The 115,343-nt window shown below is 40.6% G+C and carries 98 protein-coding genes and 1 pseudogene (1 of these 99 running past the window's edge); 53 read left to right on the top strand and 46 right to left on the bottom strand.

Annotated elements, in window-relative coordinates; all coding sequences use genetic code 11:
• Positions 1–622 carry the beginning of a bifunctional [glutamate--ammonia ligase]-adenylyl-L-tyrosine phosphorylase/[glutamate--ammonia-ligase] adenylyltransferase gene (gene glnE / locus H5183_RS07475; protein WP_145234950.1) on the bottom strand. Its footprint begins 2,177 nt before the window's first position, so the window shows 622 of its 2,799 coding nt (coding positions 1–622); its start codon is at positions 620–622; its stop codon lies beyond the left edge, outside the window.
• A 73-nt stretch (positions 623–695) separates the two neighbouring features.
• On the opposite strand from glnE, the gene H5183_RS07470 reads away from it, so the two are divergent.
• The 6 genes from H5183_RS07470 to ruvX all read left to right on the top strand — a co-directional run bounded on the left by H5183_RS07470 (position 696) and on the right by ruvX (position 5,009).
• Positions 696–1,589 carry a hypothetical protein gene (locus H5183_RS07470; RefSeq protein ID WP_145234948.1) on the top strand — a complete coding sequence of 298 codons (894 nt, stop codon included), beginning with the start codon at positions 696–698 and terminating at the stop codon, positions 1,587–1,589.
• A 30-nt stretch (positions 1,590–1,619) separates the two neighbouring features.
• Positions 1,620–2,093 (top strand): hypothetical protein, encoded by a 474-nt coding sequence (locus tag H5183_RS07465; protein WP_182731345.1) that lies wholly within the window; start codon positions 1,620–1,622, stop codon positions 2,091–2,093.
• A gap of 105 nt (positions 2,094–2,198) precedes the next feature.
• Positions 2,199–2,933: a 16S rRNA (uracil(1498)-N(3))-methyltransferase gene (gene rsmE, locus H5183_RS07460; protein ID WP_145234944.1), complete on the top strand. Its 735-nt coding sequence runs from the start codon at positions 2,199–2,201 to the stop codon at positions 2,931–2,933.
• A 54-nt stretch (positions 2,934–2,987) separates the two neighbouring features.
• Positions 2,988–3,941 carry a glutathione synthase gene (gshB, locus tag H5183_RS07455; protein WP_182731344.1) on the top strand — a complete coding sequence of 318 codons (954 nt, stop codon included), beginning with the start codon at positions 2,988–2,990 and terminating at the stop codon, positions 3,939–3,941.
• A gap of 27 nt (positions 3,942–3,968) precedes the next feature.
• Positions 3,969–4,526, top strand: coding sequence for a YqgE/AlgH family protein (locus H5183_RS07450; RefSeq protein ID WP_145234940.1), 558 nt, complete (start codon positions 3,969–3,971; stop codon positions 4,524–4,526).
• A 36-nt stretch (positions 4,527–4,562) separates the two neighbouring features.
• Positions 4,563–5,009: a Holliday junction resolvase RuvX gene (ruvX, locus tag H5183_RS07445; RefSeq protein ID WP_145234938.1), complete on the top strand. Its 447-nt coding sequence runs from the start codon at positions 4,563–4,565 to the stop codon at positions 5,007–5,009.
• Here the strand turns inward: ruvX and H5183_RS07440 are convergent.
• From H5183_RS07440 to H5183_RS07430, 3 genes are read right to left on the bottom strand one after another with little or no spacing between them, the layout of a single operon-like run.
• Complete coding sequence (locus H5183_RS07440; protein WP_182731343.1) at positions 4,972–5,883, bottom strand: hypothetical protein; 912 nt, start codon at positions 5,881–5,883, stop codon at positions 4,972–4,974. The two genes, ruvX and H5183_RS07440, sit on opposite strands and share 38 nt — an antisense overlap.
• A 1-nt stretch (position 5,884) precedes the next feature.
• Complete coding sequence (locus H5183_RS07435) at positions 5,885–7,015, bottom strand: PilT/PilU family type 4a pilus ATPase (protein ID WP_145234933.1); 1,131 nt, start codon at positions 7,013–7,015, stop codon at positions 5,885–5,887.
• A 19-nt stretch (positions 7,016–7,034) separates the two neighbouring features.
• Positions 7,035–8,075: a type IV pilus twitching motility protein PilT gene (locus H5183_RS07430; protein WP_145234931.1), complete on the bottom strand. Its 1,041-nt coding sequence runs from the start codon at positions 8,073–8,075 to the stop codon at positions 7,035–7,037.
• Between the two features lie 2 nt (positions 8,076–8,077).
• Between H5183_RS07430 and H5183_RS07425 the strand changes: the two genes are divergently transcribed.
• The 8 genes from H5183_RS07425 to H5183_RS07390 all read left to right on the top strand — a co-directional run bounded on the left by H5183_RS07425 (position 8,078) and on the right by H5183_RS07390 (position 15,201).
• Positions 8,078–8,791, top strand: a complete 714-nt coding sequence (locus H5183_RS07425) for a YggS family pyridoxal phosphate-dependent enzyme (protein WP_145234929.1) — start codon at positions 8,078–8,080, stop codon at positions 8,789–8,791.
• A gap of 15 nt (positions 8,792–8,806) precedes the next feature.
• The gene (gene proC / locus H5183_RS07420; RefSeq protein ID WP_182731342.1) at positions 8,807–9,628 is read left to right on the top strand and encodes a pyrroline-5-carboxylate reductase; all 822 of its coding nucleotides are present in this window, start codon (positions 8,807–8,809) and stop codon (positions 9,626–9,628) included.
• 57 nt (positions 9,629–9,685) lie between these two features.
• Entirely contained in the window at positions 9,686–10,219 is a 534-nt protein-coding gene (locus tag H5183_RS07415; RefSeq protein ID WP_145234925.1) for a YggT family protein, read from the top strand.
• Between the two features lie 51 nt (positions 10,220–10,270).
• Positions 10,271–10,714 carry a DUF4426 domain-containing protein gene (locus tag H5183_RS07410; protein ID WP_145234922.1) on the top strand — a complete coding sequence of 148 codons (444 nt, stop codon included), beginning with the start codon at positions 10,271–10,273 and terminating at the stop codon, positions 10,712–10,714.
• A 3-nt stretch (positions 10,715–10,717) separates the two neighbouring features.
• Entirely contained in the window at positions 10,718–11,317 is a 600-nt protein-coding gene (locus tag H5183_RS07405; RefSeq protein WP_145234920.1) for an XTP/dITP diphosphatase, read from the top strand.
• Positions 11,314–12,450, top strand: coding sequence for a radical SAM family heme chaperone HemW (gene hemW / locus H5183_RS07400; RefSeq protein ID WP_182731341.1), 1,137 nt, complete (start codon positions 11,314–11,316; stop codon positions 12,448–12,450). Before H5183_RS07405 ends, hemW begins: the two co-directional genes overlap by 4 nt.
• Before the next feature lie 81 nt (positions 12,451–12,531).
• Complete coding sequence (locus H5183_RS07395) at positions 12,532–14,364, top strand: DUF885 family protein (RefSeq protein ID WP_182731340.1); 1,833 nt, start codon at positions 12,532–12,534, stop codon at positions 14,362–14,364.
• 138 nt (positions 14,365–14,502) lie between these two features.
• A complete protein-coding gene (locus H5183_RS07390; RefSeq protein WP_182731339.1) occupies positions 14,503–15,201 on the top strand; it encodes a hypothetical protein in 699 nt (232 codons plus the stop codon).
• Between the two features lie 2 nt (positions 15,202–15,203).
• Here H5183_RS07390 and H5183_RS07385 read toward each other — a convergent pair whose 3' ends face one another.
• Positions 15,204–15,920, bottom strand: coding sequence for an SIMPL domain-containing protein (locus H5183_RS07385; protein WP_182731338.1), 717 nt, complete (start codon positions 15,918–15,920; stop codon positions 15,204–15,206).
• 170 nt (positions 15,921–16,090) lie between these two features.
• On the opposite strand from H5183_RS07385, the gene H5183_RS07380 reads away from it, so the two are divergent.
• The 5 genes from H5183_RS07380 to H5183_RS07360 all read left to right on the top strand — a co-directional run bounded on the left by H5183_RS07380 (position 16,091) and on the right by H5183_RS07360 (position 22,365).
• The gene (locus tag H5183_RS07380; RefSeq protein WP_182731337.1) at positions 16,091–18,745 is read left to right on the top strand and encodes a bifunctional acetate--CoA ligase family protein/GNAT family N-acetyltransferase; all 2,655 of its coding nucleotides are present in this window, start codon (positions 16,091–16,093) and stop codon (positions 18,743–18,745) included.
• A 10-nt stretch (positions 18,746–18,755) separates the two neighbouring features.
• Entirely contained in the window at positions 18,756–19,688 is a 933-nt protein-coding gene (locus H5183_RS07375; RefSeq protein ID WP_182731336.1) for a uroporphyrinogen decarboxylase family protein, read from the top strand.
• Between the two features lie 30 nt (positions 19,689–19,718).
• Positions 19,719–20,759, top strand: coding sequence for a M48 family metallopeptidase (locus H5183_RS07370; RefSeq protein ID WP_182731335.1), 1,041 nt, complete (start codon positions 19,719–19,721; stop codon positions 20,757–20,759).
• The gene (locus H5183_RS07365; RefSeq protein ID WP_182731334.1) at positions 20,756–21,250 is read left to right on the top strand and encodes an adenylyltransferase/cytidyltransferase family protein; all 495 of its coding nucleotides are present in this window, start codon (positions 20,756–20,758) and stop codon (positions 21,248–21,250) included. Before H5183_RS07370 ends, H5183_RS07365 begins: the two co-directional genes overlap by 4 nt.
• Before the next feature lie 155 nt (positions 21,251–21,405).
• Complete coding sequence (locus tag H5183_RS07360; RefSeq protein ID WP_145234904.1) at positions 21,406–22,365, top strand: ion transporter; 960 nt, start codon at positions 21,406–21,408, stop codon at positions 22,363–22,365.
• A 451-nt stretch (positions 22,366–22,816) separates the two neighbouring features.
• On the opposite strand, the gene H5183_RS07355 is transcribed toward H5183_RS07360, so the two are convergent.
• Genes H5183_RS07355 through H5183_RS07345 form a run of 3 tightly spaced genes read right to left on the bottom strand, consistent with a single transcriptional unit; the run spans position 22,817 to position 27,971 of the window.
• Positions 22,817–27,325: an EAL domain-containing protein gene (locus tag H5183_RS07355; RefSeq protein WP_145234903.1), complete on the bottom strand. Its 4,509-nt coding sequence runs from the start codon at positions 27,323–27,325 to the stop codon at positions 22,817–22,819.
• Positions 27,326–27,363: 38 nt separating this feature from the next.
• Positions 27,364–27,768 (bottom strand): GNAT family N-acetyltransferase, encoded by a 405-nt coding sequence (locus tag H5183_RS07350; protein ID WP_182731333.1) that lies wholly within the window; start codon positions 27,766–27,768, stop codon positions 27,364–27,366.
• Positions 27,768–27,971, bottom strand: a complete 204-nt coding sequence (locus tag H5183_RS07345; protein WP_064667173.1) for a DUF3283 family protein — start codon at positions 27,969–27,971, stop codon at positions 27,768–27,770. Before H5183_RS07345 ends, H5183_RS07350 begins: the two co-directional genes overlap by 1 nt.
• 214 nt (positions 27,972–28,185) lie before the next feature.
• Here H5183_RS07345 and H5183_RS07340 point away from each other — a divergent pair, with 214 nt between their 5' ends.
• Positions 28,186–28,803, top strand: coding sequence for a transporter substrate-binding domain-containing protein (locus H5183_RS07340; RefSeq protein WP_145234901.1), 618 nt, complete (start codon positions 28,186–28,188; stop codon positions 28,801–28,803).
• Here the strand turns inward: H5183_RS07340 and H5183_RS07335 are convergent.
• The 4 genes from H5183_RS07335 to zntR all read right to left on the bottom strand — a co-directional run bounded on the left by H5183_RS07335 (position 28,800) and on the right by zntR (position 32,116).
• Positions 28,800–29,045, bottom strand: a complete 246-nt coding sequence (locus tag H5183_RS07335; protein ID WP_145234900.1) for a DUF1289 domain-containing protein — start codon at positions 29,043–29,045, stop codon at positions 28,800–28,802. The genes H5183_RS07340 and H5183_RS07335 overlap by 4 nt on opposite strands.
• A 101-nt stretch (positions 29,046–29,146) precedes the next feature.
• A complete protein-coding gene (locus H5183_RS07330; protein ID WP_145234899.1) occupies positions 29,147–30,280 on the bottom strand; it encodes a 1-acyl-sn-glycerol-3-phosphate acyltransferase in 1,134 nt (377 codons plus the stop codon).
• Between the two features lie 158 nt (positions 30,281–30,438).
• Positions 30,439–31,719 carry an SO_0444 family Cu/Zn efflux transporter gene (locus H5183_RS07325; RefSeq protein WP_182731332.1) on the bottom strand — a complete coding sequence of 427 codons (1,281 nt, stop codon included), beginning with the start codon at positions 31,717–31,719 and terminating at the stop codon, positions 30,439–30,441.
• Complete coding sequence (gene zntR / locus H5183_RS07320; protein ID WP_145234897.1) at positions 31,703–32,116, bottom strand: Zn(2+)-responsive transcriptional regulator; 414 nt, start codon at positions 32,114–32,116, stop codon at positions 31,703–31,705. The genes H5183_RS07325 and zntR overlap by 17 nt, the downstream gene beginning before the upstream one ends.
• A 100-nt stretch (positions 32,117–32,216) precedes the next feature.
• Between zntR and H5183_RS07315 the strand changes: the two genes are divergently transcribed.
• Both H5183_RS07315 and H5183_RS07310 read left to right on the top strand, forming a co-directional pair.
• Positions 32,217–33,161, top strand: a complete 945-nt coding sequence (locus H5183_RS07315; protein WP_182731331.1) for a D-2-hydroxyacid dehydrogenase — start codon at positions 32,217–32,219, stop codon at positions 33,159–33,161.
• Between the two features lie 163 nt (positions 33,162–33,324).
• Complete coding sequence (locus H5183_RS07310) at positions 33,325–33,705, top strand: DUF3192 domain-containing protein (RefSeq protein WP_182731330.1); 381 nt, start codon at positions 33,325–33,327, stop codon at positions 33,703–33,705.
• A 66-nt stretch (positions 33,706–33,771) separates the two neighbouring features.
• Here H5183_RS07310 and H5183_RS07305 read toward each other — a convergent pair whose 3' ends face one another.
• From H5183_RS07305 to H5183_RS07295, 3 genes are all read right to left on the bottom strand, one after another.
• Positions 33,772–34,686, bottom strand: a complete 915-nt coding sequence (locus tag H5183_RS07305; RefSeq protein WP_182731329.1) for a diguanylate cyclase — start codon at positions 34,684–34,686, stop codon at positions 33,772–33,774.
• Entirely contained in the window at positions 34,655–38,440 is a 3,786-nt protein-coding gene (locus H5183_RS07300; protein WP_182731328.1) for a PAS domain-containing hybrid sensor histidine kinase/response regulator, read from the bottom strand. Before H5183_RS07300 ends, H5183_RS07305 begins: the two co-directional genes overlap by 32 nt.
• A gap of 66 nt (positions 38,441–38,506) precedes the next feature.
• Complete coding sequence (locus H5183_RS07295) at positions 38,507–39,904, bottom strand: PhoH family protein (RefSeq protein WP_182731327.1); 1,398 nt, start codon at positions 39,902–39,904, stop codon at positions 38,507–38,509.
• A gap of 294 nt (positions 39,905–40,198) precedes the next feature.
• Here H5183_RS07295 and rapA point away from each other — a divergent pair, with 294 nt between their 5' ends.
• Positions 40,199–43,093, top strand: coding sequence for an RNA polymerase-associated protein RapA (gene rapA, locus H5183_RS07290; protein WP_182731326.1), 2,895 nt, complete (start codon positions 40,199–40,201; stop codon positions 43,091–43,093).
• Between the two features lie 705 nt (positions 43,094–43,798).
• Here rapA and H5183_RS07285 read toward each other — a convergent pair.
• Together H5183_RS07285 and H5183_RS07280 are read right to left on the bottom strand one after the other, a co-directional pair.
• Positions 43,799–44,488, bottom strand: a complete 690-nt coding sequence (locus H5183_RS07285; RefSeq protein WP_182731325.1) for a tRNA-uridine aminocarboxypropyltransferase — start codon at positions 44,486–44,488, stop codon at positions 43,799–43,801.
• A 177-nt stretch (positions 44,489–44,665) separates the two neighbouring features.
• Entirely contained in the window at positions 44,666–45,235 is a 570-nt protein-coding gene (locus H5183_RS07280) for a TetR/AcrR family transcriptional regulator (RefSeq protein ID WP_145234818.1), read from the bottom strand.
• Between the two features lie 87 nt (positions 45,236–45,322).
• On the opposite strand from H5183_RS07280, the gene H5183_RS07275 reads away from it, so the two are divergent.
• On the top strand, positions 45,323–45,859 hold the full coding sequence (locus tag H5183_RS07275) for a dihydrofolate reductase family protein (RefSeq protein ID WP_182731324.1): 537 nt from the start codon (positions 45,323–45,325) through the stop codon (positions 45,857–45,859).
• 147 nt (positions 45,860–46,006) lie between these two features.
• Here the strand turns inward: H5183_RS07275 and H5183_RS07270 are convergent, their stop codons facing one another.
• The 5 genes from H5183_RS07270 to ftsY form a co-directional block, all read right to left on the bottom strand.
• Entirely contained in the window at positions 46,007–47,878 is a 1,872-nt protein-coding gene (locus H5183_RS07270) for a methyl-accepting chemotaxis protein (RefSeq protein WP_182731323.1), read from the bottom strand.
• 599 nt (positions 47,879–48,477) lie between these two features.
• Complete coding sequence (gene rpoH, locus H5183_RS07265; protein WP_145234811.1) at positions 48,478–49,341, bottom strand: RNA polymerase sigma factor RpoH; 864 nt, start codon at positions 49,339–49,341, stop codon at positions 48,478–48,480.
• 224 nt (positions 49,342–49,565) lie between these two features.
• Entirely contained in the window at positions 49,566–50,552 is a 987-nt protein-coding gene (ftsX, locus tag H5183_RS07260) for a permease-like cell division protein FtsX (RefSeq protein WP_145234809.1), read from the bottom strand.
• Positions 50,549–51,226 carry a cell division ATP-binding protein FtsE gene (gene ftsE / locus H5183_RS07255; RefSeq protein WP_182717204.1) on the bottom strand — a complete coding sequence of 226 codons (678 nt, stop codon included), beginning with the start codon at positions 51,224–51,226 and terminating at the stop codon, positions 50,549–50,551. Before ftsE ends, ftsX begins: the two co-directional genes overlap by 4 nt.
• A gap of 52 nt (positions 51,227–51,278) precedes the next feature.
• Positions 51,279–53,444 (bottom strand): signal recognition particle-docking protein FtsY, encoded by a 2,166-nt coding sequence (gene ftsY, locus H5183_RS07250; RefSeq protein WP_182731322.1) that lies wholly within the window; start codon positions 53,442–53,444, stop codon positions 51,279–51,281.
• 213 nt (positions 53,445–53,657) lie between these two features.
• Here ftsY and rsmD point away from each other — a divergent pair, with 213 nt between their 5' ends.
• The 13 genes from rsmD (at position 53,658) to H5183_RS07185 (ending at position 69,032) form a co-directional block, all read left to right on the top strand.
• Positions 53,658–54,257, top strand: coding sequence for a 16S rRNA (guanine(966)-N(2))-methyltransferase RsmD (gene rsmD / locus H5183_RS07245; RefSeq protein ID WP_145234805.1), 600 nt, complete (start codon positions 53,658–53,660; stop codon positions 54,255–54,257).
• A gap of 163 nt (positions 54,258–54,420) precedes the next feature.
• Positions 54,421–54,636: a 30S ribosomal protein S21 gene (gene rpsU / locus H5183_RS07240; protein ID WP_002957797.1), complete on the top strand. Its 216-nt coding sequence runs from the start codon at positions 54,421–54,423 to the stop codon at positions 54,634–54,636.
• 20 nt (positions 54,637–54,656) lie between these two features.
• Positions 54,657–55,103 carry a GatB/YqeY domain-containing protein gene (locus H5183_RS07235; protein WP_145234803.1) on the top strand — a complete coding sequence of 149 codons (447 nt, stop codon included), beginning with the start codon at positions 54,657–54,659 and terminating at the stop codon, positions 55,101–55,103.
• Between the two features lie 169 nt (positions 55,104–55,272).
• Positions 55,273–57,027 (top strand): DNA primase, encoded by a 1,755-nt coding sequence (gene dnaG, locus H5183_RS07230; protein ID WP_145234801.1) that lies wholly within the window; start codon positions 55,273–55,275, stop codon positions 57,025–57,027.
• A gap of 131 nt (positions 57,028–57,158) precedes the next feature.
• Entirely contained in the window at positions 57,159–59,000 is a 1,842-nt protein-coding gene (gene rpoD, locus H5183_RS07225) for an RNA polymerase sigma factor RpoD (RefSeq protein WP_145234798.1), read from the top strand.
• Between the two features lie 68 nt (positions 59,001–59,068).
• On the top strand, positions 59,069–59,950 hold the full coding sequence (gene prmA, locus H5183_RS07220) for a 50S ribosomal protein L11 methyltransferase (protein WP_145234796.1): 882 nt from the start codon (positions 59,069–59,071) through the stop codon (positions 59,948–59,950).
• Between the two features lie 281 nt (positions 59,951–60,231).
• The gene (dusB, locus tag H5183_RS07215; RefSeq protein ID WP_182731350.1) at positions 60,232–61,203 is read left to right on the top strand and encodes a tRNA dihydrouridine synthase DusB; all 972 of its coding nucleotides are present in this window, start codon (positions 60,232–60,234) and stop codon (positions 61,201–61,203) included.
• A 20-nt stretch (positions 61,204–61,223) separates the two neighbouring features.
• Entirely contained in the window at positions 61,224–61,514 is a 291-nt protein-coding gene (fis, locus tag H5183_RS07210; protein WP_002957804.1) for a DNA-binding transcriptional regulator Fis, read from the top strand.
• Positions 61,515–61,725: 211 nt separating this feature from the next.
• Positions 61,726–63,312, top strand: coding sequence for a bifunctional phosphoribosylaminoimidazolecarboxamide formyltransferase/IMP cyclohydrolase (gene purH, locus H5183_RS07205; protein WP_182717208.1), 1,587 nt, complete (start codon positions 61,726–61,728; stop codon positions 63,310–63,312).
• Between the two features lie 108 nt (positions 63,313–63,420).
• Positions 63,421–64,239 (top strand): class I SAM-dependent methyltransferase, encoded by an 819-nt coding sequence (locus H5183_RS07200; RefSeq protein WP_145234789.1) that lies wholly within the window; start codon positions 63,421–63,423, stop codon positions 64,237–64,239.
• Between the two features lie 14 nt (positions 64,240–64,253).
• Positions 64,254–65,537 (top strand): phosphoribosylamine--glycine ligase, encoded by a 1,284-nt coding sequence (gene purD, locus H5183_RS07195; protein WP_182731321.1) that lies wholly within the window; start codon positions 64,254–64,256, stop codon positions 65,535–65,537.
• 98 nt (positions 65,538–65,635) lie between these two features.
• Entirely contained in the window at positions 65,636–68,155 is a 2,520-nt protein-coding gene (locus H5183_RS07190; protein ID WP_145234785.1) for an EAL domain-containing protein, read from the top strand.
• 67 nt (positions 68,156–68,222) lie between these two features.
• A complete protein-coding gene (locus H5183_RS07185; RefSeq protein WP_145234783.1) occupies positions 68,223–69,032 on the top strand; it encodes a DUF2797 domain-containing protein in 810 nt (269 codons plus the stop codon).
• Here H5183_RS07185 and H5183_RS07180 read toward each other — a convergent pair.
• Positions 69,011–71,527, bottom strand: coding sequence for an EAL domain-containing protein (locus tag H5183_RS07180; RefSeq protein WP_145234781.1), 2,517 nt, complete (start codon positions 71,525–71,527; stop codon positions 69,011–69,013). The two genes, H5183_RS07185 and H5183_RS07180, sit on opposite strands and share 22 nt — an antisense overlap.
• Before the next feature lie 79 nt (positions 71,528–71,606).
• Here H5183_RS07180 and H5183_RS07175 point away from each other — a divergent pair, with 79 nt between their 5' ends.
• Positions 71,607–71,903: a DUF4144 family protein gene (locus H5183_RS07175; RefSeq protein ID WP_145234779.1), complete on the top strand. Its 297-nt coding sequence runs from the start codon at positions 71,607–71,609 to the stop codon at positions 71,901–71,903.
• A gap of 254 nt (positions 71,904–72,157) precedes the next feature.
• The gene (gene hemB / locus H5183_RS07170) at positions 72,158–73,135 is read left to right on the top strand and encodes a porphobilinogen synthase (protein WP_182731320.1); all 978 of its coding nucleotides are present in this window, start codon (positions 72,158–72,160) and stop codon (positions 73,133–73,135) included.
• A 430-nt stretch (positions 73,136–73,565) separates the two neighbouring features.
• Here hemB and H5183_RS07165 read toward each other — a convergent pair whose 3' ends face one another.
• The 7 genes from H5183_RS07165 to H5183_RS07135 all read right to left on the bottom strand — a co-directional run bounded on the left by H5183_RS07165 (position 73,566) and on the right by H5183_RS07135 (position 79,717).
• Positions 73,566–74,645 (bottom strand): DKNYY domain-containing protein, encoded by a 1,080-nt coding sequence (locus H5183_RS07165; protein ID WP_182731319.1) that lies wholly within the window; start codon positions 74,643–74,645, stop codon positions 73,566–73,568.
• Positions 74,646–74,723: 78 nt separating this feature from the next.
• Positions 74,724–75,647, bottom strand: a complete 924-nt coding sequence (locus H5183_RS07160; RefSeq protein WP_145234772.1) for a histone deacetylase family protein — start codon at positions 75,645–75,647, stop codon at positions 74,724–74,726.
• Positions 75,648–75,719: 72 nt separating this feature from the next.
• Positions 75,720–77,264, bottom strand: a complete 1,545-nt coding sequence (locus H5183_RS07155) for a serine hydrolase (RefSeq protein WP_145234770.1) — start codon at positions 77,262–77,264, stop codon at positions 75,720–75,722.
• Positions 77,265–77,293: 29 nt separating this feature from the next.
• Entirely contained in the window at positions 77,294–77,788 is a 495-nt protein-coding gene (locus H5183_RS07150) for a gamma-glutamylcyclotransferase family protein (protein ID WP_145234768.1), read from the bottom strand.
• A gap of 34 nt (positions 77,789–77,822) precedes the next feature.
• On the bottom strand, positions 77,823–78,446 hold the full coding sequence (locus H5183_RS07145) for a LysE family translocator (protein ID WP_145234766.1): 624 nt from the start codon (positions 78,444–78,446) through the stop codon (positions 77,823–77,825).
• 2 nt (positions 78,447–78,448) lie between these two features.
• Positions 78,449–79,231, bottom strand: a complete 783-nt coding sequence (locus H5183_RS07140; RefSeq protein ID WP_145234763.1) for a hypothetical protein — start codon at positions 79,229–79,231, stop codon at positions 78,449–78,451.
• Between the two features lie 15 nt (positions 79,232–79,246).
• Positions 79,247–79,717, bottom strand: coding sequence for a CreA family protein (locus H5183_RS07135; protein WP_182731318.1), 471 nt, complete (start codon positions 79,715–79,717; stop codon positions 79,247–79,249).
• Positions 79,718–79,821: 104 nt separating this feature from the next.
• Here H5183_RS07135 and H5183_RS07130 point away from each other — a divergent pair, with 104 nt between their 5' ends.
• Together H5183_RS07130 and H5183_RS07125 are read left to right on the top strand one after the other, a co-directional pair.
• A complete protein-coding gene (locus H5183_RS07130; protein ID WP_182731317.1) occupies positions 79,822–80,409 on the top strand; it encodes an outer membrane beta-barrel protein in 588 nt (195 codons plus the stop codon).
• Between the two features lie 17 nt (positions 80,410–80,426).
• Positions 80,427–80,756: a 5-carboxymethyl-2-hydroxymuconate Delta-isomerase gene (locus H5183_RS07125; protein WP_149983139.1), complete on the top strand. Its 330-nt coding sequence runs from the start codon at positions 80,427–80,429 to the stop codon at positions 80,754–80,756.
• A gap of 7 nt (positions 80,757–80,763) precedes the next feature.
• Here the strand turns inward: H5183_RS07125 and H5183_RS07120 are convergent, their stop codons facing one another.
• On the bottom strand, positions 80,764–82,905 hold the full coding sequence (locus tag H5183_RS07120) for a winged helix-turn-helix domain-containing protein (RefSeq protein WP_182731316.1): 2,142 nt from the start codon (positions 82,903–82,905) through the stop codon (positions 80,764–80,766).
• 571 nt (positions 82,906–83,476) lie between these two features.
• Here H5183_RS07120 and H5183_RS07115 point away from each other — a divergent pair.
• Positions 83,477–86,503: a TonB-dependent receptor domain-containing protein gene (locus H5183_RS07115; protein ID WP_182731315.1), complete on the top strand. Its 3,027-nt coding sequence runs from the start codon at positions 83,477–83,479 to the stop codon at positions 86,501–86,503.
• A 113-nt stretch (positions 86,504–86,616) separates the two neighbouring features.
• Here H5183_RS07115 and zapE read toward each other — a convergent pair whose 3' ends face one another.
• Positions 86,617–87,729 carry a cell division protein ZapE gene (zapE, locus tag H5183_RS07110; RefSeq protein ID WP_182731314.1) on the bottom strand — a complete coding sequence of 371 codons (1,113 nt, stop codon included), beginning with the start codon at positions 87,727–87,729 and terminating at the stop codon, positions 86,617–86,619.
• A gap of 58 nt (positions 87,730–87,787) precedes the next feature.
• On the opposite strand from zapE, the gene rsuA reads away from it, so the two are divergent.
• A complete protein-coding gene (rsuA, locus tag H5183_RS07105; protein ID WP_182731313.1) occupies positions 87,788–88,486 on the top strand; it encodes a 16S rRNA pseudouridine(516) synthase RsuA in 699 nt (232 codons plus the stop codon).
• Positions 88,487–88,569: 83 nt separating this feature from the next.
• Positions 88,570–90,240 carry a methyl-accepting chemotaxis protein gene (locus tag H5183_RS07100; RefSeq protein ID WP_182731312.1) on the top strand — a complete coding sequence of 557 codons (1,671 nt, stop codon included), beginning with the start codon at positions 88,570–88,572 and terminating at the stop codon, positions 90,238–90,240.
• A gap of 66 nt (positions 90,241–90,306) precedes the next feature.
• Here H5183_RS07100 and H5183_RS07095 read toward each other — a convergent pair whose 3' ends face one another.
• Together H5183_RS07095 and H5183_RS07090 are read right to left on the bottom strand one after the other, a co-directional pair.
• Positions 90,307–91,080, bottom strand: coding sequence for a YggN family protein (locus H5183_RS07095; protein WP_149983146.1), 774 nt, complete (start codon positions 91,078–91,080; stop codon positions 90,307–90,309).
• 104 nt (positions 91,081–91,184) lie between these two features.
• Entirely contained in the window at positions 91,185–93,614 is a 2,430-nt protein-coding gene (locus tag H5183_RS07090; protein WP_182731311.1) for a zinc-dependent metalloprotease, read from the bottom strand.
• A gap of 161 nt (positions 93,615–93,775) precedes the next feature.
• Here H5183_RS07090 and H5183_RS07085 point away from each other — a divergent pair, with 161 nt between their 5' ends.
• Positions 93,776–94,744 carry a class 1 fructose-bisphosphatase gene (locus tag H5183_RS07085; RefSeq protein ID WP_145234740.1) on the top strand — a complete coding sequence of 323 codons (969 nt, stop codon included), beginning with the start codon at positions 93,776–93,778 and terminating at the stop codon, positions 94,742–94,744.
• 153 nt (positions 94,745–94,897) lie between these two features.
• Here H5183_RS07085 and H5183_RS07080 read toward each other — a convergent pair whose 3' ends face one another.
• Entirely contained in the window at positions 94,898–95,224 is a 327-nt protein-coding gene (locus H5183_RS07080) for a hypothetical protein (protein WP_182731310.1), read from the bottom strand.
• A gap of 57 nt (positions 95,225–95,281) precedes the next feature.
• Here H5183_RS07080 and H5183_RS07075 point away from each other — a divergent pair, with 57 nt between their 5' ends.
• The 3 genes from H5183_RS07075 to H5183_RS07065 all read left to right on the top strand — a co-directional run bounded on the left by H5183_RS07075 (position 95,282) and on the right by H5183_RS07065 (position 99,861).
• Positions 95,282–95,659 carry a DUF5522 domain-containing protein gene (locus H5183_RS07075; protein WP_145234736.1) on the top strand — a complete coding sequence of 126 codons (378 nt, stop codon included), beginning with the start codon at positions 95,282–95,284 and terminating at the stop codon, positions 95,657–95,659.
• A gap of 208 nt (positions 95,660–95,867) precedes the next feature.
• Entirely contained in the window at positions 95,868–98,252 is a 2,385-nt protein-coding gene (locus H5183_RS07070; RefSeq protein WP_182731309.1) for a TonB-dependent receptor, read from the top strand.
• Between the two features lie 64 nt (positions 98,253–98,316).
• Positions 98,317–99,861, top strand: a complete 1,545-nt coding sequence (locus H5183_RS07065; protein ID WP_259397126.1) for a tetratricopeptide repeat-containing sulfotransferase family protein — start codon at positions 98,317–98,319, stop codon at positions 99,859–99,861.
• On the opposite strand, the gene H5183_RS07060 is transcribed toward H5183_RS07065, so the two are convergent.
• Entirely contained in the window at positions 99,830–100,684 is an 855-nt protein-coding gene (locus H5183_RS07060; RefSeq protein WP_182731307.1) for a sulfurtransferase, read from the bottom strand. The two genes, H5183_RS07065 and H5183_RS07060, sit on opposite strands and share 32 nt — an antisense overlap.
• Complete coding sequence (locus H5183_RS07055; protein ID WP_145234728.1) at positions 100,617–101,852, bottom strand: capsular biosynthesis protein; 1,236 nt, start codon at positions 101,850–101,852, stop codon at positions 100,617–100,619. Before H5183_RS07055 ends, H5183_RS07060 begins: the two co-directional genes overlap by 68 nt.
• 235 nt (positions 101,853–102,087) lie before the next feature.
• Between H5183_RS07055 and H5183_RS07050 the strand changes: the two genes are divergently transcribed.
• Positions 102,088–103,104, top strand: coding sequence for a CDP-glycerol glycerophosphotransferase family protein (locus H5183_RS07050; RefSeq protein WP_182731306.1), 1,017 nt, complete (start codon positions 102,088–102,090; stop codon positions 103,102–103,104).
• Between the two features lie 36 nt (positions 103,105–103,140).
• Here H5183_RS07050 and H5183_RS07045 read toward each other — a convergent pair.
• The 7 genes and pseudogenes from H5183_RS07045 to H5183_RS07015 all read right to left on the bottom strand — a co-directional run bounded on the left by H5183_RS07045 (position 103,141) and on the right by H5183_RS07015 (position 110,166).
• Positions 103,141–103,536: pseudogene (locus H5183_RS07045) on the bottom strand (adenylyltransferase/cytidyltransferase family protein).
• Positions 103,533–104,507, bottom strand: coding sequence for a CDP-glycerol glycerophosphotransferase family protein (locus tag H5183_RS07040; RefSeq protein ID WP_310736422.1), 975 nt, complete (start codon positions 104,505–104,507; stop codon positions 103,533–103,535). The pseudogene H5183_RS07045 and the gene H5183_RS07040 overlap by 4 nt, the downstream one beginning before the upstream one ends.
• 185 nt (positions 104,508–104,692) lie before the next feature.
• Positions 104,693–105,112 carry a group 1 truncated hemoglobin gene (locus tag H5183_RS07035; protein ID WP_145234724.1) on the bottom strand — a complete coding sequence of 140 codons (420 nt, stop codon included), beginning with the start codon at positions 105,110–105,112 and terminating at the stop codon, positions 104,693–104,695.
• Entirely contained in the window at positions 105,112–105,945 is an 834-nt protein-coding gene (locus H5183_RS07030; RefSeq protein ID WP_182731305.1) for a DUF3034 family protein, read from the bottom strand. Before H5183_RS07030 ends, H5183_RS07035 begins: the two co-directional genes overlap by 1 nt.
• Positions 105,932–108,244, bottom strand: coding sequence for an EAL domain-containing protein (locus H5183_RS07025; RefSeq protein ID WP_182731304.1), 2,313 nt, complete (start codon positions 108,242–108,244; stop codon positions 105,932–105,934). The genes H5183_RS07030 and H5183_RS07025 overlap by 14 nt, the downstream gene beginning before the upstream one ends.
• On the bottom strand, positions 108,237–108,896 hold the full coding sequence (locus tag H5183_RS07020) for a methylamine utilization protein (protein ID WP_182731303.1): 660 nt from the start codon (positions 108,894–108,896) through the stop codon (positions 108,237–108,239). The genes H5183_RS07025 and H5183_RS07020 overlap by 8 nt, the downstream gene beginning before the upstream one ends.
• A gap of 163 nt (positions 108,897–109,059) precedes the next feature.
• Positions 109,060–110,166, bottom strand: a complete 1,107-nt coding sequence (locus H5183_RS07015) for a phosphoribosylaminoimidazolesuccinocarboxamide synthase (protein WP_182731302.1) — start codon at positions 110,164–110,166, stop codon at positions 109,060–109,062.
• A gap of 184 nt (positions 110,167–110,350) precedes the next feature.
• Here H5183_RS07015 and H5183_RS07010 point away from each other — a divergent pair, with 184 nt between their 5' ends.
• From H5183_RS07010 to H5183_RS07000, 3 genes are read left to right on the top strand one after another with little or no spacing between them, the layout of a single operon-like run.
• Complete coding sequence (locus tag H5183_RS07010) at positions 110,351–111,040, top strand: ABC transporter ATP-binding protein (RefSeq protein WP_149983162.1); 690 nt, start codon at positions 110,351–110,353, stop codon at positions 111,038–111,040.
• Entirely contained in the window at positions 111,037–112,287 is a 1,251-nt protein-coding gene (locus H5183_RS07005) for an ABC transporter permease (RefSeq protein WP_182731301.1), read from the top strand. Before H5183_RS07010 ends, H5183_RS07005 begins: the two co-directional genes overlap by 4 nt.
• A 10-nt stretch (positions 112,288–112,297) precedes the next feature.
• The gene (locus H5183_RS07000) at positions 112,298–112,798 is read left to right on the top strand and encodes a DUF3299 domain-containing protein (protein ID WP_182731300.1); all 501 of its coding nucleotides are present in this window, start codon (positions 112,298–112,300) and stop codon (positions 112,796–112,798) included.
• A gap of 72 nt (positions 112,799–112,870) precedes the next feature.
• Here the strand turns inward: H5183_RS07000 and mutM are convergent, their stop codons facing one another.
• Both mutM and H5183_RS06990 read right to left on the bottom strand, forming a co-directional pair.
• On the bottom strand, positions 112,871–113,680 hold the full coding sequence (gene mutM, locus H5183_RS06995; RefSeq protein WP_145234708.1) for a bifunctional DNA-formamidopyrimidine glycosylase/DNA-(apurinic or apyrimidinic site) lyase: 810 nt from the start codon (positions 113,678–113,680) through the stop codon (positions 112,871–112,873).
• Position 113,681: 1 nt separating this feature from the next.
• On the bottom strand, positions 113,682–114,200 hold the full coding sequence (locus H5183_RS06990) for a hypothetical protein (protein WP_145234706.1): 519 nt from the start codon (positions 114,198–114,200) through the stop codon (positions 113,682–113,684).
• 172 nt (positions 114,201–114,372) lie between these two features.
• Between H5183_RS06990 and H5183_RS06985 the strand changes: the two genes are divergently transcribed.
• Positions 114,373–115,299, top strand: a complete 927-nt coding sequence (locus tag H5183_RS06985) for a manganese-dependent inorganic pyrophosphatase (protein ID WP_182731299.1) — start codon at positions 114,373–114,375, stop codon at positions 115,297–115,299.
• Positions 115,300–115,343 lie beyond the last annotated feature (44 nt).

Genomic DNA, 115,343 nt, shown 5'->3' with positions numbered 1-115,343 from the left:
GTGCGGCAATCAGCTTTTGTGCCACTTTAGTGTAAAACACTTGCGCTTCTAAAGAGCGCCGCCCACCTTGAGTTTTTACACTACGTGGATAAGAAAAAATTAAATCGATATCTGACGAATAGTTAAGTTCTTGGCCACCTAACTTACCCATTCCTAATACCAACATCGCCAGAGGCTGTTGTTGCTCATCGAATGGTTGCCCATTAATCTGAGCAACCTGAGCAAATGCCCAGTTATTGGCACTATCAATTAGCTGATCGGCTAAAGCCGAGATATAGCCAATACTATCGGCTATATCATTGCTGTAACATAAATCTAAACACGCTACTTTTAGCCAATAGCGTTCCCGGTAACGGCGTAAAATTTTATGGCACTGCGCTTCATCAACCTCGGTAAGATTTAAGTCTTGAAATGGGTTAGGACTATCTCGCAAACTCATTTGAGTATCACTGAGCAACATCTCAATTAACTGCGGCTGAGATTGCAGGCAACGCCAGGCGAAGTCACTCAAACCTAACAAATTAATAATTAATTCATTAGCAGGAAGCTCTGGATATAGCTGAAAAAAACGTTCGCTGCCTAAGCCATGCAGTGCTGTTGGGAGTTGTTCGCCTGGTGTCATCAAATACTCTCTTTTATATCAGTCGTAACCGTACTAGAATAGTTAACATAATAATAACCACCCTAGGTTCTCAATGTCATATTTATCTTTATCTAACACTAGTTTACTCGCGATTGCTATCTGTTTTATGGTTATTTGTTTAGCTGTTATCTGTTTGCGGGTAGTGAGTCAACTCAAGGCTAAACAAGCATTAAAAGAAGAACTTGCTCAACATGACAATTTTGCTCTAGGAATTAGTTTTGCGTCAGAAATTAGTGTAGTGATCGCGACTGTAGCATTTTTATTTGATGAAATTAGTATCAGTGCAGCCCAATCAAACCCGCTTAAGATGATTGTACTGATAGTTCTGTTGTTTACTTTTATTAAAGTAGGCCACTTGATCCACCGCAAGTGGATCTTGCACCGCTTTAATGAAGAAGCCGCCATACTAAAACAAAATGTCTGTGCCGCTTTGGTAGATTCAGGCATGTTGATCGCTAACTGTATTATTACATTAGGGCTATACAGCTGGTCTCATACCCAAGGGTTTAGCAGCTTACTAATTGCCTTTGTCAGCTTCTTTTTACTGCAAACTATTTTTGCCTTAGACAGTAAATTCCGTGAATATCGCTTTGCTCGCGCCAATCAAGGGGCGTCATTACAAAGTAACTTTAATTTAGAAAACACCTCTATTGGCATTCGTTATGCCGGTAAATCCATTGGCCTTGCATTAGCTATCTATGCGGGTCTTGCCAGTGCCACTTTTCACAGTGGTAAAATGGTTGAGAATTTATTCACATTAGCTTTACATTGCGGAACTATGTGGTTATTACTGTATCTATTAACGACTATAATCAAGTTCATCTCTCTGCCAAACATTGATACTGAGCTTGAAATTGATCATCAGGATAATATTGGAATAGCTTGCATTGAATTTGCTGTTTTCAGCGCTATAGGCTATTTACTAATAAGTATGTTTTCAATTTAATATTGAAAATGACGTAATACGTGGGGCCTTATGCCGTTTGAAGTAAATAACTATCTACTGATCGATAACGACAGTGAATTCAGCCGGCAATTCACTGAATATTATTTTGCTCAGCCACACGGCACCAGTCCAAGTACCCTTGTTGTTGCTGGTGCAAATACCCGTCACTTGGTTAAATTAATGTTTGACCAGTTGATCAAAGATTATTGCTACTGCGACTTTAGTAATGAAATTAGCGTGTCAGAACTGGCGAGTTATTTACATGAACACCATGATATTGCCGGTGTACTATACAATCAAACGGATTATTTATTAGCTGATGATAAACAACGATTTATATTCAATTCTTTACATTCTGTACGGTTTTTAATTAAAGAGATTGATGATGGATATCTGTTTGAACCAGTCACAGACTTAGCACAAAACAATCACTTATCATGTCAAACCGAAATAGCCGAAACACCGCAAAATTTAGACGCATTATGTGAAAAGCTTAATAATTAGTTAAAATAAAACTTAACTAATTATCACTGACTCACAATAAGTATTTGCACCGAAGAGATGACTTACATACCATAACGATATTAGCTATTTTTGTTGAAGGTCATCATGAGAGTTCCTCATATTTATCAAGCAAGTCCTATTGTAATTGCCACTGCACTTCAGTTAGAAGATGATGCAGCAGGCCACATAGGTCGCGTATTACGGATGAAAGTCGGTGAGCATATCTCGTTGTTTAATGGCCAAGGCGGCGAATATCTTTGCGAACTCATTGAAGTAGGAAAAAAATCAGTCGTTGCAATGCCGCTTGAATTTAATGAAAAAGATGTTGAATCACCGCTGAGCATTCACCTAGGCCAAGGGATTTCTCGCGGTGACAAAATGGACTTTACCATTCAAAAGTCTGTTGAATTAGGGATCACTGAAATCACCCCTATTTTCAGTCAACGCTGTGGCGTTAAATTAAGCGCCGAGCGACTTGCAAAAAAACACCAGCAATGGCAAAAAATAGCGATTGCTGCAGCAGAGCAATCTGGTCGTAACCGAATCACCACGATTCATCCACCGATAGACATCAGCCAATGGCTTGCACAAAGCAGTGATGAAATTAAGCTTACCCTACACCCTCGTGCAGAGCACAGTATTAAAACAATCGAAGTACCTAGCGCTGGCGTGCGGTTTTTAGTTGGTCCTGAAGGTGGCTTCACTGATGATGAAATTGCCCAGACCAAACAACAAAATTTTGTTGATATCCGTATCGGTCCACGCGTGCTGCGCACTGAAACTGCCGCTTTGACAGTCTTAAGTGCACTACAGCTACAATTTGGCGATTTAGCTAATTGAAATTAGTAAAACCACCCTCATATCAATAGCAACAGATTCAGTAAGGCAACGAACATGGCAATTAAGTTAGGTATAATTTCAGATCCGATCAGCGGATTCAACATCAAAAAAGACACCGGTTTTGCAATGATGATGCAAGCCCAAAGCCGTGGCTATGAAATTTACTACATGGAAATGAATGATCTTTCATTGCGTAAAGGCAAAGCGTATGCCACAGCCGCAAAAGCAACCGTGTTCGACGATACAAACCATTGGTATGAGCTGGAAGAAAAAGCCAGTATCGCACTTGCTGATTTGGATGTTATTTTAATGCGTAAAGATCCACCGTTTGATACTGAGTACATTTACGTAACCTATATTTTAGAACGCGCCGAACTTGAAGGCACGCTTATTATTAATAAGCCACAAAGCCTGCGTGATGCGAACGAAAAGTTATTCACCGCATGGTTTAGTGAGCATACACCTGACACTTTAGTAACCCGTTGTAAGCACCAGATCCGCGCATTTTTGGCTGAACATAAAGACATCATTCTAAAACCTTTAGATGGTATGGGTGGCGCCTCTATTTTCCGTGTGACTGAAAATGATGCCAACATTGGGGTTATTTGCGAAACACTCACCGAACACGGTAGCCGTTTTGCCATGGCACAAAACTATATCCCAGAGATCAAACAAGGTGATAAACGCGTATTGGTGGTCGATGGCGAAGTGATCCCATATTGCCTAGCCCGCATTCCACAAAATGGTGAAACACGTGGTAATTTAGCTGTTGGCGGTCGTGGTGAAGCACGCCCAATCAGTGATTCAGATCGTAGAATTGCCGAAGCCGTTGCACCAACATTAAAAGCTAAAGGGCTTATTTTTGTAGGTCTTGATATCATTGGTGATAAGCTAACAGAAATTAATGTTACAGCACCTACTTGCGTAAAAGAAATCGAAGCTGCCTATGATATTTCAATTACTGGGCGCTTATTTGATGCCATAGAAAGAAAACTGAGCCATACTTAAATTTACTAACAATAAAGGGGTATCGTTATGCAATCATTAGAAAATCATTTTTTAATCGCAATGCCATCAATGCAAGACCCTTTTTTTAAACGTGCTGTCGCGTATATTTGTGAGCACAATGAAGACGGGGCTATGGGGCTGGTGATCAACCAGCCGATCAATATTACAGTCGGCGACTTGCTCGACAAAATAGAGATTGATAACGACAAATCCACCCACGCAGCAAGTGTTGCAGTATTTGCTGGAGGACCTGTAAAAACCGATCGTGGTTTTGTACTGCATTCTCCAAAAGCAGGTTATAGCGCAAGCCAAGAACTTAGCAGCGAAATCATGATAACCACATCCAAAGATGTGTTGGCAAGTTTAACCACAGCCCAAGCACCAGAACAGTTTATTATTACACTGGGCTATGCGGGTTGGGAGCAAGGCCAGCTCGAACAAGAGCTACTCGAAAATTCATGGCTAATTATAAAAGCCGATCCTGAGATTATTTTTAACACACCGATAGAGCAACGCTGGGAAAAAGCAGTCGCGACGCTCGGTTTTGATATTAGCCAATTAAGTTCGGAAGCTGGCCACGCATAAGCGTGGTCAACCACAATTTTAAAGCACAGAGATAGCATGACTAAAAAACAACTAAAGCCCAAAGGTGAACGCACCGTGATGGGCTTTGATTTTGGCACCACCAGCATTGGTGTTGCTATCGGCCAAGAACTAACAGGAACCGCATCGAGCCTAAGCGCTATCAAAGCCAAAGATGGTATTCCAAATTGGGATTTTATTAAAAAGCATGTCGATGAGTGGCAACCTGATTTACTGGTGGTTGGATTACCGCTTAATATGGATGGCACAAATCAAGAAGTCACCTTTAAAGCTAAAAAGTTTGCCAACCGCTTACATAATCACTATGGACTGCCTGTAGAGACCCAAGACGAACGTTTAACCACAGCAGATGCAAAAGCACGATTATTTGAGCAAGGCGGTTACCGTAGCTTAGGTAAAGGAAATGTGGATAATATGTCGGCTGTTATTATTTTGGAAAGCTTCTTTGAACAAGCTTACGGGTAAGCGGTAGGTTTATAATAAGCTGCTCACTCAGTTCAGGAATAAATCCAGCTTGGCGATAGGCTTTTTCTATCGCACCTTGTTCTCGTAATATCTTTAAGCCTTTTTGCAACGCTTTAAAAGCCTGAGTGCCATCAGGATGGCGTTTTGATATTACAAAATGACGACTATCATCTAATAATATCAGCACATTAGGTACCGCTTGCAAAACAATATCTTCAAGTACATATTGGTTACCCATCTGTGGCATCAGTGGCATTAACATAAAATCAATCCATTGCATCGATACCATACGCACTTGACTGAGCCATTCATCCTCTGCAACTAGATCTTTTAATGGTAATTGCGATAAAGTTTTCCAATCTGTACGCCAACGCGGCGTAGACACACTAGTTAGTTGATTAAAATCTGACAGGTGCTGCAGCTGAAATACTTTTTTATTGTTTGGAGAAGTAAAAATCCCCGCAAAATACTCGCCTTTACGGATCAGCTCATCGCTGATATACACTTTATCTGCTAGTGATTTGGCATCTTCATACCAATAACTATCAAAGCTGATCAGTAGCTCACCTTTTTCTAACAGTTTGGTATTACGAAAATTAATTTTACCAATTTGATAACTGAAAGTTTTATTAAAACCCCCCAAGTACAAGGCTTGTTGGGCAATGATCATATCAACTACATCGCGACGTATAAATCGACCACTAAAATCAGTAATATCCTGCGGTGCTCTACCGGCTAAAAAATGTGTGTAATCATAATGCACGTCATCTCGGATAAAAATAGCAATCGATTGATCTGTCGCCATCGCAAAAAATGAGTTACTAACAACATAAAAACTAACTGTTACAAGTAACCATTTTATGCGTTTTTTCATACTACTGACCTTTAGGTTCTAACCCGTCAATTGTTACTCCCTGTAAAAAACCAGCCCCTTGCTGTTCATTATTTCGAAGCTTAATCATCAAACGTAAATCGTTAGGTGAGTCAGCGTGATGCAAAGCATCTGCATAGTTGATACGTTGCTGTTTATAGAGCTCAAATAACGCTTGATCAAAGGTTTGCATACCCATATCTTTCGCTTTAGCCATGGCTTCTTTAATACCGCCAATGTCGCCTTTTTTGATAAGCTCGCCGATAATCGGGGTATTCAATAAAATTTCGATAGCAGCTACTCGACCATTGCCATCGGCTGTAGGCACTAGTTGTTGTGCTATGATAGCTCGTAAGTTTAAGGATAGATCATATTTTAGCTTATCGTGCTTTTCTTTAGGCACTAAATGCATAATACGGTCAATTGCTTGGTTAGCGTTATTGGCATGTAATGTAGCAACACATAAATGACCGGTTTCAGCAAAACTAAGTGCGTATTCCATGGTCTCTTGCGAACGTATTTCACCAATTAAAATGACATCGGGGGCTTGGCGTAATGAGCTTTTTAACGCCGCCTCAAAACTTTCCGTATCTAAGCCAACTTCACGCTGAGTAATAATACTTTTGCGATGTTCATGGACAAACTCAATCGGGTCTTCAATGGTCAAGATATGCCCACGTTGATTACGATTACGGTAACCTAATAATGCAGCCAACGACGTTGATTTACCGGTGCCAGTACCACCAACAAACAGCACTAAACCACGTTTAGCCATGATCACATCAGTCAATGTCGACGGTAGACCAAGCTCAGCAACATCAGGAATTTGCGTAACAATACGGCGAATAACCATACCCGCGCAATCTCGTTGCCAAAATGCCGAGATCCTAAAGCGCCCTTCATCGGTAGCTATGGCAAAGTTGCACTCTTTAGTATTATGAAACTCTGCTTTTTGTTTTTCACTCATCGCTGATTCAACTAATTGCAGCGACTCTTCGTCTGATATTTTTTCGTCGCCAAGTGCAATTAGCTCACCATTAATCTTTGCGCTGACTGGCAATTGGCTCGATACGAATAAATCCGAACCTTGCTTTTCAATCATCAAATGTAAAAAGTAATCAAGAGAATGTGTCATTACTGCTCCTTACTCGGGCCTAGCCGCCGAAATTATTTTTATCTTGTGCTTTAGCACGCGCTTCAGCATTGGTAACAACACCGTGATTCACTAAATTGATTAAACACTGATCCATGGTTTGCATACCATGCGATGCGCCAGTTTGAATGGACGAATACATTTGCGCAATTTTATCTTCGCGGATAAGGTTACGGATCGCAGGCACTGCAATCATGATTTCATGTGCTGCGACTCGCCCGCCACCAATTTTTTTCAACAGGGTTTGTGAAATAACTGCGCGTAATGACTCTGAAAGCATTGAGCGGATCATACTTTTTTCTTCACCAGGAAACACATCGATAATACGGTCAATGGTTTTCGGGGCTGACGTAGTATGCAATGTACCAAATACTAAATGGCCGGTTTCAGCAGCAGTCATGGCAAGGCGAATAGTTTCTAAATCACGTAGCTCACCAACCAAAATTACGTCTGGATCTTCACGTAAAGCACTGCGCAATGCATTAGAAAAACTATGCGTATCGCGATGCACTTCACGTTGATTAATCAACGACAGTTTATTGTCGTGCACAAACTCGATGGGATCTTCGATGGTTAAAATATGATGATGCTTGTGTTGATTTATATGATCCACCATCGCAGCCAATGTGGTCGATTTACCAGAGCCTGTAGGTCCTGTTACCAACACTAAACCACGCGGCGTATCTGAGATTGTTTTAAATATATCTGGCGCACCTAAATCATCAAGCGTCAGCACTTCACTGGGAATGGTACGAAATACAGCTGCGGGGCCTCGATTTGAGTTGAAGGCATTAACACGAAAACGTGCTAAGTTTGGCACTTCAAACGAAAAATCCACTTCAAGGTTTTGTTCATAGTCCTTGCGTTGATTATCGTTCATAATATCGTAAACTAGGCTGTTAACATCTTTGTTTTCCAGCGCTGGTATATTAATACGTCGCACATCACCATCAACACGGATCATTGGCGCAACCCCTGATGATAAGTGTAAATCTGATGCTTTGTGCTGCACACTAAAGGCCAACAATTCGGTAATATCCATTTATGACTCCACAACTAACTGATAATTATATGGTTACAATAGCAGAACGACTTAAGTCCGCCTATGCTAGAATTGCCTTAGCGGCAAAAAAATATCATCGTAATGAGCACGATGTCTGCTTGTTGGCAGTATCAAAAACCAAACCTGCTGATTTCATTCTAGCGGCTTATCAACAAGGTCACCGAGAATTTGGTGAATCATACGTTCAAGAAGCTGTTGATAAAATAACCCAATTAGCAAATTATAGCGATATTGTTTGGCATTTCATTGGCCCTATTCAATCAAATAAAACCGCCCTTGTTGCCAGCCACTTTGATTGGGTGCAAAGTATTGAACGTGAAAAAATAGCGCAACGTTTAAACGATCAAAGGCCCGCAGATAAAGCCCCTTTAAAAGTACTGATCCAAGTAAATATCAGCTTAGAGGACTCAAAATCAGGCTGCCACCCCGATAAACTTGCAAGCCTCGCTGAATTTATTCACCATTGCCCGCATTTAGAATTGCGTGGTGTCATGGCAATCCCAGCAAAAACTGACGATCCACAGCAACAAATACAATATTTTGAGCAATTACGTGCTTGCTTTGATAGACTTAAAGCCCAATATCCTCAAATAGACACCCTGTCGATGGGGATGAGTGGTGATGTCGAAGCTGCGATTGCAGCAGGCTCAACCATGGTACGCATCGGCACGGATATTTTTGGCCAACGAAGCTAAGGTGATAACTAAGATATGTCAGATAAAACAATTGCATTCATAGGCACAGGTAATATGAGCTACGCCATTATTGGCGGCATGGTAAAAAAAGGATTTGCTGCATCGAGTATTATTGCAACAAATCGTAACCAAGAAAAACTCGCTAAGGTAGCAGCGGATTTCGGGGTTAAAACCACCGCAGATAATAACCAAGCACTGCGCGATGCCGATGTTATTGTGTTGTCTGTAAAGCCGCAAATGATGGGTGATTTATGTCAATCATTTCAAGATTCGGGTATCGACTTTAGCGATAAGCTATTTATTTCTGTCGCCGCAGGCTTAACGGTTAAGCGGTTACGTGAAATGCTCGGACAAGACGTTAAGATGGTACGTTGTATGCCAAATACCCCGTCTTTATTAGGGCGCGGTGTATCAGGTTTATTTGGTGCTGGCGAAACCGAGCAAGAACACACTTTTGTGCAACAAGTATTTGAATGTACAGGTATTGCGGTATGGGTTGAGCAAGAGTCACAAATTAACGATGTTATTGCTGTTACGGGGTCATCACCGGCTTACTTTTTCTTATTTATGGAAGCCATAGAAGAAAAAGCCAAAGCACTTGGCTTTAGCGGTGAAGACGCACGTCGCTTAGTACAGCAAACAGCATTAGGTGCAGCTGAAATGGCACTATCTCAGCCTGAGATTAGTATTTCACAATTGCGTGCTAATGTGACATCAAAAGGTGGCACCACGCATGCAGCCGTTGAACATTTAAAAGCACACGGTCTGACTAACACTGTCGCCGATGCAATGGATGCCTGTATTGCTCGCGCAGAGCAAATGGAACAAGAACTTTAAAAGCACTTTGCTGCTTTTAGCCCTATTTATGTTTAAGGTTTTTAATTAAGGTACGTTATGAACGCCATGCAATTTTTAATAAGCACACTATTCGATCTATTTTTAATGGTCGTATTAATGCGCTTTTGGCTACAAGCCGCCAAGGCTGATTTTTACAATCCGTTGAGTCAGTTTGTGGTCAAAGCTACTTCATTTGCTGTTAATCCACTGCGTAAAATTATTCCAGGGTTAGGTGGTCTAGACTTAGCTTCGTTATTACTGGCGTTCATTGTCGCTGCTGCAAAAACTACTGCGCTGATATTTTTAGTAGGCGCGACATGGGAAGTTGGATTTGTACTGTTAGATGCGCTAGAAACGGTGATTAAAGAAGGCTTAAACTTGTTGTTTTGGGTATTAGTTATTCGCGCGTTATTAAGCTGGGTAAGCCAAGGCAACAATCCAGTAGAAGCGGTATTTCAGCAGCTAACTGAACCAATGTTAAGACCTATTCGTAAAGTGTTACCGCCACTGGGCGGCTTAGATCTATCAATTTTAGTGTTGATTATCGCGCTGCAATTTGCCCAGTTTCTGTTTATGGATTTAGTCGGCTAACCTTATCATTAACACAGAGGCCTACTAGGCCTCTTTTTTTAAGAGTCATTTATGAAAAAGCTCGCAAGTATTTTATTTTTTGCACTGGCAGGCATTACCTTTAGTGCTCACAGTGAACAAATGCAAGGCGCACAATACAAAGAACTCGGTCCATGGCAAGTACATTACATTGCATTTCCGTCAACCTTTATTCAACCACAAATAGCTAAAACCTATGGCCTAGAACGTAGTGGTTATAAGGGCATTGTAAATATTTCAATCCTTAAAAAAGATACCGATGCCACAGCGCAAACCGCCATTCTTAAAGGCACTGCTAAAAACCTACTTGGTAATAAGCAAACCTTAGATTTCAAAGAAGTCATCGAAGGCGATGCAATTTATTACCTCGCGCAAGTTGATTTTACTAACGAAGAAATTCTGCGCTTTGAAATTGAAATACAACAAGGTAATCAATTTCAAAAGCTGCAGTTCCAGCAAAAATTTTACGTAGATTAATTCATGAAAAAAACTTTAGTGTTAGCCACTGGCAATCCGGGTAAGGTCAACGAGTTGGCGCAAATGCTAAACCCGCTTGAAATAAACGTTGTGCCACAAAGCGATTTTAATGTGCCAGAAGTAGCAGAAACAGGCACCACCTTTGTTGAAAACGCTATTATCAAAGCTCGCCATGCTGCAAAAATAACTGGGCTACCAGCTATTGCTGACGACTCAGGATTGGAGGTTGATGGCCTTAACGGCGCCCCTGGCGTTTACTCAGCTCGCTATGCAGGAGAAGGCGCTAGCGATCAAGATAATATTGATAAATTATTAAGCGAACTTGCTGACAACCCAAACCGCAGTGCGCGCTTTTGGTGTGTGCTGGTATTAATGCGTCATGCTGATGACCCTACCCCACTGATTTGCAGTGCGAGCTGGGAAGGTCAAATTACCTTAGCCCAAAACGGCCAAGGTGGTTTTGGTTACGACCCTATTTTTTATGTGCCAGAACTTGAATGCACCAGTGCGCAACTGACTAAACAGCAAAAAAATGCAGTTAGCCATCGTGGTCAGGCGTTACAACGTTTATTGTCTGAGCTTAAGCTCAAAGGCGGCCTGTGAATTTACCACCATTAAGTTTATATGTGCACGTCCCTTGGTGTGTGCAAAAGTGCCCGTATTGTGATTTTAATAGTCACGGTCAAAAAGGTGAGCTCCCTGAAAAGGAATATGTGCAGCATTTAATTGATGATTTAAAAACCGATCTGCACTTAGTGCAAGGACGTAAAATTCATTCAATCTTTATCGGTGGTGGCACGCCTAGCTTATTAACCGGTGAGGCCTACGTTAATTTATTAACGGCGGTGGATTCATTAATTGGCCTAAGTGAAAACTGCGAGATCACCTTAGAAGCCAACCCCGGTACGGTTGAAACAGGCCGCTTTAAAGACTATGTGGCAGCTGGCATTAATCGTATTTCGATTGGTGTGCAAAGCATGCAAGACGACAAGCTCAAAGCGTTGGGGCGTATTCACGGTGCCGATGAAGCCATATATGCCGCAGAGCAAGCTCATGAAGCAGGTTTAAATAGCTTTAATCTTGATTTAATGCATGGCTTACCGGGGCAATCTGTTGCTGATGCGCTGAGCGACTTGAAAAAAGTCATCGCCCTTAATCCGCCACATATTTCGTGGTATCAGTTAACGATTGAGGCCAATACCCAATTTGCCTCTAAACCGCCAACGTTACCGGCCGATGACACCTTATGGGATATTCAAGAGCAAGGCCAAGCCTTACTTACTGAGGCAGGTTATCAGCAATATGAAATTTCCGGCTATGCAAAACCTGGCTACCAATGTCAACACAACCTAAATTATTGGCGCTTTGGCGATTATTTAGGCATTGGTTGTGGTGCCCATGGTAAGGTAACCGATGCTAAAACAGGCATCATTACCCGCACTGAGAAAGTAAAACATCCTCGCGGTTATATGGATTTAGCTAAGCCCTATTTATTTAAACAGTGGCCAGTTGAACAGCACGACTTACCGTTTGAATTCTTTATGAATCGCTTACGGTTATTTGAAGCCTGCCCAATTAGTGACTTTACAGCCTTAACTCAGTTACCGCTGCAAAGCCAAGCTGATGCGCTGCAACAAGCCATTGCCAAGGGTTTGCTTAAGCAAACGGATAGTCACTGGCAGGTAAGCCAAAAAGGTCATCGTTTTTTAAATGACCTGCTAGAATTGTTTGTGTAATAACGACCCAAACTTTACTAACAAATACACACTAATAATAATTAATAACCTTCAATGGTTTCTAACAACAAAAGGGAAAACATGCGTAAACTAACCTTTATCGCCGCCGCAGTGAGTATTGCACTGCTAGGTGGTTGCCAGCAAACACCAGAGCAACAAAGCACGCCAACTGTACAAGCACAACCTGTACAAAGCGAAATAGACAAAGCGAATGCGTTCTTCGAAGATACTTTTAACCGTGATGTGATGAGCAGCCCTGTTTATCAAACATACATGGGTATCAAACAAGACTACGACAAATGGGATGACGGTAGCGAAGCGCGCGTACTGAAAGATCATCAACAAACAAAAGATGATTTAGTGGTATTAAACGCTATTAACCGCGAACTCCTAGATGACACCACAAAAGTTAGTTATGACCTTAAAAAGCAAGACCTTGAAAACAGCATTGCTGATTTTAAATGGCGCTATCATAACTACCCAGTGAACCAAATGTTTGGTACTCACTCGATGATCCCGGCCTTTTTAATCAACCAACACCAGATTTCTGATGTTACCGATGCCAAAGCCTATATCTCGCGTTTAAATGGCGTAACCACGGTTATTGATCAACTGATCACCGATTTAGAAGTACGTGCTGATAAAGGCATTATCGCTCCTAAATTTGTATTCCCACATGTGATTGATTCAAGCAAAAATATCATTCACGGTGCGCCATTTGAACAAGGTGATGATTCCACCTTACTTGCCGACTTTAAACGTAAAGTTGCTAAGCTTGAAATTGCTCAAGCTGATAAAGACGCATTGATCAGCGATGCTGAGAAAGCCCTTAAAGCGGCTGTAAAACCTTCTTACTCTAAGTTGATTAATTATTTAGCACAGCTTGAAAAACGTGCTGATGATCGTGATGGTGCTTGGAAATTCCCTGATGGCGAAGCGTTTTACAACAACGCATTAGCGCGCACTACTACTACTGATTTAACGGCTAAAGAAATCCACACCATCGGTTTAGCTGAAGTATCTCGTATTCATGACGAAATGCGCCAAATCAAAGAAAAAGTTGGCTTTAAAGGCGATTTAAAAGCCTTTATGCAGTTTATGAAAACCGATAAGCAATTTTACTTACCTAATACTGAAGCAGGTAAGCAGCAATACCTTGACGAAGCCACGGCACTTATTAACACCATGAAATCACGCTTGGATGAGCTATTCATTGTTAAGCCTAAAGCCGACATGATTGTTAAGCGTGTTGAAGCATTCCGTGAAAAAGCGGCTGGTAAAGCATTCTACCAACAGCCTGCACCAGATGGTTCACGCCCGGGTGTTTACTACGCTAACCTTTACGACATGGAAGCAATGCCAACGTATCAAATGGAAGCGCTGGCTTATCACGAGGGTATTCCAGGTCACCACATGCAAATTGCAATTTCGCAAGAGCTTGAAGGCGTGCCTAAGTTCCGTAAATTCGGTGGCTACACAGCCTATATCGAAGGTTGGGGCTTGTACTCAGAGTTATTACCAAAAGAAATGGGCATGTATGCAGACCCTTATTCTGACTTTGGCCGTCTATCGATGGAACTATGGCGTGCATGTCGCTTAGTGGTTGATACTGGTATCCACGAAATGAAGTGGACTCGCCAACAGGGTATTGATTACTACGTAAATAACACGCCAAACGCGACGTCTGACGGCGTTAAAATGGTTGAACGTCACATTGTAATGCCTTCGCAAGCAACTGCTTACAAAGTAGGTATGCTGAAGATTTTAGAACTTCGTGAAGCTGCCAAGGTTAAACTAGGCGATAAGTTTGATATTCGCCAATTCCACGATGTAGTACTTAAAAATGGCGCAGTGCCACTAAACGTACTTGAAAACTTTGTTGATGAATGGGTTGCAAGCAAACTAGCAGCTTAAGCATCCTTACTTTATAACATATACAAAGGCCGTATCTACGGCCTTTTTTATTGCCTGAAAGATAGATAAACACTTGACCAACAAGTGCTTTACGCTAGGATAAAGCAATTGATATACACGTAACGTATAGGATTAACAATGGATACATGTATCAGTCAACTAAATCAACAGATGCAGCAGCATCAGTTGCAAGCCATTGTTGATAGCTTTGCCAGTTTATCTTCAATACAACAAGCCATGCAGTTACAGCACTTATATAGCAGTGCGCAACGCATGAGTGTAAAATATACTTATCTGCAAAATATCGCCACACGCATATTAACTCAACACTCTCTACCAACAGCCATCATCAGTCAGCTAAATAATACCGAACAATTAAGTTTTTTTACCCCTGGTCTCAAGTTCAATCATGGTTTTACACAACAAAACCAACAGCAGCAAAATGTATTGCACCGCTTATTTAGCGAGTGTAGTGAGGCTAATTTACCGTTTAATTATGTACGTTCACTGATGCTATTTGAAAGTAACGAAAACTTGCTGCAAGCATTAGCGCAAGTTAATGATATCGGGCTGACCCCAGTTGCTAGTTACATTGCAAACAACCCAGCTCAACACAGCTTACCAAAGCATGAATTTTCGGCCTTGCTGGCATTAATGGAAGTTGAGTTTAAACAAAATCAGGGCAATATAAACACTGCCGCATTCTTAAAAGCCTTACTCACGTTATCTCAAACAAGCCCAGAAAAGCCACTCAGTGACTATAAAATACTGCTCAGTGGCGCTTACTTACGCTGTAAAACAGAACAAGTTGAGCGCTACCTTGTACAACATAAATAAAATTAATCAGATAAATAATATTCAACGCTGGTTACAACTCGCACTTTTTTTATCTGCGGAGTGTTTGAATCTCGGTCGATTATACTAAACTGCCCTTGTCTTGCGGTGCGAATTTTACCTAGTTTTGACTGTGAGTCCTTGGCAAATTTTAATGCCACTTCGCGAGCTTTTTCGGTTGCTTCTTGCACCATTGCTGGTTTTATATCGTTTAGCCCAGAGAACAAATATTCAATGCGGGTTTCATAGTTATCTTGCACAATCGCAATACCTTGTTTGGCTAGCTGGCCCACCTTAGTTAAGGCGTTTTGCACTTTATCAGGCTGCTGCGAATACACGGTAATATTTGCGCGAGCAATATAGCGAAACTGTTGATTATCAGCGCCATATTCGCGCGCTTGTTTATCAACAATTGATTGCCTACCTTGGCTGATCTCTTGTTCATCAAAGCCATGCAGTTTTAAAAAAGCGATCACTGCGGCATTTTTCTGCTCAACCCGTTCAACTAACTTTTCGAGGTTATTGTCCGCATCACTAAATTGTACCGGCCAGATCACTGTATCAGCAGTTACTTCACGCTCTGCTAATCCTTTAACCTCAACCGTGCGTTCCATATTTTTTACATCAAGCGCTGCTGATTTTAAAATCCATCCGCAGCCAAGTATAGCGACACTCAATACAGCTGCGCCAAGCAACTGGTAATATCCATTTGGCTTATTCATTTAGGTTCCTTTGATAATTATCAATGTTAAGTTGGTTTGATGCTCGAAAAATCAACTTAAACAGGTTACATTGAGCATATACCCAAACCACCTCAAGATGCGAGCGTCGTTAGCAAAAAGATTCTATTGCATCGTCGTGCTAAAAAACAAATAACCCGCAAGGAAAGACCATGAGTGTAAAACGCATTAGTCAGTTTTTCAATCCGACTTCGGTTGCCGTGATTGGTGCATCGAATAACGTTTCCCGAGCAGGATTTGTAGTAATGCGCAACTTATTACAAGGCGGATTTAACGGCCCTATCATGCCAGTAAGCCCGACTAATAGCGCCGTACATGGCGTGTTGGCCTACCCGTCTATTGCGGCGCTACCGAAAATACCGGACCTTGCAGTTATTTGTACGAACAAACACACTCTACTTAATATCATTGCAGAGCTGGGAGAGTTTGGCTGTAAAAATGCGATTGTGATCGCAGCCGGACTCAATCATGAACAAAAAACAGCACTGCAAGAAGCCGCTAAACATGCCAAAGTATCGTTACTTGGCCCTAATTGTTTGGGTTTATTGATCCCCCATATTGGCCTCAATGCGAGTTTTTCTCACACTATCGCAAGCCCTGGTAAATTAGCGTTTATTTCACAGTCAGCTGCTGTGTGCTCCACTATTTTAGATTGGGCAAAACATAAAGAAATTGGCTTTTCATACTTTGTCTCTGTGGGAGATTGTTTAGATATCGACTTTGCTGAACTACTCGACTTTTTAGGTCGCGATGCAAAAACGAAGGCTATTTTGCTGTACATTGACAACATTGAGAATATCCGCAGCTTTATTTCAGCTGCTCGTGCCGCTGCGTTTAGTAAACCGGTGATCGCCATTAAAACCGGTAAAACAGCGGCTGGAGCACTTGCTGCCGAAATTCACACTGGCGGCAAGCAAAGTTCAGATGCGGTGTATGACGCCCTCTTCCAACGCGCAGGTATGTTACGGGTAAATGATTTAACTGAACTGTTTGCTGCTACACAAACACTGGCCATGCATCCTAAATTATTAAAGGTGGAACAACTCACCATTTTAACCAATGGCGGCGGCCCCGGCGTAATGGCCGTTGATAGCTTATTACAAAGTTCTGGTAAGCTGACACAATTGAGTGAAGAAACCCGTGCGGCGCTCAATAAAGTGATCCCACAGTCGGATATGACCTCTAATCCGGTGGACATTTTTGGTGACTCAGTTCCGGCACGCTACCAACAAGCACTGGAAATTTTATTGCATGCTAAGGAAGTAAAAAATCTACTCATCATACATACGCCATCGGCCCTTGCGCCAAGTGAAGACTATGCATTAATTATCGCTGAAACGTTGAATAAACTACCGAAAATGGCGCGTCCTTATGTGATCACAAATTTTATGGGCGAAGATGCCGCCTATGCCGCCCGTCGTGTATGTAGCAACTACGGCATTCCTACTTATCGCACCCCAGAGGGCGCAGTTCGTGCCTTTATGCACTTAGTAAGTTATCGCCGTAATCAAAAACATTTAACCCAAACTCCAGAGTCAAACACAGATGACGCTAAAATCAATAAACACGCAGCAAAAGCGCTCGTGAATGAGTTTTTAGCAGAGCAGCAAAGCTATCTATCCACCCATCAAGCCAGCCAAATACTCGCTCACTATGGCGTTGAATGTATTCAAACCGAGGTCGCATACACGCCGACAGAAGCAAAAGAGCAAGCCATAGAGCTAGGCTTTCCTGTGGCACTGAAACTGATCAGCCCTAGCATTCCATCTAAATCAGAAGTCGGTGGTGTAGTACTTAATCTCAATGACGCACAAGAAGTTGAGCAAACCGCTTTTGCAATGTTATTAAGAATAAGAAACACCTACCCTGATGCGATTATTGAAGGTTTTTCGCTACAAAAAATGGCTCCCAGAGCGGGGGCCAATGAACTACGCATTGCCGTAAAAACTGAGTCTAATTTTGGTCCTGTAATACTTCTAGGAGAAGCCGGCACAGGTCTAGAGTTTGCTCAAGCAGCGGTTGCTTTACCACCTTTGAATATGAACTTAGCAAAATATTTAATTGCTGCGGCGCATGATAAAGGCGTGCTTAAAGATCGCATTTTGCCTGAGAAAGTTGATAAGTATCGCCTGTGTGCATTGCTTACGCGAATTTCACAACTGGTAATTGATCAACCCGATATAACTTCGCTTGAGTTAAATCCTATTTTAGCCAGTAATGGCCAGTTTTTGGTGCTTGATGCCACCATGACCCTGAGTCACTACCAAGTACAATCACATCGTAAACGCTTATCTATTCGCCCTTACCCAATTGAGCTGGTTAAACAAGTGACGCTTAAAAATAATACCCTTGCGACACTCAGACCAATAAAGCCAGAAGATGAACAGGCGCACCAAGAGTTTGATCAATCTCTCAGCAAAGAAGATCGCTACAAGCGCTTTTTTGGTGAGCTGCCGCAATTTAACCACGATCAACTCGCTAAAATGACGCAAATTGACTACGATCGTGAAATGGCGTTTATTATCACTCAAGACAACGCCACGCTTGGCGTCTCTCGGGTGTTAATGGACCCAGATAAAGTGCATGCCGAATTTGCTATAGTAGTACGCTCAAACTGCCAAGGCCTTGGCTTAGGTGGCTTATTAATGCGCGCCGCTATTGAGTATTGTCAAAGCCAAGGCGTACAATTTATTGAGGGTATCACCCTGCCGGAAAATACCGGAATGATTGAATTAGCCCGAAAACTAGGCTTTAAGATCAGCCGCGACTTTGAAGAAGGCAGTATAAACATGGTACTGAAGTTATAAGGGACTATAGTTGAAAGTAACGAGCTGGAAACACTGGCCTAATATCGACTTAGATGCTGACTTACTAGCAAAGTCAGTTATTAGATACCAAGATATTCATGATCATTGCTTTATAAAACTGAGCTGTAATAGTAATAGTGTATGTAGCGCATTTGGCATTAAACGGCACTTCAAACATAACCCATTAGGAACAGTTGAAAAAAACAGCTACCCCCATAGTTTATCAGCTTTGTTAGATGATAAAAAAAGCCCTAAAGGATTAAACGATTGTCCGCAACTACTCATAAATATTGAAGCACATAAACGTGTTAGCGAGCACTTTAGCAATGAGAATAAACTGTGTTTTGCAACGGTTTACTCTCCGCTTTATCATTTAAATTCAATGCTTGCGGGTACATTAACTGCAGCCGAGTTAGAGCGCGCACCTTACAAAAAGATGTTATCTTTATTAAGTGATATAACAGCACAATATATTGAAGCTTTACTATTAATTAAAAATGTTAGAATTTACTACTGCAGCTTTCATGCTTGTGGTGCATTTTGCAGTTATCAGCAATTTAAAACACTTGTAGCGCCTTATGATGAACAATGCATAGCGCAGTTAACACATCAAAACCACCTTCTTCACTATCATTGCAGTTCTTCCATTTATTTTGATTACCTAGATAGTAACAGGTTCTCTTTACTATCAATTGATGACTGCCACGATGTGGTATCTATAAAAGCTTTGCTCACTAGCTTCCCTGATATTACATTTGTAGGGCTATTGGATAAATTATTATTACCGCGCCCACTTAAAACGGAAGAAATTGAACAATTTTTATTAAACTGCCGCCGCAACTTAGACCTTAATAGAGTCATTATTGCCCCAAGCTGCACTCTACCTGTAAGCATTAAAAACAATACATTATTAATAACATGTTCTATTGTGAAAGAACTGTGATTTTTATTTATATCTACGGAAAATAATCAATTGAGCATAATACATACAGAGTTAATAAAAGGCATTGAGTTATACCAAAAAAACCAATACCAATTAGCGCAGGCAAAATTTAAATATGTACTGAGCAAAGACCACTCATCTTTGATTGCACATCGTTATTTGACCGAAATAGCACTGATAGAGGGCACAGCAAAAAATCACATAGCGCCATTAATAGCTTGCATGGCAGCACACCCAGCTTCAAGTGAGCTTAGTTATACCTTAGGTATGTGCTACCAACAAGCACGTGAGCTTCCCTTAGCGGTTGCACAATATCGCCATGCATTAGAGATGTTTTTAGACACTCCACCCATCCATAGCTACAAACAACAACCAAAAGTTGAATTCGATACCAAAATACATGAGGCCTTGCTATGGAAAACCCTTGCCCTTTTACGCCAAGAAAACATTAAATCCTTTGCCACAGCAGGTAGCTTATTGGGCATCATACGCGAAGGTGCAATTCTCCCTTTTGATAAAGATATTGATATTGGAGTTGATTGGGGGCAAATGGAGCAGGCTATTACACTTTTAAAAAGCCAAGGCTGGCATGAACATATGCGCTCTTATGACTTAATTAACCCACGATGCTTTGCTCACCCAGATGGAGTGACCTTGGACATTTGTGGCTTTGGTGTTGATATCGCCAACCAACAAACTATTTGTGGGCTTTGGATGAGTGATATTCCCTTTGAGTGGAATAGAATTACACAATATCCAACCTTAAATTTAGTAGAAAAAACAACTCCCTTTGGCAACGTATGGCATCTAGCACAACCTGAACTGATATTAAGTGCGCTTTATGGAGATTGGCAAACACCCGACCCTCTTTTTGATACTATTTTATGCGCAAAAAATATTCGCTCATTCTCGTTATTAACACAGTGCTTTGTGTATTCAAGGCTTTATAAGTTATGCTTAATGAGTGAATGGGGGAAATTAAAACACATATTAAACCAACTTACTTTTTTTGATAATAACGACGAATTAATAAAAAAATTAACCGATAAAGCCGAAAGTATGCCTACATGACTCTAAACTCACAAATACATAGCTTAAATTCAGATAATAAAAGCAGTCATAATACGCGCTGTTTGGCTCTTGGTGTATTTGACTTATTTCATATTGGTCATTTAAATTATTTAAAATTTGCTAAAGCACAAGGAAGCGAACTGTTTGTTGCGGTTGCGTCAGATGACTTATGCTTTGAAAATAAAAATACGTTTCCGATCATTAATCAGCATGAAAGAATGGCGATTATAAGCGCACTGGCGATCGTGGATCACGTTGCCTTAGTGCCAAGTCCAATAGTAAAGACTCAGAGCACTTGTAAATGGATACAAGCATGGGGAGTCAATAAGGTGGTTGTTGGCGGGCAATGGCAAAATAGTGAGCGCTGGAATGAAGCCGCTGATGCATTACAAGCGTGCGATATTGATGTCATGTTTGCACCACAAACACCTAATATTTCGAGCTCGGGTATTAAGAAAAAAATAATCACATCTTATTCCGATAGTTTGTAATGCACGTTTTAATTCTACATTACAAGTTTTTACCGCTTATATGCACACTCAATACGACAATGTACAATCTGACATAACCATATTTATAGCCTTTGAATAGTCGCTATAAGCTAAACTCTAAACCAGTATTATTTTTAAAAGAACACGGATTTAATTTGAATAATTTACGTAAACGCACAGCGCTATTTTTTGAAGGTAATGGGGAGTACCGTAAGACTGGTCATTACATCGATATATTTCTAATATCGCTGATAATGATTAATGTGATTGCAATTGTGCTTGAATCCGTGGTCAGTTTGGCTCAGCAATATAAGTATGAATTTTTAATACTTGAGCTTGTCTCGGTTAGTATTTTTGCCATCGAGTATTTACTTCGCCTTTGGTCATGCGTAGAACGTGCCGAGTACAAAAGTCTAGACTGTGGTAATTTTCAACGCCGTTTAAAATATTTACTCTCTCCTTTAGCCTTAATTGATCTCATGGCAATCCTGCCCACGCTCTTAATGATGTTTATCACCTTTGATTTACGTTTTTTAAGAGTGCTCAGACTCCTACGTGTTTTTAAGCTCACTCGTTACTCACGAGCAATGCAGCTACTTTTACAATCATTTCGTGATGAAAGCAGTTCGCTTTTGGCCGCATTCTTTATAATGGCAGTGGTGCTAATTTTAGCTTCCTGCGGAATTTATTTAATTGAACACGATATACAACCGGATAAATTTGGCTCCATTCCTGCGGCAATGTGGTGGGCAATGGCAACGCTGACCACTGTAGGTTATGGTGACGTTGTGCCAGTAACACCGCTAGGGCGTTTTTTTGGCGGCGTGATCACGTTACTGAGTATGGGAATGGTAGCAATACCCACCGGCTTATTAGCTTCGAGTTTCTCTGAACAGCTACGTAAGCGTAGGATCATGTTTAGTGATGCGGTGCATGAATGTCTGCATGATGGCGAGCTAGATGGCAAACTAGATGATGCGCAACTGGAGCATCTAGAGAATTTGCGCTGTAAGCTTGGTTTAAGTAAGCAAGAAGCAAACAAAGCAATTAAGTCTCAACTTAGTGCACGCACTAAAAACCTTTATTGTCGTCACTGCGGTGAACGCCAAGACTAGATATAGCTTCTAGTTAAAATTTCAACTGTTTAGGGCATCAACACCGCGATTGGTTTAATTGTAGTGTTGAGTCTCAAAAACGTTATGACTCAGCAAATAAAACCCAAGCTATAAAAAAGAAGAAAGCAAAGAAGACCATACCTTTTATATAGCCAGTATTTCGAACTTTAAGCCAAAATTCTCTTTGAGTTTTTTGCTCCGTATGACTGAGCAAATAATCACAATGCGGGCACCTGTTTCCTAAGTACATAATCAAATTACAATTAGGACATCTCGCTGATGGCTTAAATTCGGACATATCCATAATAGTAGGCTTCTCAGGCTTCATAACTTCCTTGATTCATAATAGTTATTTTTTTGCTAAAACAAGTTAAGCTTAAAAATTCAAAAAAGTAACCATTTATAAACTCGGCACTGATATTTTCACCATTTAATAAAACTCTAGCTAGCATTAGTCTTCATTCAACAACGACTGCCAGTCTTTATTTAATAATGCGCTTACATCATCACCTGGGATTGGTTTACTGAATAAATAGCCCTGAAATAAATTACAGCCTAAGTTGCGCAAAAAGGTAAGCTGCTGCTTAGTTTCAACGCCTTCTGCGACGCATTCTTTACCTAAGCTTTTCGCCAATGCAAGCGTTGACTGAATAATCGCTTCATCGTCACTATCTATACCAATATCAGTTACAAAACTGCGATCAATTTTCAGTACATCGATCGGAAAGCGCTTTAAATAAGTGAGTGAAGCATAACCTGTACCAAAGTCATCCATATATAAGCGACAACCTAGTTGCTTCAACTTTGACATGCTATTTAACGCTTGCGGTGAATCATGCATCAGCACTGATTCTGTAATTTCAAACACCACAGAGCTGGCTGATACATCAGCATTAATTAGCGCACTGCGAATTTCATCAACTAAATTTTTATACTCAAAATCCAGTGCAGACAGGTTAATAGACACATACAAGTCAGGCTTTTGTAACTGCCACTGTTTAAGTTCAATCAACGCTCTAGCTAAGGTTTGCAACATAATTTTTGTGATCAAACCGATACTCTCAGCAGCAAGCGCAAACTCTTGCGTTTCATAGCTGTTATTTTCTGGCCAACGCAGCAATACTTCCAGCCCTTCGGCCTGATGAGTTTTAGCATTAACAATCACTTGGTAATGATTACAAAACGCATGATTTTGGTAGGCTTGAGTTAATTGTGATTCTAAATGCAGAGAGCGTTGTACATGCTGATTCATTTCTTGTTTATAAAATTGATAACAACCTTCCAAGCTCTTTTTCGAATGATACAGTGCAATATCAGCCGCTTTAATTAAACTTTTAGCACTGAGTGCATCATCAGGCGAAATCGCCACGCCAATACTTAAACTGACACTAATCGCTTGGTTGTTAATAATGATGTTGTCATTCAAGCTGGCCATCAACTTAACGCACAGTAAAACAACCTCTTCGATTTGTTGAATGCCCTCGACTAACAACATAAATTCATCACCGCTAAAACGGGCTACACTATCTTTGGCCTGTACACGCGATTTGATCCGCAGTGCCACCGCCTTTATTATCTCATCGGCAGCTTCATGCCCTAGCGAGTCATTAAAATACTTAAAACGCTTGATATTAATATTGAGTAACGCTACTTTTGAATTTTGGCCTTTTGCCTGTTCAAGTGCGTGTTCAACTCGGTCATTAAATAAAGTACGATTTGGTAACCCCGTTAAACTGTCGTAATTTGCTAATAAAAACAATTCATTTTCAGCTAACTTTTGCGCATTAATATCAGTGAGGATGACCACATAGCTTTCTAAGCGTTGTTCAGTATCTGCCACAGCACTGACTTTAATTAATACATGGCGAGATTCACCATTAGCTAAGTAAACGGTATCTTCTGCAGAAAAATGTTCACCAGCTTGCAATTCCTTCATTACACGTAAATAGTTAACCCTTACAACACGACTTAACCCTAAGTGTAATGAGCAGCTAGAACGATAATCAACAGGAAAGTTAAATGCGCTCTGCAGTGCTTTGTTGGTAGCTAAAATACGTAAACTTTTATCCAGAATAAAGACCCAATCGCGGGTTTGCTCAAATGCTGCGCCAAATAAACGGGCATGTTCTTCAAACACTAATTCACGAGTCATATTAGTATAAGTGCCGGCCACTTTCTCGGGTGTACTTCCTTGCCAAGCAACCACTTTGCCAAAGTCTTTATACCAGCGCCAATAGCCTAATTTATGGCGTAAACGATAGGTGCAGTTAAAATAGCCTTTCTCGGTGGATAAAAATTCTAACCATTCGATACGAAAATGTTGTTTATCTTTAGGATGTATTTTTGCTAAATAATCATCCAAATTAACCGATTCAACATCATAACCCAGCTCATTTTTAAGTCGTGGTTGATAAATGATTGGACTTGAAGATTGCCAATCCCAAACCCCTGAACGACTGCCCTCTAATGCTAACTTTAAGCGCGCTTCACTTTCTTGGCTTTCTCTATGGGCTGCTAATAATAATTGCTGAATTCGATTACGACGCATAATCCAAGCCGCAACTAATCCAAAAAACACCAGTGCGTAAAGCACTATAAACTGAGGCGCGCGCCATAGCGGGTATTTTACCACAATGTCCAATACTGCCGGTTGTGTGTAGTCGCCAGTAAGCGGATCTTTAGCCCAAATTTTTAGTTGGTATTTGCCGGGGTTAAGTTTTGGAAATAGCACTCGGTTATTATTACGGGTATAAGACTTTTGCCCATCAGAGAGTTGATACTCATAAATAATACGTTCTTGGTAGTTAAATGCCATTGCCGAAAAAGCCACTTCAAGACCTATATCGTCGTGCTCTAAGGTGATTGTTTTTATTGGTTGCTTAAGATCCGTAGATAATTCACGAGACATCAAATCAATGCTGGTTATATTTACATGATCAATTAAACCATGCCTAGGTTGATTATCATTTGGGTAAAAATAGCTAAATCCCTTTAACGTACCATAGACTATTTGGCCGGTTTTTAAACGCGTAAATGCACCACTATTAAACTCGGTAGAGACCAGTCCTTCTGATGTCGTAAATTGCTGAAAATGTTTGTTTTCTGGATTTAATCGCCAGATCCCTTTATGACTACTCATCCAGATCATTCCAGCATCATCTAACACCATATCGTACAATAAGGTGCCGAGCTTATTTTTATCTAAATCTATGGTATACAACAGCTTGTAATTCGATGCATCAAGACCAATTAAGCCAAAATTCGATAACGTGATCCACAGCACATTATTATTATCAACAATATAAGACATTACATTAACGGCTACATTTTCGTGTTGCTGTGGCACGGTATAGATTTTTGTTAAAGCAAATGAGTTTGGATCAACCTGATAAAGCACCCCTGCATTATAAAATAACGGGGAGTCAGGTTTGGTAGATAAAGGCGGTAAGAAACCATAAGCTAAAAACGGTTCAAACTTTTCAAATTCACCACCTAAAGGAGTGATCTTTTGGCTGTCGATATTATAAACAAACATGCCATGATCAGAATGAACATAAAATAATTCACCATTTGGCATCAATACTGAGCCATGTATCCACCCTGTGATCAGGTGTTGCTGGCTTGGGTCGGCTGTTGTTGCAGGAAAAATTTCATAGCTATGCGGATCAAAACTAAAAATCCCGCGATTAGTACGCAGCCACAATTTATCTTTATAAGGAGAAATAGCGTAGATATTAAATTCAGTGGTAAACAAATCAGCTTGATAATCTTTTAAAAACACTTGCCCTTGATTAGTTTTTAAATCAACCGCAGTTAAACCATTATGAGTTGCTAGCCAGAGTTTATCTTCATACTCGGTTATGCCCCAAATAGAAGGGTGCGATAAACCATCACCGGAGAGCATGCTGGCATTAACATTTTCAAAATGATAATTATCATAAGGTAAATAAAATGCCCCATCACTTTTAGTAGCTGTCCACATAGCGCCGTTACTATCTTTGACAATATCGATAACACTTGGATCTGCCAGTGAGTATTTACTTTCTTTTACTCTATTATTTTTAGTCAGCTCACCGCTATTCAAATCGAGACTAAATAAACCTTTATCGGTGCCTAAATCAAGCACCCCATGGTCATTTATTATTTTCCAAATATTAAGATCGTTCAATATGGTTTTATTTTTAAAAGGCACATCTGGGCGCTCAAACATACTCGGTAAATCACTAATATCAACTTGATATAAACCACGTACGGCCCCCACTAACAGTTGCTCATTTTCGCCTATTGCAAACGACTTTATATAATTTTGATACACATGGTCTGGCTCGGTGCTTAAATGCTCTAATTTTCGGTATTGCCCAGTTGCTATATGATAGACATATGCGCCAGTACTGGCGGCAATGAAGATATAACCTTTGTAATGTAATAAATCGCGGATCACGGTATTACGAGTGCGCTCTGGTAATTCAAAAATAGTCTCAATTTGGCCCGTCGCTAAATCAAGGCGAGCAAAGTCCCAACCACGGCCAATCCATAATGACTTATTATCGGTGGCAACCATACTAAATACAGACTGACTTAAGACTTGTTCTTCACTGGTGGGTTTTGATAAAAATTGTTGATAACTATCGGTACTTGGATCATAGCGAAACAGCCCTGCAACTAACGATGCAATCCAAATATAACCATCCGGGTCTTGATATATAAGGTCAATAATTGCTTCATCTAATTCCCCGTTTGGCCCTGCAATATGTACTACCTGATAGCCATCGTAACGATTTAAGCCTCCTTCAGTCGCCAACCAAAGATAGCCGCTTTTATCTATCAACATGGTATTGACATAGCTTTGTGATAAACCTTCACTTGGCGATAAGCGTTTTACCTGCGCCATAGTAGCTTGGCTAGCAACAACAAAGGCGGCTAACAAAAAGAACACACTAGCCTTAAACCATTGACCCATCTAAATTTCCACGTGGTTGTTTTAACAAATTATTTTTACTAGCACTGCATAGCTACGATATTTCGTTGCTGATAGACAGTAAAGAGTGTATCTAAAGGTGGTGGCAATGTTAACACAAAGTTAAAGCCAATTGATTGATAAAAATCAGCTAAATAGTTATAAGCAAATGTATAAACGAGTGAATTTTGATTAGACAAGGTATGAATTAGTAGTTTTTTTGCAATTCCTTGACCGCGCCAAGCAGGTGCAACCAGCAAGGTAGACAAAAACAAATAATCACTGCGATTTTGAATTCTGCATGCCGCGACAATAACTAAGTCATTATAAACAACCCACACTTGATCTTGTCTGGTTGCCCGACCTCGGGCTTTATATTGATCGTAAAACTTATTCACTAAAGGGGTTTTAATTGGCTCTAGGCATTCAAAACGCAATGCCGTCATTAACTTTGCATCGTCGCTAAATATTGTTCAAATTGCTGCTTCAAAAACATCTGCTCTGCCACTGGCCGACTATGAATTGTATTGTATATTTGCTCACGAGTACTCTTACCACGCTTTATTTGATAAGCCCAAAACGATGCCTCGTAATCCAATTGAATTTGATATTTTTGTTCACGAGGTAGTAAGCATAAGTTAAACGACATAAATTACCAGTTATTACTAATCATATTAATGCCCAGAGTATAACAAACATTTGCCTAAAAGAGTCACGGCTAAACTTGCGCTTTTTAGCTTTTAAACGTAGATTGGTGGCGTTTTTAGTCCTAATATGGAAACGCTGTGATTAAGTGCTTTTTTTATCTCATATTGCTCTGTTATTCACTAACGCCACTGAGCACTATAGCGAACACGCAACATATGCTGTTTAATCGCCCAGCCGATACCCCACAGGCTCGCTATGTGATTGAGCTGATGACCCTTGCATATAAGGAACTTGGCTATGATGTACATATTATTGACTTTAATCACCAAAGCGCTTTATCTGCAGCGAACAATGGCACGCTTGATGGCCAATTAGGGCGAGTGGCCAGTATCAGTCAACAATATCAAAACTTGCATCCGGTTAACTTTGCGCTATTTGAGTTTAACCTTGTGCTATTAAAAAACTGCCAACAATGTACATTTGAGCAGCTAGACAATATCGCCATTCAAGTTGGTTATCCTGCAGCGCAGAGTTACCTTAACGAACACCCTTTTATTGGTGACATTATTAAGGTGAAAAGCGTCACTGCTCAACTTAATTTACTCACTCAAGGTAAAGTACAAGGTGTGATTTTACTCGACTTTTTATTGTCTACTAAACACCCTCAGTTTAATGTTAAGCAATTTCAAACTGAAATACTGGCACCAATAAAAAGCTATCACTTTTTGCATTCACGCCATAGCGCATTAATTCCTAAGCTTGAAAAAGAACTGCATAAACTCAATGAAAATGGCACAGTTCGTTTACTCAGGGCTAAACATAATCTTGATTAAAAACCAAAATCCCCCTGCTCCGATGGTGCTGACTTAGCGATAAGTGCTTGGCGCTTTTGCAAGTAACGTTTATAACGCTGTTGACACAAACTAATGACTTGCTTTTTTTCTACGTTTGAAAATGAATTCCAACCAAAGCGTTCCTCCCGACTTCGATAGCAGCCTTTGCAATAGCCTCGGTTATTTACCTCGCAAATGCCTTTGCAAGGACTTGGAATTTCAAAAATTTCAATTTGTTGCATAACAAACATCGGCCAATAAACACAACTTTAGTATAGCCCGTTTTTTAAACGAAAAAAAACCGTAACTTAATTACGGTTTTTTTGAAGATGTTTTACATTAGTTATTGGCCGCTTTCGCTACTATTAAACTCAACCTTACGATGAAATGGCTTAGCGTACATAGCTAACACCAGAGGTTTTAATTCATCTGGAACACGCGCCATACGCATCTCAAATGCCTGAGCATCGGCTTTATTAATCACCGCCTGTTTACAGCCACCAGCGATATAATTTCCTGGGTGTAAAAAGAACGAATCAATAATTTGCTCATCGATGGTTTTTGCCAGCTGCTCTGGTGATTCACACCCGTCTTCAATTGGTTGCCCAAATGCTAAATGAACATGCCCTTTGGCGGTACTAAAACCTTCAACAATACTGGCAATATCTTCACCCGCTGACTTTACATATTTACCATGATGCTGCTTATGATAAAGCTCTCTGGCTTTGGCTGTTGCACAAGGTTCATATTGATATGAAATTGATACTGGTACAATTTTTAGCTCACGTACATACTCAGCAAACTCTTTCTTTTGCTTACGACCATTAAGCTGCAACATTTTAAGTAGCGCAGGATCTGTTTGATCAAAGCCATCTTTAGCGCGGCCTTCTTTTTGTGCAATCCAAATTGAATCACCACCAGCAAGCGAATCGTAAATATAAGCTGAAAGCTGCGATAGTGCTCTAAGCATTTCTTTTGGCGCTTTAACTGAGCGCTTAACAATAAAGCTTTTATTTAAACGCATCAGTTCGGTGATATAAGGGATTTGCAGTAAGTTATCACCGATGGCGATACGGACTGTCTTCATTTTGTGACTGAATAAACCCCAATTAATTAAAGCAGGATCAAGTACGATATCGCGATGATTTGAGATAAACAAATACGCTTGCTTTGGATCGAGTTGATCCAAACCAGAAAAGGTCACCTCAGTTGTGGTGCGTTTTACCAGCTGTGCTAAATACTTAGCAACGATTTGTTGAACTTGCTCAACACTGTTGATAGCGCCCCACTTTTTACGTAACTGATACTTTACCAATGTTCTAGATAAAAAGGGTACAGCTGATAAAAAACGCGGTAAGTTATATTTTGCAACTACATCAATAAACGCATTATCATCAATCAAGCGTGCAACCGAAGCGGCTACTTCATCATCATTGTAAGGTCTTATATCTGCGTACTTGTCCACTGGTTCACTCATTACTGCATCTTTAAAGTTAAAAAAACGGTGCGCTCGTGCGCACCGTTTATATTCTATAGGCGATTATAACTCAGACAACCTAAAATGCGAACTAAGTCATTAATTTGGTCCATTGTTTATATTTTATAACAGCTAAAAATCTTTTTAATAACATTCAATTATGCAATGCTCTTACCAGTGCTGCGGTATTTACTAAGCGCTCCTTTAAGAACTAAACGCGCCATTAACAGTGCTAAAATAGTACCACAGAGAAGGGTTAACCAATGTGGTAGCACTTGATGTTCATCACCTAATAATGGTGTAACAACAAAGCCAAATTCAGCCACTAAATAATCGGTTAAAAAACCAAATATCAAAGCGACACCTATTACACCAACTAAATAAGCAACCACTGCACGCTTACCAAGCTCATTGGCAACCACGCCAAGCGTCGCGACATTAGTGGCAGGACCTGCCAACATAAAGACTAAAACAGCGCCAGGTGCTACGCCACTTAATAACAAACCAGCTGCAATCGGCGTTGATGCGGTCGCACAAATATACATGGGAATACTAATCACGATCACCACCAGCATAGCCAAAATACCACTGCCCCATTGGGTTAAAAATGATTCTGGTACATAAGTTTGCACTAAGGCTGCAAAGAACAAACCAATCATTAACCACTTCATAGTGTCTGATAGCAATTTGTTACAGCTAAAACTCACTGCCTGTTTCATCTTTTGCCATTGGCTGGCTGGTGCTGCACTTGATGTATCGCAACAACTTGCCTTCTCTTCAACCGCTGCTGGTTTCGTTGAACAGCAACTAACCTTCTCTTCGACCACTGCTGATTTCGTTGAGCAACAACTTATCTTCTCTTCAACCGCTGCTGGTTTCGTTAAACAACAACTAACCTTCTCTTCGACCGCTGCTGGTTTCGTTGAACAGCAACTAACCTTCTCTTCGACCACTGCTGATTTCGTTGAGCAACAACTTATTGTCGTTGCTCGCTTTTGCTCATTATTAACTTCACTGGTGTGATCTGTAGTTTGCGTTTTTTCAGCATCACGCCCCACTAAGACACCAGCGACAATAGCACTGCAAATCGCCGCTATTGGACGAATTATAGCCATAAAAGGACCTAGTAACACATACGATACCGACACCGAATCAACCCCTGTTTCTGGCGTCGATACTAAAAACGCAGTGGTAGCACTTTTTGAAGCGCCTGCACGTCTTAAACCAATTGCAGCAGGTATTACACCGCACGAACATAATGGCATTGGTGCGCCAATTAAAGCAGCTTTAACAGTCGTCCAAAAACCTTCTTTTCCCAAGTGTTTATTTAAGAAATCAGCCGGTAAGTACACATTTAATAACCCAGCTATTAATAAACCGAGCATTAACCAAGGTGCAGATAATAAAAATAACTGCCAAAAATTATTGATTAAGTCCATCAATGTCCTCCAAAGTGGTTAATATCGAACAGTTATCTGCGGGCTCTTTGCCTCCGCAGCACTTATCAGCTAACACGGATAATGATTGATGAAAACGTGTTAATTCAGCAATACGCTCTGCGACTAAGTCACGCTTTTGTATTGTTAAGTTTTTAACTTCATGGCAAGAATGCTGATGTTTTTTAAATTTAATTTGTAATAGTTCTTTGATCTCAGCCAAGCTAAAGCCAACATTTTTAGCGCGCAAAATAAACATCATTTGCTTAAGATCGGTTTGGCTATAATCTCGATAACCTGCTTGCGTTCGCGCTGAAGGCGTTAACAAAGCATGCTTTTCATAGTACCTTAGGGTATCTGTAGAGACACCTAATTGACTGGCAAATTCGCCTATTTTCATCACCGTCTCCAATTAACATATTATCAACTGATGCTGAGTATAAACCTTAGAGTACACACCAAGGTCAAGCATTTATAAATTTTTATTATAAGGAAAGCTCATGAATATTACTCTTCTCGATACTGCTACGCTTGCAGGCACATCCCTTGAACCTTTTCAAAAACTTGGCAACTTCACTAGTTATTCACTAACCAGTCCAGCACAAGTATTAGCGCATAGTGCAGGCGCTGATGTCTTGATCACCAATAAAGTGGTACTTAATCGCGAAACACTGGCAAAACTCCCTGAATTAAAGCTCATATGTGTAGCCGCAACTGGCACTAACAATGTTGATTTAGTCGCCGCTAAAGAGTTTGGCATTGCCGTTACCAATGTGGCCGGGTATTCAACACCTTCGGTTGTACAACATACCTTTGCACTGATCACAAATTTACTGGGTAATACTCACCGCTACATTGCTGATTGCCAACAAGGGTTATGGCAACAAAGCGAGATGTTCTGCCGCCTTGATTACCGTTTTAATGATATAGGAGGTAAAACTCTGGCAATTATCGGTTATGGTTCGCTTGGTAAAGCTGTTGCGGATGTTGCACGTGCTTTTGGTGCCAATGTAATTATCAGTGAGCGTAAAAACCAAGTAACTAGAGAGGGCCGAACAGAATTTTACCAAGCAATAAAAACAGCTGATATTATTAGTGTACACTGCCCTTTAACCGATGAAAGTCGTGATCTGATTGGTGCTGCTGAACTTGCTATGATGAAACCCAATGCCATTTTAATTAACACCGCGCGCGGTGGTATCGTTAATGAAGCTGATTTAGCCAACGCACTGAGCAATAACCAAATTGCAGGAGCGGGATTTGACGTATTAAGTAAAGAACCAGCTGCGAAGGATAATCCATTGGCCGCTTATCGTGGTGATAATTTAATACTGACTCCACATATTGCATGGGCCAGTGAAGAGTCAATCATTCGCTTAGTAAAGCAAGTCAGCTTAAATATTAGCGCATTTAGCCAAGGTGAAAGTTTAAATAGACTGGTCTAATCAACTAACTTTTAGTTAGTCACGCTATAAAAGGTGGTTAAATATAATTCACCACCTTACAAAAAAATCTAATTCATTGATTTTAAATAACATAAAATATTGGCTAGTTCTTTGCTAGCTAATAGATAAATTAAAATCAATATTTAGTATCCAGGATAAAATAATGAAAAAAGTACTTTTAATTGCCGCGCTTACAGCCCCTCTTCTTACTGGTTGTGTAATTGCAGTATCCGATGGTGAAGCACAAACACACTGGGCTGGTAATAGTTCAAGCTGGGAAGAACATCATCAATTTAATCGTGAAAGCATCTCAGGGCTCACTTTAGATACCAGCTATCAAAATGTATTAAATAAATTAAAAACTCCCGACTTTACAGAACTATTAAAAAAAGACGGTGATGTATACCAAGTACTATTTTATGCCACCCATAGTATTCACTCTGACGGAAAAATGACAAAAGATGAATGTACTCCACTGGTCTTTAAAAACGAGAAACTGATTGGTGTGGGTGATAGTATTTATAATTCACTTAGCGCCATTTAGACACAAAACTAAAGCAGTAAAGAGTGGAGCATATTCACTCTTTATTTGCTGTAATAACTGACTTTACTAACTTGCGTCAATAACTCGAGCAATAATTTTATCGCGGCCACTATCTTTAGCTTGATATAAACCTAAATCGGCTTCTTCAAGTAATATATGCTCAGAATAAACTTGACCAAACTCAGTTGTAGCAACCCCAATACTTATCGTAATATGAGCGGCATTGAGTGATGCTTTATGCGGGATAGCTAGCGTATTAACAGCATCTCTGAGTTTATTAGCAAATTTTAATGCCTCGTGTTGGTTGGTATCGGGTAACACTGCGGCAAATTCTTCTCCACCGTAGCGCGCAACAAAGTCAGTGCCACGCTCACACGCTGCAACTAATGCATGTGCAACACGTTTAAGGCAGTCATCCCCGGCACGGTGACCGTAACAATCGTTATAACGCTTAAAATGGTCTATATCTATTAATAGCACCGATAACGGTGTACCAGCTCGACGGCTGCGACGCCATTCTCGCGATAAGCTTTCATCTAAATAACGCCGATTGGGTATTTCTGTCAGCCCATCAATGGAGGCGAGCATTTCTAACAAATCATTTTTTTGCTTAATCAATAATTGATTTCGCACTCGTGCACGTACTATTGCGGGACTAAATGGCTTAGCAATATAGTCCATTGCGCCTAATTCAAACCCTTTTGCTTCATCATCATGGCTTGTATTAGCTGAAATAAAGATAACTGGAATAGCGTGCGTAGTTGAATTTTCTTTTAACTGAATTAATACCTCATAGCCATTAATGCCAGGCATTACAATATCGAGTATAATTAAGTCAACCGCAGTTGATTTAACAAATGTCAGGGCTTTTTCACCACTTTCAACTAAAAATATTTCGTGATCATTCGCTAATGTTTTTTCCAACACCAATCGATTTAATGGGTCATCATCAACGATCAGTATTTTGGCTTTCTTCAACATTTACTGAGCCTTGTATTTGAATATATCTATTTACTTGTGCTAGTTCGAACTCTAACTGACTCAGGGATATTTGCCCTACGTCTGGTGTCTTGCGTAGTCTACTTTCTAATTGCTGAGCGGTAGCACTTAGGCGATTAAAGCCAAGATTTCCTGACACACCTTTAATACTATGCACTAACCGTTCCAAAGCTTTTGCTTGCATCGGTACTTTTAATTGCTGCAGATGACTTACACACAACTTAGCAAGTTTATCCAACATAATCTGCAATAAATCATTATTACCCGAGAATTGTTCTAATGCAAAAGAATGATTATAAAAAACAGCGCCGGTAATTTGTAGTTCATTGATCGCCGCTAATAACGTTGCTGCAACCACTGGTTTTGTTAAATGTTTATTCATACCTACGGCAAGTGAGCGTTGCTCGTCAGCTGCTTCACAATGCGCAGTTAGCGCAAAAATAGGTAATTGCTGTTGTTCATAACTTTGTCGCAATAAAGCGGTTGCTTGTAACCCATCGACTTCTGGCATTTGAATATCCATTAAGATCAGATCAGGCATGACTTGTGCAACCAAATCTATCCCTGCCATCGCCGAAGTTGCTGTCATTACATTAATATGTGCTTGACTTAAAATATTACTAATAATATCTAAATTAAGCTGATTATCATCAATAACTAACACTAGTAAGCCCGCAACGTTGAGTTTACTCTCTGCCGTTGTCAGATTTACATCAGGGCGTTTAGATATCGGCTCAACTTGCTGTATTCGTTGTACTAATGCAGAACTTTTCACGCTGCACATTTGCATACCTTTAAGAGTAGGCAGCGGAGTATTTGGAGCATTTTTAACAACATAAAGCTGCGTGTTATTACTCATCAATGCTGTTTTTATATTGTCTCGCGTTATTACTCTCGGTAGATCAACGTCATTAATGATGATCCGCTGATAATCTGCTAATACAGCGTGGTCTGTTAATTCAGCTAACTCAGAAAATTCTAGCTGTTTTAATGGCGCTAATGCGGTAGGTAAATTAATTCCCCGCTCAGAATGAATCACTAAAGTATTGTGCCAGACGATAGGATCGATTTGAGCGGCAACATTAAAGGTTATAGTAAAGAAAAACTCACTGCCTTGGCCTTTATTGCTGACAACTTTAATTTCAGCTCCCATTAATGCCACTTCGTGTTTGACTATAGCAAGCCCTAAACCAACGCCTTGGTGGGTACGAGTGAGTGATTCGTCGCCTTGCGTAAATGCGTCAAATAATCGACTCTGATCAGCTTTATCAATACCGATCCCGGTGTCGATCACTTTAAAACACAGGGTTTGTTGTGTTGGCGTCAATTCAACGGCTGTTATTTTCAAAGTGATACTGCCATGTTCAGTAAATTTCACGGCATTGGTTAGTAAATTACCGAGCACTTGCTGTAAGCGAATGTAATCGCCGACTAACTGCGGAGCAATTAGCGGATCAATATCGATATTAAAAGCCAACTCTTTTTGCTGGCAGAGCCCTATTAATACACTCTCGCAGCTGTCAACAAGTGCAACTACAGCAAAATCAACTAAATCTAATTGCACTTGGTTATTTTCGATTCGCGCAAAATCAAGCATTCGATTAAGCATGGTTAATAAACTTTGCGCAGCATTTTTTGCTTGAACTGCATGCTGTTGCTGCTGCGCTGTTAAGCCTTGCTGAGTTACCATATCAATAAGGCCTGTCACAGCATGCAGTGGCGTGCGTATTTCATGGCTTAAGTTAGCAATAAATCGGCTTTTGGCCTCGGTTGCCCGCTCGGCATCTTGTTTGGCCTGAGTCAATGCACTGACATCTTGAATATGAATAACATAATAGTAAGGTGCTTGTTGCTCATCCCATACTAAAGAGACACTCAGCTGCCACCAGCAATTTAGCTCTTCTTGTCCTAAAGTAAGATGGTAAACTTTCTTTTTCTCACTCAGCAATAAAGCTAAAAGCGTTGCTATTTCTTGCCACTGTTGCCGTGGAAATAAATCCACTAATAATAAATCCTGCTCAGTTTTATCAATCTTAAAAATCTTTCGCGCAGTTCGATTAAGTTGTAATACTGTCTGTTCAAGTGAAAGTAAAATCACCCCATTAGCTGCATACTCTATGGCGCTGCGAAACTTAGACTCTGACGCTTTTAATGCCAAAAGAGCTTGTTGTTGGGCGGTTATATCCCGGCCAATTCCCATTGAACCTAGTAACTGATTTTGATCGTTATAAAATGGCGCGATGGTTAATTGAAAGGTTTGTAGCTGGGTTTCAAGTCGTTGCTCAGCCTTCATTTTGGTTGTTAAAACTTGTTGCTCTAATTCACTGATCTGGCCATTATCATCACTAATATCACATAACTGCTGACCAACTAACTGCCCTTGCTCAATACCTATGTATTGTTCATAAGCACGATTACATCCTAAGAATGAGCCATCAATGTTTTTAAAATAAATAAGATCTGGCACACTATTGAGCATAGTATTCAATAATGCTAAATGGCGTTCTTTAGCCTCATAACTGCGTGCGAGTTCACGGGTCTTTATTTTTACTTGGTCATCAAGTTCACTATTTGCCTGCTGCAATGAGTTTACCAACTGCTGATTTTTGTTAAGTACCCACTTGATTCGGCTAAACCACGGCTGCCAGTTTGCTGGTATATGATAATTTGAATAATCTTTATAGTGCTCCTCATTTTGTTCAAGATACGCCATTAAATATGTCATGGGTTTCACAAAAATACGCTGGCTTAACCATAACAAGGTACTGAACATCATCACTAAAAACATACTCAAAAAAGTAAGTTCAATTAATACATCAGTTACAATCGGTGAGGCTAATTCATCATGTGATGCAAAATAACCCGCATAAATTGGTAGCTGCTTTTGCGCTTGTAAAAGAGTGAGATTACCCTGATTATCTAATTCTGCTAATGACGCTTTAGCTGAAGGCCAATACTCCGCTAATGGCGTGTCTTCTTCAATATCGTAAAGTGAGCTGATAATGACGTGCTGCGCACTATTTAAAAATATATATTCGCCACTGCGCGGCGATATTTTTTTTAGCCATTGCGATACTGCCGATAAGTCATAAATCAAAATAATATACTCTTCACCGCCCTGCTCACGCGCACGCCCTATTGATAAGTAGTTTTTACCAGCCACCTCTACTATCGCACTTGATGTCAGTGAATTGTCAGCCAGTGCTGGGCGCAACTGGCCATCCAATACTTGAGTTAACATTAGGCTATCTTCGTCACGACGACGTTTTATATAAACAAAGCCTTGCTCATTAACATAAGCAACTGCCGATAAGGATTGAATTAACGATAATGCGGTATTAAAAGCAGGCCCCAAGGCGATCACTTGCTGCCATTGAGCTATCGCATTAGGAGTGGTCGAAAACTTACCTTGCCCGACAATTTCACCGCCTCCATCAGGGATTTTTCGGTAATAATAATTCTCTTGCTGATTAATATCTTCAAGCCATTGCGGCTCAAATTGATACGACAAAGGTTGCTCGTATAAAGAGAACAGTGTGTTGATCAAGCCATCAGCACCATTCATAGCATGCTCAACTTGCGCTGCTATATTGGCAAAATCCGCTTCACGTTTAGCAACGGCGCGATCTAATTTAATATTATATAAGTGTAAACATAATAGAAAAGCCACCAGCAGCGGCACAATAAGTGCCACAGCCAGTGAACGATAGTAATGTTTTAAAGGTAGAAAATTCAATCTACAATCCGATGCTTGGCGCTAAATTTGTCAACAAGGTTAGCGAGCCAAGTGGGACTGCGCAAGTTATAAATTTTCTTCCGCAAACGATGCTAAACGGCTTCTCACCACACCATTTAAGTTAACTGTGGCGCTGCCTTCAAAATCTTTAAAGCGCTCCACAATATAAGTTAAACCAGAAGTAACTGGAGTTAAGTAGTTACTATCTATTTGCGCAAGGTTACCAGAGCAAATTAACTTAGTACCTTCACCACAACGGGTAATAATAGTTTTCAGCTGTGAGGCGGTAAGGTTTTGGCTTTCATCTAAAATGACCACGGCATTTTGAATGCTGCGACCACGCATAAAGTTAACTGATTTAAACTGTATGTTGGCCTTTTCCATAATATAGTTACGGCTTGAAATAGGATTTTCGTCACCTTTGTGTAATACCTCTAAGGTATCGGTGATCGCAGCTAACCATGGTGCCATTTTTTCCTCTTCGGTACCTGGTAAAAAACCGATCGACTCAGCAATTTCAGGAGTATTTCGGGTGACAATTACCTTATCGTAAATACCTTTTTCAACCACCATTTCCAAAGCACAGGCAAGCGCTAGTAATGTTTTTCCGCATCCTGCAGGACCTGTTAAAATAACTAATTCAATACCGGTATCGAGTAACGCATCCATTGCCATGCCTTGATAAATATTTTTTGGCTTTACTCCCCATGCCGACTGATGCATTAAACGCTCAACACCGATATCTTTGAGCATAATATGCTGCTCATCATAAGATTTGACTCGTGCGGCAAACTGACCGCTGTCATCAAGTAAATATTCATTGCAAAATACATCGGGGATCAAACTTTTTGCCACTTTATGAAACGCATCACGACCATGTTGTTGTGTTTCACATTCGCCCACATGCTGCCAAAAATCGCCAGCAATTTTTTTATAACCACTGGAGAGCAAAGCAATATCATCAATCAGCTGATCGGTACGATAATCTTCAACAAATTTAAGCCCTGCGCCTTTGGCCTTCAAACGCATATTAATATCTTTGGTAACTAACACCACTTTGCTATTAGGATGTTGTTTTTGTAGGTGCACGGCACAATTGATAATACGGTGGTCATTTTCGTTGCCAGGTAAACCTGAGATAGAATCGGCAAATAAATGATCATTAACAATAATAAGTGTGCCAGCCGAAGATGCTTTGGCCTTTTTATTACTAGGTAGAGCGACACCTTTGAGCATTTGTTCTGGTGTGGCATCTTTGAGTACTTCATCCAAACCACGAATGGCCACACGGGCATCACGGCTGACATCATGCTTACGATCTTTTATATGATCCAGTTCCTCTAAAACTGTCATGGGAATTACAACATCGTGTTCTTGGAATGATAAATACGCGAGGGGTTCGTGAAGTAATACATTGGTATCTAGCACATACATTTTACTATCAAGGTTCGAAGCTTTTTCCATAGCACTTTCCTTACGTTTTATGATTTTTATGCTATACACAACTAATCAAGTAAAACGGGTGAACGCTCACCCTGAAAAACTTAATTGCTAGGTATATTCTAAGTTTAGCTTAGATGTCATAAAAGTCTGTTTTATGACAAACCTTTTTTTGTTTTGAATTAATCCTTATTGCAGCAGCTTTAATAGGAATAATTCACAGTTATTAAATTAATTAAAAGTCAGCTGGTTCGTGCCTTGCAGTGGTGTTAGGTAACAGGTAACATAGCCGCCTTTTTCTTCATAGACGAGACATACATGAATTTTTCCTTAGGTCAGCGTTGGATCAGTGATACAGAGTCAGATTTAGGATTAGGCACAGTGGTTGCCCTTGAGGGCCGTCAGGTCAGCATTTTATTTCCCGCCAGTGGCGAAAACCGTGTTTACTCAATGCTAGAAGCACCGGTTACCCGTGTGGCATTTAATCCTGGTGATGTGATCAAAAGCGTTGAAGAATGGGAACTTGAAGTCGAGTCAATTGAACCTATCGGTGATTTACTTTGTTATCACGGCACTCGTATTGATAACGGTGAAAAAGCAAAATTAAAAGAAACGTTTTTAGATCACTTCATCAAATTTAATAAACCACAAGACCGCTTATTTGCCGGTCAAGTTGACCGTTTTGATCGCTATACATTGCGCTATCAAACATGGCAACACCAGTTTGAACGCCAACAATCACCTATTAAGGGTTTGATTGGTCAGCGCGCAAGCTTAATTCCGCATCAGCTTTATATTGCACAAGAGGTCGGTAAACGGTTTGCTCCTCGAGTATTATTGTCTGATGAAGTAGGCCTTGGTAAAACCATTGAAGCAGGGATGATTTTACATCAACAAATTATCAGTGGTCGCGCAAGCCGAGTGCTCATCGTAGTGCCGGAGAACTTGCAGCATCAGTGGTTAGTTGAAATGCTGCGTCGCTTTAATTTACACTTTTCAATTTTTGATGAAGAGCGTTGCGATGAAGCATTTGCCGACTCACCAAATGTATTCGACACTGAACAGTTAGTACTAACTAGCCTTGAGTTTTTAACCAAGAAAAAACGCTGGTTTGAACAAGCAACAATGGCTGATTGGGATTTACTGATTGTTGATGAAGCGCATCATTTAAGTATTACCAACGGTAAACCAAGCACTGAATATCAACGTATGGCTGAGCTTAGCCAAGATATTCCAGGGCTGATACTATTAACAGCAACACCGGATCAACTTGGTCACCGCAGCCACTTTGCGCGCCTACAGTTACTCGATCCTGATCGCTTTTATGACTACGATGCCTTTGTTGCTGAAGAAAGTAACTATAAGCATGTGGCAGAGGCTGCTAATCAATTATTACAACAGCAAGCCCTTGATGACAACGCCAAAGCCACGCTAATTGAGCTGTTAAAAGAAACCGACATCAGTAAGGTGCTTGAACAAGCGCAAAATGGCGATGCAGCGGCCCGTAAAGAGATTTTGGCGATGTTATTAGATCGCCATGGCACAGGCCGTATTTTGTTTAGAAATAGCCGTAGCGGCATTGACGGCTACCCTAGTCGCAAACTACACGCCTACCCGATGGCGATGCCGAAACAATATAAAACGGCAATTTCAGTATTGGGCAATATGAGCGGCATTAAAAATGCAGAGCTTAGCGCGCAACGCGCCCTATTCCCTGAAAAAATATTCCAAGAGTTTGAAGGCGAAAGCGCTAGCTGGGGACAATTTGATCCTCGAGTAGAATGGTTGATCGACACCCTAAAAACCCTTAAACGGGAAAAAGTCCTGCTTATTTGTGCTAAAGCCGAAACCGCTATCAGCCTTGAGCAAATCCTGCGTGAACGCGAAGCGATTAAAGCCTCAGTGTTCCATGAAGGCATGACAATTATTGAGCGAGATCGCGCCGCCGCATTCTTTGCTGATGAATACGACAATGCACAAATATTATTGTGCTCTGAAATTGGTTCAGAAGGTCGTAACTTCCAATTTGCTCATCACTTAGTGTTATTTGATTTACCACTGAACCCAGATTTACTTGAGCAACGTATTGGTCGCCTTGACCGTATTGGCCAAACTCAAGATATCAACATCCATGTACCGTACTTTGAAAACAGCGCACAAGAAGTATTACTGCGTTGGTATAACGAAGGCTTAGATGCCTTTGAAACCACCTCAAGCACCGGACAACTTTTGTATAAAGAGTTTAAAGATGAGCTACTTGAGTTTATTGCCGCCCATAACTGTGATGAAGACGAGCTAGAGCCATTACTAGAGCAAGTAGCCGGTCAAAACGCAGTCCTGCGTAAACAAATGGAAAGCGGGCGTGACCGTTTGCTTGAGTTACACTCATCAGGCCAAGGTGCAGCAGACTCGCTGGTTGTTGATATTGAAAAACTAGACAACCAGTTTGAACTACCAAGTTATATGATCAACGTGTTTGATACCTTTGGCGTTAGCCAAGAAGACAAAGGTGAAAATACTATTATCTTAAAGCCAACTGAGCATATGCTAAATCCGTCATTCCCAAGTTTAAAAGATGACGGCATGACAGTCACATTTGACCGTGACACAGCACTGGCACAAGAAGATGTGCATTTCATCAGCTGGGATCACCCTATGGTGCAAGGCACCTTAGACATGATCTGTGATGATGACTTTGGTACTGCGTCAGTCGCATTACTTAAAAACAAAAAATTACCACCAGGCACCTTTTTTGTTGAGCTAATTTACGTAGCAGCAGCCATGGCACCAAAAGCGCTGCAAGTTGGCCGCTTTTTACCGCCGACGCCGATTCGTATTTTGCTCGACAAAGCCAGTAATAACCTAGGCGATAATGTAGGTTTTGATGGCTTTAATCAGCAGCTTTCTGCGGTAGGCCGTCAAACAGCCAGTAAACTTGCTGGAGCACTACAAAGTGCGATTCACCCAATGCTTAAAACAGCACAAGAAATGGCGCAAACTAAGTTAGAAGTCATTCGCACTGCGGCGCTTGAGCAAATGCAACAATCGCTCAGTGAAGAGCAGGCGCGTTTAGCTGCTTTAAAACAGATAAACCCAAATATTCGTGAAGAAGAGCTTACCTTCTACGACAAGCAACGCACTGAACTAACAACTTATATTGGCAAAGCCCAGCTGCAACTAGATGCCATTCGCTTAATTGTGGTATCACATTGATTTGAGAGCTGAGCTTTAAGTTATAAGCTGTAAGTTTTAAGTTTAAAAAAGCGCGGTGTATTAAGTTACAGCGCGCTTTTTTATTACATGTTACGCTGAAAACCCACGCCAACAAGATATTGCCTATTCGTAGCAGCAATTTTATATCACGACATGGGTTGTTCCACAGCTGAATTTTATCCGGTATTTACACTTTACATTTGCGCGGGGTAAACCCGCGCCAACAAGATATTGCCCATTCGTAGCAGCGATTTTATATCGCGACAGAGGTTGTTTCGAGGCTGAATTTTATCCCGTATTTACACTTTGCATTTACGCGCGGTAAACCCGCGCCTACAAGATATTACAAATTTGTAGCAGCGATTTTATATCGCGACAGGAGTTGTTTCGCGGCTAATTTTACCCCGAGCTTACACTTTTCATTTGCGCGGGGTAAACCACCCACGCCTACATATTGGTAGCAGCGAGTTTACCTCGCGATAAAGCCCATTATTTACCACTGAGGGCACAAAGGCGCTTCGCGCTACACAGAGAAACCAAAGTAAAAAATCACTTATTTCTTCTCAGTGTTCTCGGTGGTGAATTCATCACTGAACGAACTTTAATCTAATTGCGCGGGGTAAACCCGCGCCTACGAGATATTGCACATCCCGTAGCAGCGATTTTATATCGCGATTTTTCGAGGTACAACATGGGGAAACCAAATTACTCAGGTCTGCCTTTATTGCGCTTACCTAATAAATACGCGTCGCGAAACTTCATAAAATGCTGTTCAAGCTTAGTTGCTGCATCAACCTCCCCAGCTAGTGCTAAAACCATAATGGCCACTTCAGCGGTGCCAAGTTGGTGTGCGTGAGGGGCTACACGTAAGCGATAATCTGACAGTTTTTCTGCGGTAATTGAGAGGACTGGCAGCTCGTCTAAATACGGGCTTTTGCGGATCATTTTTTTCGCTTCACGCCATGTGCCATCTAAAAAGATAAACAAGGGACGTTTATTAGGCTGGTGTTGTACATCAGTAATAACGCGTGCGGTATCTTCAACATCTGTAGCAGGAAAGATCACCATAGGTTGATATTGCGGGTCATTTAATAAGGCTAATAGTTTATCGTCAGGATCAGTTCTGTCCCAACGAAAAGCATGATTATCAGGAATAATTTCAGCAATTAATCGCCCTGTATTAGAGGGTTTAAAACTCTCGTTGTGATACATAAGTAAGCATACCGCCGCATGACTATCAGCCTGCTCTACACCATCACAAATACAGTAATGTTTCGCGATTAAGCATCGTTCACAGCGATCCATTTTACCGCCACGGGCATTAAACTCACGACGAGACTCACTAATTTGTTGAGCGCGTAAAACCAGTACTGAATTACTTGAGGTATTAGTCACTACGATTACCTATAAATTGATCGGCGCGTATTGTAGCTAAAATCAAAATGAATTGATATCTGCTATCAAAACGTTGCACCTCTGTTTTAAGCGTCAAGTAAAAGTACTTACTAACTAAATATTATGGCAGTTAAACAATTAAAGGGCTCCAATCAAAAATAAACTGTTATCAATAAATTACTGGTTACTCATGCTCAATGAAGCATTGATTCCAGCAAATATAATATCAAGCGATCCATCAACATCATCAACTGTTAATTGAGCTGTACTATCACAACTCATCGACATAGAAAAACCATGTAAATAATCAGCAAGTAAATTTAGTGAAGCCTTTTCTGCTGATACTTCCAGATTTAAATCCTTTGTAATTATTTTAAATCTATCAATAAAAACGTTAGCTGGGCTTGTAGAATTCATAGACAACAATGTTTGCAGCAAACCATCATATTTACTTAAAAGTGCAACATAGCTTTTTGAGAGCTTTCGTAACTCTACCTCCCACTCTAAATCATTCTTAGGTATATACATCTCAAAAATTAGAGATGTTGTTAGCTCTTCTAACAGCACGTTTTTATTTTTAAAATAATAATATATTGCCATTGCATCTACATGAAGCTCTGCCGACAAAGATCGAATACTCGGTATCTTACCGCTAGTTAACATCAGTTTTTTAGCCGTTTTTATTATTTCCTCACCGCTTAATACCTTTGATTCTTTTTGCGGCCGGCCTCTTTTTTTAACCGTCATAACCCTGCCTAATTTATTGAAGTTTACAAAAATATTCTACAGTGTAGAATATTTGATATTAATATAGAGTCAACATAAGAGACAACTATGGCTAATTTAGCATTTATAGCAACAAGTTTGGATGGCTACATTGCAGATAAAAATAATGAAATTGATTGGTTATATTCAATCCCCAACCCTAATAATTTAGATATGGGATTTGTTAAGCATATGCAAAGTATTGATGCCTTAGTTATGGGCCGCAACACATTTGAATTAGTGTTAACGCTAGAATGTGAATGGCCATATTCAAAGCCTGTATTTGTTTTAAGTAATACACTAAGCAGTGTGCCAGCAAGCTGTGAAGGTAAATTTTCTATAGTAAAAGGTGATTTACGAGAGTTAACTACAAAACTTCAAGATGATGGCTATAAAAATTTATATATAGATGGCGGTGTGACAATTCAAAACTTCCTAAAAGATGATCTGATAGACGAAATGATAATTACCACAATTCCTGTTTTATTAGGTGCTGGTATTTCGTTATTTGGTCAGCTGAAAGATACTCTCGAATTTCGATGCATAAAGTCTGAAGTATTCCCTCATGGTATTAGTCAAAGTCATTTTAAAAGACACAGAATATAATTTAAAACAGTTAAAATTCCTTTCCTCCTCCCCTCTCAAGTTAATATTTTAATTTACGATTGAGTAAGTCTGTAGGGAGAAAACCCCTCATACAAACTTACTCAATTTTGATTAGCTGGTATTCAGCCTCAAAGCAAAAATGTCACATTACAGAATAAAGGTAGCAACTTTTTCGTTTAAGTCAGTTGCGCGATCTTTAAGCATTTTGGCTTGACTTAAATGAGTCATCGCCGACGAAGTGATTTCATCAGTGACATCTTTTATCGCGACCGTATTTCGGGTTATCTCATTTGTTACTTGAGTTTGCTCTTCTGCTGCGACTGCAATTTGCCCCGCCATGTCGGAGATCTCATTCACTGCTTGAGTAATTTCTTCTAAAGCTTGTGCTGCGGCATTGACATCGTGAACACTGTTATTAGCTAAACTTTTACTGCTATCCATCAAGCTAACCGCTTTTTTAGTGGTATTTTGCAACGTTTCAATCGTGGTATAAATCTCTGCAGTAGAGTTTTGAGTACGATGTGATAACACGCGAACTTCGTCTGCGACAACAGCAAAACCACGGCCTTGCTCGCCGGCACGCGCCGCTTCAATCGCAGCATTTAATGCCAGTAAATTAGTTTGCTCTGCAATCTCCTGAATCGTCGTTAAAATACTTGAGATTGCTTGTGCATGCAGGCTCAGCTCACTGATCACAACTGTGGTTTCATCAATTTCTGATGCCAATGAGTTAATCGTGGTTCTGGTTTTATCAACTAAGCTTTTCCCCTGAATACTGCTTTGCGCCGATTGCTGGGATGCAGCAGCAGTATTTTCAGCGTTAGCTGCAATTTCATGAGTAGCACTGGACATCTCTGTAACTGCGGTAGCAACCATTGTAACTTCTTGCTGTTGGCGCTGTAGTTCATTAACGCTTGATTGATTGGTTAACAGACTTTTCTCTGCATCTGAGTCTAGATCAGTCGCTAGTTGACGAATATGACTGATCAGCTGATGTTGACTACTTACAAAACTATTAAAGCTATCAGCTAACATGCCGACTTCGTCTTGGCTGTCGACTGTAATACGCTGAGTTAAATCACCATTGCCTGCAGCAATACGAGATAACGCTTGCGACACGCGACTTAGTGGCCCTAGTAACAAACTTAACAACCAAGAAATAGATAATACACTAATGATCAGTGCTAACGTTGCCAGTCCTAACTGGGTGACCATCAAGCTAACTAATGGTGCCTCTAACGTTTGTTTGTCGAGTACAAAAACTAGCTGCCAATCTGTATTGGGGATTTTTTCACTCCAAAGTAGCTTATCCCGAGCTTCAGTTTCAAAATAGACAGGCGTAAGTTGGCCTGTTTGGCTACTTGATTCGATTAGTCGGCTGCTTAATTTAGTCTCAATATTGGTGATTTTACCCATCAATTTACTTGAGTCTTTATAGGCGATCACAGTACCGTCTTCATGCATCATGATGGCATAACCGTTTGCCGGTAGAGACATATTGCTAACGCTATCGACAATACTCGCAATTGACACATCACCGCCAACCACACCATTACGCGCTGGATGAGCTATGGTAACGACCAATAGATTAAAGGCCACATCCAAATAAGGCTTGGTAATTATGCTGCTACGAGCTTGCTGTGACTGCTGATACCAAGGACGTGTTCTAGGATCATAACCTGAGCGGTCAATGCTGGGATCAGAGTCCACCATCAGCCCGTCGCGGTTACCAAAATAGGTTAATTGAAAATCGCCAGATACCTGTGCTTGCTGCAATGCATTAAGCGTATCACCTTCGACTTTAGTTGCGACAGAAGCGATCACTCGCTGACGATCGGTTAGCCATGCTTCGATGCGCGCGGCTTGCTGTTTACCTGCTTGCCTCACACTATCAACACTGTTTTGCAGTAACAACGCTTTTTGCGTGGAGTAGCTATACCATGACAATAATACAACAACAATTACGAGGGCGAGAACAACCGATAATAATATTTTTTTCTTTAGTGAATATGAATTCATATTGAGTGCTAATACTGACTTTAATTAAATTGAAATACGGATATAAATACAGCTTGGGGTTAGCTTAATTTAGAGTATGAATTGAGAGACAATTCTCAATCTTGTTCTATTTTCGCATACAAGATTTAAATAATAAATTAAAATCAAAGATTTAAGAGAATATAAAAAGAAGCATTATTAATTCAATGTAAAACTTAAATTAATAACCTAACGAGTGTAAATAAATAGCACGGTATAAATACTGCACGTATATTATTATTTAAAATAATTGTAACGCCTAGTCATTATATTAAATTAAGCAAAAGTAATAAGCCGTGACGACGGAGCAGTCACCCTGTATGAAATCCATATTATAGCTCTACTTTTCTGATCATCATCTGTGAAAGGGTTTAACAGGGTTTTTCTAGTCAACGGTTTATCTTCTTCATTAATTTTTAGTAGTAACGCTTTTCCATCAATCTCAGCGCTTGTAATACTAGTATCAAAGTAGATTGGTCGTCTTGCTTTTTGCCACTTATGACTTAAAACTTGTAACTTCCCTAAACGCAAAAAGCCCCGCATTTTCATGCAGGGCTTTTAATAATTTTGTAAAACTGTGATTAACTCATTGCAGCTTGTAACTTTTTCATCGCTGTTTTTTCAAGTTGACGAACACGCTCTGCAGATACGCTGTATTTTTCAGCCAGTTCTTGCAGTGTTGCTTTATCGTCTGATAACCAACGAGCACTAACAATGTCTTGTGAACGTTCATCTAGGGTTTTTAACGCACTAAATAAACGTGTATGAGATTGCTCTTGATATTGTTGCTGTTCAACTTCTTCAGCTAAATCATTACTGCCATCAGTTAAGTATTGCACAGGCGAATAGGTACTAGTTGGTGCGTCATCGCTGTCGTCACCGGTTAAATCAAAGCCCATGTCTTGGCCGCTCATGCGCGATTCCATTTCACGAACTTCTTTTTCACTCACACCTAGCTCACTCGCTACGGTAGCAACTTCAGCTTGGTTAAACCAACCTAAACGTTTTTTGTTTTTACGAAGATTAAAAAACAATTTGCGTTGCGCTTTAGTGGTCGCAACTTTAACAATGCGCCAGTTTTTAAGTACAAATTCGTGTATTTCGGCTTTGATCCAATGCACTGCAAATGAAACCAAACGTACGCCCACTGATGGGTCAAAACGTTTTACTGCTTTCATCAGGCCGATATTGCCTTCTTGAATCAAATCAGCTTGCGGTAGACCGTAACCTGAGTAACCTTTAGCTATATGTGCAACAAAACGAAGGTGAGACATGATGAGTTGCTTTGCAGCGTTAAGATCGCCATCTTCCTGTAAGCGAGTCGCTAACTCTTTTTCTTGCTCAGCACCTAGCATAGGTATAGTGCTTACCGCTTGAAGGTAACCGTCCATACTTGCGCTTTGCTGTCCAACTGTGAGTGCCATTGCGTATAAATCTTTACTCATTTTTCACCTCAGTGATAAACATTTGAAACCATCTTAGCACTCTTTCACTTAGAGTGCTAACTTCAATGTAAAACTTTTTTTCGATTGAAGCAAGTGGTTTTTTCAGTGTTTTTTATTCTACTTTAAACGCCTGAATAAGCGATGAATTCTAGCTTTGCGGTGAGTTGGTTATGATAAAGCAATTCACCACAACCAACTTAATCAATGATTATAAAAAATAATTGTTACACTTTATCGGGTTCGATTTCTTTTATATATCGATTAACAGATAAGTAGGAGCCAACAAACCCTAAGCTGGTTGCAAGCAGCACTAACGCACCAAACTCGCCTAAGCTTAAGCCGATTAAATTAAAGTTAGTTTGATACACTCCAGCGACTTGGGTGACTGCAGATCCAAGCCACCACATCATGAGGGCCACACATATAAAAGCAAACAAACCACCAACAATGCCATACCAAATGCCGGTCCATAAAAATGGCGCATGAATAAAGGTATTGGTTGCACCGACTAGCTTCATCACTTGGATCTCTTCTTTCTTATCCATAATTGATAAGCGAATAGTGTTGCCTATGATCAAAGTTACCGAAGTCAGTAATAACAACGCGATGGTGATCACGCTTTCTTTTAACAGGCTTAATAATGCATTTAAACGTTCAAGCCAGGCAATATCTAATTTACCAAAATCGACTTCACGCTCTGCTTCAAGCTTTTTTAATAATGCTTGCGCGGCGTTTGGTTGACGATGGCGAGAAGTCGGCGTGACGATAACAACATCTGGCAGAGGATTGCTATCTAAATATTCAAGTGCTTGGCCAAACCCTGATACTTCTTTAAATTCAATGAGCGCATTTTGTTTAGAAATAAAAGTGACATTATCAATTTCAGGGTAGAGTGCTAAGCGTTTAACAAGCGTTTGTGTTTCTTGTTCACTCATAGATTCTTTTACAAATAATGAAATCTCTGCAGCTTCTTCAAAGCCACTGCTGACCTGCTGCACATTTTTAACCACTAAATACAAGGTCGCTGGTAAGGTTAAACTTAAACCCAACACCGCAATGGTCATCATTGACGCCATCGGTGTGCGCCACATTTCGCCTAGACTATATACACCTTGGCGAAATATATTCAGCACAAAGAAATATCCGGCTGCAAAAACTGATTTTTTTACTCGTTCATTTTGGCTTTTTCGGCCTTTGAATAACAAACTCATAGTGTTGCCTCTGCCAATGGATCTTCACTCATGCGACCATCTTTTAAGGTTAAGCTACGGTATTTCATTCGCGAGATCAGCCCTAAATCATGGGTGGCAATTAAGACTGTAGTGCCATGATTATTAAATTCTTCAAACAAACGCAAGATATCCATGGAAAGCTCAGGATCTAGGTTACCTGTTGGTTCATCTGCAAGTAATAATGGCGGAGAGTTTACAATTGCCCGGGCAATCCCAACTCGCTGTTGTTCACCACCAGAGAGTGTTGAAGGGTGGCATTTTACTTTATCTAGCAAGCCAACTTTATCAAGTGCGCCATGCACACGCTTTTCAATTTGCTTATGATGCGTACCTTCGATAATTAGCGGCAAGGCAACATTATCAAAAATAGTGTGGCGCTCTAATAAACGGTGGTTTTGAAATATGATACCAATATCACGGCGGACATAAGGAATTTGCCGCGATTTTACTGCATTTAAATCAACGCCATTAATAAAAACATGACCCGCCGACGGGCGTTCCATTAAACTAATGAGTTTAAGTAAGGTACTTTTACCAGCACCACTGTGACCAGTTAAAAAAGCCAATTCACCCGGTTTAACATGAAAATTAACTTTTTCCAGTGCTCGGTGACCACCGGGATATGTTTTGCTGACTTGCTGAAAATTTATCATTTTAGTTATCAATCATCCACAGCTGAAAAGGGAGCAAGCTCCCCTTTGAAATTTAAACTTCGTCCTCATCTTGGCTAAATAGCGCATCAATGAAGTCATTACTATTAAATGCACGTAAATCATCAATGCCTTCACCAACACCAATATAGCGGATCGGAATATTAAATTTATCGGCGACGGCAAAAATAACCCCACCTTTGGCTGTACCATCTAACTTAGACAATGTAATACCGGTAAGGCCAACACACTGATTAAATAAGTTCACTTGGCTAATTGCATTTTGCCCTGTGCCAGCATCGATGGTTAGCATCACTTCATGCGGTGCATCGGGATCAATTTTCTTCATCACTCGGGCTATTTTTTCAAGCTCTTGCATCAAGTTGTCTTTATTTTGCAAGCGACCAGCTGTATCTGCAATTAACACATCAACGTTACGCGCTTTGGCAGCTTGAAATGCATCAAATATCACTGAGGCACTATCAGCACCGGTGTGCTGTGCAATTACTGGGATTTTATTACGCTCACCCCATACTTGTAATTGCTCAACCGCAGCTGCACGGAAAGTATCACCTGCAGCTAACATGACTGATTTACCTTGATCCTGAAATTGCTTAGCAAGTTTACCAATGGTCGTTGTTTTACCAACTCCATTAACACCCACCATTAAAATAACAAATGGTTTTTTATCAGCAGGAATTTCTAATGGCTGTTCTGCCGTTTTAAGCATCGCCGCCATTTCTTGCTTCATTAGCTCATATAATGCATCACCATCTTTTAACTGTTTGCGGTTAGCCGCATCAGTCAAACGATCGATCAGCTTCATGGTGGTATCAACACCTAAGTCGGCTGTTAATAGCTGAGTTTCAAGATCTTCAAATAATTCATCATCAATTTTCTTACCAGTGAAAATCGATGCAAAGCCAGAACCTAAGTTTACTTTGGTTTTTAATAAGCCTTTTTTAAGACGAGCAAAAAAACCTTCTTTCTTAGGTTTTTCAGCTGTTTTTGCTTCCTCGATAGCAAGCTCTGCCGTTAATCGCTCTTGCTCTAAACGCTCAGCTTCCGCCTCTTCTGCAGCAATACGTTGTTGCTCTACACGTTCGGCTTCAGCTTGCTCTGCGGCAATACGTTGTTGCTTAACACGCTCAGCTTCGGCCTGCTCTGCTGCAATACGTTGTTGCTCTGCACGTTCAGCCTCGGCTTGCTCGGCAGCAATACGCTCTCGCTCTACACGTTCAGCTTCCGCTTGCTCAGTAAAAATACGCTCTTGCTCTACACGCTCAGCTTCGGCTTGCTCGGCAGCAATACGCTCTTGCTCTACACGTTCAGCTTCGGCTTGCTCTGCAGCAATACGCTCTCGCTCTACACGTTCAGCTTCGGCTTGCTCGGCAGCAATACGCTCTTGCTCTACACGTTCAGCTTCGGCTTGCTCCGCGGCAATACGCTCTTGCTCTAAACGCTCAGCTTCGGCTTGCTCTGCTGCGATACGCACTTGTTCTACACGTTCAGCTTCAGCTTGCTCGGCAGCAATACGCTCTTGCTCTAAACGTTCAGCTTCAGCCTGCTCAGTAACAATACGCTCTTGCTCTAAACGCTCAGCTTCGGCTTGTTCTGCTGCAATACGTTCTTGCTCTAAAAGCATTGCTTCTTCTTGCTGTACTAAACGAGCGGCTTCATCGCGGCGTTGTTGTTCTGCTTGTTCTGTTGCTGCTAATTCAGCATCTGTGATAGCTTGGCGTTCAGCATCACGTGCCTCAGCTTGCTCTACAGCAATACGCTGTTGTTCTAAGCGCTCTGCTTCAGCTTGCTCTGCAACAATGCGCTGTTGTTCTAAGCGCTCTGCTTCAGCTTGCTCTGCAACAATGCGCTGTTGTTCTAAGCGCTCTGCCTCAGCTTGCTCTGCAACAATGCGCTGTTGTTCTAAGCGCTCTGCTTCAGCTTGCTCTGCAACAATGCGCTGTTGTTCTAAGCGCTCAGCTTCCGCTTGCTCTGCAGCAATGCGCTGTTGCTCTGCGCGCTCAGCTTCCGCCTCTTCTGCAGCAATTCGTTGTTGCTCTAAACGCTCAGCTTCAGCTTGCTCTGCGGCAATACGCTGTTGTTCTAAGCGCTCAACTTCCGCTTGTTGGTTATCGGCCTCTTGGGCGGTCTGCTCTACTTGTTGGTTTTTATCTGACTTACCAAAACCAAACCAAGACAGGAATTTATTTTTTTTTGCCATACTTGCTAATAACCACTTATAAAAATCTGATAAACTAACGGTAATACTTTGTGTATTCGCTGCATTGCTTTAAAAGCACAGCCGCTAATAACCACAACATATTGTCTAAGATGCTCATAGTAACACTTTTAGCGCAGTTGAAAAATGACACGCTACTATATGATTGCAATATTATCTGAGCTGGATTCTAGATACCATTTTTTAGTGAGCTAAATGAGAAATAAATCACCACAAAAACAAGTGAGTAATAAAGCCAGCGATGGCGTTATTAGGATCATCAGCGGGCAATTTCGTGGCCGTAAATTACCAGTAAAAGATGTGCAAGGTCTTCGTCCAACCACAGATCGTATCAAAGAAACGGTATTTAACTGGTTAATGCAAGATACTCGCGATACTAAAGTACTCGATTGTTTTGCAGGTTCCGGTGGATTAGGTTTTGAAGCACTCTCTCGTTTTGCTCTCAGTGCACGCTTTTTAGAGATGGATAAACTCGCCGCCAACCAATTACAAACTAATATTGACACGTTAAAACTCACTAATGCTGAAGTAATTTGCACCGACAGTTTGCTTTATTTAAGTAACAATACTCAGCAACAACAGTTTAACTTAGTGTTTATTGATCCACCTTTTCGCCAAGGTTTAGCCCAAAAATGCTGTGATTTACTCACTGAAAATGACTGGTTAAGTAAAAACGCCCTCATTTATGTTGAAGTTGAAAGCGAGATGAGTGCGTTACAAACACCCAGCAATTGGCTGTTATTGAAAGAAAAAGCGGCGGGACAAGTATTTTGCCGCCTCTATGAACTACAGTAAAATTAATAACATAGAAATATTTTTTGTTTCCACTTGGAGCAGACAATATTTATCCTTTACATGTGGTGCGGCTTCGGATTACAATACTGCACCATTTTTGAACCACTTGATCATTGTTTGATCAACTTGAGCAACGCTCATTATTTAGGTAGGTGAATTTTTAATGCCAGTAATTAAAGTAAGAGAGAACGAACCGTTTGACGTAGCACTTCGTCGCTTCAAGCGTTCATGTGAAAAAGCAGGTATCCTTTCAGAAGTTCGTCGTCGCGAGCACTATGAAAAGCCAACAGCTGAGCGTAAGCGTAAAAAAGCTGCAGCGGTTAAGCGTCACATGAAGAAGCTTTCTCGCGATAACGCACGTCGCGTTAAATTATATTGATCAGTATTGGTCTTGTATAAATGAGCCTTTTAATAAAGCTAAAAGATGCGCAAAAAGATGCGATGCGAGCGAAAGACAAATCTCGTCTTAACCCAATTCGTATGGTGCTTGCTGCAATCAAGCAGCGTGAAATTGACGAGCAAATAACACTTGATGATGACGGTATTACCGCAGTATTAGTGAAGCTTGTTAAACAACGCCGTGATTCTTACACTCAGTATACTGATGCTGGCCGTGAAGATTTAGCCGAAATTGAAGCCAATGAGATTACAGCTCTTGAAGAATTCTTACCTCAACAGTTGAGTGAAGAAGAAATCATAGCTCTTATTGATGCGGCTATTGCTGATACTAACGCAGCAGGTATGCAAGATATGGGTAAAGTAATGGGTATAATCAAAAGCAAAGCTGAAGGTCGCGCCGATTTAGGTAAGATCTCTGGTTTAATTAAGCAACGATTAACTGCCTAATACTCCCACATACAGATGTATGATTTAAGCAAACCGAGCCATGTGCTCGGTTTCTTCGTTTTTCGCTTTAATAAAAATAGCATTTGTGTTCAAATCTAAATTGTAGAACTAAATTATCTGATATTTCGTTCACCTTATTTTCTATTTATCTCAGGACTACACTTTACTAATGGCTGGAAAGATCCCACGTAATTTTATAGATGATTTACTTGCCAGAACCGATATTGTTGAGCTAATTGACTCCAAAGTTGGCTTAAAAAAAGCGGGCAAAGATTACCAAGCCTGTTGCCCTTTTCATAACGAAAAATCCCCATCATTTACTGTATCTCAAGACAAACAGTTTTATCATTGCTTTGGTTGTGGTGCGAACGGCAACGCTATTTCATTTGTTATGGAATACGACAAGCTTGAATTTGTTGATGCCATTGAAGAACTTGCAAGCATCCTAAATCTCGATGTTCCCCGCGAGCAAGGCACCAGTAATGGTCCAGAGCGTACCGCAGAACAAAAACGCTCAGATTACGATTTAATGCTCCATAGTGCGCGTTTTTATCAACACCAGTTAAAACATCATGCTAATTCAGCAACCGTAATAGACTATGTAAAAGGCCGAGGCCTAAGTGGCGAAACAGTTAAAAAGTTTATGATTGGTTATGCCCCCAGTGAATGGGAAGGCCTTTGCCAACAACTTGGCCGCAATAAAGAACAAAAAGAGCAATTAGTTGAGCTAAAGCTGGCCTCAGAGAAAACCCCTGGCCGCCAATTTGACTTCTTTCGTGATCGCTTAATGTTCCCTATTCGCGATAAACGTGGTCGTGTTATTGCCTTTGGTGGCCGTGTGATGCAAGCGGATCAAGGGCCTAAATATTTAAACTCGCCAGAAACCCGTATCTTCCATAAAGGCTTTGAACTATATGGATTATATGAAGCAAAACAAGCGCATAAAAAACTTGAACATGTGCTCATAGTTGAAGGCTATATGGATGTAGTAGCACTGAGCGAGCAAGGTATTGAATATGCAGTAGCTGCGCTTGGTACCGCCACCACCGCTGAGCACATGCATACATTGTTTAGAACCACAGACCGAGTAATTTGTTGTTATGATGGTGACCGCGCTGGCCGAGATGCCGCTTGGCGTGCACTCGAAAATGCCCTGCCCTATTTAAATGATGGCAAAGCGCTACTGTTTGTATTTTTACCAGACGGTGAAGATCCCGATTCATTAGTACAAAAAGAAGGCAAAGAAGCGTTTGAACTACGTTTATCTCAAGCCGATGATTTTACCAAAGTGCTGTTTAATAAACTCAGCCAAGAGATTGATTTAACTACCGATGCAGGTAAAGCTAAGCTTCTTAGTGCTGTGCTTCCGTTGATTGAAAAAATCCCTAGTCAGTTTTATCAAGAAAACTTATTAGAGCACTTAGGTCGATTAATAGGCCGCACTAAAGAGCAGTTAAACAATCGCTTAAAAACACCTAAACAGCAGCATGCGATTGAGCGAAAATTTAAAATTACGCCAATGCGTCGCGCAATTGGGTTACTAATTCAGCATCCTAAGTTAGCCAATACAGTGCCCTATTTAGCTGATTTAGCACAAATGAATATTGCTGGTATCGCCTTACTTATTAAGCTACAACATTGCGCCTTACAAAATAGTGACATTACTACAGCGCAATTAATTGAATCATTTCGAGAAACACCCGAGTATGAGGCGCTCATTAAGCTCGCTACTTGGCGTCATGAGATCAATGACGACCGTTTAGAGGACGAATTTAAAAATACTTTCAGATTTATTGAAGATCAGTGTTTAAATTATCGACTCGAGACCTTATTAATAAAAGACAAGACCCAAGGGCTTACGAGTGAAGAAAGGCTAGAATGTTTAGCCCTTACTCAAGCGTTAAAAGGGTCGAAAAGACACTAACAGCTAGTCAAAAATGAATTATGCTGTTATACTGTGCTATTCACTGCGTCAAATAATACTTAGCTTGGCTTAATAAATAAGCGAGCTGGCGCCTGTTGTATCAACTTATCAGAGTGGAAGAAACAATCTCTATGGATCCAACTCCTCAGTCACAATTAAAACTTCTGATTCAAAAAGGTAAAGAGCAAGGTTATTTAACTTTTGCAGAAGTTAATGATCACCTTCCACAAGATATTATCGATTCAGATCAAGTAGAAGATATCATTAGTATGATCAATGATATGGGTATCAAGGTTAGCGAAAACGCGCCTGATGCCGATGAATTGATGATGCAAGAAACAACAACAGATGAAGACGCAGCAGAAGCTGCAGCCGCTGCGCTTGCTACTGTAGATAAAGAAATCGGCCGTACAACGGATCCGGTTCGTATGTACATGCGTGAAATGGGTACTGTTGAACTGCTTACCCGTGAAGGCGAAATCGTTATCGCTAAGCGTATTGAAGAAGGGATCAACCAAGTACAAATCTCGGTTGCAGAATACCCTGAAGCAATTACATACCTGCTTGAGCAATGGGATAAGTTTGAAGCAGAAGAAATGCGCTTAAGCGACATTATCTCTGGTTTTTTCGATCCTAATGAAGATGCTGCGCCAATCTCTGCTACCCATATCGGTTCTGAATTAAGCGAAAAAGAACTTGATGATGAAGATGACGATGATACTGATAGCGATGATGAAGACGAAGAAGAAGTAGATACTGGCCCAGATCCTGAAGAGGCTCGTGTACACTTTGAAAACCTTCGTGATCTTTACAATAAAGCACGCGACACGTTTGATAGTAAAGGCCGTTCACATCCAGAATCGCAAGCTGCGATTTTTGAGATTGGTGAGCTGTTTAAAACCTTTAAACTAGTGCCGAAACAGTTTGATCGTATGGTTAACAACATGCGTGAAATGATGGACAGAGTTCGTGTTCAAGAACGTATCGTCATGAAACAAGCTGTACAAATCGCTAAGCTACCGAAGAAAACTTTTGTTAAGCACTTTGCTAATAATGAAACTGATGCTGCATGGATTGATCTTGAGATTGCTGCGAATGAAAAACATTCTGCAAAATTAGAAGAAATCAAACCAGAAATCATCCGCTGTATTAATAAACTATGTGTAATCGAAGAAAGCACAGGTTTAAGCATTGAGCGTATTAAAGACATCAACCGTCGTATGAGCATTGGTGAAGCAAAAGCGCGCCGTGCGAAGAAAGAGATGGTTGAAGCGAACTTACGTCTTGTAATCTCAATTGCTAAAAAATATACCAACCGTGGTTTACAATTCTTGGATTTAATCCAAGAAGGTAACATTGGTTTGATGAAAGCTGTTGATAAGTTTGAATATCGCCGTGGTTATAAGTTCTCAACTTATGCTACGTGGTGGATCCGTCAAGCAATCACACGCTCTATCGCCGACCAAGCGCGTACAATCCGTATTCCGGTGCATATGATTGAAACGATTAATAAACTTAATCGTATTTCTCGTCAAATGCTGCAAGAAATGGGTCGTGAGCCAAATCCAGAAGAATTAGCAGAACGCATGATGATGCCTGAGGATAAAATCCGTAAGGTACTTAAGATTGCTAAAGAGCCAATTTCTATGGAAACGCCAATCGGTGATGATGAAGATTCGCACTTAGGCGACTTTATCGAAGACACTACTATTGATTCGCCAATCGACTCGGCAACAATGGAATCTCTTCGCGGTGCTACCAACGATGTGCTTGCAGGCCTAACAGCCCGAGAAGCAAAAGTATTGCGTATGCGTTTTGGTATCGATATGAATACCGACCATACCTTAGAAGAAGTAGGTAAACAGTTTGATGTAACGCGTGAGCGTATTCGTCAAATCGAAGCGAAGGCACTACGTAAATTACGCCACCCTTCACGCTCTGACTTATTGAAAAGCTTCTTAGATGCTAAGTAATTAGCAAATACAGATTTAAATTTAAAAGGCCGCTGTAGCGGCCTTTTTTCTATTTACAGGAAATAATTATGGCTTGGATCCAAATCCGTATCAATGCTAATGCTGCAACCGCAGATGCAGTAAGTGATCTATTAATGGCAGCAGGCAGTGCGTCTGTTACCTTTATTGATGCTAAAGACACTCCTATTTACGAACCAAAAATCGGCACTGTGGTGTTTTGGGCTGACACGACTGTGATTGGTTTATTCGAAGCTAACCACGATATGAATGCGGTGATAGCTCTATTACAGCGCCACGACGAGTTAAAAGACACCTTAGTGTACAAAATAGAGCAACTTGAAGACAAAGACTGGGAACGCGAATGGATGGATAACTTCCACCCAATTCAGTTTGGTGAAAAACTATGGATCTGCCCAAGCTGGCGTGATATTCCCGATCCTGATGCCGTCAATGTACTGCTTGACCCTGGCCTTGCTTTTGGCACTGGCACCCATGCCACCACCGCTTTGTGCTTAAAATGGCTAGAAAGCCAAGATTTGACCGGTAAAACTGTGGTCGACTTTGGTTGTGGCTCTGGAATTCTAGGTATCGCAGCTATCAAACTTGGCGCTGAGCGCATGATCGGCATCGATATAGACCCTCAAGCCCTTGAAGCAAGCTTAGATAATGCACAGCGAAACGGCGTTGCAGATAAACTCGAAGTATACTTGCCAGAAAATCAGCCTGAGTTTAGCGCCGATATCGTGGTGGCCAATATTTTAGCTGCGCCACTGCGTGAATTACACAGCGTGATTTTAGGCTTGTTAAAACCAGGTGGTAAAATTGCTATGTCGGGAATTTTAGAAGAACAAGCGCAGTCGGTAGCAGATGTTTATGCCCCTTTTTTAGCGCTTGATGATATCGCTGTTGAAGGTGAATGGACACGTGTAAGTGGTATGAAAAAAGCTTAACTTGCTGGGTTCGGCAATTTAGAGTATTAACGCAAAACCTTCATGTAAAGCCTGTAATTAACAGGCTTTACCTATTATTTACACGCCAAAAAACTGAATGATTTCTTATCACAAATTAGTTCTGTATAAAATTCACACAAATAGAGCCGTTCGTCAAACTGTTATCAAATGTCAATATGCAAAAGTCAAAAAAAAGTCACTTTTGTTCAATTTATAGCCTTTGATTTTCGACAAAAAAACCGTAAACTTAGCGCCCCTTGAAAAGAGGCCTATTGAATACAGTGCGTATCGGAACATATCAATTAGAAAACAATGTAATTGTGGCGCCAATGGCGGGAATTACAGATAGACCATTTAGACAACTTTGTCGCCGCTTAGGTGCGGGGCTAGCTGTATCTGAAATGCTATCGTCAAATCCTTTGGTATGGAAAACCGAGAAATCGATGAACCGTATGGATCACAGTGGTGAATCGGGAATACGCGCGGTGCAAATCGCAGGAGCTGATCCTGAGCTTATGGCGCAGGCTGCACAATTCAATGTAAGTAATGGTGCACAGATCATAGATATTAATATGGGGTGCCCAGCTAAGAAAGTGAACAAGAAACTCGCAGGCTCCGCCCTTTTGCAGTTTCCTGGTTTAGTGGAAGAGATTATAGATGCGGTGGTTAGCGCTGTTGATGTACCTGTAACACTGAAAATCCGCACAGGATGGGATCAGGATAACCGTAACGGTGTTGAGATTGCGAGAATAGCTGAACGTTATGGCATAGCTTCATTGGCCGTACATGGGCGTACACGCGCATGTATGTACAAAGGTGAAGCTGAATACGCCACAATTAGGGATATAAAACGTTCAGTGTCGATACCTGTGGTTGCTAATGGTGATATTACATCTCCTGAAAAAGCAAAACAGGTTTTGGACTATACGGGTGCAGATGCCATTATGATTGGTCGAGCCGCCCAAGGTCGCCCTTGGATATTTAGGGAGATAGACCACTATTTGCGAACCGGTGAACATTTACCTGTGCCTCCAATTACGGAAGTACGTGGTATTTTGATGGAACACTTAGTGAACCTTCATGCGTTTTACGGCGAACCAATGGGAGCGCGCATCGCTCGCAAACATGTATCTTGGTATTTGCAAACCCATGACAGTGACGGTCAGTTTAGGCGAGTATTTAATGCTCTCGATAATCCACAGGCACAAATCGAGACATTAGAGCAATACTTTAAAACACTAGCAGCTAACTAAGAAAGAAAGAGATATAAACAATGTTCGAACAAAACGTGACTTCTCCATTTATCACTAACCCTCATGTTCAGTCACACGAGAAACCGCAGCCATTACGCGATGCAGTGAAGAAAGCTGTTCATCACTATTTAAAACAGCTTAACGGTCAAGATGTGCAAGACGTTTACGACCTTGTTCTTTCAGAGCTAGAAGCACCATTACTTGAAGAAGTAATGACTTACACACGTGGCAACCAAACACGTGCGGCAATCTTACTAGGTATCAACCGCGGTACTTTACGTAAGAAACTAAAGAAATACGGCATGAACTAATACCGTGTTGTGATTTATCACAACATTCGTTTGAAAAAGCACCTTCGGGTGCTTTTTTTATATCTTTAAAAATCCTCAAAAAAGCGTCTAATTGCAAAATCCTCACTCTGTATACCCAAATGACTTGTGTATAAATATCGTTTTTTAAGCGATATTCAGTTAAAATAGCGCCTTTCTAAGCTAGCTCAAACACTGAGGTAATCAAACTACAATGGATACACATCGTCCAATTCGTCGCGCACTACTAAGTGTGTCAGATAAAACCGGTATTGTTGAATTTGCTCGCGCTCTTGAATCACAAGGCGTAGACATCTTATCAACTGGCGGTACTTGTAAATTACTTGCTGATAACGGCATTAAAGTCACTGAAGTATCTGACCACACAGGTCACCCTGAGATCATGGATGGTCGCGTAAAAACTCTTCACCCAAAAATTCATGGCGGCATTTTAGCGCGTCGTGGTCAAGATGAAGATGTAATGGACGCTCATAACATCTCAGCTATCGATATCGTTGTAGTTAACTTATACCCCTTTGCGAATACAGTCGCTCAAGAAAACTGCAGCCTTGAAGATGCCATTGAGAACATTGATATCGGCGGCCCAACGATGGTGCGTGCTGCGGCCAAAAACCACAAAGACGTGACTATTGTAGTAAACGCCAAAGATTACGACCGCGTGATCAGCGAAATGCAAAGCAACAATGGTTCAACTACATACAAAACACGTTTTGATCTTGCCATTGCAGCTTACGAGCACACCGCGCAGTACGATGGCATGATTGCTAACTACTTCGGTAAGATGGTTGCTGATTACACTGATGAAGCAGCTGAGGAAACTAAATTCCCACGCACTATCAATATGCAGTTTACTAAAAAACAAGACATGCGCTACGGTGAAAATTCACACCAAGATGCGGCTTTTTATGTTGAAAACGACGTTCAAGAAGCATCTGTTGCAACTGCCATACAACTGCAAGGTAAAGCACTTTCTTTCAATAATATTGCTGATACAGATGCAGCTCTTGAATGTGTGAAAGAATTTGATGTACCAGCCTGTGTTATTGTTAAACATGCTAACCCTTGTGGCGTTTCAATCGGTGACAACATCCTTGAAGCCTATGATCGCGCATTCAAAACCGATCCTACGTCAGCATTTGGTGGCATCATTGCCTTTAACCAAGAGCTTGATGCTGATACCGCTGAAGCAATTGTGTCTCGTCAATTCGTTGAAGTGATCATTGCGCCTAAAGTATCAGAAGCTGCGGCACAAATTATTTCGGCTAAGCAAAATGTACGCTTACTAGAGTGTGGCCAATGGTCAGGCAAAGCGACAGGTCATGACATCAAACGCGTTAATGGCGGTGTACTCATCCAAGACCGTGATTTAGGTATGGTAACGCAAGGCGACTTAACGGTTGTGTCTAAGCGCCAGCCTACTGAGCAAGAACTTAAAGACTTATTATTCTGCTGGAAAGTAGCTAAATTTGTTAAGTCAAACGCCATTGTTTATGCCCGTGACGGTATGACCATTGGTGTAGGCGCAGGCCAAATGAGCCGCGTTTACTCAGCTAAAATTGCCGGAATTAAAGCCGCTGATGAAAACCTTGAAGTTAAAGGTTCAGTAATGGCATCTGATGCGTTCTTCCCATTCCGTGATGGTATTGATGCAGCTGCAGAGGCTGGTATTACAGCTGTGATCCAACCTGGTGGTTCAATGCGCGATGAAGAAGTTATCGCTGCCGCTGACGAAGCTGGTATGGCAATGGTGTTTACTGGCATGCGTCACTTCCGCCATTAATCACACAAAGAGCTAACTGCATCAGTTAGCTCTTTTTGTTTGCACCAAATTCACGTATTCTGCTTATTCTATAACCTATTCTAAAAATATAATGTGAAGGAACAGACGATGAAATTTGCACTAAAATCTCTACTTGTTGCCACCCTTGCGATGACATCAACTATGGCTATTAGCCATGAGCATGGCCATGATTCAGCATTAAATAATGCAGTTAAATCAAGCGAGCGCAGCAGTGATCGCGATCAATACCGCCACCCTGTCGAAACATTAGAGTTTTTTGGTTTTAAACCAACTATGACTGTTGTTGAGATTGCGCCTGGCGGCGGCTGGTACAGTGAAATTTTAGCGCCAGCACTGAAAGAGCAAGGCACTTATTATGCCGCGCATTTCCCTGCTGACTCATCGGTGGGTTATTACCAACGAGCTCTAGCTGGCTTTAAAAAGAAAATTGCTGAAGATGAGCGATTCAATAAAGTAAAGCTGACTGAATTCGCTCCTTCAACACATTTAGACATTGCCCCGGCGAGCAGCGCAGACATGGTGTTAACCTTCCGCAACGTACATAATTGGTATATGAGCAAAGATAAAGATGCCGCAGCTAATGCCTTTAAGTCTTTTTACAAAGCACTTAAACCAGGTGGTACTTTAGGTGTGGTTGAACATCGCCTACCTGAAGCGCAAGCTGATGAAATGCAAAAGTCATCAGGTTATATGAAACAAAGCGTGGTAATCGAACTTGCTAAACAAGCAGGCTTTGAACTGGCAGCAAGCAGTGACATAAATGCAAACTCTCTTGATACAGCCGATCACCCTAAAGGGGTATGGACCCTTCCACCAAGCCTTAGACTTGGCGAGCAAGATGCCGCTAAATATAAAGCAATTGGTGAAAGCGACCGCATGACGCTGAAATTTAAAAAACCGCTTTAAATAGGATATTCGCCATGAATGTATTAGTCATTGGCAGCGGCGGCCGCGAACACGCACTTGCGTTCAAAGCCGCTCAAAATACAAAAGTAAACACTGTTTATGTTGCACCAGGTAATGCCGGTACAGCGCTTGAACCCAAGCTTGAGAATGTTGCCATTAACGTTGAAGATCTCGATGGCCTACTTAGCTTTGCACAAAACAATAATGTTGAGCTAACCATTGTTGGACCTGAAGTACCATTAGTACTTGGCGTGGTAGATAAATTCCGTGAGCACGGTTTAGCTATCTTTGGCCCAACAGCAGGCGCTGCGCAACTAGAAGGCTCTAAGTCATTCACTAAAGACTTTTTAGCTCGTCATGCTATCCCAACTGCGGATTATCAAACGTTTGAACAAATCGAGCCTGCGCTTGCTTATTTAAAAGAAAAAGGCGCGCCGATTGTAATCAAAGCTGATGGTCTTGCCGCAGGTAAAGGCGTCATTGTTGCCATGACCGAAGTTGAGGCTGAAGATGCTATTCGCGATATGCTAGCCGGTAACGCTTTTGGTGACGCTGGCAGCCGCGTGGTAATCGAAGAGTTCTTAGAAGGTGAAGAAGCATCATTTATCGTGATGGTTGATGGTAAAAACGTATTACCTTTTGCTACCAGCCAAGATCACAAACGCGCTTATAATGGCGATCAAGGTCCGAACACTGGCGGTATGGGTGCATACTCACCAGCGCCGGTGGTAACTGATGAAATCCACCTGCGTATTATGAACGAAGTGATCTACCCAACAGTAGAAGGTATGGCAAGCGAAGGCCATCCTTACACTGGCTTCCTCTATGCTGGTTTGATGATCGATGACTCTGGGACCCCTAAAGTAATCGAATACAACTGTCGTTTTGGTGATCCTGAAACACAACCTATGATGCTTCGTTTACAGTCTGACTTAGTTGAACTGATTGAAGCAGCTAATCGTGTTGAACTTGATAAAACGACGATTGAGTTTGACTCACGCGCAGCAGTGGGTGTGGTACTTGCAGCTCAAGGCTACCCTGATAACTACCCAAAAGGTGATGCAATCAGTGGTCTAAAAGTAACCTACCCAGAAGGCGAAAAAGTCTTCCATGCGGGTACTAAGCAAGACGGCGATAACGTAGTGACTGCCGGTGGCCGAGTATTATGTGCAACGGCACTAGGTAACACAGTGACCGAAGCGCAGCAACGTGCCTACCAACTAGTTGATGAAATTAGCTGGCAAGGTATGGAATACCGTACAGATATTGCTTATCGCGCTATCGCTCGGGAAAAATAGCGCATTGGTATAACCAGTTACTATTTAATAAAAGCGCAGTTTATCTGCGCTTTTTAGTGCTACACTAATTTCAAGGACTAAAAAAAGAACGCTGACAATTGAAAAATAACCATCTTCGCTATCGCTTTATTGCCGTTTTAATACTACTTTTCTTGTTCTATGTAATTGCTAATTTCGCAAGTCATTTAGTCACGCCCACTAGATATACAATCGACAAAACAACTCCCATATATTTATCCCAAAGTTATCTCATTGATGATACAAAAAATCTGCATACTCAGCAGATTTTAGACAACCTAAATAGCTTTACAGCAAAACCTTTTGAGCATATCGATTGGAACTTCACGCCACGTAATTACTGGTTACTAGTAGATCTAGATAATCGTAGCCAACAAAATGAAAAAATTGTCGCTCATTTTGATAATCCAATGGTTGATCATTTAACTGTCTATCACCTAGATAGTCACAATAATATTATAACGACCACTCGACTTGGTGATTTGGAATCTGAACTCTCTCTTTTTCAATACAGCGTGCCGCATATTCGGCTAACAATTACTGCGCAGAGTAAACAAAAGCTACTACTGAAAGTTGATACAACCGGCATAAGTAAAACCCCTGTCAATTTATATGGCGAAGCAGAGTTTCAAGATTTAACCCGCTCACAAACCGCTATTTGGGGAATATTTGTGGGTGTACTTATTATGGCGGCACTTTATAACTTAGTGCTGTTTTTTGGTATTAAAGATCGCGTGTACTTAATCTATATTGGTTACATTATTAGTGCCATCATTTTAATGGGGGGTGTACTTGGTTTTGGTTTTTATCTTTGGCCACTAAGTTGGCAGCTATTTTTTCAAAAATATATTGTTGTTAGCAACTATGCAATTGCTTTATTTACCTTAGCATTCTGCACTATGTTTTTGCGTTACCATAAAGAGCAATGCTGGCGTTATAAACTCAGTATATATTTAATGCTTTTAATGTTTTGTCTAGGTATAAGTTGTTTTTTCATAGCTGAAAATATTGCTGCACCGATATTTTTTGCTGTGTTGGTATTGTTGTACATCGTCTGTATTATTATGATTTACAGAAAATTACGTAGTGGCTTTCGATGGGCTAAGTTCTATGTTGTTTCATGGATACCTCTTATTATTGGTGCAGCCATTCAACCGCTTGAATTAACTGGCGTATTACCTTATAGCTTTGCTATACGCCACGCATTTTTAGTTGCAATACTATGTGAGGTGGTATTAATGGCTATGGCACTTGCGGATAGAGTGCGCTATCAACGAGAAAAGGCGCTGTATCACGCCACTCATACAGAGCAAACCAAACTATTAAATAGTGCCATGCTAAAACAAGCCTATATGAGTTTACAACTCAAGCAGCGCAGAGCAAGCTTATGCTTAATTAGAATTACTGATTTTCATTCACTCAGTCATATTTTAAATCAAACTCAAAGTAGTCAACTTGTTGTTGCTATTGCTAAATCTCTTGAGCTGCAACTGAGTAAAGAGCGTGAGTTTATCAATTTAGAGAGCAATCTAGATACCTGTCCGCGGATAGCCGATTTGAGCAACGGTGTGCTGGCATTCATTTCAATTAAAACTCAAAGTGCACAATCACTGCATGATAAGTTAACCAAAATTCGTAAAAGCTTACCTAAACATCATCCGGTGCAAGGGTTTGATTTACAATTAAGCTACGCAATGGGATATTGTATTCTCGACGGTGAAAGTGGCTTTGATACATGGTTGCAAAATGGCTATTTTTCACTAACCGAAGCGCCACAAACAAGCTATCCAAATAATCAGTCAAAATTAATACCTGTCACTATGAACATTAGCTTAGCGGCTGCATTTCAAAATGCCTTAAAAACGAACCAGTTAACTATTTATCATCAGCCGCAAATAGATTTACGCACCGGCCAAACGATTGGCAGTGAAGCCTTATTGCGCTGGCCTAATGCACCTTATGAGCAAATCAATATAGAGGCTTTAATCCTATTAGCCGAACGTACTGGTCTTATCAATAAACTCACACTGTGGGTGCTAGAGCAAGCCTGCCAAGATATCGCTAAGTTTAATCACGCAGGTTTTTTTAAGCATAAAGTAAGCGTTAATTTAAGTGCTAAAAACTTAATGATCCATAATTTAATTGAAAAAATTGAAAACACCTTACTCAAACACAATGTTCCTGCCAAACAACTTAAGTTTGAACTTACTGAGTCAGCTTTAATTGCAAACCAACAGCAAATGATTCACTTAGTTGAACAATTAACCCGCCTTGGTATTGAAGTGATTTTAGATGATTTTGGTACTGGCTATTCGTCACTAAATTGTTTTGTTAGCTACAACTTTTCAACCTTAAAAATAGATAAATCATTTATTATAGGTCTCCCTACTCACAGTGCTAATAGAGTAATTGTTAAGGCTGCGATAGAAATGGCTCATAGCCTAGGTTTAAAAGTCACTGCCGAGGGAGTTGAAGATGTAACAACACAACAACTTTTAAAGGCCATGGAGGCAGACTACGGGCAAGGGTACTATTACTCCAAAGCCATCGCTGTGGATGACTATTTGTTGTGGTTAGCTGAAAATAAACAAGCGAATTAAGTAAAATTGCCACATGTTTAAGGATTACTGATAGAATCCTCTTTTTCACATCTTTAGGGGCGTAAAGATGCAAGGCACTATCAAAAAATTAAAATCATCGCTAACACAACCGATTCAGTATCATTTGCCTGTGGGTGATGAGTTGGTCGATCTTAATGCCTATATTGGCAAGCAGCTTACACTGACTTTTAATGGCGCTATTGTATGTTCTAGCTGCGGTAAAAAAACCAAAAAAAGTTACTCGCAAGGTCATTGTTTTGTATGTATGCGTAAGCTTGCTAGCTGCGATATGTGTATTATGAAACCTGAAACATGTCACTTTGACCAAGGTACTTGCCGTGAACCACAGTGGGGCGAAGAAAACTGTATGATCCCACATTATGTCTATCTTGCGAACACGTCAGGGCTGAAAGTGGGGATCACCCGTCATACACAAATTCCAACCCGCTGGATTGACCAAGGTGCAACGCAAGCACTGCCAATATTCAAAGTACAAACGCGCTTACAATCTGGATTAGTTGAAGTTGCCTTAGCACAATTTATTGCCGATAAAACCAATTGGCGTAATATGCTCAAAGGACAAAGCGATGTCCTTGATTTAAAAGCTGCTGCGGCAGAACTTATTCCACAAATTGCCGATAAACTAAATGAGCTTGCAGAGCTCTTTGGTGCTACTGCGATAGAACAACTTGATGAAGAAGTGGTTGATTTAGAGTTCCCTGTTACCGCCTACCCAACTAAAATTAGCTCTTTTAATTTTGATAAAGAGCCAGTTGTGAGTGGTATTTTAAACGGTATTAAAGGCCAGTACTTGATCTTTGATACTGGCGTTATCAACATTCGTAAATTTACCTCTTACGATATCACCGTAGGTTGATTTTGCAGCTGATAAAACTCTAACCATTGCCGCTGCGTTAACGGGCGGCAATAGTAATAGCCTTGGATCACATCGCAGCCTAGCTCCAATAAGTAACTATACTGAGCAAGCTTTTCAACCCCTTCAGCGATAACTTTTAAATTAAGACTATTCGCCATTGCCACTATCGCGGCAACAATCTCACTATTACCGTATTCATCGGGTACTTTAGCAATAAAGCTGGCATCTATTTTTAGTGTATCTATGGGTAATTTTGTAAGGTAACTCAGTGCCGAATAGCCGGTACCAAAATCATCTAGCGCAATCTGTACGCCCATTTTTTTAAGTTGCCACAATTCTCTTTTCGCCTGACTAAATGAGCTAATAAAACTACTTTCTGTTAACTCTATTTCAAGACAATTTCCCGATAAATTATAGCGCTGGAGCATTTTCTCAACGCTACTTGATAAACTCCCCTGACTAAGATGGCAAGCTGAGATATTAATTGCCAACCGACCAGCCGTTATTCCTTGTTGTTGCCATAACGCCAATTGCATGCCAGCGTTATTGAGCACCCAGAGATCCAGCTTTACAATTAGACCTAGTTCTTCCGCCAATGGGATAAACTGTGCAGGCGATATTATGCCAAGCGCGGGATCTTGCCAACGTAAGAGTGCTTCAACACCTTTGATAGCTTTACTTCTTAAACACTGTTTAGGCTGAAAATACAGTTCAAACTCATCATTTTCGAGCGCATATTGAAACCGGCTCATCATCGCAAAGCGCTCTAAAGAGCGTGCATTCATCGATGGCTTAAATAACTGAAATGAGTTTCTACCCACTTCTTTAGAGCGATACATGGCAATATCAGCGTGTTTTAGTAAAGTTTCACTATCGAGACCATCATCAGGATAGACCGCAGCACCGATTGATGCCGTCGCGCCTACCTCAAGCCCTTCGAGCTGAAAAGGAGTGTTTAAGTTATTTAAAATTTGATCGGCTAAACTAATCACTGCGCTAATATCATCAATCTCGCATAGCACCACAAATTCGTCGCCACCTAATCGCGCTAAAGTATCACCTTCACACAATACGTTTTGCAGCCGTATTGCCACCATTTTTAATAACTCATCCCCCGCACTATGCCCTAAGCTATCATTGATTTCTTTAAACCGATCTAGGTCAATAAACATCACTGCTAACATGTCGTTATTTCGATGTGCAGCAGCTAATGCCATGGTTAATCTGTCATTAAATAAGCGTCTATTAGGTAAGCCTGTTAGCTCATCAAAATAAGCTAACTGAACAATTTTGTCTTCTGCAGTTTTACGTTCAGTGATATCGCTAAAAATCGCCGCATACACTAGCTCATCATCATTTGGCTCGCGGATAGCAATAATAGTTAGCCATTCAACATACAAATCACCATTTTTTTTACGATTGCATATTTCCCCTTGCCACACACCAGTTTGGGTAATTGATTGCCACATTTTTACGTAGAAATTTTTACCGTGCTTTCCGGAGCTTAGAATTCTAGGGTGTTTGCCGACCACTTCATATTCTTGATAGCCGGTAAGCGCGGTAAAAGCAGGATTAACCTGCATGATCACACCATTTTGTTGGGTGATCATAATACCATCTAGCGAGGCATCGATTATTTTATTCGCGAGATACAAATTACGCTGTGAATGCTGAAGGTCTATATCACGTTGTTCAAGTACTTTTTCAAGCTCACTGTAATAGGCGCTTTCTATTTCATTAACAAGATGCTCAATGGCGAGCACTCCCTTAATCTCCAAATCATCAGTGACCACTAAATGACGCACATTGTTGGTAGACATTAATCGATACGCATCGAATAAACTGCTTTTTGAGCTTACCCGATACAAGGGCCAACTTGCAAAACTCCAACATGACGCATTACTATCGGGTTCGACGATCAAATGCAGTAAATCTCGCTGGGTGATAATGCCATGTTCGTCTTGCTGCTGGTTATACACTAAAATAACTTGGGCGGTTCGCTCGCGCATCATTTCAACGCCTTCACTGAGCATCAAATAACTAGGTACCACTAACACATTTTTATGATATTGCTCTTTGATTGGTCTAAATTGTAAATAGTGATCAAGCCCTTGATTACGTACAATATCACTGATACTAATAACGCCGCATGGTAGATCATTGTTATCAATAACTAATAAATGGCGAACATTGTGTTGATAAAAAATAAGCGCGGCATCACACAATAATTGCTGACAGGAGATTTTCAATACCGGACTGCTCATTACGCTTTGAATTTCAATATGTTTAAGGTTGCTGTCAGTAAAGTCTAGTTTAATGCAATCGGCTTCTGTCCAAATACCAACGATTGCTTGCTGTCGTTTTACAAAAATTGCGCTTATATTATGAACCTGCATCAACCGTACAGCATCAACTAAAGAGGTATCGGTGGAACAACATACTAATTTCCTAGAAAAAATATCTGATACCTGTTGAGGGTGGCGAGTTTGTTTCATAATATTCGTCCTTAGTATAATACGAACTATAATTATATTATTATATTGCTCGCGCTATTTGATACAGGACAATAAATGCATGCATACTTACTTCCCTTACTTGATATGTAGTGACAACGAGCTAGAAATTATTAATGAACAACGAGATTTAAATGACTATCTACACAGTTTAACCGCTGAACAACAGCAACACTGTGTGATATTGAATAAACAAGGCGAATATTTTGATTTAGCATTTAACCTTGCAACACCGCTGACTAACATAGAGTTAGCTCGCAGAGTAACGCAGCACTTAGCACAAGAAGGACACTGCTGCTTAACTAAAATAACGAGCCTAACAGCTCCACAAGCATTTGATCTATTAGGAATAAAATAGCACGTTTAGTTGCATCAGCCGTTTTATCCATGAGTTTAGTCGCGTGTGGTGGCAGCGATAACAATAAAGAACAGCAAACCCCACTAGCGACTTCTACACCGGTAACCTAGTATTTACAGTTTATTTATTACAAATAAAGAAAAAGGTTACTACCATGAACACGCCTTTAATATTGATTTAACGCATATCGTTTACAGTGATAAAAATGATATTATAAACATCTCGTTATACTCAGCTCAGTAAGGCAGATAGCAATGAGTACACCTAATTTATCAAGACGCATGCGCAGGCTTCGCCACAGTGACGCAATGCGACAGCTAGTACGCGAATTTGATTTTAATATTGGCGATCTTATCCATCCTATTTTTATCGAAGAATCGTTAACTGAAAGTCTAGAAATATCCACTATGCCTGGTATACAGCGCATTCCTGAACATGCATTAGCCCAAGAGATTACTGAACTGCATAGATTAGGAATTCAGTATGTTATGCCTTTTGGCATATCGCATCATAAAGACAGTGTTGGCAGTGATACATGGCACGATGATGGTTTACTGGCACGTATGATTAAAACAGTCAAACAAACATGCCCCGAGATGATGGTAATACCCGACATTTGTTTTTGTGAATATACAGATCATGGACACTGTGGCGTTGTTGAAGATAATCAAGTTTGTAACGACCAAACTGTTGCTAATCTTGTAAAGCAAAGCGTATGCGCAGCAAAAGCGGGTGCAGATATGCTAGCCCCATCTGCGATGATGGATGGTCAAGTTAAAGCTATTCGAGAAGGCCTTGATAATGCAGGGTTTGAACATGTTGCCATTTTAGCTCACGCCATTAAATTTGCTTCATCTTTCTATGGTCCATTTAGAGCTGCTGTTGATTGTGAATTAAGTGGTGATCGCAAAGGCTATCAAATGGATTACGCAAATATTCGTCAAGCGCTTCAAGAAGCCCTTCTTGATGAACAAGAAGGCGCTGATATTCTAATGGTGAAACCAGGCACTCCCTATCTTGATGTCCTTAGCAGCTTGAGAGAGAAAACAAACTTACCTTTAGCTGCCTACCAAGTTGGTGGTGAGTATGCCGCTATTAAATTTGCAGCATTAGCAGGTGCCCTTGATGAAAAGAAAGTGGTATTTGAAACACTGACCGGCTTCAAACGTGCAGGCGCTGATTTAATAGTGAGTTATTATACAAAACAAGTTGCACAGTGGTTAAAAGAATAACCGTGGTAATTTTTAGGGCATGTAACATTTTAGAACACGCTAACTCTATATTGGCTTAGTTTAAACCTACGTAAATATCTTAACGTGTTACATGCGCAAAAATTAAAAAACAAAACTTGATCTCGTAAATCATAATTTGTCTTGTTTTATAGAGTGAGGATAAGTAATGTTTGCTGTGTTTTTACAAATATTGCTCATAGATAACCGATAAAAAGAGTCAATAATCACCACAACTTTGCAGAATCAAGGAAGTACACCATTAAAACTGAGTAATGGTAAGCAGATCATAGCAAATGGGCAACTTGACTTTATCGATATAAACCAAGTTGATGCAACGCAAACCAACGTAGGCAAGTTACCCGAGAGTATGAATAAACTTCCTTCTGTTTAATCATTTTCAACAGCAAATTACCTCGTTTATCGCAACGCCTTAGCGCGTTACAACAACCTCACCACGAAGATAGTAATTATTTTTATCGTAAGCATCCGAATTCGTTTGTTCATCATATTGAGTGACCGTAAAGCTGGCTGCATGTATCTGTGGCATCGGCTTTGCTGACTCATATTGTGTAACGTAATAAACAATCTCACCACTTCTGTAGTAGTTGCGCTCAAACACCTCAAAATTAACAGGTTCAGCGCCTATCAATATATGGCTATCTTCCCCATTTAAGTAAAAAATATGCTGATTATCGCTGGCAAAATTTTCATCTAATCGTGAAAACCTGGCGGTATCAATATCAACATCCGCTAAAATAGCGAGACCTTGATAAAAGATATGTTGCCCGTCTTTCCCATAACTATCATCAATAGGGACAAATGACTGCGCATCTATGTTATGCATGGGTTCATCGTGATGGTAAATGACCTGATTTCCCTCATGCCCTGAGATATTCCAAAAACTATAATAATCATATGCTGCATAAGTGCTAGGATCTGCGCCCTCAACAATACGCTCGCCTTTAATCACCTGAGTATCGTTAAGCCAATAAAGATCACTGCCAATTATCTTAGCGTGCAAGTTTTCAAGGTTAACACCACTCACAGCTTGACCGCTGTAGTAAAGATGCTGTTTATCTTTAGCGTACAGTTGAGCATCATAGGTATTTAAATCAGCTTGACTGTAACTGATAAAGCTTTCAGCATCAGCGTGTTCCATTAACTTAGCATTATAGTAAACACGCTGTTCGACCACACAGTAGCCACCATTGGCAATACCTTGAAGCAGATTCTTAACCATACTGGTATAGCCAAATATCGTAAATAAAAATCCGATAACAACGACACTTATCAGTGCCATCTTGTAACTGTTAATGCCAAAATAACTACCACCAAATAAACCAATCAACAAAAATAACGGTACCGGATAGCTTAAAAATAATAAGGCTGTTAATACCGCTTGCTTGTTATTCGTCGCGCCAGGGGCACCGAACATCATCGGCGACATCATCATCATGCTTCCCCAAAAGCACAGTGCCAACGTGACTAAGATATTAATTACTACAGACATTATCTTCCTTGTTTAATTAGTTGTATTGGTATCATACAACAACCAATATTTTTACTTAATTGTAGAATGAAAATAAAGCTACTCTTCTGCTTCTGCAAACACTCTAATATGTTCTACAGCGCTTCGCCCTAGCGCAGATAAATTATATCCTCCTTCTAAAAAAGAGATAATCCCTTTACAGCCAGTACTTTTTACCATGTCACACAGCTGTTGTGTCAACCAGGCATAATCAGCCTCAACAAATTTGAGGCTTGCCATATCATCTTCAAAATGCGCATCAAACCCTGCGCTGATAAACAATAATTCTGGCTTAAACTCTGTTAATTTAGGTAACCACTGTTGGTTATACAACGTTTTTAAATCATTGCCATCGCTGGCTATGGGCAACGGTGAATTAACCAATGTATCGTTATTTTCAACGGCGGTATTAGGGTAAAAAGGATGCTGAAATAATGAGCAAAGCAACACATTGTCATCATCGATAAAAATGTCTTGCGTGCCATTACCGTGGTGAACATCAAAATCGACAATCGCAATGCGCTTAATCCCTTTACTTTGCGCGTACTTCACCGAAATTGCTAAGTTATTAAACACACAAAAGCCGGCAGAGGTTGTACGGTTTGCATGATGACCCGGTGGCCGTACGGAGCAAAATGCGGCATCGAGGTTATCCGCTAATATTTCATCGACGGCTAATAGCCCTGCACCTACCGCCCGCTCAATTGCCAAAAATGACTCTGGGCATAACCAAGTGTCGCCATCAAGTGATACTAAACCTTGTTCCGGGAGGGTGTTTTCCACCAGCGATACAAGGGCCTCATCATGGGCTAATAAGTAATGCTCACGTAATGCTTTAGGCGCTTGCTTTTGCTGCACGGCAATATCCAAGCCACTGGCCAAAAGACGATCGGTAATAGCATCTAAGCGCTCAGGACACTCTGGATGATCCGCGATCATTTTGTGTTTACGGCAAAAAGGATGAGAAATAATCGCAGTACGCATAAATGCTCCAAATGAGTTAACGACTGTAACTATAACAAAGCCACCCTTTGGTGGCTTTGCGACTTTGGTTTACTATTTAGCTTGCAAATGAAGATTTCTAAAATCAAAACTGAAATCAGTCACCGCTGTTGATACTGCACGCATTGTCGCTTCATTCACACGATTTTTAGTGCTCATATCAAAGCTAATATACGCATCAGCTTCGAGTAGCTTTTCATCCCACTTGACGATAAATGTGTTGCCCGTGTAATGCTCAAGCTGCCCTTTTAAACGTTTAGTATGCGTGAAATCAATACGTAGCTTACCGTCCAGCTCTTCAATAATAACATCACCATACCAATCATCATGCAAAGTGCCGGTGTAGCTAATATTTGGTAACTGTGGTTGATAGTCAGCAGGAGCGTCCGGCTTAGCATTAGCATACGCTTTTTGCTTACCTTCAAAATGCTTTTTAGCCAACTCTGCTACCCAATCTTTATCTTCAAGTTCAAGGGCGTCTTCAAGCACTTCATGAGTAATAGCAGAGAGCGCACCGAATGCTTGCTGATTAGATAAAATAACAATCCCGAGGTTTTTCTCAGGCAATAACGTCACCTGCGATACCATTCCTAAAATACCACCACCATGGCCTAATTTTTTAATACCGTGGTAGTCTTCAATGCTCCAACCTAAACCATAACCTCTAAATTGCTGATGATAAGCCTCATAAGCGCTTTTTGACGCCAGTGAGGTAATATGTGGATGCCACATTTGCTCTTGTTGTTTTTCACTAAACAACTGCTCGCCATTTGGCATTTTACCATGGGCTAATTGTGTACGTAGCCATTGGCTCATATCATTCACACTGGATGCAATCGCGCCGGCACCACGAAAATCCTCTAAGTAATTAACGAAAAATGGATGTAATTGACCATCCATAGGAATATGACCCGTTGCCCAGTTCTTATTACTTTTTGGAATACGCGAAAAACCGGCGCGTGAGTTATCCATGTGCAAAGGCTGGAGAATATTCTTTTCAATATAATCATTCCAGCTCATACCTGAGACCCGCGCGACTACCTCGCCAGCGGTCACAAACATCAAGTTGTTATAAGCGTATGTGCTGCGAAAGCTACTAGCTGGTTTTAAATATTTAAGGCCTGCGAGAATTTCTTCGATTGATTTATCGGTGTCAGGCCAAATCATTAAATCCCCTTGGCCTAACCCTAAACCACTACGGTGACTTAATAAATCACGGATCGTCATTTCGCGGGTTACATAAGGGTCGTATAAACGAAATTCAGGAAGGTGATCAATTACCTTGTCATCCCAACTGAGCTTTTCTTCATCAACTAATTTTGCCAATGCCGCAACCGTAAATGCTTTAGTATTTGATGCAATACCAAATAAGGTGTCTTTATTCACCTTACTACCTGTATCTAAGTTACTAACACCAAAGCCTTTAGCAAAAATAACCTTATCGTTTTCAACAATCGCCACGGCCATACCCGGCACATCAAAGCGCGCCATTGAATTTTCAATCACTTGATTAATGTGCTTGGTATCAATATCGGCGTAGCTATTAAATGCACAGCCTGCTAATAAGGTGGCCGCAATCGCTAGTTTAGTTAATTTCATAACAATCCTTGGAGTTATCATTTTAGTTTTTATTTTTGATGTACAGCAAACTCAATGGCTGCACGCGCACTGTCGCTATCTTGGCAGGTTGGCCGAGACTTTATGGCATCACTGTACGCATTTGGCACACCAGCTTCAAGCGCACCGCGATGAACGTGCTGCATATACCAATCGTAAGGCAGTATCTGAGCATCAGTGGTGTTGGCAATATAACAATGCGCCGCTACTTGTTGCCCATCAAGTAATGTTACTTGAATATCTACGCAGTCATAACGAGGCCCTTCGATGGCGTCTAAAATCGTTTTTTCTGCGTCATTGAGTTGATATACCACGCCATATACTTGCGCGTTCTTATCATTTGATGGGCGTACATTGCCTTTTCCTGAGCCATCAGTACTTACCATATCAAAGGTTAACTCGTAACCGGCTAGTATTGCCGTACCAATACGAGTAGCGTTTGGTAAACGCGCCAACAAACGACTCGACGACATATTTGAACCAAACGAAAAATTATATACAGCCATATTCACCTACTACAGATTTCTGTTAAAACAACACTTACACTACAATTCTTATTGCTAGAGCGATCAAAATCACGCCAATACCACGGTCAAACCAATAGCCACTTTTTTGAAAAAAACCGCGAACACTAGGCTTTGATAGCACCAAGGATAGAAACGAAAACCACGCCCACGTTGCCAATGCCATATACAGCCCATAGCCTGCTTGCACAATTAATGGCGTTGATTGGCTGATCACTAAAGTAAACAACGACATAAAAAATAACGTGGCTTTTGGGTTTAACGCATTGGTTAAAAAGCCGCGACGAAATGCAATCCAACTGGATTCAACACCTTGAGATTGAAAAACAGTTTCTTGCTGCGCTGGCGCCGGTCTAGCACTTCTAAGCGCTTGCACACCAATGTAGGCCAAGTATGCACCCGCTAAATATTTTAATGCCATAAATACGTTTGGTGATTGCGTTAATAAAACCGCAACCCCGAGTAAGCAATAACTAACATGTAATAAAATAGCCAGGCCTACCCCAAAGCTGGTCCACAATGCATTACGACGCCCCTGCTGAACACTTTGTTTAAGCACAATGGCAAAATCTGGGCCGGGGCTTGCTACAGCAAAAAAGTGCGCCAGTGCAATCAATAAAAACTCATCTAAATAAGCCACGATTACCCCGCTTTTTTATCATCAAGCGCTAACAACAACGGATTAGCAGTACTATTAACTAAGGCTTTTATTTCTTTTTGCGCCTTTTTGAATTGGCTGCGTAAGTGCGGCTTTAAATGCTTTTTAGAATCTTTATAGCCTTTAAAGTGGCAAATAAGGGCATGCATAAATAAGGTTTGCGGTTCACTAAGTGCAGCTTGCCTGTTCGCATAGGGGTTGTAACACGAGCCACAGCCCCCTTTAAACTGATACACCGTATTGCTCATCATTACCCCAAAACCTAAAAAACATGCCACGGCATCGGCGGCTTGTGGTAAAAACTCTTTACCGCCTGGTGGTAACACGCCCACATGGTGGATCATAATTGTCGCTAAAGTACCGGCAAAGCTGGCCACTAAATCTTGTGGCTGATTAATTTGATTTGGATTAAATGACACATTAACCGTATGGCTTGGCGGCACAATTAATTGGCTATTATCACCACGTAACTGATTACTAAAAGCAAAATGAGGAAATACTTGCGGCTGCAATTGCTGTGGAGCCACCAGCGTAATTGGCCAAGCTTGCAGCCCCGCATAGCCAACCACTCGCTCAAACACTTTACTGGCCATTTCTTCAATGCTTGAAACCGCATCGGGAAAGCATTGGTGGTTTGGCAAAACTAATTGCGAGTTATTAATGAAATAATCGCTGTCAAAATTTTCCACCGCCCACACAAAAGTATCAATCAGCCATTGCTGCTCTTGTTCATCTAATAAAGGTTTGCTTTTAAATAACGCTAACATAGTTTGCTCTTTTGCTTATTCTTGCTCTTGTGCCCATGCCCATGCTTGGGTGTTATACAATGGCACAGTGGATAACGCATGATGATGACTGCCGGTTGACTCTTTAGTTGAGTACGACAGATATAACAGAGTTCGCGTTTGCGCATCATAAATTCGACGCACTTTTAATGATTTAAATAAAATACTTTTTGATGATTTAAATACCACCTCACCCGACTTACTACGGTCAATCGCTTGTAATTGGTCGGCAGTAATTGGTCCTGTTTGGCGACACGCAATAGACATATCAGACGGATCAGCAAAATCTAAGTTTGCTTCGATATGGCTAATATGGCAGGTTACGCCTTTTACTAGAGGGTCTTGTTGCGAGTTAACTTTAATATCTTTAGTGGTAAATAATCCCAAACTAACTGATGCAACATCATCAGAGCAGCCCGCTAAGGTGATCAATAAACCTGTCAATACGCCTATCATTATAGGTTTCATATATTACTTGCTCCATGTAGGGGGAAACGATTCGTGGCTTACATTTAATATTCAGCTATGTTTCAATACTAACTTAAATTAATCACAACAACGAGCACGACACCATGAAAAAAGTATTTGTTTTACTGTGCTTACTGTTAGTAAGTCAGAGTGCGTTAGCTGGTTACTCACTGAGTATTTATACTGGTAAAAGCTTTAATCAATCATTAGAAACTAAAAACGGTTTAGCAATAGAGCTCAAAGATAGTAACCATCTTGCTTTTAGTATTGATAGAACAATTGACTCAGCTCGTTATGGTTTTTACTTTTCAAACACCGAAAGTGACTTTCAATCCTCCCCTGATAAAAACGTTGAAATGCAGTATTTTATGTTTCAAAGTGCTGTTGAAGTCCCTTTAAGCAACCACATTAATAGTTATGTCGGCGCACAAATTGGTGCAAATTACATAAGTCCTAACTTCGCCAGCTCTGATACTTTCTTTGCCAGCGGCCTGTATGGCGGTTTAGAATACTTATTTAGCGATCAAGCTCGCATCTTATTTGAAACTCGCTGGCTTGCAACGATCGTCAATAATGCCAGTAACGTTTCATGTACATTACCAACAGACGAAAACAAGCAATGCTTGTGGCATTTTGATGGTGATGTACTCAATCAGTTTCAAACCAGCTTAGGTTTCACATATCGTTTTTAGGGGAGCAAATAGATAACATGCCACATATCATCATTGAACATTCTGAAGATTTACCGGTATTACCGCAGGTATTGGTTGAAAAAATTCATCAAGCAACGTTTAACAGTGGCTTGTTTGAATTAGCAACGATTAAAACTCGCGCTATAGCCTATACACATTATCAATTGGGCGATGGTAAGGAAGGTTTTATCCATATTTCCGCACACATTATGCAAGGGCGTACAATTAAACAAAAGCAACAACTCAGCGAGCAGTTGTTAGACTGTTTAAAAATATACTGCCGAGAATCAGACAGCTTAAGTGTTAACGTTCACGATATGGAACACGAAATTTACCGAAAGTGTTAAACAGCCTCTAGGGTAAATATTCAGCTTTAATACGCTTAATATCAATTTGTGGTGATTTATACGAGGTATACACTAACCAGCCTATATTTTCGATATAGGTCAAACCTGAGCTGCGGCTAAATGCACGCTCAGGTAAACGCATCAAATCATGCTGACTTTGCGTAGAAAAATCATAATAACTCAAACGGTAATCGTCCCGTTCTACATTGAAGTAATATACTCTTGATAACGCCTGAGTTGCTCCCTCAACATAGTACCAAGATGAATGATTAGACAAATTAATAGATTCAACAAGTAATTGCGCATGGCCACTATCAGGCTGTTTTATCCATAATTGTTTGGCTGCAATATCTGCAAAAATTAACGCTCCATGCTTATCCTCATACGCATACATTGTTGATTGCTCAATCGCTTTACCTAAATTATCGCCTTTGAGATTAAACCGGTATAACTCATTATTATTTGAGGTCAATATACTCTTACTATCCGGCGCCCAGCTTGGTTTGCCATGATAATTAAGGCCTGTATTTATTTGGCTGCTACTTTGTGAATTAAAATCATAAATTCGAAGGCTATTCACTTCATTTTTAGATACGACAAATGCTATATAACGTCCATCTGGTGACCAAACAGGACTATAAATAGTGGCATTTAACTGAGTTAGTTTCTTCCGTTGCGTGCCATCCTTATTGGCAATCCACAACTCTGTCGTGCCTGATTCATTTGACACAAATACCAATTTATTTTTAGTAGCACTGTAATCAGGAAAACGCGTATTAAAATGTGTAGATAAAACAGGAAATGGAGAGCTCGCCACCACATTATTTGTTTCAACTCGCATCAGCGTAGAGTCGATATCCCATTGGTGAAAATACAAACTGCCGTCTTGGCTGTATTCTGGATAACTTAATCCGTCAATGTGCGCATCAACTAAGCGCCCAGTTGCTAATTCATAAAAATAACCATGCCGCTTACCTTGATCAACCCCAGAAAAAACCAACAAATCTTTACTCGGGTGCCAATCCACACCACGAATATCAACAAATCCCGAGGTCAATTGCTTAGCATTGCCAGTAGCAATTTCAACTAAAAATAGCTCTTCGTAGCCGGAGGCTAAATTTCGCGATACCACGAGCTGTTTACCATCCGGCGAAAATACCACTGATTCATCATTAAAATCACAGTTCCCAGAGCAAGGCACTCGTGTTATTGCTAACTCATTTGATTGAAGATCAACAATATTTAGCTGTGTTTGTGCGTGATCATTTTTATCATCACTGATAAATACCAGCTGATTACCTGCGGCGTTAATATCAAGATCGGTGCTTCGGCCTTGACCGCATGTTGCCAACACCCTTGTTACTGCTGTCGTTAAATTTTGTTTAACTATTTCACACTGCCTTTGCTCATCTCGCCGATAATAAAATATATTATTTAAATCATGACTAAATACAGCACGTCCCTCAAGAAATGAGCTCTCAGTTAAGGCTATAGCCGCTTGTTCAGGTGAAAATAAATCTCGAAGATAAAGGTTTGCTTGCTGTCCAGGGCGACGCCAAGAATAAACAATAAAATGGCTGTCATTTGAAATTGCCGGAAATAACTCCCGACCTGGGCTCGTGGTAATGGTTTCAACATGTTCAGATAAAGATGTGAACTTTAACGGCTCAAGACTCGGAATTTGCCGCTTAAAATAAAAAAACGCAAGACATACCATAACGGTAGCCACCATGACTGCAATTTTAACACTACTAAAAAGTACTTGTTTACTCTTTTTTATTTGCGTTAACTGCGGCTTTACTTCTGATTTTAGCTTTTGATTATCTAAAAATACTGGTTGCTGTGCCAAGCGATAGCCTGTTTTGCGAACTGTAGCAATATAAGCATGAGCAGGGTCTAGTTCTTTAAAGGTTTTACGCAAATGCCAGATTGCATTGGTCAGCGCTTTTTCACCGACAAATTGATTACCATCCCAGACACCATCGATTAGATCTTCACGAGTAACAAGTTCTGGATAACGCATAACAAGAAAACACAGCAACTCGACAAATTTAGGTTGCAATACACATTCACTCTCACCACATAACAGCTTATTTTCAATTGTATTAACTTCGCACTGCCCTAAGGAAAATGACTGGTTAATTTTCATAAATAACGTATTTACACCTTATATTTAGAAGTCTAGAAGGTTAACCTTTTATTGGCACAAAAAGCAAAATAACGCGATAGACAGCATAATTACAATTTACCAACCATTCGATTGAATAAACTCAACCATATGATAATAAAGGAATAGATATAAAATAGATGTAAAATAGGGATATAAACGAGATACCTTTCATTGTGTTTTTGTTCACGATTATTTAAAACAACTCACGAATATACCCAAATCACCTCAAGATGCAGAATTCAGCGTTTTACAGGAGCTTAATATCAAGGCGTTACTTTGCAACAATGACAGTCCCTTTTAACAAGAGAGTAAGTGTCTGTGAAACGCCCAAAGGGTTGGTTTAAAAGCGGATTTATACTTCGTTATTGATTTTAACAATAGAGCCAATCAATGCCTTGCCTAAATCGCTTTTAATTCTAACTGAAACTCACATCTGAGCTGGTTTGGGTATAAACCCATTCGCTAATGCATTAGTTGCTGTACTTTGAACTGCCCTTCAAAGATTACTAATACATTAGTTTTATCAAGATTCAATATGTAAGGGAAATCTGTGAGCAGTATATTAACAAAAAAATGCGCATTAGCACTGGCGATCACAGCAAGCTTTTCAGGCCAATTAATTGCAAATGATAAACAAATTGAACATCAATTAACGCCAAATAAAACAACGATAAAAGAAGAGAAACAAGAAGCCCCTGAAAAAATAGTGGTGACTGGCTCTCGCTTAAAGCGTGATAGTTTTTCTGTTGCCACACCACTAGTGACTATGGATCGCGCGGCGATTCAAGACACTGGTTTAGGTAACTTATCTGATGTTCTTGTTGATAACATGCCTGCACTTAGCCAAAGTATAGGCAACAATACAAGTCAATCGAGTATTTCTGGCACTGGCCTTTCAACCGTTCAATTACGTGACTTAGGCGCTAATCGTACCCTTACTCTTATTGATGGTCGCCGTGTAGTGTCAAATAGCTACGGCGGTAACTATGTAAGCTTAAATACCATTCCAAGTGGCATGGTTGAACGTGTTGAAATAATCAGTGGTGGCGCATCTGCAACTTATGGAGCCGATGCAGTCGCTGGGGTCGTCAATATAATTACCCAATCAAAAAAAGAAGGCTTTGATTTTCAGGCTCGTGGTGGCCAAACCACTGAAGGTGGCGGCAAAGAGTTTACTCTTGATTTAAACTACGGCGATTCATTTGCTAATAATAAAGGGTATGTGTTTTTTAGTGCTAACTGGGACCGCGATTTTGGCATTAGTTACTATGATCGCGATCGTGCAAAAATAGAAGCCGCACATAGCTATAATAACACTCTTATGTGCAATCAAATGATGACCGAAAGTGGCTCTAAATGTATGCGTGACATTACTCAAGCTGATTGGGTAAGTAAAAGTGATGGCACCTTAGGCGGCGTTTTTCTAGAAAACAATAACAACGAAACGCAATTTTGGTATGACGGTCAAACACTGCGTGATGACTGGAAAGGCAATGAAGAAATATACGGTATTAACTCAAATCAGTACGTAATGCTGGATGTACCAAGTGATAACCTGTCAACAGCTGTAAAAATCGATTTTGATATCAGCGACGACATCATGAGTTACTTCCAAATGCAATATAGTAAAAGTGGCTCGTTCAACAGTAAGTCACCTGAAGATGAATATGAGGGTGCATTCGTACCGCGTTATGATGCTGTAACAGGCGATCCAATCGCAGATATCGCACCGGGCTACATTCCAATTAATAACCCGTATGTGCCACAACAAATCTTAGACGCAAATCCATACAAAGACCGCATTTATTGGGATCGTCGCTTTGGCGAAGTCGGTAATATCAGTACTGATAATGACCGTACCACTATCCGGACATGGGCAGGCCTACAAGGTACTATGTTTAATCACCAATGGGATTGGGATGTATCAGCCGGATATGGGCAATTTAAACAGCATCAAATCCGTAATAATGAACTGAATGTAATAAATTTAAATCAAGCATTACAAGCGGAGAAACTTGCTGATGGCTCTATTCAATGTATAGATGAAGCAGCCCGTGCAGCAGGCTGTGTACCAATCAACCTATTTGGTGAAGGTTCAATTACTCCAGATATGGCCGACTGGATCCGTAGCAACCCGATTATTGATACAAAGATTCAGCAATATACAGTGATGGGTTACATCACAGGTGATTTATTTGAATTACCAGCAGGGAGTGTTTCTGCGGTATTTGGTGGCGAATATCGTAAAGATAGCCAAAGCTTAGATACCAGTGAGGACATGAAAGTTGGCGGTATTACGTTTAACGTTGTTCCTTCGTTTTATGGTGAAGTTGAAGTCTATGAAGCCTTTGCAGAATTGGCGATTCCACTACTAAAAGATGCCCCTCTTGCAAAAAGCTTATCCGCTGAAACCTCGTTACGCTTAGCTAATTACAGCATGGAAAACGTCAATACTGTAGCCAGCTATAAACTAGGTTTACTATGGCAGCCAGTTGATGGCTACATGGTACGCGCAAATTATGCTCGCGCACAGCGCGCTCCAACGATTACCGAATTGATGTCTCCACCGCGTGGCGATTTCGACTCATATGATGATATTTGTGATGGCTTAACGGCGACCTCAACTAAGCCAGGTCATGATAATTGTCGTTTAGAGCCAACTCTTGCTAAACAGCTAGCTGAGGATCCTAACTTTAAATTCGACAGCGAAGATAACAATTATTCTCCAGGTACAGGTAACCCTAACCTTAAAGAAGAAACGGCCGATACCTATACCTTTGGTGTAACACTATCACCGGAGTTTTTCCGTGGTTTTAATCTCGCCATCGATTACTACGATATTGCCATTATTGATGCGATTGATGAGATCAGTAACGAAAATATTATGAATGAATGTTACGATTCTGAAGCAGCTTGGGGTAGCAATAATGAGTTCTGTAATGATATCACCCGAAATAACGAAGGTAACATTATCAAAATTCTACAGCGTGAATATAATTTAGATGAGCTGACAGCCCGTGGTTATGATGTAGTCGCGACTTATGATTTTGATATTGGTAGTTATGGCGAAGTATCTTTAAAGCTTGACTACAATCACGTTATTGAAAACTCACAAACCTATGAAGGTTTAGATGGCAATAACGTAGTTACTCATTATGCTGGATATGGTCGCAGTAAAGACAAAGCCGCGATGTCAATTGCATGGAGTTTGGATGACTTGCGTATTCGTTGGCGTACCAACTTCTTGGGCTCTTTTAAAGCCGATCAACAAGATGAAAAAGATTACCTAACGGCCGTGTTAGAAAACAATGAAAACTGTGCCGCTGCAAGTGCAGACTGTATTTCCAACCCAGAGCCTCTTGCTTATCAAGACTACGGCTCATATATAAAGCATAGTTTATCAGCTTCTTACACTATGGCCTTAACTTCAAACAGCGACTTACGCGTGTTTGGTGGAATTAATAATATATTTGATAATAAAGGCGCATTCTACCCAAGTGGCAACGGTAATTATTACAGTGGATATGGCGGTGGTACTGGTCGTTATATGTACTTAGGTGCGCAATATAGTTTTTAAATGATAGCGTCTAAAATTTATTGCTAACGAAGTGTTAATGATTCGTTAGTTTTATAACTGCTAGGTTGTTGTCAAAGGTACGTATCGCAAGAACGTACCTTTTTTATTTAAACCTAGAACCAATTTTGCATTTCTATTAATCTTGACTCGGTGCGTGCGTATTCAAATGCCAGCTTTTGACCTTGATATAAATCAGCAATGCCAACTTCGCTACTCAGTATCAATAGCTTGCCACGGTCGTAAAATTCATCCACCAAGGCAATAAAGCGTCGCGCTTCATCGTCTAGTGTATGTTCTTGTAAATCTTGTTTTTCACGCTGATAGCTATCTTCAATACCATGCACTATTTGCTTACCTGTCGCCGCAGCGCCCATTACTGGTACATTACAAATATATACACGCTGATAGTACTTTGCTAAATAAATATAATCAGCGGTACTACGCGGGCCTGAGCACAACGCCATAAAATCAAACATAATGGCATTATTGCTGAGCCTTAAACACGCTAGTTTACGCCCGTAAATAGTAATATCAGTTGCTGTTTGTAAGTTATCTGCAAAAGCCAAAAAATCATCATCCAGTTCAGAGTTAGCCGAGCTGTTAAAATAATGAGTCGCGTGCTTTCCAAAACGAAATCGGTGGTCAACAGGGCCTGTGACATTAATAATATGACAATGCGCTTTAATTAACGCTATGGTGGGTAAAAAGCGCGCTCGCTGCAAGCCGTTATAATAAAGCTGCTCAGGTTGACAATTTGACGTAGCAACCAAAACGATGCCTTTGGCAAACAAGGCTTTAAATAACCCAGCCATGATCATAGCATCGCCAATATCAGAGACAAAAAACTCATCAAAACAAATTAATTTAAGCGTTTCTGACCACTCATTGGCTATTTTATCCAGCGGGTTTTTAACCCCTTGCAACTGTCCTAGGCGAGTATGTACTTGAGCAATAAAATGATGGAAGTGTAAACGTGTTTTTTGTTTAATAGCTACAGTCTCAAAAAACACATCCATTAGCATCGATTTACCCCGTCCAACAGGTCCATACAAATAAATGCCCTGCAAAGATACCGATTTTTGCCACCAATGATTTGGTTTATCAATAGCGATTGCGAGATTGTCTAGTGCATTCACCGCTGCTAATTGGGCATCATCAAATTGCAATTTACCGGTGGCTATTTGCTGTTGATAATATGCTAATATTTGTCCGCTGTTTACTGTCATGCGTTATCACGATCCGTTATACTCGCCGCCATTGTAGTCGACTAGAAGTGTGAACCCAATGAAATTCCCTTGCCGCCTAGATAAATTTATTAGCCATCTAGCAGAAACGCCACGCACCAAAGCGAGGGCAGGAATAAAGCGTAAAGATGCCAGCGTAAATGGCGAGGTGATCAGCGCTTATGATCATCCAATCACAGCAACTGATGACGTATTATGGCAAGGTAAGCCACTAGTTTTTCTAGGTAAACGTTATTACATGCTGAATAAACCGGTCGGTTATGTATGCGCTAACAGTGACGAGTTACACCCAACGGTATTTGATTTACTCGATGAACCTAACATGAGTGATTTTCATGTTGCAGGTCGGCTTGATCTCGATACGACTGGACTTGTGATCATTACCAATGATGGCGATTGGTCACATAAAATCACCTCCCCAAAACATAATAAATTCAAGACTTACCTGATTGAAACGCAAGAACCTCTAACAGATGATGCGCTGGAAAAACTGCGCCAAGGGGTGCAATTACGTAACGAAAAAGAGCTAACCAGACCAGCAATTGCAGAGCAACTTGCCACATATCGTATGCGTCTGTCGATCTGCGAAGGTAAATATCATCAGGTTAAACGCATGCTCGCTGCAGTAGGCAATAAGGTCGTTGAATTACATAGAGAAAAAGTAGCAAATATCGAGCTTGATGAGGCTCTTGCTAGCGGAGAATATCGACTCTTAAGCGCAGCAGAAATCACGCTTTAATTTACCCGTAATGGAAACTTGAGTAAAAGTCACGTCTAATTCCCATATTATTGTTAATTAAAGCTAACATCTGGCCGACAAACATGGTAGAAAATCATGGTCATAAAAATAATAAGGGGCGCGATGTGCTGTCAGGTTTAGCATTAAGAACTAAAATAATTTTGTTCGCTGGAGCGATGTTTGTAGCACTCAATGCTATTGCATTACTGGGCTTACAATCTCTTCGCCACGCAAGTGAAAGCGATAATATTGCCCGTATCAATCAACTCATGAAAAGCACGACAAATATTGTCGAGCAATTTGAGTTACTTGCTAAAAATGGGCAACTAACTGAGCAACAGGCGCGTGAATTTGCCACGCAAATGTTGCGTGAAAACAAATACCACGACAGTGAATATGTGTACGTAGTGAATGATAAACTCGACTTTATTGCTACACCTCACGATCCGCAGCTACACAACACCAGTTTTAATGATTTCAAAGATGCCAGCGGTAACAGTATTGGTCGTATGGTTGAACAATTAGTCGGTAATCAAACCAACAAAATTATTACCTATCATTGGGATTCTGTCCGTGATGGTGAAACCGTTGACCTAACCTCTGTGGTGCAAAAAACCCCTTACTTTGGTTGGTATGTTGGTACCGGGATCAGCGAAAAAGAAGTTGATGAGCGTTACTGGAATACCGCTAAGTGGTTACTAGGCTTGTCACTACTTATTGCCCTTGCTTTAACTGCTGCAATTGCTCGCTTTGGTATTTCTTTAAGCAACGCGTTAGGCGGTGAAGTCACTGAGGTAATTGGTATTGTTAAGCAAGTTTCTCGTGGCAACTTAAATTCGCATATTCGTACTGACGCCCAACCTGAAAGCATTATTGCTGCCATGCACTATATGCAACAAGGGCTACGGGGTGTAGTTGGCAGTATTAAAGATGTTACTGATAGTCTAAAAAATCAGAGTTTAGATAACGAATCCCGCTCAACTGAGCTTGATAAACTGACCCGCAGCCTAAACGAAGAAACCCATATGGTCGCATCAGCTATCACTGAGCTAACAGCCTCTGCGCAAACAGTGGTTGAGCATGCCGAGCAAGCCGCCTTTTCAGTACAAGAAGCCGAAAGCCAAGGACAAAATGCCAGTCATTTAACTGCTGAGGCAGCAAATACCATAGCTCTTTTAGAGCAACAAATTGACAGCGCTGGTAATAACATCCAACTCCTTGATGATGAAGTAAATAATATTGCAAATGTGCTTACTGTTATTCAAAGTATTGCCGAGCAAACTAACCTGTTAGCACTCAATGCAGCCATTGAAGCTGCCCGTGCCGGTGAACAAGGAAGAGGCTTTGCGGTCGTTGCGGATGAAGTACGTCAACTAGCGCAGCGCACGCAAACTAGCACAGAAGAAATTCGTACTATGATCGGTAAATTACAATCCGCCACTAAAGATGCAAAAACTTCAGTTAACTTAAGTATTGCCACCAGTGAACAAACCGTAGCGAAATCTAAAGATGCCAGTGAAGAGTTGCAGCGTGTTGCTGCATCTTTGAGTGCCATAGCACAAATGAGCCATCAAATAGCCATTGCAGCTAAAGAGCAGCTCGATGCAGGGGAAGACACAGCAAGACGCATTGTGACCATCTCTGACACCGCCTCACAGACCGCAGACCTATCGCATCAAGCCCATGCCGCAACGGACTTGATAAAAGGGCTGACTAGCGATTTAGAAGCTGAAACCGGCAAGTTTAGATCCTAGTAATTGGTTACCTAAAACTAAAAAGCCCGCGTTAATTACGCGGGCTTTTTAATTGAATTGATTAAGTTAAGATTTAATTTGTACTAAATCAAAATCAGCCATACTTGGTACTATCATTTGTAATCGTGATTCGGTGACATCAAGCGAGTTTAAACATTCACAGTATTCTGAGGCTTTTAACTCTAACTGTTGAGCTTTTTTCTGCAATGACTTATCGATTTCTTTTGAAATAATATCCATGCGCTGTCCCATGTCATTGATACGATCTTCAATATTACCTTCGCGGGACTTAAATGCATCACCTAGAGAAACTAAAATAGCGCCGAGAGAGCCATGAACTGCAGAGTGAATTTTTTGACTGATCTCTTCGGTAAAAAAATCATCAATTTTGGATAGTGATTGTGGGGCAATAAAAAAGAAATCATCGCCGCGTTTAAATTTATCCATTAAAGCGCGCTCAACATATTGCAGTTGCGTTTTTAGCACTTCCGACTCTTTGTCCGACATACCTTCAACAACTTGCTCTATCGCACTTAAGCCAAGATTAACACCGTCAGTTGCCAACTCTACCAACTCAGGCACCGTATCGCGAATACCCGCGCTAAACTGTTTTAACACTAGGGTTTCATCTGACGTTAGATCAATCCAATAGCCACGGATAAAGAGTTGATTATCATTATTTATTTGTACGCGGGTTTGGCCCTTATCAACAATACGAATGACATCATCAGTGATGATCAAACCATGCCTTAGCTCTACTTCGCACACGGCTTTAGCGCTGACATTAAGACTTGATAGTGCTATGGACATCGCCAATATCGAACGAGATAAAAACGCCATAAACACCTCAAAAAGACTAAAAATGGAAGGCGGCTAGGTTAACAAAAAACCAGTTTTATGCAAGAGAAACTAGGCCCTAGCTTCTAGGGCCTTATAGATAACATTTAAATTGGTGATCCTGGTGGGATTGGTAATGCAGTAAAATTTGTAGGCCAATTGCCGGTAGCCAGAAACTGTTTAATTTGATCGGCTAAGTATTGCTTAAACGCACTTTCACCAACATCAGCACTGCTAAGTAAAGACTCTTGCTGATACGCCTTACTCAGTTTTACTAAGTAATAACGCAACTGAGCTTGCACCTCTGGAGCAACTTTATCACTGGCGACTAAATCAGCAAACTGCTTTGCTGTTAATAACTGCACCCGCTGAGTGATTTTGCCTGCCATGCCTTTTTTACTCTGAATCAAAAACACCTGCTGATAAACCTTTGCAAGCAGTTCATCTAAGCTAAAAAATGCATCACTGCGCGCTTGTTGCTGTGCTAAACGATTTAATCGTTGGCTATTTAGCAATAACGCTAAACTATGTTGTGCAGCCACTTCGGGTAGCGCCATTGCATCTAAGGTTAAGCCAGTGCGGCCAACAATGCTTTCTCGGCTTTTAGATTCGCCATAGGCCTTGGGTGGAATTAGCGCTAACACTGATTCTGGTAATACTAAATTGTCAGCATTTAGGGTAGTTAAGATGGCCTTTAAAGCGAGCTGTTGAGTTGCCTTTGCAACAACTTGTGCACCTTTTACCATACCTTGACCACGTACTTCGTAATCATAATCAACACCTGCAATCAGTTTTACAGCAGACTCGACCTGATAACGATGGAATAAATACAGCGGCACCAGCATCTCTTCTAGCTGAGATAGTGAGGTTCCTTCTTTGATATTGTTAATACCAAATTTAGCGAGTGCTTGTTGTCTTACGTCAAGCACTCTTAATAGCTCTTCACTTGGCGAACTGCCGTTATCCCATAAATGTGCTGTTGGATGCGCGCCACCTTGCGCTCGTGCATCACTATCAGAAATAAACTCCAGCCCTTTAGCTTGGTTATCCGCTAAAATTGCACTTAGTTCTGCATCTTCATCAAGGTTACGAAAATCACTGTAACCGTACTTTATAACTTGCGTATCCCACTGCCCCATACCTTGTGCATAACCTCGGCTCACATCGAGTTCACCTTGGTCATTAAAGCCCACTAGTGGGTGCGGATAATCCATCACCGAAGCACGATCAGCCACTGACGCAGAGAAATTATGCGCTATACCAAGTGTGTGACCAATTTCGTGAGCACTGAGCTGGCGAATACGATCAAGTGCCATTGCTTGTAACGTTTTTGCCACTTCATTACCTTTTAAATAAGGCGCTGCAAGTGCTTCAGCAATTAAAATATCTTGGCGCACACGCAGTGAGCCTAATGTAACGTGACCTTTTAAAATCTCACCTGTACGCGGATCGATCACCGAGCTGCCATAAGACCAACCGCGCGTTGCACGATGCACCCACTGGATCACGTTATAACGCACATCCATAGGATCGGCGTTATCTGGTAACACTTTAACAATAAATGCATTTTTATAACCCGCTTGAGAAAACGCATCATCCCACCATTTTGCGCCATCGAGTAACGCTGTTTTTACCGGCTCTGGTACACCAGGATCTAAATAATAAATAATCGGCTCAACGGGTTCGCTAATAGGTAAGCTTGGGTCTTTTTTCGCTAGACGATGACGCGGGATATAACGTACCAACATTGATTCACTTAATGGCGCGGCATAATCTTTATGTTCAATACTCCAATAACCTGATTGCGGATGAAACGCACGTGGCGTGTAATTATCATCAGGTAACTGTATTAAAGAGTGATGCATATGCACGGTTAATGCGTAAGGGTCAGCACTGACCTGACGAATATACTCACCCGGTTGAGTGCCATTAAATGTCAGCACAGCTTCAAGTTCAGTATTTTTCATAAACGCTTTTGAGCGATCCATATTTACTGCACTGCGACTTTCATCAAGGCTAAAATTGCCTTGTTTACGTGCAGCAAGCGTTCGACCCACACCATGTACATCGCTCAGTAAATAGGGCGTGTAATCAATCAATACAGCTTGCGGGCTTTGTGCAACCACTTTAAAACCCGCTAAAATACTTGATGCAAAGGCTTCTTGAATACTTTTTTGTTCGGCTTTATTGCTGGTATTTGCACGGTAGTAGGTATTAATAGCCCGTAACATCACTTTATCGCCAAAGCGCTCAAACTGTACAAGATGCGTATTGCCTAACTGGCCGCGATCAAGGCCAATATCGTTAGAGCCGACACCATAAGGCAAGCTTTGCTGTAATAAAAATTGCTGCTTGAGTTTATCAACTTTTAAATAAATTTTACCGTTTTGAGTGTCGTAATAAAAAGAGAAGTAGCCCGGAAAATGATTCATTTGTTCAGTAAAATCATTAATAGACTTAATTGCTGCGTGCGCTTGGGTTATCATAGTTAGCAACACAGTAAAGAGTATGTAACGTATCAATGGTATTTTTTGCATAATCTTATCTTTGTTATTCGCGTTTTAAATACGGTTAAGGTGTGTCCAGTATAGGATGTTGCACCTAAAATACAGTTATTTAAGACGAAATTCAGCGCTTGCTGTGATGATCCCTCTCACCCTATGATTATCATGGCCCATAACGTTATCAGGAAAATAGAATGCGTAGACTACCTCCGGTATTACTTGAAGACGGTTGCCCTAGAGAGTTAATATCATTGATCAGAACGATTTTAGCGGCCTGTAAAGAAATTTCATTCCGCGTCGGCCAAGGTGCCCTGTCCGGTGTACTAGGTTCAACGCTTGATGAAAACATTCAAGGCGAAACACAAAAGAAACTCGATGTTCTGACCAACCAACTACTTAAAGATATTTTACTGGAGTCAGGCTACGTAAAAGCGATAGCCTCAGAAGAAGAAGACTACACAGTAGCTGGCAACCCGAATGCAGAATATATCGTTGCGTTTGACCCACTTGATGGCTCATCAAATACCGATATCAATTCACTGGTTGGTACTATTTTCTCAGTAATGAAAGCGCCTGAAGGCTCAGATCCTGCAGATCAAAGTATCTTTATGCAGCCGGGTAAAAGCCAAGTCGCTGCGGGATATGTATTATATGGCCCATCTACAGTGCTTGCATTAACGACTGGCAAAGGTACACGTTTCTTCACGCTAGATAAAACACACGGCAGCTTCTTATTAACTCAAGATTTTGCCCAAGTACCAGAAGAGACCAACGAATACGCCATCAATGCGTCAAATCAACGCCATTGGCAGCCTGCGATGCAAAACTACATAAATGACTTAATGGCTGGCGAAACAGGCCCACGAGCGCGTAACTTTAACATGCGCTGGATTGCCGCCATGGTCGGTGATGTTCATCGCGTGTTATGTCGCGGTGGTATTTTTACCTACCCAACCGACACTAAAGATCCAAACAAACCAAATAAGCTACGCCTACTTTACGAAGCAAACCCAATGGCTATGCTGATCGAGCAAGCCGGCGGCATCGCCTCAACTGGCACAGAACGCATTATGGATATTCAACCCGACGCTATCCACCAACGCGTAGCGGTGATTTTAGGTTCGAAAAACGAAGTAGAAACCTGCTTGGGATATCATAAGTAATAGACTTTAGGATAGAGGAGCTAGGTAAAAGGCTCTAGGAAAGTGATTTCCTCAGGTAACAATCACATCGTAGGCGCGGCTTTATGCCGCGTTTTTTATTTTCAGCCATATCAAAGCGAAGTTAGCCGCAATATCCCTAGAACCTAGCCCCTACTAACTTGCTAATAATTCAACCAACTTCGTAACTTTACTCTTATCAAGCTCGCCCATTTGTTCGCTGTTGCTGAGGGCATAAATTACGCCTTCGACGCCGCTGTAGTCGATATCGGTTCTAGATTCTATAACATTCGCCCACAACTCCAGATCGTCTAAATCAATCTCATCTGCTTGGCAGCGAGTGAGCACATCCAAAACAGTTGCAAGCGTCAATACGTAAATTGGGCCCTGGTTATCTATTGTTGATGCAGCAATAATACTTATGGCTTCGTCTTTGTGTTTACCAAAAGTGACGAATTCTGCTAACGCTTGTGCTCTGTTCATTTTTAATTATCTGTTATCCTGTAACTGACTATTTCATTGAAGATTAAAATATATCTAATGACTATTTTAGCCTGCTCGCAATGCCAAGCTACTCTTAACTGCAATGTTGATGATATCAATGCCTGTTGGTGCAATGAGCTGCCTGCTATTTTACCGCTTGATAGCACAACCACCAGCTGTTTATGCAGAGATTGTACGTTGACTAAAATCAATCTATTTTTAAATGCCCTCTATCAGCAACCACTTAAAAATCAGCTTAGTTTTGCAGCCTCTTTCTCTAGCCATAATCCCCTAATAGAAAATCTCGATTATACAATGCAGAACAACTATATGGTGTTCTCACGCTGGTTCTTTTTAAAACGTGGTACATGTTGTAAAAACAATTGTAAAAACTGCCCATTCAAAAACACAAAATTAACAAGTGATGCAAAATAGCAAAAAAATCATAAAGAGAAAAAAATTCATACAAATATTAATATGCAATAAAAACTCTTTAAAGCACTAAAAAACGTTTTTTGATGAATATTTTATCTATATAATTGCATATTAATTTCCGTACCCTTTCAGCCATCTTGTTTATCTTTTTATAACATGCTTTCTTATTAGAAAATGACAACCAGATAAACAAAAAACAGGATAATCAATGAAACAGTTCAAGCCTAATATTGTCGCTTGCGCAATAGCTGCCCAATTTTTTACTGCCGGTCATGCTGTTGCAGCGGAGCAACAAGTTGCAACAGAAAAAGCAATTGAAACAATTCAAATTACCGCGACTCGTCGTGCGGGCTCAGTGCAAGAAGCACCACTTAATATTACCGCCCTTGATGGTGATGTGATCAAAGATCAAAACATTGGTGATCTTGAAGATGTGGCACGCTGGGTGCCAGGTTTAACTATTTCTGATCAAGGTGGCCGTGAAGGTTCACCGATTATTGTCCGTGGCTTAAATACCAATACTTCAGATCGTATTTCTGATGGTGGTACAGTTGCCACTTACGTGGGTGAGATTCCACTTAATATTGATTTACGTTTAACAGACGTAGACCGTGTTGAAGTGCTTATCGGTCCACAAGGTACATTATACGGAGCGGGAACATTAGGTGGTGCAATTCGTTACTTATTAAAACAACCTCAGCTCGATATTACCGAAGTCCAAGTCACTGGTGATGTGTTTAGCTTAAACGAAAGTGACGGCACTGGCGGTGAGTTTGGTTTAGTATTTAATACGCCGTTAATTGACGATGTATTGGCAATCCGCGCTAGCGTCAATTACTACACCAACCCAGGTTATATCGATTATAACTTCGTAGTACAAAACCCAGGCGTATCAAACCCAAATCCTGATTTTACCAACCCACAGGATGTTAGTGCTAACTTGCGCAATGTCAGTGATGTAAATGATGAGCAAATTACCACAGGACGCGTGTCCTTGCGTTGGCAAGCCAACGAAGCAGTAGAAGCAACGCTAAACTATTTTTATCAAAAACAAGAAAATGGCGGTAATTCTACATCGCAATATAATTCATTAAGTGACAGCAGTGGCCTACAAGGGATGGTTGGCCAGTATGAAAATGCCGCGCGGATACTTGAGCCTGGTGAAGAAGAAAACGACTTATTAAGCTTGGAAATTAAAGCGGATTTAGGTTTTGCTGAACTTGTATCTGCCTCTGGTTGGTCAAGCTATGAGCAATCTGGACAACGTGATCAAACTGATTTGCTTTACGACATATGGACTGGTTATGCAGAATTTCCAGCGTTTGTTGCGCAAACCTTGGATACATCAAAACGTGATAGTTTCACTCAAGAAATTCGTTTAGTGTCTAACTCTGATAGTGCTTTTAACTGGATTGTCGGTGGTTACTACAACAAGCTTGAAACTCACTCAGACGATCGCGAATACACACCCGGTTTAACTGAGTTTTGGGGCGATGATATTCCTAATCTACAACAAGATCTCGAGTATATTTTAGTCAGTGACTCTGAAACCACTGAAAAAGCACTATTTGGTGAAGTAGGTTATGCGTTTACCGATCAATTCAATGTAACCCTTGGTGCGCGTTTTTACGAATATGATGTATCCACTACTTCAGGCTCAGCCACACCGTTGTATTCAGGTGATTTTTCATCATTAGATCAACTTGCAATGGTGAATACGAGCGCCAGTGATAACGGTAACTTATTTAAATTTAACGCTAATTACACTTTTGAAACTGGTGTACTAGCCTATTTTACCGTTAGTGAAGGCTTTAGGATTGGTGGTGGCAACGGCCTAGCTCCTTGCCCTGATGTGTTACCTGAACAACAAATTGTCTGTGCTCTACCAAATGAAATTGGTTATGAACCTGATACCACTGTAAATTATGAACTTGGTTTTAAATCGAGCTGGTTTAAAAACCGCCTACACTTTAACGCGGCATTATTTAATGTTGATTGGAAAGACGCGCAAATCGGTAGCACAACCGTAAATGGTCAGGAGTTGATTACCTCAAATGCAGCTACTGCTAACTCTAAAGGGGTTGAAGTTTCAAGCCGTGCAATCATCGCGGATAACTGGACTGCTTATGCCACATACGCTTATGCCAAAGCGCAATTAACTGAAGATTCTCCTGATGTATTTGGTGCAGGAGTACAAGGCGGTGAAGATGGCGACCGCTTGCCAGGTGCGCCTGAGCATCAATTCTCGTTTGGTCTGCGTTACGAACAAGATGTATTAGATAATAAACTTTTAAGCGTAAATTACGGTATAACAGCACAGAGCGATACGATCACTAAAATTGGCTTAAAAGCTGATGGTGAAACGCTTGCAGGCTATGCCTTGAGTAACTTATCTGCCAAGCTAACCGGTGATATGTGGTCGGCCACTCTCTATGTTGATAACTTATTCGATAAGTACGCGTTCACCTCTGTACGTCGAGATAAGTCTTGGATTGATTCGAAAGAACTTCCTGAACTACAACGTGTGTATGGTCACTACACTACAACACCGCGTACTATCGGCATGAAGTTTACGTATAACTTTGAACTGTAATAACGGTTATCTATAAATTAAAAAAGCCTTGGTGTTTTACGCCAAGGCTTTTATGCTTATTGCCATGCTGACATCGATACAAAAAAACCTACAACAACAAATTGAGCACGCTATTAATCATAGCAAGCTTAATGACGCGCACTTATTACTGATCAGTAATATTAAAAACACACCAGATGATCACTTTAGCTATTTTTTGCTAGCGCAAGTAAATGTTGCAGCAAATGATATAAGCAAAGCAAATAAACTCTTAAACAAAGCGATTAGTATTACGCCCCTACCTTTATATTTTGCTCACTCAGCCAAATTTGCCGTACTGCGCGGGCAGCTGTTAGATGCGCAGCAATATATAACTGAAGCAATAAAACATCCATATTATGAAGTTATTGAATGCGATTTAATTGCTAATGTACTGACTCGTTTAGGCCATTATCCACTGGCGCTCGAGTGGCAATTACGGGCCTATCAACAAGCCCCTAACAATCCGCAAATAAGTTATAACTTAGCTGTGGCCTATAAAATCATGGGGCAATTGAATGATGCTATACAGCTACTGCGTACACTTACAGAGTTACATCCGCAGCATTTTCAAGCTCACTACTCGCTCGCTGAACTTAACAATAACAAGCAGGCTAAGCAGCATTTACAACAGCTGTTAACTTTAACCGAATACGCTAAAACGCCGATGCAGCAACAATTTCTGCACCATGCGATTGCACTCAATCACGAGCACTGCGCTGATTATAAACAAGCCTTTGCCCACATTACTACAAGTAAGCAAGCGATCTGTCAGCATGTAAAATATGATGCGCAAGCTCACAAAGCATTTTGCCAGCAACTAATAACCTTAAGTCACGGGTATACGCCGCCCTTAAGCGACAGCGATTTTACCCCGATATTTATTGTTGGTATGCCGCGCTCAGGGACTACTTTGCTAGAAAAAATAATGAATCAATCAGATTTGGTGCAAGGTGTTGGTGAACTCAATGATATTGCCCAGGTTTGCCAAGGTAATAATGCTCAGCCATTAAATAGCGTGGTGCTCAATGACGCATATAAAAATGCTGCGTTAATGGCGAAGTTGAGTCAGTATAAACAGCGTATTAGTCAACTAGTAGCAGCACAGCTACGCAGCTGCGACAAACAGCCATTTAATTTTTACTATATCGATTTAATTTTAGCGGCTTTCCCGAAGGCTAAAATCATTTGCATGCAACGAGGCCGAAAAGCTAGCTGTATAGCTAATTACCGCCAACTGTACAGCCCAGCCAGTGCGTTTCATCACTATAGCTATAACCTGCAAGACATCGATAGTTTTTATCAAGATTACAGCTCTTTGATAAATCATTTTGCAGCAAAACACCCGGATAATGTGATGATTATGCAATACGAAACATTAGTATCAGAGCCAATCACAAGCACGCAGCTGCTCTATGATTTTTGTGATTTACCTTGGCAAGTTAAGTGTCTGGATTTTCATAAGCAACATAGCCCGTCGGCAACAGCAAGCAAAGTACAAGTACGCCAGCCTCTCAATAATAAAGCCATTGATTACTGGCAGCACTACGGATTTGCGTTTAACGCGAAGGACAAGGACCCGTTTCGATAGGTAGTTCGTCTCGGCCGCCCCACTCACTCCATGAGCCGTCATAAACATGCAGATTTTCATATCCGCACTCATCGGCAAATAACGCCAAGATGCATGCAGTAACGCCGGAGCCACAACTAAATTGCAAGGTAGTTTGCAGATCTGCTTGATCGCCAAGTACAGCCTCGAAAGCAGCTTTAATATCAGCGAATGGTTTTGCTTCGCCATCATCCAATAATTCAACAAAAGGTAAAGCGCGGCTATTTGGAATATGGCCGCTGCGCATCCCAGCTCTCGGCTCTGCCATTTCACCTAAATAACGCTGATAACCTCGTGCATCAAGTAGTACGGTATGTTCATCATCTATGCCCTGAAAGACTGCAGCAGCATCAATAAAGTAACCAACTCGCGGTTTGGCAACAAAGTTACCTTTATGATAATGGCGGCTATATTCAATTTGAGTTAAATAACCCAACGACTGCCACTTAGCAAGGCCACCACCGAGTACTTTGACATTATCAAAGCCCATGGCTTTAAACATCCACCAACCTCTTGCAGCACTAAATAAGCCTTGGTCTTCGTAGATGATAACTAAGGAATCTTTATCAACCCCCATTAACTGCATCTGCTGAGTAAATTGCTCCGCACTGCACATGGTATGCGGTAGCGGATTGTCTTGATCGGCTAATTGCTTTTTAAAGTCAAAACGCTGCGCATTAGGTAACTTAGCTTCTGGTTTATACTCTCCCAGCTTACCTGGACGCACCATACCGGCATCAAAAATAATCAGCTTGGGGTCGTTTAAGTGCTCGTTCAACCACTGGCAAGTTACGATGTTTTTCATTGTTATCCTTTACTTCATTAATTTGCTGAGAAAAAACATCCAATCCTAACAAACGTTTTTCAACAGCATCAGCATGTTCTTTTGAGCAATCTTGCCACCTTCCTTGGACACTGTAAACATGCTTTAAATAATTGAAAAATTGATTTCTAAGTTGAGCATTGAATTGCCAACCTTGGTTCATTTGCGATATTTTTTCACTTAACTCCTCATTATTGCGCGCATGTAAAACCAATTCATCAATGTTATAGCAAGCCTGCCCAAGCGTAATAACACGGCGCCCTAACAATAACGCCTCTAGTCCGACGGTAGAATTAATCGTGATCACGGCCTGTGCATTTTCTATTAAATCAGCCGTCACATTGCCGTTGGCAAATACTGCCTGAGGGTGCTTTTTATATAAATGAGAATAATGTTTATGCCAAGAGGGGTGTTCTTTAAATACCACTTTTAACTCTGGATCATTTAGTTTTTCAATCGCTGTCATTACTTCTGTAAATAACATCTCCATTGAATTAATCCAGGGCGAATAACAAACGATTTGCGTATCATGGGGAACCTGAAAAGGCACGAAAATATACCTTGGCGGTAACTTACTCTGTAAAAATGCTTTACGTTTTTTGTGATTTGATCGAGGCATTAACGCTAAAGCGCTTAAATCAGATGCATATGATGATTCAAAATTAAGGTAAAAATTTCGATCACGCTTAATTGCAGATGCAAAGTTAACACCTTTAGGATCTAAACAGCTAGTATTTGGCAGCAAGCCATTTTCATAATAAAAAACGTTAATTTCTAGCTTTTTCGCCGCTTTTACTACTGTGATATTAGGCAGTTTATGACCATTCCAAATAACCAGATGTGTTGGTTTTTCCCGAGTAAGTAACGCCAAATACTTAGCGTAGCGACAACGCTCGACAAAATTGAGTAGAAGGTAATAAGGTAAGATTAACAAGTAACTATGCCAAATAGCATGCTTTGCTTGTTTACGCTTTATCTGAGTAGCTATTATATCGTCAAAAGACGCTTTAAATGCCTCCGGTAAGTACTTTAATGCACGCAGTATTGGCTTACCAAAAATATGTAAACTAGCACTTAAATTTAGTTGAGTGATTAACTTTTTATAGTAGCGAGCATGTACATTGCGACGAGATACGAATAAAAAGTGCATAGGGTGCTTATACCAATTTTAATATTTGATATAAATACTAAGCCGTAATAATGACTTATTTATGAATGAAGCGTTACAATACTTTATTAGCTACTTAAAAGACGCAGATCACATAGATTTATTTTACTGTAGTAAAATTGTATTATAGGCGGTAAAACTTAATAAATAAGATGGCGTTATCTAATTCTTCTGCCACATATTGAATTACCAATTAAAAGTCTAAAAGCGACCCATTATGCCTAAACATTACCTGCTTTATGTAGAACAACCTTACAGCTTTGCTATTTTACGCCCAATTCAAGATGCAATTAGAGCAAATGGAGATAAAGCCTGCTGGTTTATTACAAAAAGAAGTGGAATTGCCAACGGCTTGTTAGAAGGAGAGCAACAACTTAAAAATATTGAAGATGTCAAAAACTTTAATCCCTGCGCAGTGTTCGTACCTGGAAATGTAGTCCCAGATTTTTTCCCCGGTGTGAAAGTGCAAGTTTTTCATGGCTTAGAATATAAAAAGAAAGGTCATTTTGCGATTCGAGGTTTTTTTGATTTGTACTGTACTCACGGTCCTCTTACAACGGAACCATTTACACGCTTAGCAGAAAAACACCGTTATTTTAGAGTTATAGAAACTGGCTGGCCGAAACTTGATCCTTATTTTAATTACGAAAAAAGACAAAATGAGAAGCCCGCTATCTTATATGCGCCAACATTTTCGCCAAATTTATCTTCTCTCGAGATTTTATTTGAGCAAATAAAATCACTTGCAAGTAGTGGTGATTACGATATAAAACTGAAGTTTCATCCAAAAACTAAACCTCAGTGGCAAAAGCTTTATCAGACTCTGGCTGAAATGGAACATTTTGAAATTTGCCAAAACGATAACTTAATCCCATTAATTCAACACGCTGATGTGGTTATTTCAGATACATCAAGTGCCGTCGATGAATCATTATTATTAGGCAAACCCGTTATCACCTTTAACAATAGCCAACCTCAAGATGCTTTAATTAATATCACAGCTGCAGAGCAATTAACTAACGCGCTAGAGCAAGCATTATCTTTCAGCGATGAGCAGCAACTGAAAATTAACCAGTATATAACTCAAGTACATCCTTTTACTGATGGAAACAGCGCTCAACGCATACTAGCAGCAACTGCACAGATTATTGAGACCGGAGTTATGCAAAAGCCGCTTAATCTACTGCGCAGATACAAAATCCGTAAAGCGCTAAACTATATGAAATTAAAGTAATTAAATCGAAGGTGGGCAAGCCCCACCTTACAACATTTATTGCGATAATGGATTACGTACCACTTCAATAATTTCAGTGGTTGAAATTGATGGGGTTCGAATAAGGTATTTAACATCACACAAGCTTTTAAATTCATCAAAACGTCCAGCCCAATCATCCCCCATTACTAATAAGTCAGCATTATGTTCAGTAATGTACTCACCTTTAAGCTCTAATTATTGCTCAATAAACATCTCATCAACGCAATGAACTGATTATTCTCACTCTATCTGCTTCACTGTAAACTGGATTACGACCTTTTTTGACATATTAAGAGCACCTGAAAGCACACCTGCAATTAAGTAATCAGCCGGTGCTTTCGCTCGCTCTAATATATTGATATTGCCAACATGGAAAATATCAAACGTCCCAAAAGTTATTACTCGCCTCATTTATTCTCTTCTAAATAGTTAGCAATGCGCTCAGCAGATAAGCCATCCATTTTACCAGCGAGCAACTTAATAAGCCTCGCCCTATTTTCTTTGAAAACGTCACTCTCGTAACTAGATTGATTAATCATATTGGCGAGATCTTGATAATGCTTAGCAGGGTAACAAATTTCATTAAAATAATGAATATCATCATCCAAACGCCCTTTCAAACGAAATGAAAAAATACCACGGTAACTCCAGCGTAATTTATAGAAGTCACACCATATAACGGGTTTATCTAGTGCAGCAAATTCAAAAATAGCTGACGATGCGTCTGAAAGCATAATATCGGCAACCGCAATAAATGGTGTTAAATCAAATTGATTTTCATCCGCAATATAAACATTTGTGTGTTTTTTCCAATTAGCTAATTTAAAGCGTTGTTTTTTATAACGTGGTTTTGTAAGCGTAAAAAAGTGTGGTTTTATAATTATATTATAATCTGCAAAGTCATCCGCAAAATGGTCGCTCATACACTCAATTGAACTTGGATAAAATGTAGGCGCATATAGCAATGTTCTTTTATTAGGATCCAGACCGAGCTTTTCCAGTGATATTTTTTCAACACTGTAGTCAAATAGAGGATCTAACTTCGCATAACCTGAGTCAATAAAAGTACCGTTAGGATAAAGGCTTTGTAATCGATTTTTCCGATGTACCCCTTCAACAAACCTTACAGTCATTCCTGCATTTGATACATCGTAGTAGCACTGTTTGGGGCCAATTCCGTGTTGCATCAGTGCTGTTTTTTTATTTAACTTTTCGCTTTGTGGAAATGCATTACCAAATATAATCCAATCAACTTCACTTTTTTGGTAAAAAGCAAAAGCCTGACTGGTATCATTTAGCCAAACTGCTGATAGCCGATTGTCTGCAATAAACTTATTGCAAACAGAAATTAGTTTCGCATCCTGCGATTTATAAAAAATCAATACACATTTATGCCCTTTTTTGGTCAGCTTTTTTATAACTGGTAAGTATTGAGGGATATAATAAATATGCAAAACATCAAAATACACGAACATAATTTACATTAATTTAACCAAAAACAAATGCCATTGTACAGAAACCATAATTTTATTTCAGCCTAAACTATCATAACAACGACTATTTTTGCTTAAATCTTAATAATCTCGGTTCTCAGTGGTGCCATTTTCGCGAGTATTTTATTTTGCACTGTATGACTAATATTTTGTTCATTCATGGCATTAATTAACAAATCAACCACATGATTAAAGTCACCCTCCGTGATGTGCATGCCAGTATGAATATCAACCATACTATCACGCGTATATTCACAGGGCCCATCAGTTAGTACACACAAATGATTAATAAAGCCTTCACGGAAATGGCTAATATTTGCATGCTCAAAGTAATGAATAATTTGTTCGTCATTACCGATTTGATTAATGAAACTATCAACCAGTCTTTGTAGCCCTGCTTGACCACCAAGTTGCTGATACAACGTTAGATTTGAAGCCGATGAACAACCTGCTAAGCTGGCTATTAACACTATCGTTGTTAGTATTTTTCCCATTACCAATATCCTGTTACCGATAAGTACCAACCGGTTTGGTCTTTTGCCCCAGCAATACTACCTAAATCAAGGTATGCTGCAGTGACACTTACGTATTTATTTGGTATCCAAGCAACAAACACATCTTGCCAATCTTGCTCACCCAATCCGAGATTATTTGATTTTTGACGATACTCTATTCCAACAGCAACTTCTCGACTAAGAAAAATGGCAGTACTACCTTCAAATAATAGTTTTTCATTGCTATTCGCCCCACCGTATCCGAGTAAGCCAAGCTGATTTGCTTCACTATAACGCGTGGTAACATTCCAAAACCAGTTATAACCTGCAATGGCCCCTAAATGTAGCTTGCTTGCAGCAAGGTAAATATCCGTACCGGAGGTATCCTTAGCCCCTACTAACATAGCGACTGCGCCATCATCAAGTGATTTATGTTGTACTCCCAAGGTAACTTGAGGCCAGTCACTATAAACAATATCACCATAGAGCCTAACCTTAACACCGCTGATTTCTTGTTCTATCTCGGTATTTAGCGCCGGCACAGCAAAGTTTTGCTGTGCATAGCTAAGCTCAACGCGATTAAATAAGTTAACTTGTGCACCGCATACATCTAAGCTGTAATCGGTAACATCGGCCCGACTACAAAAGCCATTAATAGAAAACTCATCCTCGCTGGCATAACCCGCAAGCTGCGCCCAAGGCACGATACCACCACCACCACTACCTTCTACTTGCGATACTCCTGGCGTTGCTAGCAGCTTGCCTTTTGAGGCAAAAGTATTAAATGCAGATAATGCGATAACAGTTAAACATAATAATTTAAGCTTTTTCATTATACTGCTCCAACCATTGCTCAAACACGTCTGCTTTGAGTGGACGACTTAGATAATACCCTTGCACATGATCACACTGCATTTTTTGTAGCAGCTCTAGCGACTCTAATGTTTCAACCCCTTCGGCTACCACAGAGAAGCCAAGCTGATGACCTAAGGTAATCGTAGATTCAACAATAAACTGATCTTTTTCAGATTTATCTAGTTTAAGAATGAAACACTTATCTAACTTCAGCTCGTCAATAGGTAACATTTTCAGGCGCCCTAGCGATGTTTGCCCAACCCCATAATCATCAAGAGAAATTTTGACACCGATTGCTTTCAAGTTTTCCAACGCTTGAATACCTTTTTCTTCATTTTCAATCATATCGCGCTCTGTTAATTCAATCGTGATAAGCGCAGGTGCAACTGAAAACTGTTTTAATGTACGAATTAAATTGGAGTGAAAGCCGGGATAAGCGATATCTTGGGCTGAAACATTAATTGCAGCTTGCATATAAATGCCTTGCTGTTGCCAAAGTCCGACCTGTGCTATTACTGTTTTTACCACCCAACCGGTAAGGTCAACAATTAATCCCGATTGTTCAGCTAGGTCAATAAATAGCTCCGGCGATACCCAACTACCATCCTTGCGTTGCCAACGAATAAGCGATTCCACTTTATTGATTTGTTGTGTAGCGATATGTAATTTAGGCTGATAGGTCATAAACAATTGACCATCGTCATCATTAATCGCTTGCTTGAGCTCATCGATCATAATGAGCCTATCAAGATGCGCTTCATCCTCTCCAGGCAGGTAATAATGAATATTTTCATGAGCACTTGCGGCACTATCCACAGCAATCAAGACCCGACGCATTAAATCATCCGCTTGTAACCCTTGTGAAGGATACTCCACCACACCAGCACTAAAACGTAAATTGATTTTAAGCTTTTGAATAGTATAACCAGCTTGTAACTGCGCCATTAACCCGACTATGCCACTTTTAAGATTACGCCCTGCACTACTAGGAAAAGCGGTTAAAAATTCATCACCACCAATACGTGCATGTAAACCACCAAACTCATCTGAAAACTCAGCAATACGTAAAGCCACAGCTTTTAAGCAGTCATCGCCAATACGAGCTCCTAGCTTATCGTTAATATGCCTAAGACCACGAATATCGATTGCCACTAAGGTGTATTCTTGGTTTTGTTCAAGATTTTCGCTCAACACTTCCAGCATTGCAGAACGATTATAAAAACCAGTTAAAGAATCATGCTTTGCGGCAAAGCTAATTTGTTGTTCACGCTCTTGGATATCATTACCCATGTTCTTAAAAGCATCAATTAATGTAGCTATTTCATTGCTTTGGTTTTTACTCATCGCATCAACACTGTAGTTTCCTCGCGCAAACTGCCGCGCTAAACTCGCCAACTGTGATAACGGCATGGTTAAGTTTTTGGCCAATAAACTACTGGTAATAACGCCGATAAAAATCGTTAAAGACGCAAGAATGACTAACGTGTAAAACAATCTCTCAAATTCACTGTAACTCTGCGTTAGATCAGCACTAAGCAATACATTAACGGGATGATCGTCAAGTGAAGGCAAATGTACATCGCGATTGCGATATACCAATTGTTCACCAAAAATACGTTTTGTGGTGGAATTATGAAAATACTCGTTTGGAATAAATGGGCTTGGACGCTCTAACAAAGAGCTTTTAACCAAATTATCGCTTTTAGCTATAAAGCTTACATCCATACCTGTTAAGTTTTTTAGTTCAACCGCAACCTCATCATCAATTTTAAAACCTACTAAACTGTAGGCGATAGTACGCGGGGCTTTAACTGGTAGTAAAATGACTTGATACAATTGTTCGTGTAGCACTACAAAACTAGATTGCTCGGTATTATTGAGCAACTCATTCATTAATTCTTGTAAGTTATTATTAAAATCTTGCTGTTTATTAGTAGAAATTAACTTTCCTGACAGATCTAGAAGCAGCATTAAATCAGCATTGATTCGCTGACTATGATTATACAATGCGCTACTAATGGTATTTGCATCTTTGGTAGCAACCGCTTGTTTAAAGCCAAAATCAGCAGTCAGTACTTTTGCAGCTGTGAGCAATAAACTTTCTTTTGACGCTAGGTACTGCTTATAGACATTTTCAGCCACATTAATATCTTGGGTGACCTTTTTTTCATTAAATTGACTCGTCGACCACCAAAAACTAAATAAGCTCACAACAGTAGTTAATAACACTAAGCCTACACATAAAACAGTTATGCGATTTTTTAAACTATTAGTCATTCCCACCCTTAAACTTACTACCAAAAGTATTACGTGGCTTAGGCTCAGTTGTTTGCAGTGTCACTTGTAAACTATGAGGTGAATTTACAGCTAACGTTAAAGGCTGTTTTGCTTCGAGTGCGTTCTTTTGTAAAGCATGCCAAATAGTTAGCTGTACTGGCAAATTTAGGCCACTTAGTTGCACATTCCCATGCTCATCACTTTGATAAACATCAGCGCTTTTCGCAACATAAATATACCCTAGCATAGAATCATGGATATTACAGCCAAGCACCACAACCCCTTGATTTTCAAATTTAATCGGAGCTTCTGGTTGTCCAGAATATAACTTTAACTGAAATGGTTTAGCTTCCGAGAAAGAATATACATGGTGGCGAATATTATCGCTATTAGGAAAGTTCACTTGCTGCCCTTGGTGAGCAATCAAAAGCGTTGGTGAAAACTGCTTATCTACTTGATCCATTATCAGTACAGGTAACTGTTGCGATAATGTTTTATTGCTTTCGCTAGCAATTTCTATCACTGCATTGGTGAGAGGCTGCCCATATTGATCAACGATGTTGAGCGTAACATCTTGCGCATAAACATCGCATGCAAGCACCATAGCGAAAACTGTCATGATGCTTTTTGTTGCCATTACTTGCAGTCTCATTTGGTCATCCCCTGTTGTGCGAACACTAACATATGAGTATCTCTAATTAATCTTAGGTTAAGTTAATTAGAGACTGACTCTAAATGCAAGAATAAAAGCCCAGTAACTATAAATAATAGCAAAACTCTAAGCTTTTAAAATGGTGCAAGTTGATTACTAGTAATTAAGCATTAGAAATTAAACCATATTGCCCGTCTAAAATGGCAATTACTTCACTACGCGGATCTGTTGGAATTAAAATATCACGACCCACAATTTTGCTAGCGATACCTACATAAGTATCAGAAACAGCTAACATAACCGACTCAGGTAAAATGTAATCTTTTGCTAGTTGCTCACGTTCAAGCATGCGATCTTTATTCAATAACACATCACTATCAGGCACATTATTAATTAACAATTGGCGGAACCCTTCTTTAGAGTTCTCAACAATTTTACCATCACGATACGCAGCACCATCCCAAATTCTTGATGAATCAGGCGTCCCAACTTCATCGATATAGATTAGTTTATCTGTACCATCAATATCTTCTACATAGCCAAACTCAAATTTTGTATCGACAAAGATTTGATCTAGTTTACCTAGCTCAGCACTAATTAAAGCAAAACCCTCAACAAGTAATTTCTCGTATTGAGCAACATCATCTTCGGACTTAAAATTAAACACACTCAAGTTCTTAGTTATGTTTTCACGGGTAATATTGACATCATCCACCGCAGGAATATCTGCAACGCCAGTAATAATACCTTTTGTTGATGGCGTAATTAACACATCGTCTAACTTTTGATTAGCCGTTAAGCCTTCAGGTAATTCTAATCCACAGAAATTACGTACACCTTTACTGTAATCACGCCACATGCTGCCCGTAATGTACTGACGAGCAATTGCTTCTACTTTTACTGTACTGGCTTTACGTACAATCCACACATACGGATGCGGAATATCAACAATGTGATTCCCTGCAAGGCCTGCCTGATCAAATAACTTAAACCAATGAGCAGCAACTGTGTTTAATGCGACCCCTTTACCTGGCACGCCATTTAAACCATTTTCGCCCTGCCATATACAATCAAATGCAGAGATACGATCAGAAATAACCATAATAGCCAGTTCTGTACCCTTTGGCACTTGGTAACCTTTGTCACTGATCAAACGCGCGCTGTCTTCGTCTGTTAACCAATAAACTGAACGTACTTTGCCACTGTGAACTGGGCCCTTTGTGCGTATTGGTAAGTCATCGTTTACGTCTAAAACTTTATAGCTAGTCATGCTATCTCCGAGTATATGGCACGCCCTGTAAGGGCGATCGTATGGGTATGGGGTTATAAGCCGCTAATAATAATCGAGACCGGGGGAAATCACAATTAAAGCACTATGTGATTTAACGCAGTTTAGTTGGTATTTTATTATACACGTTATAAGATAACATCAAAATCCAGTAGTAATTTACGTGATGATTAATATACAGCAGCTAAGTTTTAAATGGCAAAAACAACAAGTCAAACCCACTTTAGCAATTGCAACACTTAGCATTGCTAAAGGTGAACATGTGTTTTTACATGGCCCTAGCGGCTGTGGTAAATCCACTTTATTGTCGTTACTTGCAGGTATTAACCGTCCTACATCAGGCCAATTGAGTATTTTAGGTTGTGAACTGGGTCAATTAAGTAAAAGTAAATGCGATAAGTTTCGCGCTGAGCATATTGGGTATATCTTTCAAAATTTTAATCTACTTCCTTACCTATCACCGATTGATAATGTCACATTAGGTTGCCAATTTTCAAAACCACGGCAAAAAAAAGCATTAATTAATAGTCCAACCCTTAATCAAGAGGCCTCAAGGCTATTAAATGCACTGGGCTTAGACGAGCAATTACACCAACAAAATGTGGCTAGCTTGAGTATTGGTCAGCAACAGCGAGTCGCGGCGGCGCGCGCTTTTATTGGCAGCCCCGAATTGATAATTGCCGATGAACCAACGTCTGCTCTTGATGCAAACAATCGCCAGTCTTTTATCAACTTACTTTTTACACAAGCAAACGAAGCGAATAGCACCTTACTTTTTGTTAGCCATGATACCAGCTTACAACCACTTTTTAATCGCAACATTGATTTACTGTCGCTACAGGAGCAAGGTAAATGATCCTCTTAAAACTTGCTATTAGTAGCTTATATAATCGCCGCGCTAGTGCATTCTTAACTCTGTTTACTATTGCTGTTAGTGTCATGTTATTGCTGAGTATTGAGCGAGTACGGGTTGATGCCAAAAGTAGTTTTAGTAATACCATTTCTGGTACTGATCTAATTGTTGGCGCTCGTACCGGAGATATACAGCTGTTATTGTCTTCGGTTTTTCGCATCGGTCATGCTAATAATGGCGTTAGCTGGCAAAGCTACCAATATATAAAACAGCAACGCGGCGTCAACTGGACCATTCCGCTATCACTAGGAGATAGCCATAAAGGCCAAGCGGTACTGGGCACCTCCGCTGATTATTTTCAACATTATAAATTTGCTAAAAAGCAGCAGCTTAGGTTTAGCCAAGGCCGCGCCTTCGCCCATTTAAATGAGGTCGTACTGGGCGCGCAGGTAGCAGCCAAGCTAGGCTATTCGCTGGGTGATAGTATCGTTATTTCACACGGTATGGGTAATACCAGCTTTCATCATCATGATGATAATCCTTTCACTGTGGTTGGCATTTTAGATGCGACAGGCACGCCAGTTGATAAAACCCTACATATTCCATTAGCGGCTATTGAACTGATCCACAGCGGTAACCACACCAGCCATGAACATGAACATGAACATGAACAGCATGATGATCTAACAGGCGAACCTAAGCAAATCACCGCGTTTTTAGTGGGTTTTGATTCTCCGCTTTATACGTTACAAGTTAGGCGCAATATTAATCAGTACAAACCTGAAGCGTTGCTTGCCATCATGCCTGGTGTAACTTTGCGTGAGCTATGGGAAATGCTGACAATTGTTGAAAAAATCTTGTTACTGTTTTCTGTCGTAGTGGTACTCGTGAGCCTGCTAGGCATGCTAACGACCCTATTGGCCAGCCTTAACCAACGCCGCCGCGAATTGGCCATTTTACGCTCGGTCGGTGCGCGTCCTTGGCATTTATTCACATTGATCAGCATAGAATCACTACTGATAACCTTTTTAGGTTGCCTAGTAGGTTGTGGGTTATTTTATTTATTAATGTCTCTTGCCACAGGTTACTTGCAAAGTAATGCCGGCATCACAATCACCATTGCGATGCTATCGAGCTATGAACTGGTATTGATCGGCGCTATTATGGCGGCCGGCTTTATAGTTGGTTTGATACCAGCCACCCGCGCCTATTTTTACTCATTGTCTGATGGCATGAGCATTAAAATTTAAGAGGAATATCATGCAGTACTTTCAAAAGCTCAGTTTGCTTTGCTTAGTTATTTTTAGTTTTGGTTATAATTTTAGTAGTTATGCCAATGAACCAAAAGAAATTTTTTGGGAAGATTTAATTCCTAAGGGACATGTACAAATAGATACTCAAGATCAAGCTAGCCATGAAGGTACAGAGCAAAATTGGGTGCAACCTGATCTAGATGCACCAATTGTTAAGGAACTCAATGGCCAATCAGTCAGCTTACCTGGGTTTGTAGTACCTCTTGAAGGTGACAGCGAAATGATTACTGAGTTTTTATTAGTGCCTTACTTTGGTGCTTGCATCCACGTGCCACCACCACCACCGAATCAAATTGTTCATGTGACAATTAAAGGCGGCGTGCCAATTGAAAGTTTGTACGATGCCATAGTCGTTACCGGCGTCATCAGCACTGAAACCTGGAGTGGCGACATTGCACAAGTGGGCTATAAAATGACAGCCGTCGGCGTTGCACCGTTTGAGCTGTAACTCAGATACATACCTCAGGCGTGTTGTTCCCAGTGCTGCAAATAGCAGCTCTCAAGTGCAACATGCCTTAACTTATTTTTGGCATTGACTACAGTACACTGTACTACGTTGCCCTAAACGAATTTCTGTTAATGCTTTCTTACATACCATACATGGCTCACCTTTGCGGCCATAAACTAATAACTGTTGTGCAAAGTAACCTGGTTTACCATCACTTTGGGCAAAGTCTTTTAATGTCGTGCCACCTTGAGTGATAGCCGCAGCCAAAGTATCTTTAATAATAGGGATTAATTGCTGATAGCGCGCTTGTGATACTTTTCCTGCTTCACGTTTTGGATGAATACCGGCCTTAAAAAGAGACTCGTTAGCGTAAATATTACCCACACCAACCACCACAGCGTTATCCATAATAAATTGTTTGATTGGCACTTTCTTATTTCGTGACTGCTCATATACGCGCTTAGCAGTAAATTCATCAGTGAGTGGCTCAGGGCCCAGTTTGCTCAGTAAGCTATGACATTCTCCGGGCGCTTGCCATAAACAACAACCAAATCGGCGTGGGTCATTTAGTCTCAATGCTTTACCGTTGGCAAATATAAACTCGATATGATCATGCTTTTTTAATGGCTCATTTTGTTCAACAACTCGTAAATTACCCGACATACCTAAATGCAAAATAATGCTGCCCAGTTCACACTCAAGTAGCAAATACTTTGCCCTACGCTCAACAGCTAAAACAGCTAAGTTAGCGATTTTGTACACATCATCCGGCACAGGCCAACGCATATTCGGATTATGAATATTCACCTTTGTAACTGTTTGCTGCAAAATATGTGGGGTGATCCCCATTCGGCTAACTTCAACCTCTGGTAATTCAGGCATACTATTTAGGCTCACTTTGTGAAAAATTAAAACTAGGGAATAAACGCTGCGCAGTTGCTTTATCAAGTGATAACACGCGCTGGTTGCTTTTATCTAATAAATAATAGCCTTGTGGTGCGCTATATAATTGATACAACCAAGGAAGTTGCTCGCCTGCCAACCATACGGTTGCTACAGTCAAAGCTGAGGTATTGTGGAATGCTTGCTGATTATCAGCGACCGACAATTGCATGCTCTGCCATTCATTTACTAATGCCACAAGGTTTGCTGTTGTCGCTTGCCAAAAACTAGCAGGTGCATTATTGATTAATGCAGTGGCGCGCCAAGAAGTGCCTATGCGCTCTATTTTTTGATCGGGAAACTCTAGAGCTAAAATAAAGTTTTGCGCTGGCAATACACTTTGCACACTAGATTGTTCTGAACCACTGTTGAGTTTTGTATGTAATCCATTAAAAAAGAAAATCATCAACAGCATGGAAAAAATAACCACATTATTCCAGCCCCTGCGACCTAACTGCATTTGAGTTCTTCCTAAAAGATTCAATTAGTTAAAGTGTAACCAAAAACATATAAAAATGGCAGTTGAATTTTTTAACTACTGTTAAGACTGAATATTACAAAAAATCACCAACGCGAATGTGTCAAAGTTAAATTACTTTGCTAAAATACGGCAAAATTTAAGGAGTTCCGTCATGTCAATGTATGTAGTGGGTCATAAAATCCCAGATTCAGATTCTATTTGTGGTGCAATCGCACTCGCATATTTGAAAAACCAAATCGAAGAACCAGCAATTCCAACTCGTCTTGGTGAAATATCACCTGAAACGCAGTTTATTCTTGATAAATTCGGCTTTGAAGCACCAGAGCTAAAATTAAGTTATGCCGGTGAAGATGTTTACATCGTTGACCATACCGAAAAAACGCAAGCACCTGATGATATCGATCAAGCTCGCGTTGTTGGCGTTGTTGATCACCATAAACTAGGCGATTTAACCAGCTCTACACCTCTTGAATGCTGGATCCGCCCTGTTGGCTGCTCAAACACGATCATTAAAATGATGTATGACTTCTACAATGTTGAAATTCCAAAAGACATTGCAGGCATCATGATGTGTGCAATTTTAAGTGATACGGTTATTTTCAAATCACCAACCTGCACCACAGCTGATATTAAATGTGTTGAAGCGCTTGCTGAAATTGCCGGCATCGAGGACTTTAAAGAATTAGGCATGGATATGTTCCGTGTTAAGTCAGCGGTTGAGAATACTCCAGCGCGTGATTTAGTAATGCGTGATTTTAAAGACTTCAACATGAACGGTAAACTAGTTGGTATTGGTCAATTAGAAGTTATCGATCTAGCGGTATTTGATGATATTAAAGCAGACCTTGAAGCTGATATTGCTAAGCTTAAAGAAGAAGGTGGACGCCACTCGGTATTCTTATTACTTACCGACATCATGAAAGAAGGCTCACAAATGCTGATCGTATCTGACGATGCAACACTAGTTGAAAGTGCTTATGGTGTAACGCCCAAAGACGGAAAAGTATGGCTAGACGGCGTACTGAGCCGTAAAAAGCAAGTAGTACCACCACTGCAAGATGCATTTTCAAAGCTTTAACGTGCTAGGTGCTAGGTGCTAAGTGCTAAGTGCTAGGTGCTAGG

The sequence above is a fragment of the Pseudoalteromonas sp. SR44-8 genome (genome assembly GCF_014163635.1).
Lineage (GTDB): Bacteria > Pseudomonadota > Gammaproteobacteria > Enterobacterales > Alteromonadaceae > Pseudoalteromonas > Pseudoalteromonas rhizosphaerae.
This window is presented reverse-complemented; position numbering and strand designations above follow the sequence as displayed.

Bases quoted from the DNA above. Each gene is read 5' to 3' on its own strand.
- ruvX (WP_145234938.1), top strand. From the start codon at position 4,563: ATGACTAAAAAACAACTAAAGCCCAAAGGTGAACGCACCGTGATGGGC.
- H5183_RS07150 (WP_145234768.1), bottom strand. From the start codon at position 77,788: ATGGCTGTATATAATTTTTCGTTTGGTTCAAATATGTCGTCGAGTCGT.
- H5183_RS07180 (WP_145234781.1), bottom strand. From the start codon at position 71,527: ATGAAACAAACTCGCCACCCTCAACAGGTATCAGATATTTTTTCTAGG.
- rsmD (WP_145234805.1), top strand. From the start codon at position 53,658: ATGAGAAATAAATCACCACAAAAACAAGTGAGTAATAAAGCCAGCGAT.
- H5183_RS06985 (WP_182731299.1), top strand. From the start codon at position 114,373: ATGTCAATGTATGTAGTGGGTCATAAAATCCCAGATTCAGATTCTATT.
- H5183_RS07350 (WP_182731333.1), bottom strand. From the start codon at position 27,768: ATGACGGCATTGCGTTTTGAATGCCTAGAGCCAATTAAAACCCCTTTA.
- H5183_RS07185 (WP_145234783.1), top strand. From the start codon at position 68,223: ATGCAAGGCACTATCAAAAAATTAAAATCATCGCTAACACAACCGATT.
- dnaG (WP_145234801.1), top strand. From the start codon at position 55,273: ATGGCTGGAAAGATCCCACGTAATTTTATAGATGATTTACTTGCCAGA.
- H5183_RS07025 (WP_182731304.1), bottom strand. From the start codon at position 108,244: ATGACTAATAGTTTAAAAAATCGCATAACTGTTTTATGTGTAGGCTTA.
- H5183_RS07200 (WP_145234789.1), top strand. From the start codon at position 63,421: ATGAAATTTGCACTAAAATCTCTACTTGTTGCCACCCTTGCGATGACA.
- purD (WP_182731321.1), top strand. From the start codon at position 64,254: ATGAATGTATTAGTCATTGGCAGCGGCGGCCGCGAACACGCACTTGCG.
- zntR (WP_145234897.1), bottom strand. From the start codon at position 32,116: ATGAAAATAGGCGAATTTGCCAGTCAATTAGGTGTCTCTACAGATACC.
- H5183_RS07335 (WP_145234900.1), bottom strand. From the start codon at position 29,045: ATGCAACAAATTGAAATTTTTGAAATTCCAAGTCCTTGCAAAGGCATT.
- fis (WP_002957804.1), top strand. From the start codon at position 61,224: ATGTTCGAACAAAACGTGACTTCTCCATTTATCACTAACCCTCATGTT.
- H5183_RS07435 (WP_145234933.1), bottom strand. From the start codon at position 7,015: ATGACACATTCTCTTGATTACTTTTTACATTTGATGATTGAAAAGCAA.
- rpoD (WP_145234798.1), top strand. From the start codon at position 57,159: ATGGATCCAACTCCTCAGTCACAATTAAAACTTCTGATTCAAAAAGGT.
- ftsE (WP_182717204.1), bottom strand. From the start codon at position 51,226: ATGATAAATTTTCAGCAAGTCAGCAAAACATATCCCGGTGGTCACCGA.
- H5183_RS07330 (WP_145234899.1), bottom strand. From the start codon at position 30,280: ATGAGTGAACCAGTGGACAAGTACGCAGATATAAGACCTTACAATGAT.
- H5183_RS07270 (WP_182731323.1), bottom strand. From the start codon at position 47,878: ATGAATTCATATTCACTAAAGAAAAAAATATTATTATCGGTTGTTCTC.
- H5183_RS07140 (WP_145234763.1), bottom strand. From the start codon at position 79,231: ATGTTAGCGTTATTTAAAAGCAAACCTTTATTAGATGAACAAGAGCAG.
- H5183_RS07050 (WP_182731306.1), top strand. From the start codon at position 102,088: ATGCCTAAACATTACCTGCTTTATGTAGAACAACCTTACAGCTTTGCT.
- H5183_RS06990 (WP_145234706.1), bottom strand. From the start codon at position 114,200: ATGCAGTTAGGTCGCAGGGGCTGGAATAATGTGGTTATTTTTTCCATG.
- proC (WP_182731342.1), top strand. From the start codon at position 8,807: ATGTCAGATAAAACAATTGCATTCATAGGCACAGGTAATATGAGCTAC.
- rsmE (WP_145234944.1), top strand. From the start codon at position 2,199: ATGAGAGTTCCTCATATTTATCAAGCAAGTCCTATTGTAATTGCCACT.
- H5183_RS07015 (WP_182731302.1), bottom strand. From the start codon at position 110,166: ATGACTAGCTATAAAGTTTTAGACGTAAACGATGACTTACCAATACGC.
- H5183_RS07085 (WP_145234740.1), top strand. From the start codon at position 93,776: ATGCGTAGACTACCTCCGGTATTACTTGAAGACGGTTGCCCTAGAGAG.
- H5183_RS07365 (WP_182731334.1), top strand. From the start codon at position 20,756: ATGACTCTAAACTCACAAATACATAGCTTAAATTCAGATAATAAAAGC.
- hemB (WP_182731320.1), top strand. From the start codon at position 72,158: ATGAGTACACCTAATTTATCAAGACGCATGCGCAGGCTTCGCCACAGT.
- gshB (WP_182731344.1), top strand. From the start codon at position 2,988: ATGGCAATTAAGTTAGGTATAATTTCAGATCCGATCAGCGGATTCAAC.
- H5183_RS07020 (WP_182731303.1), bottom strand. From the start codon at position 108,896: ATGAGACTGCAAGTAATGGCAACAAAAAGCATCATGACAGTTTTCGCT.
- H5183_RS07035 (WP_145234724.1), bottom strand. From the start codon at position 105,112: ATGGGAAAAATACTAACAACGATAGTGTTAATAGCCAGCTTAGCAGGT.
- H5183_RS07450 (WP_145234940.1), top strand. From the start codon at position 3,969: ATGCAATCATTAGAAAATCATTTTTTAATCGCAATGCCATCAATGCAA.
- H5183_RS07465 (WP_182731345.1), top strand. From the start codon at position 1,620: ATGCCGTTTGAAGTAAATAACTATCTACTGATCGATAACGACAGTGAA.
- H5183_RS07390 (WP_182731339.1), top strand. From the start codon at position 14,503: ATGGATACATGTATCAGTCAACTAAATCAACAGATGCAGCAGCATCAG.
- rsuA (WP_182731313.1), top strand. From the start codon at position 87,788: ATGAAATTCCCTTGCCGCCTAGATAAATTTATTAGCCATCTAGCAGAA.
- zapE (WP_182731314.1), bottom strand. From the start codon at position 87,729: ATGACAGTAAACAGCGGACAAATATTAGCATATTATCAACAGCAAATA.
- H5183_RS07405 (WP_145234920.1), top strand. From the start codon at position 10,718: ATGAAAAAAACTTTAGTGTTAGCCACTGGCAATCCGGGTAAGGTCAAC.
- H5183_RS07075 (WP_145234736.1), top strand. From the start codon at position 95,282: ATGACTATTTTAGCCTGCTCGCAATGCCAAGCTACTCTTAACTGCAAT.
- H5183_RS07315 (WP_182731331.1), top strand. From the start codon at position 32,217: ATGAATATTACTCTTCTCGATACTGCTACGCTTGCAGGCACATCCCTT.
- H5183_RS07310 (WP_182731330.1), top strand. From the start codon at position 33,325: ATGAAAAAAGTACTTTTAATTGCCGCGCTTACAGCCCCTCTTCTTACT.
- H5183_RS07000 (WP_182731300.1), top strand. From the start codon at position 112,298: ATGCAGTACTTTCAAAAGCTCAGTTTGCTTTGCTTAGTTATTTTTAGT.
- H5183_RS07345 (WP_064667173.1), bottom strand. From the start codon at position 27,971: ATGTCGTTTAACTTATGCTTACTACCTCGTGAACAAAAATATCAAATT.
- H5183_RS07430 (WP_145234931.1), bottom strand. From the start codon at position 8,075: ATGGATATTACCGAATTGTTGGCCTTTAGTGTGCAGCACAAAGCATCA.
- H5183_RS07470 (WP_145234948.1), top strand. From the start codon at position 696: ATGTCATATTTATCTTTATCTAACACTAGTTTACTCGCGATTGCTATC.
- H5183_RS07295 (WP_182731327.1), bottom strand. From the start codon at position 39,904: ATGGAAAAAGCTTCGAACCTTGATAGTAAAATGTATGTGCTAGATACC.
- H5183_RS07080 (WP_182731310.1), bottom strand. From the start codon at position 95,224: ATGAACAGAGCACAAGCGTTAGCAGAATTCGTCACTTTTGGTAAACAC.
- H5183_RS07055 (WP_145234728.1), bottom strand. From the start codon at position 101,852: ATGCACTTTTTATTCGTATCTCGTCGCAATGTACATGCTCGCTACTAT.
- H5183_RS07130 (WP_182731317.1), top strand. From the start codon at position 79,822: ATGAAAAAAGTATTTGTTTTACTGTGCTTACTGTTAGTAAGTCAGAGT.
- H5183_RS07070 (WP_182731309.1), top strand. From the start codon at position 95,868: ATGAAACAGTTCAAGCCTAATATTGTCGCTTGCGCAATAGCTGCCCAA.
- H5183_RS07280 (WP_145234818.1), bottom strand. From the start codon at position 45,235: ATGACGGTTAAAAAAAGAGGCCGGCCGCAAAAAGAATCAAAGGTATTA.
- H5183_RS07380 (WP_182731337.1), top strand. From the start codon at position 16,091: ATGAGTGTAAAACGCATTAGTCAGTTTTTCAATCCGACTTCGGTTGCC.
- H5183_RS07235 (WP_145234803.1), top strand. From the start codon at position 54,657: ATGAGCCTTTTAATAAAGCTAAAAGATGCGCAAAAAGATGCGATGCGA.
- H5183_RS07100 (WP_182731312.1), top strand. From the start codon at position 88,570: ATGGTAGAAAATCATGGTCATAAAAATAATAAGGGGCGCGATGTGCTG.
- H5183_RS07275 (WP_182731324.1), top strand. From the start codon at position 45,323: ATGGCTAATTTAGCATTTATAGCAACAAGTTTGGATGGCTACATTGCA.
- rpoH (WP_145234811.1), bottom strand. From the start codon at position 49,341: ATGAGTAAAGATTTATACGCAATGGCACTCACAGTTGGACAGCAAAGC.
- H5183_RS07095 (WP_149983146.1), bottom strand. From the start codon at position 91,080: ATGGCGTTTTTATCTCGTTCGATATTGGCGATGTCCATAGCACTATCA.
- H5183_RS07090 (WP_182731311.1), bottom strand. From the start codon at position 93,614: ATGCAAAAAATACCATTGATACGTTACATACTCTTTACTGTGTTGCTA.
- prmA (WP_145234796.1), top strand. From the start codon at position 59,069: ATGGCTTGGATCCAAATCCGTATCAATGCTAATGCTGCAACCGCAGAT.
- H5183_RS07425 (WP_145234929.1), top strand. From the start codon at position 8,078: ATGACTCCACAACTAACTGATAATTATATGGTTACAATAGCAGAACGA.
- ftsX (WP_145234809.1), bottom strand. From the start codon at position 50,552: ATGAGTTTGTTATTCAAAGGCCGAAAAAGCCAAAATGAACGAGTAAAA.
- mutM (WP_145234708.1), bottom strand. From the start codon at position 113,680: ATGCCTGAATTACCAGAGGTTGAAGTTAGCCGAATGGGGATCACCCCA.
- H5183_RS07010 (WP_149983162.1), top strand. From the start codon at position 110,351: ATGATTAATATACAGCAGCTAAGTTTTAAATGGCAAAAACAACAAGTC.
- H5183_RS07125 (WP_149983139.1), top strand. From the start codon at position 80,427: ATGCCACATATCATCATTGAACATTCTGAAGATTTACCGGTATTACCG.
- H5183_RS07410 (WP_145234922.1), top strand. From the start codon at position 10,271: ATGAAAAAGCTCGCAAGTATTTTATTTTTTGCACTGGCAGGCATTACC.
- rapA (WP_182731326.1), top strand. From the start codon at position 40,199: ATGAATTTTTCCTTAGGTCAGCGTTGGATCAGTGATACAGAGTCAGAT.
- H5183_RS07135 (WP_182731318.1), bottom strand. From the start codon at position 79,717: ATGAAACCTATAATGATAGGCGTATTGACAGGTTTATTGATCACCTTA.
- ftsY (WP_182731322.1), bottom strand. From the start codon at position 53,444: ATGGCAAAAAAAAATAAATTCCTGTCTTGGTTTGGTTTTGGTAAGTCA.
- H5183_RS07030 (WP_182731305.1), bottom strand. From the start codon at position 105,945: ATGAAAAAGCTTAAATTATTATGTTTAACTGTTATCGCATTATCTGCA.
- H5183_RS07355 (WP_145234903.1), bottom strand. From the start codon at position 27,325: ATGGGTCAATGGTTTAAGGCTAGTGTGTTCTTTTTGTTAGCCGCCTTT.
- H5183_RS07165 (WP_182731319.1), bottom strand. From the start codon at position 74,645: ATGTCTGTAGTAATTAATATCTTAGTCACGTTGGCACTGTGCTTTTGG.
- H5183_RS07060 (WP_182731307.1), bottom strand. From the start codon at position 100,684: ATGAAAAACATCGTAACTTGCCAGTGGTTGAACGAGCACTTAAACGAC.
- H5183_RS07305 (WP_182731329.1), bottom strand. From the start codon at position 34,686: ATGTTGAAGAAAGCCAAAATACTGATCGTTGATGATGACCCATTAAAT.
- H5183_RS07340 (WP_145234901.1), top strand. From the start codon at position 28,186: ATGCTGTTTAATCGCCCAGCCGATACCCCACAGGCTCGCTATGTGATT.
- purH (WP_182717208.1), top strand. From the start codon at position 61,726: ATGGATACACATCGTCCAATTCGTCGCGCACTACTAAGTGTGTCAGAT.
- H5183_RS07325 (WP_182731332.1), bottom strand. From the start codon at position 31,719: ATGGACTTAATCAATAATTTTTGGCAGTTATTTTTATTATCTGCACCT.
- H5183_RS07120 (WP_182731316.1), bottom strand. From the start codon at position 82,905: ATGAAAATTAACCAGTCATTTTCCTTAGGGCAGTGCGAAGTTAATACA.
- H5183_RS07160 (WP_145234772.1), bottom strand. From the start codon at position 75,647: ATGCGTACTGCGATTATTTCTCATCCTTTTTGCCGTAAACACAAAATG.
- H5183_RS07155 (WP_145234770.1), bottom strand. From the start codon at position 77,264: ATGAAATTAACTAAACTAGCGATTGCGGCCACCTTATTAGCAGGCTGT.
- rpsU (WP_002957797.1), top strand. From the start codon at position 54,421: ATGCCAGTAATTAAAGTAAGAGAGAACGAACCGTTTGACGTAGCACTT.
- H5183_RS07175 (WP_145234779.1), top strand. From the start codon at position 71,607: ATGCATACTTACTTCCCTTACTTGATATGTAGTGACAACGAGCTAGAA.
- H5183_RS07440 (WP_182731343.1), bottom strand. From the start codon at position 5,883: ATGAAAAAACGCATAAAATGGTTACTTGTAACAGTTAGTTTTTATGTT.
- H5183_RS07395 (WP_182731340.1), top strand. From the start codon at position 12,532: ATGCGTAAACTAACCTTTATCGCCGCCGCAGTGAGTATTGCACTGCTA.
- H5183_RS07385 (WP_182731338.1), bottom strand. From the start codon at position 15,920: ATGAATAAGCCAAATGGATATTACCAGTTGCTTGGCGCAGCTGTATTG.
- H5183_RS07065 (WP_259397126.1), top strand. From the start codon at position 98,317: ATGCTGACATCGATACAAAAAAACCTACAACAACAAATTGAGCACGCT.
- H5183_RS07415 (WP_145234925.1), top strand. From the start codon at position 9,686: ATGAACGCCATGCAATTTTTAATAAGCACACTATTCGATCTATTTTTA.
- H5183_RS07005 (WP_182731301.1), top strand. From the start codon at position 111,037: ATGATCCTCTTAAAACTTGCTATTAGTAGCTTATATAATCGCCGCGCT.